Source organism: Alkalimonas cellulosilytica, from assembly GCF_036325985.1.
In the GTDB taxonomy this organism is placed as follows: Bacteria; Pseudomonadota; Gammaproteobacteria; order Enterobacterales; family Alteromonadaceae; genus Alkalimonas; species Alkalimonas cellulosilytica.
Genome location: NZ_JAUHLI010000001.1, coordinates 230,686 through 346,028, shown reverse-complemented (window position 1 = coordinate 346,028; position 115,343 = coordinate 230,686). Strand labels below are relative to the sequence as shown.

The window sequence follows — 115,343 nt, the reverse complement described above, 5'->3', positions numbered from 1 at the left end:
TAGCGCTGTTTTAAGGCTGCAATACGATCAGAAGCAGACAACACCGCAGCAACTGGAACTGTTGGCGGACTATCTGCCGGCACTGATGCCTCCGCAAGATAGCGTGCTAACGCTTGGTACAATAATGCCGGCTCTATGGGTTTGGATAACACCTCGTTGCAGCCAGCTTGCAAAAATGATGCTTGGTCTTCAGCTAACACATCTGCCGTTAATGCCAGAATGGGCAAGCTAAAACCCTCAGCACGCAACTGACGGGTGGCTTCAGCCCCATCCAGCACCGGCATGTTCATATCCATCAGGATCAAGTCAAACGACTGCTGTCTGGCACACTCTATGGCCTCTGCCCCGTTTACCGCAGCGGTCACGGTTAAACCACTTTGTTGCAGTAAGTCCACTACCAGCAAACGGATATCAGCTACGTCATCCACCACCAGTACCTGGCCCTGCAACTGAGGGACATCCACTGCCGCGACCTTAGGCACTGAATAGCTGTGCATCGGAGGCACTTCAGGCTCAATGAGCGGCAGTTCCAGGGTAAACTCACTGCCCTGACCAGGTTCGCTACTCACCGATAACTCACCCTGCATTAATTCAGCCAGCTGATAGCTGATATGCAATCCAAGACCGGTCCCCCCATACTTTCGGCTGGTTCCGCTGTCGGCTTGCTCAAACGCACTGAACACAATCTGCAGTTGATGCATGGTCATGCCTATGCCGGTATCGCTGACGCGAATTTGTAACCGATGTGGAGCGCTTCGACTGGCTTGAACGCGAATAGAACCTTGCTCTGTAAATTTAATCGCATTACTGAGCAGGTTCAGCAAAACTTGCTGCAGTCGCTGTGCGTCCAGCAACAGCCAGGCAGGAATGCTTGCATCAAACACAAAATCCAACTGCAGACCCTTGTTGCTGGCAAGTTTGCTCATATCGTTGCACAGGTCCTGCAACAGCTGCTTAATGGCAACGGGTTGCTGCACAGTGGATAACTTGCCCTCCTCAAGTTTGGCCGCATCCAGGATGTCATTCACGATCCCCAACAGATAGTTGCTATTTCGGGCAATAACATCCAACTGTTGCTGCTGCTTTGCATCGAGCAGTTGGCTTTGTTGCAACTGCTCAGTGTAGCCAATGATAGCGGTTAATGGGGTCCGCAGTTCATGACTCATAGTGGCCAAAAAACGGGATTTCACCTCAGCCAGTTGGGTAGCTCTGTCGCGCTCGTTCGCCAGCTCTTCAGTGCGCTGTTGCACCCGCTGCTCCAGGCTGGAGTTCAGCTCTTCCAGCCGGCTGCCCGCCTGATGCAAACGCAACACCATGGCATTGTACTCATCAAACAGCTGCTGCACTTCCAAACCACTTGCTCTGGCCGACAGATCGCAAAATGGTGCGGTTCCCTGCAACTCCAACTGCTGAATAGACTGAACCAGCTGCTGCAAAGGACGACTGTAAAAGCGTACAAAATAAAACGATGTTCGGTGTAGCAGCCAAAGCGCCAGTGCTACCAGCAAAATCACCATAAGTGTCAAAAGGTTATAGCCGATCAGTACCGCATCGAGTTGATAGCGCATCAACAGCAACCAGCCATCCTCTGTTTGATGGCTACGAATAAAGGCTCGACCATCCTGATTCAGCTGTACCCCACCATCAGGCAGAAACCAGGAGTTGGTAAACACACGCTTTCCCGGTATAAAATCACTACCACGCTGAAATTGCTGACCATAGTCTGCTGAAAGCGGTACCGACCAAATTTGCTTATCCTGATTATCCAACAGCACCGCTTGAACCTGCTCAGGGCTGTCCGCTGGCTGAAGCTGCTGAGCCAATGAAGAAAGCAATACCGAGGCCTGCACAACACCGTTAAATTGCTGTACTGGATTTAACATGGGTGCACTGACGGCAAACAGTAAATCCTCCCCAAGACCTCGTCCTTGATAGGCGTCACTGACATAGGTGCCCGCAGGTTTTAATTGCAGTTGTTTGAAGTAATCCCGATCGGCCACATTGACTGACCCCACCAACTGCTGACCACCGCGAAAACGATAGCTAATAATATCGCCATCCGGATTGGTCACGGCGGCGGAAATAAAGTGCGGCTGCAGCTCCAGCAAATCATCCAGAATGCGCTCATCTTGATGACGGGAGTAATTCAGCGCTGCTTGCTGCAATGCAGTACGGAATTGCCTCAACTGATGGGCACTAAAGGTAATGAACTGCTGCTCTAAACGGAGCAGTTGTTCGTGCCGTTTGTTCAGATCCCAGGCCACAAAAGCATGCAAAGCGGCCAGAATCAATACCAGAGTGGGCACGGCTGAATAGACCGTAATGCGCCCGGCTAACTGCTCAGACAGAGGCTGTTGACGGCTCAGGCGAGCGCTGATAGCAACGTTTAAGATCAGCTTGGCTCCGTGCAAGTTGAGCGCCCCGGCCATCGCCACAATCAGAGTGATCAGTACAGCGAAACCGCCACCGACTCCTTGCCACCAGTATAGATACACAAAAGCAGCCGGTGCTAACACCAGCCAACAATACCAATACAACCGGGCAATACTGTGCTTGCCGCTACGCCAGGCCAAGAACACCAGTATCAACTCAGCCAGGCTCAGCCACCATAACCAGGTGCCAAGCAATGGCAATGTCACCACAGCAAAGGAACCCAGCCCCCAAAAGGGCCCAAGCCGCAGCAAGATAGCTAAAAAGGCTGTGTTGCCTAGCAGTAAGGGCGCCAACAGCGTCAGTTGCAGTACCAGTGAATTGGTGACAAAACCAAGCACACTGATGTAACTGCAGAGCCAGAGCTGACGACGGCTAAAGGTCCAGTATTTATCCAGTGAAGTGTAGGTGCTAAGCAAGCGGCATCCTCAGTGCAGATGGGGAGTTCTACCACTGAGTATAGCCGCTTTCTTGCCAGGAAAAAGGTGCTGAACTGCTTTTAGCTCAATAGTTTATTGAAGCCCTTTCATCTTATTTGTGCATCACGACGTTAAAAGTCATTTTTCAGATTGCGTCAGATCAAATGTGTCGCCATCAGACTGTGCCATACTAAACCATTGCTTTTTCATAAGGAAATGTGGTGTCTGTCGCAACCAAACGCAAAGAGCCCGTTTTTTCTGTCCATCAGCTAACCCGTCATTACCAAATGGGCGATGTGCTGATCCAGGCGCTGCGAGGGGTCGATCTGGAGCTGTACCGTGGTGAGTTTGTAGTACTGTTAGGCGCCTCCGGCTCTGGTAAATCAACCTTACTCAATATTCTGGGTGGGCTGGATACGGCCAGCTCTGGTGAGCTGCGGTATGGCGATACGGTATTAAGCCAGGCCGATGACAAAGCATTAACCCGCTATCGTCGCGAACAGGTCGGCTTTGTGTTTCAGTTTTACAACCTGATCCCCAGTTTGACCGCGCTGGAAAATGTCGCTCTGGTCACCGACATCAGTTCCAGCCCGATGTCGCCACACGAGGCACTGGCGATGGTGGATCTGACTGAGCGCAGCAGTCACTTCCCGTCACAACTCTCCGGCGGTGAGCAGCAGCGGGTGGCGATTGCCCGCGCTATTGCCAAGAAACCCAGGGTACTGCTGTGCGATGAGCCAACCGGAGCGCTGGATTCGAAAACCGGCAGCAAGGTGATGGCAGTGCTGCATCAGATTAATCAGCAACTGGGCACCACCACCCTGGTGATTACCCACAACGAGGTGATTGCCGACATGGCAGATCGGGTCATTCGGTTAAAAGACGGTCAAATCATTGATATTCAGCACAACCCTACTCCCAAATCTGCCTCGGAGCTCAGCTGGTAATGCAGGCCCTGCAACAAAAGCTATGGCGCGACTTACTGGCGATGAAAGGTCAGATCCTGGCCATCGCAGCGGTGATTGGTGCCGGCGTTATGGTGCTGTTCCTGGCGGTCACCACCCTGGATATGCTGGAGCGGGCGCAACAACGCTTTTACCAGCAAGCTCATTTTGGTGATGTCTTTGTCGATCTGACCCGGGCACCGGAACACCTGCTGCCTCAATTGCAGTTGCTCCCCGGAGTGCAACAGGTACAAAGCTCGGTACGGGCCCCGGTGCGGCTGGAGGTGGCCGGTTTTGACGATCCCATCCGGGGTCTGATGCTGTCCCTGCCGGAGCAAGGCCTGCCGCGTTTGAATCAACTGGTGTTGCTGCACGGACACTTCCCGGTCGAAGCCAATGAAGTCGCCATCACCGAGCCCTTTGCCAAAGCGCATCAGTTGCAAGCTGGCGATCAGATCACGGCAGTGATTCAGGGGCGCTTGCAGCGCCTGAAAGTCAGCGCCATCGTGCTGTCGCCAGAATTTATTTACCAGCTTGGCCCGGCCGACTTACTGCCCGACTACCAGCGCTTTGGTGTGCTTTGGATGCCACGACGGGCGCTGGCTCATGCCTTTCAGATGGATGGTGCTTTTAATCACTTAAGTGTCAGCCTGCAGCGTGGGGCCAATCCACTGCCGGTGCTGGATGCACTGGATCTGGTATTGGCACCTTATGGCAGCCGGGGCAGTTACCTAAGAGCCGAGCAAGCCTCGCATCGCTTTTTAACCGAGGAATTGGAACAGCTAAGCGTGATGGCCTGGCTGCTGCCGCTGTTGTTCCTTGGTGTGGCCGCTTTCCTGCTCAATGTGCTGATTGGCCGGCTGGTGCGCAATCAATTGCAGCAAATTGCGGTGCTAAAAGCCTTTGGCTACAGCCACGGTGCTTTGCTACTTCATTACCTGCAGCTGGCCTGTGTGATTGTGGTGATCGGAGTGGTGGCAGGCATCGGCCTGGGGCTTTGGGCAGCCACTGGCCTGGCTGAGCTGTATGCCACTTACTTTCATTTTCCCGAGATGGAGTTGCGGGTACAACTGCGCCATCTGGCTCTGGCTTTATTGGTGGCATTGTTGGCCGCTATTGTTGGCGTCTTTAGTGTGCTGCAACAGGTCGCCAGACTGCAGCCCGCAGCAGCTATGCGCCCAGCTGCCCCCCCGCAGTTTCATCGCGGCTTGGCAGAGCAGCTGTTACTGCGCCCCTGGCTGGGCCAGTTAAACCGCATCATTGTGCGCAACCTGCTGCGCTATCCCGGTCGCAGTTTGCTGTCTGTGCTTGGGATCGCGTTGTCTTCAGCCTTGCTGTTGGTCGGCAGTTTTCAGTTTCATGCCCTTCATGCCTTACTGGATATTCAGTATCGCCACATTCTGCAGATGGATACCCAGTTGATGCTCACTGAAGCCAGCCCGGAGCGGGTACTGGCAGAAATACGGGCAGAACCGGGTGTACTGGCCGCTGAAGCCTTTCGCATGGTGCCGGTGAGGCTGCATCATCAGCGTACCTCCTATCGCACCGTGCTGCAGGGGCTGGAAACCAGGCCGCAACTAAGGCAACTGCTCGACCAAGAACTAACGCCGATAGAGCTACCCGCTGAAGGCCTGGTGTTAACCCGGTATCTGGCCGACTACCTCGGGCTCAAACCTGGTGATATCGTTCAAGCAGAACTGATGGAAGGCGCCAACCGCCTGGTGGAGCTGCCACTGGCGGCTGTGGTGGATGAACCGGTTGGGGTCAGTGGGTACATGGAACGCAGAGCTTTAAACCGCTTGCTACGGGAAGGCCCTGCTATTTCCGGCGTCTGGTTACTGACCGATCCGCTTAAGCGCACTGAATTGCAACAGCGCCTGCAGCAGCGCCCGAGGATTGCCGGTATTAGTCAGATGGCTGATATTGAGCAGCAGCTGAGGAATTACATTGCCGATACGCTGCTCGGGATGATGGCTATCCTGCTGCTGATGGCAGGCTCCATCACCTTTGCGGTGATCTACAACAATGCCCGCATTGCGCTGGCTGAGCGCTCGCGTGAGTTAGCAACGCTGCGGGTCCTGGGCTTTGAGCGCTATCAGGTCGGCTGGGTGCTGGCCGGTGAAGTGCTGCTGCTGACCCTGCTGGCGATCCCTTTGGGTTGGCTGCTGGGTACCGGTTTTGCCTGGTCGTTGCAACAGGCGCTGACCATGGATCTGTTTCGCTTACCCTTTGTGCTGGAACCGGCCAGCTTTGCGCTGGCAGCATTGGGTGTATTGGTAGCAACGGTTTTGTCACTTAGCCTGATGCTCAGGCGTTTTCAGCAACTGGATATGATTTCGGCTTTAAAAACGGAGTAACCTCATGATCATGCGAACCAAACACTGGTTTCTGTGCTTACTAGCCGCCGCGGTGCTGCTGGCGCTGTTGCTGGCCCTTCGGCCTGCTGCGGTGCAAGTGTCGGTCAGCGAGATACAAAGCGGCTACTTTGCCGAAACCCTGGCCGATGAAGGCAGAACCCGGCTGCGCGATACCTACACCATTTCAGCGCCAATAGACGGCTATCTGCACCGGGTCGAACTTGAGCCTGGGGATGCTGTACAGGCTGGTCAGGCGCTACTCACCCTGGAGCCTGCACCAACACCGGCGCTGGATGCGCGCAGTCTGGAGCAGGCCAGAGAGCAGCTTTCTGCCGCCAAAGCCAGGTTGCTGGCTGCTGAAGCCAGTTTTGACAGCAGTGAGCAGGAGCGGCTTTACGCTGAGCAGGAGTACCAACGACATCAAGGCCTGCAGCAACAAGGCGTGATATCTGCCACTCAGTTGGAGCGACTGCGCCACGAATGGCAGCGCGCTCAGGCCGGTGAACGTATGGCGCGGGCAGCCATGGATGTCGCCAGCTACGAAGTGGAAAATGCCCGTGCCCTGCTGGCCATTACCGATGGTAGCCGCAGCGGCGATGAACGTGTGTTGAAGGTGCTGGCTCCTGTTAGCGGCCTGGTACTACAGCGCCACCGCTGCTGCGAAGGTGTGATTATGGCCGGGGTACCGGTGCTGACCCTTGGCGACTTGCATCAGTTGGAAGTTCAGGTCGATTTGTTGTCGGCCGATGCAGTGCGGGTCCGTCCTGGTATGACGGTGCACCTGGATCGCTGGGGGGGTGATAGCACCCTGCAAGGACTGGTCCGACGGGTAGAGCCAGCCGGTTTTACCCGCGTGTCGGCGCTGGGCGTGGACGAGCAGCGTGTGCCGGTGCTGGTAAGCATTGAATCGAACCCTGAACTTTGGCAGCAATTGGGCGAAGGCTACTGGGTAGAAGCCCGTTTTGTCCTCTGGCAAGGCGATGATGTGCTCAGCCTGCCCACCAGTGCTTTATTCCGTGAACAGCGCAAAGATGCCAGACAAACCAATGAACCACCAGGCTGGGCGGTGTTTGTTGCCCAAAACGGCAAAGCAGAGCTTCGCTTTGTCGAGATAGGCCGTCGTAGCGGACTGGTAACACAATTAGAAGCAGGCCTTGTAGCAGGCGATTTGGTGATCACCCATCCGCCCGCCAACCTGCGATCCGGTGATCGCATTCAGTACTCACGCCATCGTTGAGCCAGATCAAGCAGACTGCGCAAAAAGTGCACTACACTGGCTAATGATATCTTAGCCAGTTCAAGGAGCACGCAATGCCATTGCAAAAACTTAAGCAAGAGTTACTGCAACGAAAAATGAAACTCGAGCGCCAAATTGCCGCCATCGAGCATGATTTTCGTCAGGGCCGAAGCTCCGATCTGGCCGAGCAAGCGCAAGAACGGGAGAATGATGATGTTCTCAATGCCCTTGAACTTAAAGCCGAGCAGGAACTGCAACAGATCGATCGTGCCTTAACCCGGATGGAGCAAGGCAGCTACGACCGCTGCTCGGTGTGCCAGGATGTCATCGCCATCGAGCGGCTTAGCGCCATCCCTTACACCACTCTTTGCATCAGCTGTGCAAGTCGTCAAAGCCAGTAGCCCTCGGCTCAGTCAAGCTGAGCCGTGCCTTTCAGTGGGATCTTGATATAAGCCGTGCCATTGCCTTCTTTTGATGGCAACTGCCCCGCACGGATATTCACCTGCACCGAAGGATAAATCAGCCGCGGCACGGCCAGGGTCGCATCGCGCGCCGTGCGCTTTTGCACAAAGTCCAGCTGCTGTGTTTTTGCCGCAACATGGATATTTTGCTGCTTTTGCTCCCCCACCGTGGTTTTGTAACGCAATTCACGGCCATTGGGCTGGTAATCGTGACACATGTACATCGGAGTCTCATCCGGCAATTGATACAGCCGCTGAATGGACTGATAGAGCACAGCTGCATCGCCGCCTGGAAAATCGCAACGTGCCGTGCCTGCATCCGGCATAAACAAGGAGTCACCGACAAAAAGATGACCGGCTATCAGATAGCTGACGCTGTCGTTGGTGTGCCCCGGTGTGTTGATGACCCGTCCGGTCAGAGCGCCAATCTGGAAAGTCTCGTCATCATGGAACAGATGATCAAAACAGTCGCCCTTGGCGGTCAGCTCTTCATCGCCGATATTAAACACCACCTTAAAGGTCTGCTGCACCTTGCGAATGCCTTCACCAATGCCAACCCGGGCGCCGGTTTTTTGTCGCAGGTAATGCGCAGCGGATAAATGATCGGCATGGGCATGGGTTTCTAAAATCCATTGCAGCTTCAGCTCATGCTGATTCAGGTACGCCAATACTTGATCGGCACTTCGGGTATCCACCGTCCCGGCAGCAGCATCGTAATCGAGCACAGGATCAATCAATGCCGCCACTTTACTGCTCTCGTCCACCAGCAAATAGCTGAAAGTACTGCTATCGTTATCAAAAAACATCTCAATGTGCATCGGCTGCTGTTGCGTGGTCATCGGGGCACCTCTTTTAAATTAGATTTCACTAAATAGTGATTGCATCATAGCTGAGCACAGTTTAAAATGCAATTCAGTTATATGCATATTCTTTTTTGGAATATATGAATTATGTTAGCACTCTTAGGCGCACTTATTATAGGTCTTAGTCTTGGTTTATTTGGTTCAGGCGGCTCAATTCTTACCGTCCCGGTGCTATTGTACCTGTTAGGCATGCCGGCAGAGTTAGCCATTGCTTCATCACTGCTTATCGTCGCAGCCATCAGTGCTTTTGGCTCGTTTCACAATGGTTTTAAGCGACTCATCAGCTGGCGTCATGTCTTTTGGTTTGGTATCCCAGGCATGTTTGGAACCTATCTGGGGGCATGGGCCGGGACTCTGGTCGACAGCCGCTGGCAGTTGCTGGTGTTTGCCCTCTTGATGATCGTCGCTGCTTTCTTTATGTGGCGCAGCCAATTGAAAGATACCGCGAACCAACTCGCTTTTAACAAGGCCAAAGTCTTGGCGGATGGCCTGGTGGTAGGTGCAGTGACCGGCTTTGTCGGCGTCGGTGGTGGTTTTCTTATCGTGCCAGCATTGGTGCTGATGGGCGGCTTACCCATTGTCATTGGGGTGGCCACCAGTCTGGTGGTGATCGCCTTAAAATCCTTTGTCGGCTTTGCCAAATACTACGTGGTCTTTACCAATCAGGGGTTAAGTTTCGATTGGACCGTCATTGCGCTGATGATCGTGGCAGGTATTGCCGGCAGTTATTTAGGTGCCTGGATAGGCCGCCGTTTACCTAAAGAAAAACTGCAGAAGGGTTTTGCGGTATTTTTAGCCGTTATGGCAGTGGTTGTCGTAACTCAATCCGTTATCTAACAAGTTGGAGATACAGATGAAAACAGCACAACAATTGGTAGCAGAAGCCAAAGCAGGCATCCAGGAAGTCGACCTTGATCAGCTTTCAGATTACCTGAAAACACATCCTGAACCCAGATTGATTGATGTGCGTGAGCCAGCCGAGTTTGCTCAGGGTCATATTGCCGGTGCGGTCAATTATCCCCGCGGCGTGCTTGAAATGCAGTTGGCCAACCATCCAGCCGTCGCAGCCAGTGGCTGCGCTGCTGATGTTGCACTGGAGCAACTGGCTGCAGAGCCACTGTATTTAATTTGCCGCTCTGGTGCGCGCTCCGCTCTGGCAACAGAGTCATTGCAACGCATGGGCTTTTCAAAGGTGTACTCCGTTGCACCGGGCATGCAGGGCTGGCTGGACGCAAAACTCCCTATCGTGAAATAAGAGGTGATCATGGAAAACTTTACCCCGCTATCCGCTTTGATTGGTGGCACCTTTATTGGCTTGGGAGCTTTATTGCTGATGGCCGCGCTTGGCAGAATAGCTGGGATATCCGGTATTGCCAGCCAGGCCATTTTCCAAAAGCAAGACCGCAGCTGGAAGCTGGCTTTTGTTGCCGGCTTGCTGCTAGGGCCTTTGCTGGTGGCACTGGTTATCAGCGATTTTAGTTTCAGCACCCCTGAGCTTGGCCCACGAACCCTGATTGCCGGCTTGCTGGTTGGCCTTGGCACGGCCTGGGGCAGTGGCTGCACCTCAGGGCACGGCGTTTGCGGCATTGGCCGTTTCTCGCCACGCTCCATCACTGCCACCCTTATATTCATGGCGGCAGGTGTTCTCGTCGCCAGCTTGTTTTAAGGAGTCATCCATGCAAATCATTATTGCTTTTTTTGCCGGTTTGTTGATGTCCATCGGCATCGCCGTTTCCATGATGATCGATCCGGCCAAAGTATTGGGCTTTTTAAACCTGTCAGGCAACTGGGATCCCAGCTTGGCTCTGGTTATGGCCGCTGCTCTTGCCGTGTACAGTGTTGGTTTTCGTTTAGTCCGGGGAAGATCAGCCCCCTTGATGGCAGAAAAGTTTCAGTTGCCAAGCGCCAGCAAGATCGACAAGCCTATCCTGATTGGTGCGGCAGTTTTCGGCTTAGGTTGGGGCCTTGTTGGCTATTGCCCAGGCCCTGCTATCAGTGCTCTGAGCGCTGGTAATACCGGCACTATTGGCTTTGTCATAGCCATGATAGCTGGTTGGTACATAGCCAGAAAACTGCCTTTAGCTAAGGTTGCCCCTAAAAAGTCCACAGGCTGCTATAGTTAGTACAAAAGTTGCGTTAAACATTATGAGTTTACGAGCCAGGGGAAAATATTTTTCCTGGCTCCTCTGCTTCAAGTAGCAAGCGCTTTCAACCAATCAGGAAAACTGCATGAAGGCAACCTCGACTCCATCATCGCAGGGGGTGATTGGCTGGTTTATGTCCAGCTACTTCCCACCGATGCTGATCTTGCTAGCGCTGGTGCTTGGCGCTGTATCACTTTGGCTCACTCCCCGGGAAGAAGATCCGCAAATTGTGGTGCCAATGGCCGATGTACTGATCGAGGCTCCTGGCTTGTCTGCCCGGCAGGTGGCCACTCAGGTCACCGAGCCGCTAGAGCGCTTGTTGTCACAGATCGATGGCGTGGAGTATGTGTACTCCCAATCAATGACCGGCCAGGCCTTGGTGATTGTGCGCTTTTATGTCGGTGAAGATCGTGAAGACTCCCTGGTGAAGTTGTACAACAAGCTCTACTCCAATCAGGATCAAATCCCGGCGGTGGTGCACAACTGGTCGGTCAAACCGGTTGAAATTGACGACGTACCTATTTTGGTGGCTGCTTTGTACAGCACCGACCCGACGATTGATCACTTTCAGCTTCGGCGTCTCGCCGAGCAAGCCACCCAGAAACTGAAAGCCATTCGCCACACCAATCAGGTTAGCGTCAGTGGTGGTTTATCCCGTCTGATCCAGATCGAACTGGATAATGAAGCCCTGGCCGCCCACCACACCAGTGTGCAGGATGTCGAACGGGCCATTCGCGTAAGCAATCAGCGCCAGCAGGCCGGCACATTGCAGCGGGATAATCGCAGCATTGCCTTGCAAAGTGGTGACTTCTTGCGCTCTGCCAGCGAAGTCGGTCAAACCGTGGTCAATGTGCTCAATGGCCAGCCGGTTTATTTGCGTGATATCGCCACCATCACCGATGGTCCCGCCGAGCCCAGCCAGTACAGCTTCTTTTACCCGGGTGCCGCCTTTAGTGAAGCCGTGCTGAGCCAGCATCAGGGCCTGCCTGCCGTATTCCTGGCAGTGGGCAAGCAAAAAGGGGCCAATGCAGTCTGGGTCGCCAACGATGTGCTGCAAGCCTTTACCGAGTTGGAACAACACTGGCTACCTGCCGGTGTAAAACTGGAGGTGATCCGCAACTACGGTGAAACCGCTGATGAGAAGGTGATGGATCTGGTATCCAGCCTGGCCATCGCCATTATTACGGTGGTGATTTTTGTTGGCTTGTTCCTGAACTGGCGCGCAGCACTGGTGGTCGCCATCGCCATCCCTATCAGCTATGGCGCTACCCTGGGCATGGATTTGCTGTTTGGCTACACCATTAACCGGGTGACCTTATTCGCCTTGATCCTGGCACTGGGTTTGATTGTCGACGATCCCATTGCCTCCATTGACAACATCGAGCGTTTTTTGCGGGAAAAAGGCCTGCCGCCCAAGCGTTCCATCGTGCTGGCAATGGCCGAAATTCGCAGCGCCCTGTTGATGTCGACGCTGGCCATTGTCATCGTGTTCACGCCAATGTTTTTTATCACTGGCATGATGGGCCCCTACATGGCGCCGATGGCCTTCAACGTGCCAATCAGTGTGATCTTCTCCACCGCTGTGGCTTTTCTTATCACCCCCTGGCTGGCTCGTCGCATCATGGTGGGCGCACGCCAGCAAGGCCACTATCAGCCACAAAGCACCTTGCTCTATCGGGGCTACAAAACCCTGCTAGGTCCGTTGCTGCAGAGCCCAAAGCGCAGCTCACTATTTTTATGGGCCGTTGCCGGGCTTTTTGTGCTGGCTGCGGCTCTGCCTGCCATGCGCTTAGTGCCGCTCAAGCTGCTGCCCAACGACAACAAGAATGAATTTCAGCTGGTGGTGGATCTGCCTTATGGCAGCAGCGTCGAGCGGACCGCAGCTACCTTAGAGCAACTGGCACGTCATCTGCAGCAAGTTCCCGAAATCAGCTCCATATCAAGCTTTGCCGGTCTGGCTTCACCGATGGACTTCAATGGCATGGTGCGGCACTACTTTTTGCGTCATCAACCACACCAGGGCGAGCTTAGGGTGGTGCTGGTCGATAAGAAACAACGCCGCCTGCAATCGCACGAAATTCTGCTGCGGCTGCGCGATGAGTTGGAAGCCATTGCGCACAGCAATAATGCCAAACTCAAACTGGTGCAGGTGCCACCGGGTCCACCGGTGATCAGTACCCTGGTTGCTGAAATATATGGCAGTGACAGCAGCGACTATGCGGCCCTGGAACAGGCGGCTCTGACGGTTGCCGAGCGACTGCGCCGCGAAGACTTTGTCCGCGAAGTCGATACCTCAGTGCCAGAAGAAGCCATGCTCTGGCGCTTTGTCGTCGATCAGGAAAAAGCCGCTTTATCCGGTGTTTCCGTGCAGCAAATCAATCAGACACTGACCGCTGCCGCCTCCGGCCTGGTGATCGATTACTTGCAACTACCGGACGAAGTGAACCCACTGCCAATCGAAATTCGTCTGCCGCGTGGCCAGCGGGATAATCCGCAGCGCTTGCTATCGCTGTATGTACGTGGGGAAGCCGGTTTAAGCCGCACCCGGAAAGCGCAGGGTGTAGCCGACGCCGCCTTGCCGATGGTGCAACTCAGTGAGCTTGGTCACTTTGAACAATTAGCTGTGGATCGACCTATATTTCATAAAAACCTGCGCCCGGTCAGCTTCGTCTATGGCGAAACCGTCGGCCGGGTACCAGCCGATGCGGTGGTGGATGTGATGGTCGATCGGGGGCGTGAGGGCGACAGTTACCGGCCACTGTGGCGCCGTCACTACTTTGGCAATGGAGCCGGTCTTGGCTGGTCGGTACCGGATGATATTCAGGTGGTCTGGAGCGGTGAAGGCGAGTGGAAGATCACCCTGGATGTGTTTCGCGATCTGGGTATTGCCTATGGCGTTGCCTTGCTCGGTGTTTTTGTGGTGATGGTGCTGCAAACCGGCTTAAAAGCCGTATCCGGCATGATGATGCTGGCTATTCCGCTGACGATTATCGGCATCATGCCAGGCTTTTGGCTGCTGAATCTGTTTAGCTCTGACATCGCCGGCTACCCCAACCCCACGCTTTTTACCGCCACAGCCATGATAGGCATGATAGCGCTGGCGGGCATTGTCGTGCGGAACTCACTGATCCTCATCGAGTTTATTCAACAGCGGTTGCGCGAAGGCTGTGAGCTGAAAGAAGCGTTGTTTGAAGCCGGTGCAGTACGCACCCGCCCTATCCTGCTAACAGCCGGAACCACGATGCTGGCCAATATTGTCATCACACTGGATCCAATCTTTAACGGCCTGGCCTGGGCTATCATCTTTGGTATTGGTGCCTCCACCATTTTTACCCTGCTGGTGATCCCGGTGGTCTATCACCAGGTGTACCGCAATCACCCAAGCCATGGCCTGAAAACTGCTGGAGACGATGAATGAAAACGACTTTTTTAACCCCTGGTCGGCGTTTTGCCCTGGCTATCCTGGCAGCTATCCTGTTTTTATCCCTGATATTTCTCTGGCTGGCTGGCGCCTTTGTTAGCAAAGTAGCAGAAGAGATGCGTCCTTTAGTGCAGCAGGCACCATCAGCAGCGCTTTATACCGTGACGTCACAGCCGCTGGCAGAATACCGCCATTTTAGTGGTAACTTGCAAGCCCGTCAGCAAACCGCCTTGTCAGCCCGGATCACCGCCCGGGTGGCAGAGGTGCTGGTAGAGGCAGGCGACAGGGTGCAAGCTGGCGATGTCTTGTTGCGGTTGGATAACGACGACTTAAGCGCACGGGTGCGACAACAGGAACAAGCGCTGGCCTCGGCGCAGGCCAGAGCCAATGAAGCGCGCAGCCAGTACCAGCGCACCATAGCGCTGGTAGAGCAAGGTTTATTGCCGGCAGCCCAGTTGGACGAAGTGCGCAGCAATCGTGATACCGCTGAAGCAGAACTGCAACGCAGCCGGGCGGCTTTATTTGAAGCACAAACCAGTGAGGGCTTTAGCATGATAGTCGCTCCCTATACTGGTATTGTCAGTCAGCGACTGGCCTATGCCGGTGATACCGCCACGCCGGGGGCTTTACTCCTCACCTTGTATGCACCGGATAGCCTGCGTTTTGAAGCCGCAATCAGTGAATCGGTGCTTGGCTTGCTGCAATTTGGCCAGCAGTTGGAAGTCATGCTGGACGCCAGCAAGCAGCCTCTTTCCGCTGTAGTCAGTGAGATTGAACCTGCTGCCGATACAGGCTCCCGCAGCTTTCGGGTGCGGCTGGATATTGATCGCACTGAAGGACTCTATCCCGGTATGTTTGGCCGGCTGGCCGTTCCTGTTGGAGAACGCGATGCGTTGTTAATTCCAGCCGACTTCATTGAGCAGCGTGGACAATTGTATTATGTGCAGGTGTACACCAGTGCGAGTGAAGAGCGGCGGCTTATCCGGCTTGGCGAGCAACATCGACTGCAAGGGCACGTCATGCAGGAAGTAGTAAGCGGTCTTTCTGCTGGGGAGCAATTGATCCGTCCATGAGCAAACACCAGCACAGTGCCAGAGATGCGCAAGCCAACAAAGTAACCCTGGTAGGTGCCCTGTTTGATACCCTGCTTGGCATACTGAAAATCATCACCGGAGTGCTTGGCCACTCTGCCGCCCTGGTCGCCGATGGCGTGCATTCTTTGTCGGATCTGGCGACCGACGTGGTGGTGCTTATCAGCATCCGGTTAGGTGGCCGGGCGCCTGATCAAAACCACCCTTTTGGCCATCGCCGTATTGAAACCCTGGGTACGGTGATCCTTGGCTTAATGCTGCTGGCCGTTGCCATCGGGTTGGTCTGGCAGAATGCTTTCAGCTTATGGCAAGGCCAGAGCAGCACTGTACCGATCTGGCCGGTATTGCTGGTAGCAGGCCTTTCCTTTGGTATCAAAGAAGGACTGTACTGGTATACCATCAAAGCTGCCCGCTCATTGCACTCAGAGCTGCTGAGCGCCAATGCCTGGCACAGCCGCAGTGATGCGCTCTCTTCCATCGTGGTGCTGATAGGGGCTGGCGGTGCCATGCTGGGTGTCTGGTGGCTGGATGCAGTCGCCGCCATGCTGGTGGCCGTATTGATTGGTTGGATCAGCTTGCAGTTGCTAACGGGCAGTCTGGCTGAGCTGATTGATACTGCCGTCTCCATCGAGCAGCAACAAGCCTATCGGGCTCAGATCCTGCAAACTCAAGGCATCCTTGCTATCAATGCCCTTCGTAGCCGCACCAGTGGCGGTAAGGTGCTACTGGAGCTCAAGCTGGAAGTCGCGCCACGACTCAGTGCCTCCGAAGCCCACTGGCTGGGGCAACAGGTCAAACAACAGCTTAAAAAGCAGTTCACTGAAATCGGCGATATCCTGGTGCACATCAACAGCCCGGCCAGCACCTTGCCTGAACAGCTGACAAGTAGCTCTATTCGCCCAGCTCTGCAGCAAGCACTGGAAACTTTGCTGCAGCGCTATCAACTCGAAGCAGCCGAGGCTGAGGTTTTTCTCTACTACCAGCACCCTATCCGGGCCGATATTTTGCTCAGCTCCAAAGCACAAACGCGATTAGCTGACATCAGCACCAAACAACTGCAGCAGCAACTGCAACAAATCTGGCCGCAGAGCAGGCAACTACACATTTATTTTTACCAGGAAAAGTCAGACTAGCCAGCTGTTTTTCCTTTTATTTTCCGGCTGCGCCTACTACCATTATGACAAAATTATGACGGAAGAAGCGCAATGACAACTAACCGCTTAGCTCAAGCTCTAGCCACAGGCATTATTTTGCTCGCAACAACCACTAGCGCCAGTGAATTTGGCATCTACGGCCGGGCACACCTGTCGGTGGATCAACTGGACAATGGCAACGACAGTGGCCTGAATATTTCCAGCAATGCCAGCCGTTTTGGTATTCGCGGATCGCATCAGGTGCAGGACAACCTAAAAGTACTGCTGCAAATTGAAAGCCTGATCCGCCTCGATGAAGGCAGTGGTGATTGGGCCTCGCGCAATAGCTTTTTAGGATTACAGGGCGATTTCGGCTTGGTACGGGCTGGTTTTTTTGATACCCCGCTGAAAAACGTACGCAGCCGCACCGATTTGTTTGGTGACCAGGTAGGTGATGCCCGCAACATCGTGCGCGGTGGCGGAGTCGATTTAGATCGTCGTTTTCGCAACGGTCTGCATTATCAAACTCCTGCGTTTCAGCATTTGACCTTTGATCTGCACTACTCGACCCATGATCGTACCGGCAGCACCAGTGACAATAAAGATGATGCCATTAGTAGCTCGGTCACCTTTGATAACAAAGAGCTAATGCTAATGCTGGCTTACGAGCGGCGTAACCGGCCAGACAACACCGCACTAAGCGGTTTTCGTGCTGGCGCCAGCTATCGCCTGAATGAACAATGGCGGCTGACAGCCTTTTGGCAAAACAGTGAAAACTTTAATGGTGGCAACAGAGATGCTTATGGCATAGGAGCTGCTTATCGTATCAATGACGCTTACAGCGTGAAAGCCCAGCTGTACCATGCTGGCAACGCCGATGCCGACAACAGCAGTGCCACCATGCTGGCGTTAGGTCTAGACCGGCGCTTTGGCCGCCAGCTCACGCTTTATGCAGCAGCGGCCTTCACCAACAACGCCGACAATGCCAACTTTAATGTATCGGCCGGAGGCGGTCATGGTAAGCAGCTGGCCATTGAGCCTGGCCAGGATCCCTATGCACTGTCACTGGGCGTGATTTACAACTTCTCGGCCAACTTCGGCAGCTAAGGCTTTTTTACTGATGCCCCCAGGGTGCTGGGGGCAATTTATCCAGGGGGTTGCTTAAATCAAAGTCCAACCGCCAGGTCCAATTGTCGCCACTAAAAGTACCGTAGGTATAGCGCACACCAGGGATGATTTCTATCCGCCAACCAAGCTCAGAGCCATCGTCAGCAGTACGCTCAGTAAATAAGAACTGTTGTTGCACGGGTGTGCCTCGCCCTATCGACAAACCACCATACATGGTATTGCTTTCATCAGGCTCGCCACTGCTTAACCGGTGATCATGACGCAGTTCCAACTGACCATCCCGCCAACTGTAACGCCAGGTACGGGAGCGATCCCAACTGCCATCGACAGCGCCGATGTGAAATGGCAGTGCCAGTAACTCACTGGAACACTCACGAAAGTGCACGATCAGACGCTCGTTGCCCTCCAGCAAATCCGGCCGGTCATCCCGGGCTATCACCCGCCGGCCTTCGAATGCCTGGCCACAGTGCTGCGCCATATTCAGCCAAAACTGTGCCGCCGCTTCATTGTCGGTTGCAACCGCCGGACTCAATGCTCCAGCCAACAGTGCCATGATACTAAGCATTGCTATTTCCTTATTATCAAGTTTAATTTGCAATCTAGCATAGCCCTTGCCCGGAGAAAACCAACTCGCACCACCGGCAAAAAGCAACTATGCTCTCACTAAGACCCATTTAAGGAGTAAAAGATGCACGATCCTTTTATGCAAGCAGCCATCGACGAAGCCAAAAAGGGGCTGGCTGAAGGCGGTATTCCGATTGGCTCCGTGCTGGTGATCGATGGCAAAATTGTCGCCAGAGGGCATAATCAGCGGGTGCAGCAAGGCAGCGCCATCTTGCATGCCGAAATGCACTGTCTGGAGCAAGCTGGCCGTTTATCGCCTGCCGATTACAAAAAAGCCACCCTCTATTCCACCTTATCCCCCTGTGATATGTGCAGCGGTACAGCCTTGTTGTATGGCATCCCCACCATTGTGGTAGGTGAAAATAAAACCTTCCAGGGACCGGAAGATTATGTCCGCAGTCGGGGGGTAAAACTGACTATTTTACAGAATGCAGAATGCATCCAGCTGATGGAAGACTTTATTGCCAGCTCACCGGAACTGTGGTACGAAGACATAGGAAAGGAGTGAATTAGCTTCTGCTGTTAAAAGGAATCGATCATGCAGTCCGTTGTGATTTCTGCGTTAGTTATCTGGGTTCTTTTTTTTAATCCATTGTTTGCAAAAACAACGGTTCGTGTTGGCGGTTATCAGTTTCCACCATACATAGAGTTGGAGCATGGCTTGGCCAAAGGCTTTACCGTGGAGCTCATCCGGCAGCTAAATCGCATGCAGCAAGACTACCAGTTTGAACTGGTACTTACCACGCCGATCCGCCGCCATCAGGATTACCAGCAAGGCTTGTTTGATACGATTTTCTTTGAGGATCCTTATTGGGGCTGGGTACAACGAGGCATCGAAATAAACCATTCCCCAGCCTTTGCCAAAGACGATGAAGTATTTATTGCCCTTGCCAGCAACGCCAGCTCACAGCAGTGGTTTGAGGATCTGGACAACAAAACCATCGCGGGTATTCTTGGTTTTCATTATCAGATTGCCAACTACGAGACCGATCCAGAGATACTGGCGCAAAAGTATCGCATGACCCTGGTCAGTGATCATCAGGCCAGCATTGAGCTGGTACTGAAGCAGCGCACAGATACCGCCATTGTGACCCGATCTTTTTTGCATCAGTATCTGCTGTCCAATCCAGAACATGCGGGAAACATCATGATTTCCGAACGGATTGATCAAAGTTACCAACACCAGCTGCTGATCAATCCAGAACATGAGCTTGCGATAGAAACACTGTATCAGTGGGTGCTGCAGCTACTGCAACAGGAGCAGCTAAGCCAGGAGCTGCATCGTCACGGCCTGGAACTGCTCCCCAAAGTAGTTGCGCATTAACATACCAAGTTAAAAATCAACCAAAACCTGCGCTGTAACAATAGTCAGAGATTTTAGGTATGCTATGCTGCTGTTACTACAAACCAAACTGATGCATGGAAAGACTATGGGGAGTTTTGCCAAAGTGTATAACTTTATTGAACAAACCTTTTTTTATACCCTCACCCGCAAAATTATCGGCAACATTGGTTTTCTGGCGTTTTTCTTTGCTGCCGCACTCTACTTGGCTTACCCGGCTGATGGCGCAAACACCGGCTGGTGGCTTTTGCTACTGCTCGGTTTTGCTGCTTTTATTTTTACCATTTTTTATTTGCATCACTTAATTGTTCGCCCGGTGCATGCCCTGGTATCAGCCCTTGAGGAAACCAACAGCAAAGGGACTGATTTACAACATCGACTCCCTGCTTTTACGCACGATGAGTTTCGCAACTTGTCCGAACAATACAATCAATTTGTCAGTCAACTGGACCTATTGCTGGCAGACATTCACCAGGAAGCGAAGCGTACTCATGAAACCAATGAGCAAGTGTCAAAAGCCGTCCGGACTACCCGCAGTCATTTGCAGGACACTGAAAAACGCAGTCATCAGATCCGTGGTGAAAGTGATCAGGTGCTGGAGTATTTATCCGATATTGTGCAGCATGGCGATCAAATGCGAGAGGTGGCCACCGTTACGGTCAGCAGCGCTCAGGGTGCTAGCAGTCAGATGCAACAATTGTCTGGCCAGTTAACCAGTATCGTCAACCTGCTGGATACTTTCGGCCAAACCATTAATGGCCTGCATCAGAATGCGGAGAATGTCCGGCAAATTTTAGTGATGGTAGAAAATTTCTCCGATCAAACCAACTTGCTGGCGCTTAATGCCGCTATTGAAGCTGCCCGGGCAGGTGAAGCTGGTCGGGGGTTTGCAGTGGTAGCCGATGAAGTTCGCACGCTGGCAGCCAAGGTCAACGATGCAACCAGGCAAATCTCCGGTTTCTTAAACGATATGGAGCGACTGGTGCAAGAAACACGCAGCGAGTCGGAAAGCCTGAACCAGCAAGCCAAACAGGCGCAGCAACAGACCGATGTAACCAGCAAAGAGTTTGTCGGTTTACAGCAACAATTGGCAGATGCCAAAAGCCGGGTGCAGAGCATTAATGAAACGGTTGGTGCGCTGGAGAAGCGCTATCAGCAAACACATCAGCATTTGTCCGCCATTGAGCATGTGACCAATGACGCCAATACGCAAATGACCTCCATTGATGATGCCGCCAAAGCTTTACTTGAAGGCACCGCCAGAACCCAGCAGCAGTTGGGGAGGTTTTCCCGCTCAGGCCACTAACGCCTGTCGGCATACCATCTGCGTATGCCGACAGTTATCTTTGTGAAAAATCAGCAAAAATGATAAGTCCGGTTGGCTAAAATTTGCTACAATAGCCGGAATTTAGCACAGCTTTAACGGGGGAGTTATGCCAGTCAGCAGCCAACACAAAGTTTATATTCCGAACAGTTCCAGAGATAATCAGTATTTGCTCGCTGAATTCAGCCTGACAGATGCCATTCTGGCTCGTTTTGGTGCGCCTATGGTAGACAGTGCCGAACCTTTTAAAGAGTTTTACCAGCAACTGGGTAAGATCTTCTTTGAACTGGCCGATCAGGCCGGCCTGCGTAATGTGCATTTGATTGCCAATGGCAAAACGCCCGTGGTGCGCTTTCATACCGAAGCCTATACCCTGCAAACGGCTGAGCAGATTCTGTTTTTCTACAACCCAGCCTATCACGAAGCACAAAACAGCTTTTTTAATCCGGCAGAAAAAGCGCGCAAGGTTTCTTTATTGTTTTTAGCCACCGATGCCAATATCCGGGCCAATGCCGCCGAGTTCCATAACAAAGTACGCGGCTTGTTGCAACGCTTTAGCGATGAAATCAACAGTCCAGAACTAAAAATCAAAGTTCGGGATCACCAGCACCTGACGTACGACTTATTTGCCAAACAAAAAGGCGTTAAGGACAGCTATGGTTACAAACTGCGCTCCCTGGATGCACGCTACAAGGCTCGCAACTGTGAACTGCCAGGTGAACACAGCGCCCTGACTTATGTAATTATCAATTTACCGCTAAGCCGCTACGTGAAAGAACAGGTGACTATTGATGCCAAGTCGGATCGCCCTTACACCGAGTTGTACCAGCTGATTCAGGATCAGTTTGTTGAAGCAACCAGCCTGAATAAACTAACGCACAGAGCTGTACTTGCCAACGGCCTGTTGCCACTGGTGCGTAACAGTAAGTTCGACAAAATGAGTACTGGTAAAGAATTGCAGATGATTGGTTTTGATACCAGTGTCAGCGAAGGCCAACTGATTGCTGACTGGGATGACAGCAACTTAGTCGAGTCCGCACAACTGATTATCTTTGCGACCAAAGACGATTACACCGATATGGGCTATGGCCGCTTTATGAATCAGGTCGAAACCGCCCTGCGTCGTTTCGCCAAAGGGGTCAACCTGAATCCGGAGCGTGACGACTTAGTGGTGCGCTTCCATCAGCACATCAGCTATCACCTGTAAGTAGCTGCAAATAACCATAAAGCCACCGCGAGGTGGCTTTATGGTTTCGCTTACACCACTCTTTGTATTAAACCACTTTGGAGTATCGCTGCTGGCCCTGCTGTAAATACACATCAAAAGCACTGCAAATACTGCGCACCCACAGTCGCCCCGCATCCGTCACCTTAATGCGATCAGGGGTTAATTCGACCAGACCATCCTCCAAAAAAGGGCTTAACTGTTGCAGACTGTCAGCAAAGTATTCGGAGAAATCCAGCTGCCACTTCTGTGAAAAAACCGCTGTATCCAGCTCAAAATGACAGATCAGCTGTGCAATTAACTCCGCACGAATGCAATCGTCTTTGGACAAGACAAAACCTTTGGCCAGCGGCAACTGCCTGGCTTCAATCGCCTGATAGTAATCCGGCAATTCTTTTTCGTGTTGCCACAGCACGCCATCCACCTGACTGATGGAAGAAACACCAAGGCCCAGCAGCGCATTCTGACCATGGGTGGTATAACCCTGAAAGTTACGCTGCAACTGCCCTGCCCGCTGCGCCTTTGCCAGACCATCGTCCGGCTTGGCAAAGTGGTCCATGCCAATAAATTGATAGCCTGCCTGGCTAAAAGTGGCGATGCCTTGCTGCAATAAGGCAAGCTTGGTTTCAGCGGCTGGCAAAGCGGCTTCCGGCAACTTACGCTGGGCAGCAAAGCGTGCCGGCAAGTGGGCATAACTAAACAACGACACCCGATCCGGATCCAGCGCTACCACCTGATCCAGTGTCTGCTGGAAAGATGCTGTCTGCTGGTACGGCAAACCATAGACTAAATCCAGATTAATGGAGCTAAAGCCAAGTGCTTTGGCCCTTTGCACCAGCTGGCGAATCAGGTCGGTATCCTGCACCCGGTTGATGGTGATTTGCACCTGCTGATCAAAATCCTGCACGCCAAAACTGACCCGGTTAAAACCCAGCTGGCGTAGGTGCGCCAATTTTTCCAGGCTGCAACTGCGCGGGTCGATTTCAATACTAAGCTCATCCAGCTTTGCACAATCAAAGTACTGCTGAAATTGCTGCATTAATCGACTGAGTTGCTGCTCGGTTAAAAAAGTCGGGGTACCACCGCCTAAATGAATTTTACCAATCGGCCGGTGCGCTACCAAGGGCTGATACAGCGCCATCTCCTGCTCGAGTGCATCCAGATAACGGTCTGCCTTGTGCTGATGACGGGTAATGACCTTATTGCAGCCGCAGTAGTAACAGAGCTGATGGCAAAATGGCAGATGCAGATAGAGGCTAAGCTCACCCGTCGATGCCAGCAAGGTGTCACGCACAGTTTGGCTCTCAAAGGGTGCCTGTAGCGCCAGCGCCGTCGGGTACGAGGTATAACGTGGGCCATGAATGTTGTACTTGGCAATCAGAGCCGGATCCCAGTGAATGCCTGGCATAGTATTTCTCAAAGCAATGAATACGATGCCCAGTTTAACTGAAGCACAGCAGAAGGCCTTGATCTGACGCAACATCCAGCCGCTTAACCAACCCCAAGTTGCCAGCTTGCCATCAAGGCCGCAAGAGCTTGCGCCTGCGGGGAACTGCTTTGCTGCAATGCCGCAAAAACTCCTTGCTGATCGGCCGCTGAGCGCTGTTGCCCCAGCTTTAACTTGCCAGCCAATTGTTCTATCGGCACCCGGATCCCGACAATAGCCTGGGCCAGTTGCTCGCGGTACTGGGCTGGCATCTTCGCCAATGCCGCCGGCTCAGACTCGTACCAGGCCACCTGCTCCTCAAGCACTGCCAGCGTCTCCTCTGGCTCCAGCAACTGGGCCTTGCCCTGCACATGCGCCACTGCGTAATTCCAGGTCGGCACCGCCAGCTTGCTTTGGTACCAGCCCGGTGAAATGTAGGCATGGGGGCCGGTAAAATTAATCAACACCTGCTGGCCATCAAGAGTTGTGGTATGGGGGTTCTGCCGGGCCAGATGACCATAGAGCACCCCCTGCTCACCTTGCTGCCGCTTCAGTAACCAGGGCAGATGGCTGCAAAAAAACGGCTGGCTCACCAAACAACCAAAAGGATGCTGCTCGATAAAGTCATGCAGAGCGTCCGTGCTGGCAAACGCCATGGCTTTGGGGCAATACAGCATGGACTACTCCTTCCGACCGATGGCAAATGCATTGCTAAGCGGCTGAAAACCCACCTTAGGGTAATAGGCCATGGCCGAAGGAGCGCTAAGCAGCAATTGCTGCACTTCAGGCCCGGTGATGCGCTGCACTTCTGCCAGTAGCTGCTGCCCAACCCCTTGCTGTTGCACTTCTTTGGCGACCAACAAATCAGCAATATAAACCACCCAGCTGTAATCGGTTAAACAACGGGCCAGCCCAATCAATTGACCATCTTGCCTGGCAGTAACAATGAGATTGGCATGCTGCAGCATCCGCTGCATTCGCTTTGGTTGTTCAACCGGCCGGGCAATGCCGGAGCTTTGATACAAGGCAATCACTTCGTTAAGACCCTTCTCGCTAACAGCAAGCTGGGTATCGATGGTTAAAGTTAAATTCATGCAGTGTCTCCTCTGTTGGAGACCCCATTTCACTGCTAAACTGGATTGATTGAAATAACCAGTTTTAACAAAAGGAGCAATCCAGTTGACCGGTTCCCGCTTGTGCAGCGATGCCCTCTGTTTATCCGGAGAAGGAGAGCTGCAGCAGCAACTCTATCTGTGCTTACGTCAGCAACTGCTGAGCGGCCGCTGGCCGGCTGGTGCCTTGCTGCCCTCAGAGCGGCAACTTGCCAGCGACCTCGCGCTTAGCCGCACTACAGTGCAGCAAGCGCTGCAGCAACTGGTGGCTGAAGGCTATGTTGAGGCGCAGCATGGTCGGGGTTATCAAATTGTCGATGCCCTGCCGGATCGGTATTTTACCCCGGAACCGGTCCATGCGTTAACCGGCACAGCCCTGCCGGTGCAGCCGTACGGCCTGAAGCCTAAAGGGCTGGATTTTAGCGGCCGCTTGCAACCTGGCCAGGCGGATGTACACCAGTTTCCTTTTCGGGTTTGGCAACAACTGCTGCAACGCCATGGCAACAGGCCAGCGCTGTGTGGCATGGCCGATCCGCTGGGTGATCAGCCGCTGCGACAGGCACTGGCGCAGTATTTACGTCAGTCGCGTCAGCTGGTATGCGATGAAGACACTATCCTGATCACCGCAGGTGCCCAGCAGGCGCTTTTTATAGCAGCCAAGCTGGCAGCTCGCAGCAATGAACAAGTACTGATGGAATCCCCCGGTTACCCCAGATTAAAACAGGCTTTGCAACTGGCAGAACTCAAGATCCATCCTATTCCCGCCAACACAGCCACCGGCCTGGATCCCGCTGGCTTACCGACAGCCGGTACAGCGAGAGCCTTGTTTCTGACACCCTCACACCAATACCCCTGCGGTGGCATCATGCCGCTGGCCAAACGGCTGGAGCTGCTTTCCTGGGCCAAACACCAGCAGTGCTGGTTGGTAGAAGACGATTACGACAGCGAATTTCAGTACCGCCACCGTCCCATCGCCAGTTTGCAAGGGTTGGCTCAGGGTGAAGGCGTACTCTTTGTTGGCTCCTTTAGCAAAACCCTGTTTCCGGCATTACGGCTGGGATATCTGGTGGCTCCCAAGGCTCATATCCGCACCGCCAGTACGCTGCTGCAGGCTCTGCAGGGCGATGTGGCTTTATTACCCCAGGCGGTACTGGCCGATTTTATCAATGAAGGCCATTTTCAGCGCCACTTACGGAAAATGCGCCGCCATTACCACCAGCAAAAACAGCTGGCCAGTACTCTGCTAGCAGCACATTTCCCGGATGCCCGTTTGCTGGCGCAAGATGCCGGCCTGCACCTGACCCTGCTGCTGCCAACCCTTCGCGACGATATCGCCCTGTGCAGCCAGCTGAGCCAGCATGGTTTTAAAGTGCAGCCTTTTAGTCGCTACTGCTTTTTGAACGAAGCCGAACGCGGCCTGGTGATTGGCATTGCCGATGCAGATGAAGCGCAGCTACTTCACCTGTCCCGCTTGCTAAAGAACTACCTAGATCCCTAAAGCGCAGAAAAGCCAGCAACCATTGCTCTGTTTGCCGGTCTGATACGTATACTTTTGATGAAATCCACAACGGATGCGATACAGTATGCGAACTCTGCATTGGCTTTTTATCAGCATAATCCTGCTAACAGGCTTTTTTGTCCATCCGGCCCGAGCTGACGTTGCCACCAGCAGCCAGCTTGATAGCATTGTGCTGGGTGCTGGTTGCTTTTGGGGTGTGGAAAAGCGCTTTGAGGCCATGGACGGAGTAGTCGATGTCGTGTCTGGTTATGCCGGAGGCAAAGATGTTGCCCCCACCTACCGGGCCATTACGCACCCGCGCAACCGACATAACCCAAACAACCATGCCGAGGTGATACAGATTCAGTTTCAACCAAGCCTTATCAGTCTGCAAACACTGCTGGAACGTTTTTTTGAAATGCACGATCCAACCCAGCAGAACCGGCAAGGCAATGATGTTGGCACCCAGTACCGCTCCATTATTCTGACCAACAGTGCGCAGCAAGCGCAGCTGGCGCAGGCCGTGAAAGCACGCTATCAGCCCTTGCTCACAGCAGCAGGTTATGGCGCTATTCAAACGCACATTCAGCCACTGCAGCAGTTTTTCCAAGCCGAGGAGTACCACCAGGATTATCTGGCGAAAAACCCCAACGGCTATTGCCCGGACCATGCCACAGGAGTGCTCTTTGACAGCTCTGAGCCCAAACAAGTAACGCAAGTTGATAACAGCCTGCTGCTTCAAGGCAAACATATCGTGATGATTGATGCTGCCAGCTATTGCCCGTATTGCGAGAAATTTAAAGCCGATGTGGTCGCTCATTATCAAGGCAAAACTCCATTGCACCTGTGATACGCCGATCAGTTGCACCAATTGACCATCGACTCCCCCACCTGGGCCACCCCTACCCTGTTATTCCTTAATAACGGTCAGGAAGTCTTTGGCGTGCAAGGCTCTATGAGCCCGAAGGATTTTTATCTGGCGCTGGGCTATTTTAGCTTAGGTCAGGACAGCGAGGCTTTTAAAACTGCCTTTCAAAGTGGCACCGACCGCCCCTTTTGCCAGCAGTACGAGCTGTTTCGCGATACACCGGATGGCCAGTTTATTGATGCCTTAAGCGGTGCAGCATTGTTTGATACCCGCGATCGCTTTGACTCAGGCACCGGCTGGTTGTCATTTACCAAAGCCATCGACGGTGCAGTGATTACCCGGCCCGATCACAGTCATGGCATGGTTCGCACCGAAGTGCTGGCCGCCGTATCCGGCATTCATCTGGGCCACGTCTTTAACGACGGCCCCAGGGGCCAGCCCCGCTATTGCATCAATGCCACCGTGCTGGACTTTGTAGCCCGTTAATGAGCCCTACACACCAACTGCAGACTGGCTATACTCAGACAACATTAACAATACAGAGGCAGTTCGTAGCTGGCTGTTACAGCAACTGCGCACTGAATAGCGAGGCATTTCTCAAGGATATAGCTCATGAAACAAAGTGGAAAAATCAATTACATTGAACTGCCCTGCCGGGATATGGCGGCAACCAAGGCATTCTTTAGCCAGGTGTTTGGCTGGGGATTTGTCGATTACGGCCCGGAGTATATGGCCATTACCGATGCCGGCATCGATGGTGGTTACTACCAAAGTGAACAAGTAGCGCTAACTCAGCATGGCAGCGCCCTGGTGGTGCTGTATAGTTCTGAGCTGGAGCAAACCTTAGCGGATGTGAAAGCGGCAGGTGGCCAGATCCTGCAAGCTATTTTCAGCTTTCCGGGCGGGCGACGTTTTCACTTTACCGATCCAAGTGGCAATGAGTATGCGGTTTGGTCGGAGCAATAGACAGCAGAGAAATAAAAAACATTATTTTTATAACTTACAGAAATAAAGTTTGACAGTACCGAGAAAACCTATACACTGGTGGTGCTTGATTAGTTTGTTCGTTATTTATGCAAAACCTCGAATGTTATTGCCGTTTTAGTAACTCTTCCTGTATTCATAAGTTAAAACATCTCTCACAGCACAATCGCCTGACATCAGGCATCTTATTTATTAATTAATACAGGTACATACCATGTCAAATACAACTACCGGCACCGTCAAATGGTTTAACGAAGCGAAAGGCTTCGGTTTCATCGAACAAGCTTCTGGCCCAGACGTTTTCGCTCATTTCAGCGAAATCCAAAGCTCAGGTTTTAAAACCCTGGCTGAAGGCCAACAAGTTCAGTTCAGTGTCACTGCTGGCCAGAAAGGTCCACAGGCTTCCAACATCACTGTGATCTAATCGTTAAGACAGAGCCGTAGATTTCAGAACTACTCTGAGACCACGGACCGCTTAACCAAAAAGGCAACTGCATCGCAGCTGCCTTTTTTATTGGCTGTGACAAAGTTTTTACTTGCTCAGCTACAGGGACTCAGCCAAGAGGAGCACAGCTAGAGAGCTTAGCTGGATTGAGCCAGCCGCCGCTCCTCGACCATCGCATACAGCACCGGTACCATAAAGACACTTAGCAGCACAAAGAACATGCCTCCCAGTGTCGGGATCGCCATCGGGATCATCAGATCGGCGCCACGACCTGTAGCGGTGAGGACCGGCAACAGGGCTAACATCGTGGTAGCCGAAGTCATCAGGCAGGGACGGATCCGCTTTAAGGCAGCCTGCATCACCAGAGCCCGCACCTCATTGCGACTTTGCGGTTTAGCCGCACTAAACTGCTGCTTCAGGTAAGTGGCCATCACCACCCCATCGTCGACCGCGATACCAAACAGCGCCAGGAAGCCAACCCAGACTGCAATACTCAGATGATAGCTTTGCAGCTGAAACAAAGACCGCAGATTGGTATCGAACCATTCGATGTTTAAGAACCAGGGCTGGGCAAACAAATCCAGCATGATAAAACCGCCCGACCAGGCCACGGCAATGCTGCTGAAAATCATCAGCGCGGTGCTGACCCGCTTAAACTGCAAATACAGCAGCATAAAAATCAACACCAGCGATAAGGGTACCACCCATTGCAAAGTTTGGCTGGCTCGCTGCTGATGCTCGAAGCTGCCGGCAAAGCTGTAACTGGCACCGGCCGGTAGCTGCCAGTCGCCGCTTTCAATAGCCGCATCCAGATAGGCAGCCACTTCATCCACCACATCGACTTCAGCCCAGCCGCTTAAGCTGCCAAAGGTGACATAAGCGGTTAAAAAGGTATTTTCCGAACGGATCATCTGCGGGCCGCGCTGGTAGCGAATCTCCGCCAGCTGGGTTAAAGGCACCGGATAGCCGGATGCGGTATCAATCAGCACCTCAGCCAGATGCTCCAGACTGTCGCGACGCTCTCGCTGGTAGCGCACCGTGATGCCATAGCGTTCACGCCCTTCCACAGTACGGCCAACCTCCATGCCGCCTATTGCCGTCGCAATGGCCTGCTGCACCTGCTGCATGCTGACACCATAGCGGGCTATGGCAGCGCGATCTGGGTGGATCTCCAGATAAGGCTGACCCACAATGCGCTCGGCACTGACCGAGGCGGCCTGCACCCCGGGAGCCTTGCGCAGCAATTGTTCCAGCTCAAGGGCCAATTGATCCAGTGTTGCCAGATCCGGCGCCGATAATTTCACTCCCATCGCCGCCCGCATGCCGGTTTGCAGCATCAGCAAGCGGGTTTCAATCGGCTGCAACTTAGGTGCTGAGGTCACGCCCGGCAGCTGGGCAGCCCGCACGATCTCTTGCCAGATATCATCCGGCGACTTTATATGCTCCCGCCATTGCCGGTAGGGCCGGCCACGCGGATCTTCAATCAGCTCGCCTTGCTTATCACGCACGAAGTCGCCTACCCGGTTGTCGTAACGAAACGCCAGCCGCCTACCCGCAGCATCGGTTTTAAACTCGCTGTGGTATTGGATCACCGTTTCAATCATGCCAAGGGGGGCCGGATCCAGGGCGGTTTCGGCCCGGCCAATTTTGCCGACCACCGAGCGCACTTCCGGGATGGCTGCAATGGCCGCATCTTGCTGCTGCAACACCGCCAGCGCTTCGCCAATGGAGGCATGCGGCATTAAGCTTGGCATCAGCAAAAAAGCCCCTTCATCCAGCGCTGGCATAAACTCGCGGCCAAGACCGGGGTATCGATGCGTCAGCTCTACCCAACGCTCGCTGTGCTGCCAATGCCCTGGCAACCAGCCCAGCGTCTGCTGCGCGCCCAGCCAGACCGTCAGGCCAAAGCCTACCACCAGCACAGGCAAGACTAAGAACAGCCATTTCAGCCGCAAAAAGGTGGCCAAAAGCCAGGGGTAGCCCCACAAAAACAGCATAAAAAAGCCCAGCACCCCTGCCAGCAACAGGGTGACAAAGCCCCAGTTGGCCAGGCTACCGGCCAATGGCCCGAGTGGCAGCCAGACCTGACTGAGCAAAGTGACCGCCGCCAGCAGCACCAGGATCACCAGCAGGCCATGACCAAGGCGCCATATCAGAGCTGCTGGTAGTGAAAAGCGCTGGCCAAAAGCGCGCAGCCTTCGCTCGATGAGTTGACAAAGCGGGAACGGCTGCAACTTTTTCCAGATACTTGCCCGATAACCGGACCAGAGCAACACCGCAGCATAAAACAGACTGGCCAACCAAAGCAGCCCCGAGCCAAACCAGATGGCCAGCAACACAAAAGCCGCCAGCAGCCACCAGCGCGCACTGCTGAGCAGATGCTGCTGCCAGGCTTGCCAAGCATCGGCTTTGCGCCAACGAAACAACAAAGCCAGCATGACCGGCAGTACCGTTAATGCAAGCAACGCCGCCGATAACAGCACAAAGGTTTTGGTGTAAGCCAAAGGCCCGAACAACTTGCCCTCGGCACCTGTCATGGTAAAGACCGGTAAAAAGCTAATCACCGTGGTGCTGATGGCCGTTAAAATGGACGGACCGACTTCGTGCCCAGCCCGCCTGACCGCAGCGATGGCGGTTAAATCCGGTTGCTGCTGCCGCTGCCTGAGCAGGTTTTCACTGACAATAATGCCCATATCGACAATGGTACCAATGGCAATGGCAATGCCCGCCAGCGCGACAATGTTGGCATCGACCGCCAGCCACTTCATGGCAATAAAGCTCAGCAGCACCGCCATCGGCAACATCAGGCTCACCGCCAACGCCGCCCGAAAGTGCAGCAGCAAGGCCAGCACCACCACCACCGTCACCAGCAATTGCTGGCTGAGCGCATCCTGCAAGGTGCCCAAGGTTTCATCAATCAGTTCACTGCGATCGTAAAAAGGCACCACCGTCAGTTGACTTAAGGTCAACCAGCTGGGCCAGCTATCGGCTGGCTGAGCCCTTAAAAAGCCCAGCCAGTCGGCTTGCACGGCCGGATCCCGCCCCTGCCAGGCAGGCAACTGCCAGTCGCGGGCAAAGGCATCGACTTCAGCTGCAGTCACCTGCTGCCAGTCAACCACCGCCTTGGCCGGTAAGCCGCGCTGTACCTCGTCAAGACGACGCTTGACATTGGTTATCGCCTGACGCGGGTTGTAGCCCTCGCGTACCGTGACCACACCCCCGACGGCCTCGGCGCCATTGACATCCAGCGCCCCGCGCCGCTCAGCCGGGCCAAATTGCACCCGGGCCACATCGGCAACCCGGATCGGGGTGTTGTCCGGTGCCAACCGCACCACGGCCTGCTCGATATCGCTTAGCTGTTTGACAAAACCGACGCCCCGGATCAGGTACTCGACCCCATTCAGCTCCCGGCTGCCGGCACTGACATCCAGATTGGCTGCCATCACCGCCGAAGTCACTTGCGACAGCGTTACCCGATGCATGCGCAGTAGATCGGGGTCCATCTCCACCTGATATTCCCGTTGATAGCCGCCGATCGAAGCCACTTCGCTGATGCCTTCGGCAGCCAGCAGGCCGGTTCTGAGGTACCAATCCTGCACGCTGCGCAGTTCATCCAGATCCCAGCCAGAGGTGGTGTTGCCCGCCGGATCCCGCCCTTCTAAGGTGTAGAGAAACACCTGCCCCAGTGCGGTTGCATCCGGCCCCAACGTGGGCTGCACCCCATCCGGCAAGGCATCGGGTGGCAGACTGGCCAGCTTTTCCAGCAAGCGGGTGCGCGACCAGTAAAACTCCACGCTGTCGTCAAAAATCACTGCGATGCTGGAAAAACCAAACATCGACAAGGAGCGCACATCCTTCACGCCGGGAACACCCATCAGTGCCACACTCAATGGGTAACTGATTTGATCTTCCACATCCTGCGGCGAGCGGCCTGGCCAATCGGTAAAGACGATTTGTTGGTTCTCGCCGAGGTTCGGGATGGCATCTACCGCAACCGGCTCCAGGGGCATGCCGGTTTTCCAGCCAAACGGCGCGAAAGCCACACCAGCCACCAGCAAGAGACCAGCCATCAGCAGCACCAGCAACTTTTGCTGCAGGCAGCTTTGCATCAGGCGATCAAACCAAGGGGAGCGGCCAACTGAGCCCGTATCAGTGTGCATGCTGTCCCTCCCCGGCAAACTGCTGCTGGATATCGCCACAACGCAGCATCATGGCGCCGTAGTAAGGGTTTAGCACTCTGTCTTGAGGCTGCAACCAGGCTGCGCCCCGGCCGCCTCGCGCCATCGGGCAATAGGCCCGGTACCAGCCGCCGGCCAGCACCCCCTGCTCGGCCAGAGTCAACAGCGCCTGTACCTGGGGGTAGTACAGCTCGCGCGCCCGCTCCAAGGAGCCAACATGATGGCTATGGCCTTTGCCCTGCTGCATTGCCTGCACCTCAGCCTCCATTTGATCTGGCCAATCAATGGCAGCGACAGCCCGGTGAAAATCAGCAGTGCCTTGCTGCCAGCCGGCTAAATCATCGTCAGTGAGTGCCTGATACAGCTGGCGGTAACTCTGCAGCAGCGCCTGTTCATCGTCAGGTTTTAGCTGAAAATCAGTGACCAGCTGGCGGCTACGGGCGCTGGCGGTTGAATCTTCGGTGCGCGGCTCGCCGGCCTGAGTGCCATGGTGATGAGCATGGGGATCGCCACCTTCACCCACTGCCGCCATCATGCTGGACAGGCCTCGGATTTGCAGCTCGCTATCAAGCCGCATCGCGCCTTTGCTGACCACCAGCGCCTGCTCATCCAAACCGGACAGCACTTCGTAATAGTTGCCAAAGCGCCGGCCTAAACGGACCTCACGACCGGCGTAAGTCGGGCGTTCATCGTCCAGCTTTACATAGACCAGGGCTCGCTCGCCGGTCAATAAAGCGGCCGACACTGGGATTAACAGAACATCATCCTGCGTGCTTTTTAGCTGGGCCCGGGCCAGCATGCCCGGTTTTAAGCGACCATCGGGATTCTGCAGCAAGGCCCGCACCCGAACCGTACGGCGGCTGGCGTCCACCACCGGCTCCAACAGCAGCACTTCTGTTTCGAGCGTCTCACCTGGCAGGGCCAGCAGTTCGACCTCAATGCGCTGGCCAGGCTGTATCAACGGCAATTGATGTTCAAAAGCTTCCAGTTCCAGCCAGAGCGTATCCAGGTTAAGGACGGTAAACAGCGGCTGGCCGGTGCTGACATAGGCCCCGGCATTGACCATTTTTTCCATCACCCGACCTGAAACCGGCGCACTAATAGTTACCGTATCCTGCAGGGTTTCACTTTGCAGAATGGCTTCAATTTGCTCACCAGGCACGCCCAGTAAGCGCAAGCGCCGGCGGGCGGCGTCCAGTGTGGAACTGGCCGGCAGACTACCCGCACGAGCACTGCCCTGAGCCGCCGCAAGCTGCTTAGCCTGCACCAGCTCTTGCTGGATCACGATCAAATCCGGGTTAAAAATCTCCACCATCGGCTGGCCAGCCTTGACATCCACCGCTGTGGTGTCCAGGTACAGCTGCTCAATCCGGCCCGAAGCCCAGGCGCTGATGGTTTTTAGCTGGCTCTGATCGGCTGCCAGCTGCCCCACCAGCGACAGGCTGGCGGTGGCCTGCTGCCGCCGAACCGGGGTTAGCTCCGGTTGCAGCAACGCATTGGCTCTGGGGCTTAACCGGATCACGGCGTCATCCCCTTCTGGCAGGGGATCATCGTCCTGCTCGACCGGGATCAGTGCCATGCCACAAATCGGGCAGCGATCATTCGGATTTTCCGAGCGAACATGCGGATGCATGGAGCAGGTGTAAATAGTGGTTGCCTGGTTACGCATCGATGAAAGTACATCATCCTGCTTGGCCGCCGATTGCGCCAGGGCATGATCAGCGTGGCTGCCATGCTGATGCGGTGTTGCAAAAACACCATAAGAAACAATCAACAACCAGATAAAAAACGCAGAGCGCTGCTTTGTGAAAGTGAACATAGAAAAAGTCCTGCCAGATTAAACGCCAGAGCAACCACATGCCACAGCATGCAGCCAAGGTTCAGATAATCAGCAGCACTCAGATCAACAGTAAGGATTTTTCCAGATAAAGCGGGGTCGCTCGGGGGTAAGGCGGGCCTTGCGCCAGATACAGGCTGTGTTGCTCAGCAGGCAGTTCAGCCAGCACCGGCTCAACCACAGCCTGCAACCACAGCACCACTGCAGGCAGCTCAGGTGTTGCCGTTTGCACTGCATCGAGCGCACAGCCAGAGCAGAGATCATGCTCTGGCAAGAGTTCATGCACCTGGGCTTCAATCACAACCCCATGGCAAGAAGGCACTTCCGCTTGCAACTCTGCGCCATGGCTGGCTGCAAACAACTGGCCACAAAACAGCAAACACCAGGACAAAGCAAGGCTGACCATCATCGGGATGGCCCAGATTTTTTGCCGTTGTACTAGTGTGCTAAGCATATGCAGTCACCAGAGTGAAGATGCGCTTAATGTACGCTGCCTGGGCGAAATTGTCAAAAATTGCAACAGCACAGTCGCTTTGAATAGCTGCCCCTGGAATGTTTGTCAGCCTTTAAAAAGTGCGCTAGAGTAAAAAAGTGTTGAATCTGTGGGTACCACCATGCACTGTACTGCCCTGCTGCTGATTGCTGCCTTGCTGCTGAAAAGTGTGGCCGGCTTTGCTATGGCAGGCTGTCATATCGGGCACCACCCGGCAGAATCTGCCAGCGAGCAGGTTGTTAGCCATGCCCCGCTCAGTGATAACGACTCTGCTCAGTTAGCCAATGCTGAACCTTTAGACAGCACAGCGGCATTGCCCCACCAGGCGGATGCACCTCAGCCAGAAACTACCACCAAGGGTCTGACCTCCATCTGCAGCCTGTGCGCCAGTTGTTGTGTCACCGCCACGCCCGCAGTTGATCAGAGCTCCTCTCAACCTGGCCCGGTAACGGATCCCATCCCTAGCCCGGACTTTATTGACTTAAGCGTTTTGCTAAGCCGCGCCACCCAACCTCCCAAAGCCTCCTAATACATTCGGCTTTAAACCCATTTTAGCTAAGCGGTCCTGGTGAAAACCAAGATCTGCTGCTGTACCCCATGCAAAACCAACTAAATTTTTGAAGGAAATGATGATGAAAACTTTAACCAGCTTGATGGCGGCCCTGTTCTTCTTTGCCCTGCAAAGCACTGCAGCTTTGGCCCATACCCCACTGATGTTCTCCATTCCGGCAAAGGACGCTGTGCTCACAGAATCCCCTAAAGTGGTGATGCTGCACTTTGGTGATCCGGTGCGGATGTTATCGCTGGAGCTGACCCTGGATGAAGAGGCCATTGAATTTGGCTTTCGCCGCAACACCGAAGCCACCGATCACATTGAGTTTGAGTTGCCGGCCCTGAAAGCTGGCAGCTACCAGTTTGCCTGGGCTGCCATCGGTGCGGATGGGCATCGGGTCAGTGGCGAGATTGCTTTTACCCTGGATCCGGATGCAACCGAAGCATCCCCTGGCAAGCAACCTGAAGCGGATGAGCACCAGCACCACCATCACCACCATGCCAGCTTGCTGCCATTGCAGTTACAGGGCAGCTAAGCATGACCTGGGAGGAATTGGCTGCCGCCAGCCGGTTTCTGCTCTATCTGTGCACGGCCATCACGCTGGGACTGTTGTTCTGCAACTGGCTGGCACAGCAGCACCGGCTTAACGCACCGCTAAGCCGGCCTGGCCAGGCACTGCTGTTTGGCCTGGGTGCTTTTAGCGTGCTAAGCGGCTTTCTGCTGCAGGTAGGAACGATGGCGATGGCAGGCTTTGGAGGCATGTTTGACTGGGAGCTGATGCAATTTCTGTGGCCGGATGCTGCAGGAAAAGCGCTGCGCTTTCAACTGCCAGCCTTTGGCTTGCTTTTGCTTAGCCTGTTGTTTGGCAAAGTAAAGTACTTGCCAGCTCTGCTGCAGGGCCTGGCCCTGCTGTTGCTGCTGCTCGGTTTCTTGCAAGGCGGCCATCTGCTGCGCTTTGGCTTGCTTGGGCAGTTGCTGCTGCTAGCACACCTGTTGGCTGTTGGCCTTTGGGTAGGCTCCCTGCCACTGCTGTGGCTACTGTGCCGCCACAGTCCAACCATGCAGCTGCATGCGCTGCTGCATCAGTTTGGTCAGATCATGATTGGGATCTTGCTGCTATTGCTGCTGAGCGGCGCCAGCATGCTGTGGTTGCTGCTGTCCGAACCAGGACAACTGTGGACCACCAGCTATGGCCGGCTGCTGCTGGTAAAGATGCTGCTGGTGGCGGCCTTGATGAGTTTAGGCGCACTGAATAAACTCAAGCTGGTACCAGCGTTACAGCAAACACCCAATCCTAAAAAGCTGCAAACGGCCATTGCCGCAGAAATGCTGCTGGCAGCTGTTATTCTTGCCATCACCGCTGTGGTGACCGTAGTGATTGGCTGGTCTTTTTAACACCCCTCTTGACCCTGGAGCTAGCTCTAGGGTTTATACTGTGTTGAGTGCTCATTCAGAAGTGCCCCTTGCTGGCATTTCTGGCCGTCGCAACGCAGGAGAACACCCGATGAAAATTGGTGAGCTGGTCAAGCAATACGGTGTCAGTGTCGATACCATCCGCTTTTACGAAAAACAGCAATTACTAAGCCCTAGCGCGCGCTCGGATGCCGGTTATCGTTTGTACAGTAACGCCGATAGCCAGCGGCTGGGCTTTATTTTGCGCGCCAAAAGTGTTGGCTTTAGTTTGCAACAAATCCGCGAGTTGCTGCTGATTGAAGACAACAAAGCCGCCTGGCAGTGCGCCGATGTCAAAGACAAGGTGCAGTTAAAAATGCAGGACATTCGCCAGCAAATCGCTGAGCTGGAACAATTTTATCAGGCATTGGCGAAGCTGGATCAGGCCTGTTGCGGCGGAGCTTTAAGTGCCACCGAGTGCTCCATTTTAACCGCGCTGGAGCAAGGCAAACCGGCGCAGCCTGAAACACATCAGGAGGAAGCGTCATGCTAAGTTTTATCGACAACTTCTGGCAGCTATTTGTACTGTCCGCGCCCTGGCTGCTGGTGGGCTTGCTGGTCGCCGCTATTATGAAAGCCTGGATCCCAATGGACTGGCTGCAACGCCAGCTCGGGGGCGATGGCGTCAAACCTGTAGTAAAAGGCGCTTTGCTGGGCGCCCCACTGCCCCTGTGCAGCTGTGGTGTGATCCCGGCAGCGATGCAACTACGTCGTGGCGGTGCCGGCAAAGGAGCTACCGTGGCGTTTTTAAGTGCCACCCCGGAAACCGGCGTCGACTCGATTTCAGTCTCTTATGTATTGCTGGGCCCGCTGATGGCCATAGTGCGGCCTGTTGCTGCTATTTTGAGTGCCATTACCTCAGGGCTCTTAGTAGGGAAAGCCACCGAGCACGATCAACAAGCTGCCAAGCCTGCTGCAGTAAAAAGCTGCTGCGCCAGCAAAACCCCAGCCACTCCAGAGCCAGAGCCAGTCAAACCAGCTTGCTGCGCTTCTAAAAAAGCACCAGCAGCCCAGCTGACCCGGCGACAAAAACTTTGGCAACAAGCCAAAGAGGGGTTGCAGTACAGTACCGGCAAGCTGCTGAGCGATTTTTATTTGTGGCTGATGATTGGTTTATTCTTCGCCGCTTTGGTGCAAACCCTGGTGCCGATGGATGCGCTGGCCAAATACGGCAGCAGCATCTGGACCATGCTGTTGATGGTGCTGATTTCAGTGCCGATGTATGTCTGCGCTACAGCTTCCACCCCCATAGCCGCTGCATTGATGATGATGGGCATCTCCCCCGGCGCCGCTCTGGTCTTTATGCAGGCTGGTCCTGCCACCAACATTGCCACCATCAGTGTGGTGCTTAAAGAACTGGGCAAGCGCGCGCTGGCAGCTTACTTATTTGGCGTTATTGTCATGTCAGTATTTTTCGGCTGGTTACTCGATACCGCACTGGATTATTTTGATATCTCGGTGCAAGGCGCCATGCAGCATCAGCATTCGGTATTGCCTGACTGGCTGGAGCTGGCTGCGGCTGGATTGCTGGTGATTTTGATCCTACGGATCATCTGGCAGCAATGGCAACAAAAACGTTCACTAGCCTCAGCCAGCCACTAAGTTACGCGCAATACTGGAAGCGCTTGCATTGCAAATGTTAACGGGCGTATGATAGGACGGACCGAAATCACCAACAGGATGCTGGAGAACGGATGCGACGATTCGGCTGGATACTGTGTTTACTCAGCTTGGTACCTTGGATCAGTGCCGCAGAGCCACCCGAGCTGGAGTGGTGTCTGGACGATCATCCTTACTGGCATTTTTATCCGGACGACGGCGACCCTTATGGGCCAACCGTCGACTTGATGCGAACCATCGCCAAGCGCGCCGGCATTCGACTTCGCTTTAGCCCCAACACCCCTTTCTCCCGTTGCCTGCGTCAGATGGAGCTGGGTCAGACCGATTTAATGACCAGCCTCAATTACAGCGATGAGCGCGCCCGCTTTATGCACTTTATTCCCTATGATGAAGCCAAGCCCGAAGTCATTTATCTGTTGCAGGAGTCTGCAGATATCCCAAGCCGTGACGTGCTCAACCAAAAGCGTATCGCTGTGGTACAAGATTATGTCTATACCCAGGAATTAGAAACTTTGCTGGCGGACCATGCCTTAACCCTGATAAAAGCAGCCACCCTGGATGACGCTTTTGCCATGGTATTGCTTGGCAAAGCAGATGCCATGATAGGGCCAGCACAAAGCTCCATCAATGTGATTCAACACAATCCCCGTTTTCACCAGCGCTTTAAACGCGCCAGCTATCAGTTTCAATTCAGGCACAATCGAACGGTCAATCTGACATTGTCCAAAAAAAGCCCGCATCAACATCTGCTGCCCGAACTGCAACAAGCGGTACAGCAGCTGGTAGAAAGCGGCGAGGTCGAACGATTCCGGGTCGACCTGGATGCGGTAGAATAAGCCTGCTACCAGCGTTTCCCCTGACAGCAAGCGACTTGCTTTTTGCCAACACGAGCACTAAGCTGCGCTTTTTCATGCCCCCGGAGCCTGCATGACCGGAGAAATTGCTGCCCTGCTGACCGCCTGCTGCTGGGCACTGGCCGCCCGGCTCTATCGCCATCTTGGCGCCAGCTTCAATGCCATCAGTCTGAACTTTTGGAAAGGCCTGATTAGCTTGCTGGTATTGCTGCCACTGGGGTTCTTGCTGCCTGCAACGGAGCTCACCACCTATCAACAAGCCTTGCTGCTACTAAGCGGCGCTATTGGCATAGGCCTTGGCGATACCTTTTTCTTTTTAGCGCTGCGCCGTTTGGGTGATCGCCAGTGCCTGCTGGTAGCTGAAACCCTGGCGCCCTTAATCACCGCCCTGCTGGCAATGCTGTGGCTGAGCGAATGGCTGCTATGGCAACACTGGCTCGGTATGGCGCTGATTTTTCTGGCGGTAGAGCGGGTGCTGCGGGCCGGCAGCAAAAGCAGCGACAGCCCGCTGAACTGGTCAGGGCTTCAGTTTGCCGCCCTGGCCGCCCTCTGTCAGGCCATTGGCGCTGTGATTAGCCGGGATATTTTTCTGCACACTGAGATCTCTGTACTGCAAGCCAGCAATTGGCGCTTTCTCGGTGGCATGGCCATTATCCTGGTACTGATGCTGTTGTGGCGGCAACGCCCTCTGCCACGCCCAGCGTTTTGCTGGCGCCCCTGGCTGGTATTGCTGGCTGCCGCCCTGGTCGGTACCACCGCAGCAATGTTGCTGCAAATGCTGGCATTTAGCCACACCAAAGCCGCCATCGCCCAAACCTTACTGGCAACCAGCATCGTGTTATCATTGCTGCTGACCAAACTGCTGGGCGATGCTATCCCAACAGGCAGTATCCGCTGGACCTTAGCCGCCCTTTTGGGGGTCGGCCTGTTGCTGGCATAATGCTATGCTTAGCACTCAGTATAAAAGCACCTGCCAAAGCAGTTACGAATAATTTATTTTGCTCACTCATTATTGAGTAAATAGATTATTCATAATAAAGTAGCGCTATCGGTTGTAGCCATCCGGAATGCCTGAGAGGACGTTGATGTTAAGCAAAAGCAGTCACCCCAAAGATGTGCGCCTGGCCTGCCGGCGGCAACAGCACAGCGGCAATACCTCGGGCCTGGCCGCTGGTTTTGTGCAGGCCAATATGGTGATCTTGCCAAAAGCCGATGCCAGTGATTTTCTGCAGTTTTGTCAGCTCAACCCCAAGCCCTGCCCCATCGTTGCGCTTTCCGCCCAACCCGGTGATACCGGCATTGCGGCCATTGCTGCCGATTTGGATATTCGCAGCGACTTACCAAGCTACCGGTTGTTTCGCCACGGCGAGCTGGTGCACGAGCTGCCAGATATTAGCGAGCTCTGGCGCGATGATTTGGTCACGTTTTTCCTGGGCTGCTCCTTCTCCTTTGAAGAAGCCCTGCTGGCCGATGGGCTGGAAATTCGGAATATTACCGAAGGCGTCAATGTGCCGATGTACCGCACCAGCATCCGCTGCCAAAGCGCCGGTAAATTCAGTGGCCCCATGGTGGTGAGTATGCGGCCGATGAAACCAGCCGATGCCATTCGCGCCATTCAGATTTGCAGCCGCTTTCCGCAGGTGCATGGTGCACCGGTGCATTTTGGCGATCCGGCCGCCATTGGCATTGCCGATTTAACTCAGCCGGATTTTGGCGATGCGGTCAGCATCAAGCCTGGCGAAGTGCCGGTGTTCTGGGCCTGTGGCGTCACACCGCAACTGGCCATTGCCGAAGCTAAACCAGAATTTTGTATTACCCACAGCCCGGGCTGCATGCTGGTGACCGATATTCCAAATTCAAAATTGGCGTTGTTTTAGCCGGAGGAAGCATGAAATTAAACTGCGATCTGGGCGAAAGTTACGGCAGCTGGACCATGGGCATGGACAGCAGCGTGATGCCTTACATCGATATGGCCAACATTGCCTGTGGTTTTCATGCCGGTGATGCCGACGTGATGCAGCGCACTTTAGCACTGGCCAAACACTACCGGGTTGAAGTCGGCGCTCATCCCAGTTACCCGGATCGACAAGGCTTTGGTCGCCGCTCAATGAACTGCTCAGCCGAAGAGCTGGTGAATCTGCTGCATTATCAAATCGCGGCGCTGGATGGCATGGCGCAAATTCATGGGCTTGAGCTGAGCTACGTCAAACCGCATGGTGCCCTCTACAACGATATGATGCGCCACCCTGCCATTCTGCAAACGGTGTATAAAGCCATTAAGAGCTACCACAAACCGCTGGCATTGATGCTGCTGGCCACAGCCGAACAGGCAAAGCATCAGGCCGATGCCAAGGCGCTGGGTATTTCGCTGCTGTTTGAAGCCTTTGCCGACCGGCGTTATACCGATGATGGCTTGCTGATGCCGCGCAGCAAGCCAGGTGCCGTGCTGGATAAAACCGAAGTGATGGCGCAGGTACTATTGCTGGTGAATGAAGGCGTGGTGATCACGGAAAGTGGCAAGCGCCTCGCGCTTCAAGCCGATACACTCTGTGTGCATGGTGATAACGAAGCCGCCATTGCCGAAGTGCAACATATTCGTCAGTTGTTGCAAGGCTAGTCGTTATGCTTGATTACAGCATTCAGATTGCCGGTGAAAGCAGCCTGATCCTCTACCCGCCGCAGCAGATGTCGGCCGAGGTCAATCAGTGGGTGCTTGCTGCCTGCCAGCAAATAGAACAGGCATTAGCCGATGTGTTGCTGGATGTCACGCCATCCTATGCCTCTATCCTGGTCAGCTACAACCCGCTGCAGACGGATCATTTTTTGGTCAAAGCTCGGATCCGACAGGCCTTGGCGGCGCAAAGCGGTGAAAGCCAGCAGGCTGGCAAACTGGTCGAGTTGCCGGTGTATTACAGTGAAGAAAGCGGGCCGGATCTCACCCGGCTGGCAAAGCTGCATCAACTGAGCATCGAGCAAGTCATTGAGCTGCATCAGGCGCCGTTGTACCAGGTGTATGCGATAGGTTTTGCGCCTGGTTTTGCTTACATGGGCGAAGTGGATGAACGCCTGGCCACCCCACGACTGGACAGTCCCCGCGCCAAAGTGCCCAAAGGTGCCGTAGCGATTGCCGATCGCCAGACGGCGGTCTATCCGGCCGAGTCCCCTGGTGGCTGGAATCTGCTGGGCCTGTGCCCGCTGCAGCTGTTTGATCCAAGCAAAACGCCCAGCATGCCGGTGGCAGTGGGCGATCAGGTACGCTTTACCGCCATCGACAAAGTCGAGTTTCTGCGCCTTGGAGGCGTATTATGAGCGGTTTTCGTATTGAGCAACCCGGCCTGCTTTGCACCTTGCAGGATCAAGGGCGTTTTGGTCAAAGCCGGCTCGGCCTGACCACGGCAGGCCCGGCCGATGGCCATGCTTTTCGCTGGGCCAATGCTTTGCTTGGCAATACGCCTGGCAGCTGCGCGCTGGAAATCACACTCGGCGGCCTGCAACTGAGCGCCGAACAAGATACTGCAATTGCCGTCTGCGGTGCGGCTGTGCCGCTTAGCATCAACGGCAAGCCAAAAGCTTTATGGCAAGGCCATACCATCAAAGCAGGCGATCGCATTGAGCTGGGTATGGCCACTGCTGGCGTACGAGCTTACCTGGCAGTAGCCGGTGGCTTTAGGGTGGCTGAGCAGTTTGGCAGCTGCGCTACGGTGCTGCGCGAAGGCATTGGTGGCCTGGATGGCGGCAAGCTACAAGCCGGGCAATTACTGCCGCTGACAAAACCAGCTGCGGCCATGGCTTCGCAGCAGCTGTTTGCCTTGCCCGAGCGTTTCTGGCCGGATTATCAGAGCCCGCTGACATTGCGCCTGATTGAAGGCTATCAGTGCGAGGATTTTTCAGTCGCAGAGCGGCAACGCTTTTATCTGCACCCCTACCAGATATCACCAAAATCCGATCGGATGGGCTGCCGGCTGCAGGGCCCGCCACTGCACTGCCAGCGCAGCAAGATGTTGTCAGAAGGCATCTGTTATGGCGCTGTACAGGTACCACCGGATGGTCAGCCCATTGTACTGCTGAGCGATCGGCAAACGCTTGGTGGCTACCCCAAGCTTGGCTCGGTGTTGTCGCTCGATTGCTGGCAACTGGCACAACGTTCGGCTGGCTTTGAGCTGCAATTTGCTGCCATTAGCATCGAGCAGGCACACAACCTGCTGCATTTGCAGGAACAACGCTTTTGGCAACAACACAGCCAACTGGAGGTGCTTTGATGAAGTCATTGCTGTCACTCAGTCGTCAGATTGAAGACTTGCTGGTCGGGCGTAATTTACGCGGCATGCAGCAGCTGCAACAGGCGCTGCGCCCCGGCTATTACCTACGCGCGGCTCGTATCCTGAACCAGTGCCAGGGGGTGATTTTTATCGGCACCGGCTTCCCGGTCGCAGATACCTTTGAAACCGATGGCCCGGTTGGTGCCATTGCCTTGTACGATTGCTTGCAGCAACTAGGCGCCCGACCTGTGCTGGTGTGTGGCGATCCGCTCTACTCGGTGCTAAAAACCGATTACCATTGCCATCCACTGCCCATCAACAGTCAGCAAGATCTGGCGGCACTGGCGGCCGAAGCCCTGCTGCATTATCAGCCACAAGCCGTGATCTCCATTGAGCGCCCCGGCCGGGCCCGGGACGGCAAGTATTACAATATGCGGGGCGAAGACATCAGTGCCCGCTGCGCCAGCTTCGATGATTTTTTACATCTGGCTGCCTGCCCCACCCTGGCCATCGGCGATGGCGGCAATGAGATTGGCATGGGCAATATCAACACCGCCGTCAGCAAGCTCAACATTATTCCGGCGGCGACCGAGTGCGATGAACTCTTGCTGGCCGATGTGTCCAACTGGGGCGCTTATGGCCTGATTGCGCTGCTCAGCGTCTGGCGCGAGCAGGATTTGCTGGCGCAAGTACAGCCGCTGCGTATTTTGCAGTATTTATCCGACCGCGGCAGTGTCGATGGTGTCAGCCGCCTGAATACCTTAACCGAAGACAGCTTGGATGCCAGTGAAGGCATTGCTGTTATTGCCTCTTTACGCGCCCTCTGTGGCTTTAGCTGAGTATGACTATGAGTATTGTGTATTTAAATGGGGACTTTCTGCCGGCTGCTGAGGCCCGCATCTCGCCAATGGATCGTGGCTTTTTATTTGGCGATGGTATCTACGAAGTGGTGCCGTCCTACCAGGGCCGTTTTGTCGGCCTGGCGCCTCATATGGAGCGGATGTTAAGCGGTCTGCAGCAACTGAGCATTGAGGCTGGCCTTAGCCTGGCCGACTGGCAGCAGCTGCTGACGGATTTGCTGGCGAAAAACCAGAGCATGGGTGAGAACCTGGGGGTTTATCTGCAGGTGAGCCGCGGCGCTGACAGTAAGCGCAATCACGCCTTTCCGGCCAATATCCGGCCGACGGTATTTGCTTTTGTGTTTGAAATACCACCGGCTCCCATAGCCGATAAAGACAAAGCGCCGCGCTACCGGGTGGTCACCGCCGACGACTTGCGCTGGCAGCGCTGCCACATCAAATCGACCTCTTTGCTTGGCAATGTGCTGCACTACCAGCAAGGCTACGCTCAGGGCGCGCAGGAGACCATTTTATTTAACCGCGAAGGCTTTTTGACCGAAGCAGCTGCCTGCAATGTGTTTGTGGTCAAAGACGGCGTGATTGCTACCCCCCCACTGAGCACCGAGCTGCTGCCTGGCATTACCCGACTGATTTTGCTGGCGATTTTGCGCAAATACAGCAATTACCCGATGGAAGAGCGCGCAATCAGCCGGGCTGAGGTGCTGGCCGCCGATGAAGTCTGGTTAACCAGTTCCAGCAAAGAAGTCGCACCCGTGGTGCAAATCAACGATCAATGGGTTGGTGATGGCGAGCCCGGCGATATCTGGCTGGATGTGCAGACGCTGTTTAGCGCCCATAAATACGAGTATTAAGCGTTAGCAAACCGCGTGAACGAAAGGGCCCGCTGCTGCGGGCTCTCTTGCAAAACGCTTAATCGCCCTTACGGCTTAATGCCCAGCGCATGATGTCGCCCCAGCTTGGCTCTTTGCCGTACATTTGCATACCACGCAGGAAAATCCGCCCACCGAGCCGGCGCATGTAGTACACCGCAGCCAGTAGCAGTGCCAGCGACAAGCTTAGTTGCCACCAGGGCACCTCCACCATCGACATCCGCACCGGCATGGCGGCAAAGGAGGTAAGCGGCAGCCAGCTCAGCAGCGTCATGGCCCAGCCAGACGGGCTATCAATCACCAGATAGGTAAAGAGCAGCGGCAGCCAGGTTACCATCATCACCACGCCTTTACCGCTGGTATTGGGATCATCAATAGAGGCGGCAATAGCCCCCATAAAGCAGGCACACAGCAAAACGCCGGCCAACGCAAATGGGATCAGCCAGAGAATAACCCACCAGTTCAACCAGCTTAAGTCCATGGCTTCACCCGCCACCAGCACGGAGACCACCAGGAAAAACACCAGCATTACCAGTGTAGTGGTGAGCATGGCTTTCAGGGCACTGAAACTATGCCCCAGCACCTTGCCATCCATCCATTGCTGCGGGGTCAGGATGGCATACAGCTGCTCGGTCACCCGCTGCTGCTTTTCGCCGGTAATGCTCATCAGAATTTGACCAAAGGCAGTGCTTAAGCCTATTAGCAATAAAATCAACACGGCAAAGGCAATCATTTTTTCCGGCGTGTCTTCACCTTTAAAGTCATCATCCAAAAAATTGCGCACTATTGGCTCTGGCTGCTGCAGCGCGGTTAGCTGCGCATCGGTTAAACCAAAATCACCGGCCCGCTGCAATTGAAAATGGTTTTGCAGTACCTGCTCCAGTTGCGGCAGCCATTTGCTGCTGGCTCCGGTGTACAGCACCCAGCTGTCGTCCTGATAAGTTACAACAGCATGCCAGGTTTGGTGATCGTGCAGTTGCTGCAATTGCTGCGACAGCTCAATGCTGGGGCGCTGAAACTCAAACTGCTCGGTACTTTGCACAGCAAAGCTGACAGGCACTGCAATACGGTATTGCTGCCGGCTCTCATCAGTCAGATAGACCCAGGCAAAAACGCCCCCCATCACGGCCAGCATCAACAGATAGGAAATCAGCTGTTGCTTCCATTTAAAAAAGCGCAGAAACTCCCAGCGGGCAACGATCAGACTTTGACGGGATATCATGCCGCGACCTCCTGTGGCGTTTGTCGCTGATGCCTGGACATAGCATTCAGGTACAGCTGATGCAAATCCGGTTTCTGCATGGCAATTTGCTCCGGCTCAATCCGGCCAAGCAGTTGCTGCAGCACAGGTCCCACTTCAGCATCCCGCTGCAAGGTCAATAGCGCCTGCTCCGGTTGGGGCAGCTCCACCGTGGTCACCGCCTCTAAGCTGCGCAACCAATCAGCCGGCAAAGGTTCTTTGCTGCTTAGCTGGATTTGCACCTCCGGCTGCGCCTGCTGACGGATTTCGGCCAGGGTACCGGCCAGCACCACCTCGCCTTTGGCCATTAGCACCATGCGATCGGCCAGTTTTTCTACCATCGCCATCTGATGCGCACTTAATATCACTGTCATGCCGTTTTGTTTCAGTTGCTTGAGGAAATCGACCACTTTTTCCTGATTGATGGGGTCCAGTCCGGAGAAAGGCTCATCCAGAATGACCAAAGCTGGTTGATGCAGTACCGCGGCAATCAGCTGTACTTTTTGCTGATTGCCTTTGGACAACTGCTTTAAATCGTCGTGCCGACGCTCGGTTAGCTCGAATACCTCCAGCCAGTGATCCATCCGGCTCAGCGCTTCTGTTTTGCCAAGTCCATGCAATTGCGCCAAAAACAGCAGATTTTTTTCCACACTCTTATCACCATAAAGGCCACGGTCTTCCGGCAAATAGCCCAGCAAGCGCCGTGGTACATGATGAAAGGTTTGGTCCTGATAACACACTGAAATACTGCCGGTATCAGGCTTGGTCATTCCTACCAACATACGGATAATGGAGGATTTACCGGCTCCGTTCGGGCCGAGCAACGCGAAAATTTCGCCGCTTTGAATTTGGAAACTGACCTGATTGACCGCGGTCACCGTGGCGTACTGCTTGGTTACTGTCTCAACGTGAAGTTGCACTGTAAAGCTCCTTGCCTGACTACAAAACAGCACCAAGGCTAGCATTGCATCAGGCTAGAGCCCATCAAAAAAATGTTAGCAAATATAAAGGCCGGAAAAGATCAAAACTTGAAACATGTCTTAAAGATTTAATCCCGAAGCACCAGCTCAACACGGCGATTTTGCGCCCTGCCTGCTTCGTTCAGATTACTGGTTACAGGGCTAACCGGCCCTGCGCCAAATGGCAATAGCCTTGATGCTTGAATACCATGTTGCTGTATCAATGCTGACACCACGGTTTGAGCTCTTTGCTTACTCAGTTGCAGGTTGTAATCGAATGCGCCCTGATTATCGGTATGGCCAACCACATAGAAATTGGCATCAGGATGTTGCTTCAGGTAATCGCCTATCACTGCGACCACATCAGCTGAACTGGCTTGCAGCGTAGCTTTGTTGGTTTCGAATAAGATCCCCTCCAGTTCAACTTTTCCTTGTTGAGCAATGGCACGATGCATGCCCTCTGGATTGATCTGTATTTTATCGGTTACCAGCTCAGCCGCTTCGGCGATTTGTAGAATCACCAACACAGGCTCTGTTGCTGCTCGTTGAAACACAGTCAAACCAACATGGACTGCTTGTTGGTCAATCAACGCTTGCCCAGACCAATAACGGACGTCCTGTCGATGTTCATACACATTAAAAGTGCGAAAACGATTACGGTTGGCATGACTGATGGCAGCTCGTTCATGAATTCCGCCGGTAAATTGGCGGCCACATTGCATCGATTGACACTCAAACAAAGCGTTAAAACCTAACCGCTGCAAAGCTACCATGTAGTTTTGATAAACCTGAAGCACCGATACCGCCGGATCAGCTACCCGATAGTTGATAACAGTAGCTCGGCCAAAGACCTCTTTCACTTCAGGAATCCGATCAGCAGAGCTTTGTACTGGCATAGGCCCGATTGCCAGAAAAATAGAATCAAAGTCCCGCTGAAAATAAGAACGGATTTCAGAACCAGGATAACGGGATAATAGCGGGTGATCCTCCGCCCCTTCAATGTCCGCTATAGCTGGAATAGCAAGCAACATCGATCCTGCAACAAGCCATCGAAAACAACTAATCATGAATACATCCCTGTAAATATAAAAAATTAATGATAATAAATAGTAATTTATAAATCAACGGCTAAAGATTAAATGCAGCTGATTACTGTGCTCTTGTTTATCCTGCGCATCAAACGGCAGCACCAGATCGTCTTTGCCATTGCCGGTAAGATCCGTGATCAGAACCCGGCTGCTGTCACGCGGTACATCCAGCTCCAGCCGTTCACTGCGCCGGCTGAATAAACGGCCACTATCCGGGCTGTATAAACGCAAACGGCCACTTTCACCAACCAACAGATGTTTCTGACCACTGCCGGTTAAATCGGCCAGTTGAAACAACGGCAAATCAAAGCGTACATTGCTGATGCTCACATCCACCCGCGCCTGCTGGCGCAAATCAGCCCGGCTGCCATAACGCCCCTGCTCATTCATCAGAAAGAAATCCACATCCAGGTTGGCATTGCCGCGTAATAACACCCGTACTATGGTGCCCACCCCGATGTTGGTGTTGGGGATGTAAAAATCCTGCCGGCCATTGCCATTAAAATCACCAATCACCACATCAATCGGCACATTGTCGGTTTTTACCCGGGTATCCGGCTCGGCAGCAAAGGTCAGCCCCTGCTCACTCAGACGCCCAAAATGAATACGGTATTCAGTACTGCGATCCAGCGCATCGGCCAGTTGTTCCCGCTCCATCACCAGATCAGCAATGCCATCGCCGTTCATATCGCGCACATCAAACAACCGATCCAGTTGCTGTCCCTGATAGCTGCGGCCCGCATCGTTGCGCTGATCCAGGGTACGCTCTGTCGATAACGGCACCGGCCAGTCCAAGACTTTTGGCTCTGTGGCAAAGCTTCCATCTTCGGCCTGTTCAAACACCCAGAAACGCCCTTGCTCCACCACCAGCAAGTCTTTGCGGCCATTGCCATTGCTATCCACCACAAAAGGGCGCCGGGGCTGGTAATCCAACCGGTTACTTTGCCAGCTTTGGATGCGGCTTGGCAGCTGCAATTCATAGTGCCGGAAGCTGCCATCCGCGTTTTGGCGTAACAAATGCGAACTGGTAAAGTCCGGAATAAAAAAATCAGCCAGCTCGCTCCCCAAATCCAGCGTAAAAGTGCGCTGGCGCAACCGCACCGGGTCCAGCACCCGATGCACGGAAGATACCGTCAGCAGTGGCTGATACTCCCCATCGGGCAGGCTCATACGGTACAAACCATCGGTGCCCCAAAACACCAGCTGCGGCAGCTCGAAGCCCGCCAGTTGAGCTTTGCTGAAAAACTGGGCCGTTTCTGGGATGGGTAAGGTACTGACGCTGTAGTTCTCGGTATCGACCAGACTCAGCCAGCGCTGATACTGATTAAACCCCGATACCAGCAAATAAGGCTGCTCTGGCATTTTAAGCAAACTGCCATTAGCCGGGTGCTCCAGTTGCAGCTGCACCCGCTCCAGCGTCAGCTCATCTGCCTGAAGCACACCAACACTCAGCATGCCGGTCAGCAGTAAGGCGCTTATTTTTTGTTTGATCATGAAGTTAGCATCCAGCCGTTCAGGGATTCAGCATCAAAGGTAGCATGCAGCCTAAAAAGAGCACAATGAATTACAACTGAACAACAGAACGAAAAACGCCGGGTGATGGATCACCCGGCGTGGCAGGATAGCTTGTACGCCTGAGGTTTAACGGGCGTTGGTGCTCTCAAAGATTTTATCGGCAGAAGCCGCAACAAAGCCGGTATACAACATGCCTGGCGCCACTTCGTAGCGACAGGCAAATTCGTAGAAACAGCTTGGAATGGTGGCCGGGCCATCGCTGAACTGCAGGGTAATCAGATCAGCCAGGGTGGAGGATTGCTCCAGCAACACTTCTTTGCTGCCTTTGATTTCGCCGCCAGAAGTATTCAGCAGGAAGCCACCGTCTTTCAGTGCCTGATTGACCTGCTCCAGCGTCTCAAAATTTTCCAGCGCATTAACACTGACGGTAAAGTGGTTGGCACGGAAGCCCCAGGCAGCCATCCAGGCCGCGTACTCGCTTTCTGCCAGCAGTGCTTCGTAGGTGGCATGATCCATTGACCAATGGGTACCGGAGTACAGGAAGTTATCGGCAGTCACCGCATCGTCCGGGATCTGGGCAACCAGCTCACCGACTATCTGCTGCAACTGCTCAGAGCACTGCTCCAGCAACAACTCAGAGATAAAGACCTTTGGCTGATTGCGATCCGGATGCTCAAAATGCTTGGCATACAGCTTTTTCGCTGCAAAATGGTACTCACCACACTCTTCGTAGCCCACCGCTTTGAAATGCGCGGCCAGCTTTTCCAACCCGATTTTTTCCAGGTTGAAAGTACGTAAGGCGATGTGGTCATTGATGATGTCCGCTTGCTGAGAGCTTCCCAGCAACTGGTGGACACGCTTGGCAGAAGGCGTTACTTCCAGGTAGTTCTGCCACAGATTTTCAAACAGCTCATTGACGTTGCTATGCATGACGCTCACCTTACTTCTTAACTTCCAGGATGCCCCAGCGGGGCAGCTAGTATAACAAATTTGATTTCAATCAATACCGGCTTAACGACGGCCTTTTTCCAGCACAATAAAGCGGGCCAGCTCGCCATCGCACAGTTGCAGTGCATCGGCCAGTTCCGGCTGGATCAACAACAGGCCCTGATGCTCATCAAAACGGGCCTGGTCGCTGAAGCTGGCACGAAAGCCCTGGGTCTCCGTGTTGCTGACTGCCAACATCTGGCCAGGCTCAACTTTGGGGACCACCCGTACCGGCACCTTCAGGCTGCTGGCTACGGAGTGGATCTGACCAAGACGGGCTTCGATGGTGGGGCCGGCATCGAATAAATCGACATAGCCACGATGGATAAAGCCTTCTTGCTGCAACATTTTCAGTGCCGGCCTGGTGTGCTCATGTACCTGGCCTATCACTTGCTGTGCTTCTTCCGGTAACAAGCCCACATAAATCGGATGACGCGGCATCAGCTCAGCAATAAACGCCTTTTTACCGATCCCAATCAGATGATCAGCGGCCGGAAAATCGATGGTTAAAAACAGCTTTTGCAACCAGCCCCAAAATGGCGGCTGACCATTGCCGTTCGAAACACCACGCATTTCGGCAATCACTGTCTCGGCAAAGCGCTGCGGATGCTCGGCCATAAACAAAAAGCGTACCTTGGATAAAAAGCGCCCGGTATAGCCGGTGCGGTAGCTCTGGCGCAAAAACAGCGTGCAGATCTCCGAGGCACCGGTGTAGTCGTTGCAAAGCGTCAGCGTTTTCAGCTGATTTAACACATTCAGCTCGGCCGAGTGGTGCATCACCCTATTCTGCTGAAAGTGATACAGTGGCGTCTCCAGCCCCACCGCCGCTTCAATACCGGTGGTACCGACAATATCGCCCGATGCAGTATCTTCCAGTACAAACAAATAGCCCTGCTGGCCTGGTTGCTCGACACTCTGCGCAAAACTGCTTTCAGAGTGGGCAATTTTTTGCTGCAGTCGACCATCGTTGACCGGCAAGGAAGTAAAACCCGGGCCGGACTCTTCTGCGATCTGACGCAGCGCAGCAAAGTCACTGCTTTGAATAGGGCGAATAACCAGCATCCGTTGTTAACCCTGTACGATTTTGGCAACCGCACGCTCAAAGCGGGCCAGGCCTTCGCGGATATCCGCATCCGGGATCACCAGCGATGGCGTAAAGCGCACCACATTGGCTCCGGCCACCAGCGCCATCAGGCCTTCTTCGGCAGCCGCGACCATAAAATCACGCGCTTTGCCGGCATAATCGGCGTTCAGCACTGCGCCCAGCAGCAAGCCCTGGCCGCGAATGGTAGCGAACACCTGGTATTTTTCATTGATCTGAGACAAACCATCACGAAACAGCTGCTCTTTGGCTTTTACGCCAGCCAACACTTCCGGCTGATTGACGGTGTTCAGTGCCGCCAGCGCCACAGCGCAAGCCAAAGGGTTGCCGCCATAAGTAGAGCCGTGAGTACCGACCACCAGATGCTTGGCGATGGCGGTGGTGGTGAGCATAGCGCCAACCGGGAAGCCGCCCCCCAGGGCCTTGGCTGTGGTTAGAATATCCGGCGTCACACCTAAACCCATATAGGCATAGAGCTCACCGGTACGGCCGACACCAGTTTGCACTTCATCAAAAATCAGCAAGGCCTTGTGCTGATCGCACAGCGCCCGTACCTGCTGCATAAATTCAACATCAGCTGGCACTACGCCTCCCTCGCCTTGCAGTGGCTCAACCATCACGGCACAGGTGCGATCAGAAATCAGCGCTTTTAAGCTGTCGATGTTGTTGAATTCCGCATGCTCGATGGCTTCCGGTTTCGGGCCAAAGCCATCGGAATAGGCTGGCTGCCCGCCCACAGTCACCGTAAAGAACGTACGGCCATGGAAACCTTGTTTAAAGGCGATAATTTGGTTCTTCTCGTCACCATGGTTGTCTTTGGCAACACGGCGCGCCAGTTTCAGTGCCGCCTCATTGGCTTCAGCACCCGAATTGGCAAAGTAGACTTTCTCCGCAAAAGTCGCATCGACCAGGGCTTTGGCCAGCAACAAGGCTGGCTCGTTGGTCAGCACATTGGATAAATGCCACAGCTTTTCACCCTGTTCTTTTAGCGCTGATACCAGGGCCGGATGGCAGTGGCCCAGACAGTTCACCGCGATGCCGCCGGCAAAGTCGATGTATTCCTTGCCTTGCTGATCCCAAACGCGCGAGCCGGCACCTTTGACCGGGATCATCTGAGCCGGCGCATAGTTGGGTACCATCACCTCATCGAAAAGAGCTCTGTTTACTTGCTGCATGGGAAACCTCATGTCGTTATTCGTCCGGTTAAGAACCGGATTGGCAGAGAGCCGGAAAATGTAGTCACAGTCTAATCGCCATAGCTGCCATTTTGCAGTATCATTCTGTACAAAATCACCGATTATTCGGACAATTTGATTGATTAAGGTGTCAAAATGATAAGCCCTGAAGATGAACAACTGCTGGCAATTCTGCGCACCAATGGCCGGGCCAGCGTGTCGGATCTGGCGCGGGCCCTTAGTGTATCGCGCACCACCATCCAGAACCGGCTGCAACGCCTGGAGCAGCAAGGCGTGATCCAGGGCTATACGGTGGAGCTGGGTAGTCGCTTTCTCAGTGAACAGGTATCTGCCCATGTGTCGATTAAGGTGCGGCAAAAGCTGACTGCCCGCACCAATCTGGAATTAAAACACATGCCACAGGTATCGGCGCTGTATGCTATCAGCGGTGAGTACGATTTGATTGCCATCGTGCAGGCGCAAAATACCGAGCAGCTGAGCCATATTCTGGACGATATCGGCAATCTGGAAGGGGTGGAAAGGACCAACTCCTCGGTGATCCTGGAAACCAAATTTAAGCGCTAGGGCTCGCCCTAGAGCTTTTTCTGCCAGAACACCGCCTGCCCCATGGCAGGATCGAGTTCGTAGCCGGCAAAACCGAATTTCTGGTAGCTGGCTTTGGCGATGGTATTGCCTTCCAGCACTTCCAGCGTCAGTTTGCAGCAGTGGCGGGCGCGGGCCAGTTGCTCCACTGCCTGCAATAATGCGGTACTCAGCCCCTGCCCCCGATAGGCAGGCAGCACAGCAATGTCGTGAATATTCATAATGGGCCTTGCTGCAAAGGTGGAAAAGTTTTCCACGCAATTCACCAGGCCGGCAGGGACACCATCGACATAGGCAATAAAACTAAAGGTATCGCTGCGCTCTGCCAACCGCTTGGCAAGATGGGCCTGAACTTCCTCCGACAGAGGCTCACCGCCCCCCATCGGGTCCAGCGCATACTGGTTCAGCAAATACACCAGTTGCTGCGCCTGGTCTGGATCCCGGTAGTTGACTGCTTTTACATCGATCATAGCTTTCCTAGTAATTGATAATCGTCAGAATGCCCAACAGCATAAAAATGGCGCAGGCGGCACGACGGGCCCAATCCAGCGAGATTTTTTCCATCAGCCAGCTACCGGCATACACCACAGGCACATTGGCAGCCAGCATACCAAAGGTGGTGCCCCAGATCACCATCCAGATAGCATCCTCAAAAGTCGCGGCCAGGATCACGGTGGCAATTTGGGTTTTATCACCAATTTCCGCTAAAAAGAACAAAATGCAGCTGGCCATAAAGGCACCGAATTTCAGCACACCGGTATCCTCGCTGTCGTCTTTATCCGGGATCAGCAGCCAGAGTGCGACCAGAATAAAGGAGCCACCCAGCAACCAGCCCTGCCAGCCTGCCGGAATAAACTGCGCCACCCAGACACCCAGCCAGGCCGAAGCCGCGTGATTTAATAAGGTAGCCACCAGAATACCGGCGATAATGGCTAATTTGGAGCGAAAACGAGCTGCCAGGAACAAGGAAAGAAGCTGGGTTTTATCGCCAATTTCGGCAATAGCCACTGCAGTGAACGAAGCAAGAAAAGCATCCATCAAAACTACTCAGCGGGAACATCAACCAAAGACATACGACAGACTCCCGCTATGGGTCTGTGGCATGTCTCAGGTCTCATCAGTCTGCAGCAAAGCTGCAAATGTTGTTGCCATATGCAATGAGGCACAAGGATGTTGACAACAACGCCAGTCTGGCCGATTACTCCCCCAAGCGCGGCGGCATTTTAGCCCGTTGAAAAGACAGATGCAAGCCTCGCTTTTACTGGATTAAGCACAGGTTCAGTTGTAGTCTGTTAGCATAAATTGTGGGCGAGAACTAAACCATTCTTGCTTGTGTCTCATAAAGTAAGCTAATGAATGCGTTGCAGGAGTTGATTATGTCCAATTATGTAAAAGCTACTCAGGCAGTCTCTGAGCAAAAATCACAGCTTCGTCTGCTTGTTTCGACTTTTTGTCTATTGCTGGCTGTTGTGGTCTTGGCTGGTTGTGCCAGCAAGCCTGAGCCACGCATAGACTATGCCCGTGACGTAAACTTTAGTCAGTATCAGACGTTTGGTTTTTTCACCAATCCGGACACCAATACCGAAGAGTACCAGAGCCTGCTGACCGATCACTTCAAATCAGCACTGCGCCGTGAAATGGAAGCGTTGGGCTACCGTTATCAGCCGGACAACGCTCAGTTACTGCTGAACTTTGCGTCGATGACTGAAGATAAAACCGATATCCGCACCAGCCCGTTCCGCGCCAACGTCGGCTTTGGTCGCTTTGGTCATCGCTCAGCCTGGCATTTAGGCTTCCCAATTTATCAGTCCGATATTGAAACCGTGCACTACAAGCAAGGCACCGTGCGGGTCGATTTAGTGGATGCGGCGCAGAATCGTTTGATTTGGCAAGGCGTACAGGAAGGCCGCTTAACCCGTGAAGCACTGAGAAATCCAAAGCAAGCAGTCGATGAGACAGTCGCACTGATTTTTCAACGTTTCCCTACCCGGCAATAATCGTATTGCCCCATGCATAAGCAGCCTGCGGGCTGCTTTTTTGTGGCATAAAAAAACCGGCCCTTAGAGGGGCCGGAAAGGTTAGCACTAGGAGGAACAAACACCCCTCTTTCGACAGGCTGTGTTAGTATGCGTGACCTAAATGACAACTTAATGACGATGCCAGTCCTTTGCTGAACTTTCGCCACCCTAAACAAAAACAGGTGCTGCTGATCGCCTTGCCAATGATCGCATCCAACCTCACCATTCCCTTGCTCTCTTTGGTAGATACAGCCGTGGTCGGCCACCTGGAGCATGCCTGGTATTTAGGGGGCGTGGCGCTTGGCAGTAGCCTGATTAGCTTACTGTTTTTACTGCTGGGCTTTTTACGCATGAGCACCACTGGGCTGACCGCCCAGGCGTTTGGTGCCAGGGACAACCATGCACTGCGCGGCACTTTACTGCAAGCCGGGTTAATCGCTCTTGGGCTGGCTTTTTTGCTGTTGCTATTGCACCCGTTGGTGATGCCTTTGGTACAGCTGTTCAGCCAGGCCAGTAGCGAGGTCCTGCAGCAAGCTGGTATTTATTTTCAGGTCCGTATCTGGAGCGCACCGGCTGCCCTGTTGAATATGGTGCTGCTTGGCTGGTTTCTTGGCCTGCACAATGCCCGTTACCCCATGTGGTTGCTGCTGCTCAATCAAAGCCTGAACATAGTGCTGGATTTGCTGTTTGTGCTGGGTTTTGGCTGGAAGGTCGCAGGGGTTGCCGCCGCTTCGGTGATGGCTGATTACACTACCTTGCTGGTGGGACTGCTGCTGGTACGGCGGCTTTGGCAGCAGCGTCAACTTGCCCCTTTAACGCTCGGCCAACTTGGCCGGTTAACCGGTTATGGCCGCTTGTTTGCGCTTAACCGCGATATCTTTATTCGCAGCCTTTGCCTGCAAGGGGTGTTTGTTTTTATCGCTTTTCGTGGTGCAAGTTATGGCGATGCTATTGTGGCCGCCAATGCTGTTCTGATTACTTTTCTGATGCTGGTCTCCTATGCACTGGATGGTTTTGCTTATGCCGCAGAAGCTTGTACCGGCAAAGCCGTGGGCGCCAAAGACAGCAGTGAGTTGCAGCAGTTGTTCATCATTATGGCTGGTTGGGGCCTGGTGCTAGGCATAGTTTTCAGCCTGCTGTTTTGGTTGGGCGGCACAACGATGATTGGCCTACTGACCTCCATTACTGAAGTACAAAAAAACGCGGCGCACTTTCTGCCCTGGTTAACCGCCCTGCCCCTGATTGCGGTCTGGAGCTATTTACTGGATGGTATCTACATTGGTGCCACTAAGGCCAAAGCCATGCGCAACAGCATGTTACTGTCCTTCGCTGGATTTGTGCTGTGTTATGCATTGCTGCAAAGGCTGGATAACCATGCACTCTGGTTGGCCCTGTCCGTCTTTATGCTGCTGCGCGGTTTAACCCTGGGTTGGCCTTTGTACCGCCGGGGCGGCGATTATTTACTGAAAAACTAAAAAAGATAAAAAACCACTCAAGTTGTGCAATTTTCAGCCGACAACCTGGATAGGCTATACTTCGTCCAGAACCAACTGAGGTACTTACTTATGGCGATTGCACCTATTCCCCCGAAGGCTGCCGAGGCAAGCAGTAAGCAGGAGACTGCTCCCAAATCCGAGCTGGATAAAGCGACTGCCGATCGTGCTGCCAAAGAAACTGCCAAAAATGCCCAGAATGCGGCCATTTTGGCAGCCAATGAGCAGGTAAGCTTAAAAGCCAACAGTGAAAGCCTGCGCTTGTTGTACAAAACCGCGCTGGAGGCCATCAACAAAGAGCTGGAGCCGGTGCTGGGTGAAAACGCAGCGCAAAAAACCTACGACTCCGGCATTGATGTCTCCCCCGAGGCAACCGCTGAACGGATTGTCAGTTTTGCCACCAAATTCTTTGGTCGATACGAAAAAATGACACCGGATATGGATGAGCAAGAGCGGCTGGATAGTTTTCTGAACATTATTGGCGGTGCCATTGATCAGGGTTTTAGCGAAGCCAAAGACATTCTGAAAGGTCTGAATGTGTATGAAGGTGAGGTTGAGCGCAACGTCGATGCTACCTACGATTATGTGCTAAAGGGCCTGGCGCAATTCCGGGAGCGGATGGAAGAGCTGATGCAGAAAAAACCAACTGAACAATAAGCTGGCACCCAGCAATAAAAAAACCGGGCATGCAATAGCCCGGTTTTTTTTTTGGATTAAGCGAACTGATTACAAATTGTCTTCAAACAACTTAAAGATACGACGGTATTGATCCAACCAGCTGCTGGGCTGCACATAACCGTGATCCTCGACCGGATAAATCGCCGTTTCAAAATGCGGGATTTCCAGCTCGATAAAGCGCTGCACCAACCGCACCACATCCTGGAAAAACACATTGCGATCCACCATAGGAGCGCTGATCAAAAGCGGGTAGCGTAAACCTTCGGCAAAATAGATCGGCGAGCTGCGCTCGTAGGCAATAGGGTCAATATCCGGCGTATTGAGGATATTGCTGGTATAGGGGTGATTGTAATAGGCCCAGTCACTAACTGGCCGCAGGGCGGCGCCGGCTTTAAACAGCTCTGGTTCATTAAACATGGCCATAAAGGTCATGAAACCACCGTAGGAGCCTCCGTAGGTACCAACCCGGTTGCGATCGACATGGACGTTTTCTACCATCCAGTTCACACCATCAACCAGATCTTCTACTTCCGGCGTGCCCATCCGACGGTAAATGGCAGTACGCCAGTCACGGCCATAGCCTTTCGATGCCCGGTAATCCATATCCAGTACCACATAACCATGTTGCACCAACAAGTTGTGGAACAGGAACTCACGGAAATACACCGACCAGCCCAGATCGCTGTTTTGCAGATAACCGGCGCCATGATTGAAGATTACCGCACGACGAGGCTCCCCTTCCAGATGATTCTCCGGTAAATACAGCTTGGAGTAGATAGGTGCTGCCTGATGGCTGGATGGCACCGGCACAATTTTTGGAGCCTGTAATGGCAGGGCTTTAAAGGCATCGGAAATGGTATAGGTTAAGCGCTGCACTTCGGTAGCTGGCTCTGCGCTGGTCACATACAGCTCGTGTGGCTGCAGGTTATTGGAATAGCGCAGCAATAAGCGGCTTTGATCCGGTGAGAGCTGGAAATCAACCGCCCCCGGCAAATTGGTGACTTGCTGCAGTTGATTATTGCTCAGCTGAACTCGAAACACATCGTACTGACCCGGATGGTTGCGGTTGCCTTTGAAATAGATAAAACGGCCATCACGGGTTAATAACGGATTGGCGACTTCAAAGCTGCCTTCGGTGAGCTTTTGTGCCCGACGCTGATTCAGTGCCTTGGTATACAGATGCGAGTAACCACTCTCTTCCGACAAATAATACAAGGTATCGCCAGCCGGTAACCAGCCAAAATCATTAAAGGCGTAATTGACCCAGGCACTGTCGTGCAGCCGGTGCTGTGGCACCAGCCGCTTATTGGCAAAGTCCACCGTAGCCAGCCAGCGATCTTTGTTATCGAAGGCTTTTAGCATCACGGCCACCTGAGTACCTTGCTCATTCCAGCGCATGGCACTTTGTGTCCAGTACCAGTCGGTCATCAGGCCAATATCGCGGATTACTTTTTCACTGCGATAGCGCTCGCCACGAGCACGGGCATTTTCTGTTTTCACCTCTTTGAGCACATCTTCATTGTAGCCAGGCAGGCTGGTGTAACTTAGAGTGTGCTGACTGCCATCACTCAGATCGACCAGTATCAACTGTTGCGGCAAAGGTTTGAAGTCATGCACCCGGCGCCGCACCGACTCGGCAATGATGTCACCGCTTGGTGTAATGTAGTTCGGCATAATGTCACGGTCACTGCTGCTTTGTTGATCGCGAATTGCAACTAGCAGAAAATTCCCCTGTGGCGACAGACTGGCATCGACAATATGCTTATCTTTCCCGACATAGATACTCTGTGGCGGCATCGCAGGGTTGTGCTGCTTTAACTCCTGCTCCTGTTGATGACGCTCGGAACGATTGCGCTGCTGCAAAGCAACGAACTCCAGCAGTTTGTGCTGCTCCTGGGCCAAATAACTCTGTGGTACGCTGGGAGCTTTGGGCGCATCTTCAGTACGGATACTGAACAATTGCTCAGTCAGACCTGTGGTGGTATCCACCGCAAAGTACTGCCAGCCACTGCGATAAGCCAGCCGGCCATCAGTCAGAAACTGCAGATGGCTTTGCCGCTCCTGATTACGGGTCAGCTGACGAACAGTGTCGCTTTGGCTGTCTCTGACAAAGATATTGCCTTGAAAGGTATAGGCCTGCAGCTGACCATCACTGGAAAAAACCGCATCCGCAGCGCCCATTTGATGCAACTCAGCCACAGACACCAGGCTACCATTATCCCGATTGCTTTCGGTCACTGGCCGCTTGTACCAATCACGGATCTCACTACCCTCGCGCTTGCGTTGGTAGTAAATGAATTGGCTGTCAGCGGACCAAAACTCATTTTCCGGTTGGCGCCCCAGCCAATCGGGATCTGCCATGATTTGCTCCATGGTCAGCCGGATGCTGGGATCTGTTGCATAGACCTGCTCCAACTGAATGGTGTCAATTTGATGGGTCAGGGGTTCGCTTTTAGCCTGCACATACAAGGGAGCCATACAGGCACCTGTCAGTGCAACCGCTAATACAGAGGTTGTCAGAAGTTTCATAGAGGCACTTTTATGATGATGGTTATGGTTGTTGGAATATCTCCATTTATACAAAGGCTAAGCTAAGGATGCAAGTAAAGCGGGTTCAAGCGGGGCAGAAACAAGATTAATGCCCATCCAGCCCTGTGTTAGCCAGGTGGGCATTTGTAACAGAATTATAGCTATCAGGCAGCCAGCTGTTGGCTTAGCTCGGAAATACGCTGCTCGGCTTTTTGCAGTGCGGCTTTCGCGGCTTCCTCACCCATATTCAGACCTTCAGCATAAATGAAGTGCTGCTCAGTCAAGCCAATAAAGTTGAAGAACTGCTGCAAAAACGGTGTCTGGCTGTCGGCACCAGTGCCTTGATAGATACCGCCACGGGTTGCAAATACCACCACAGGTTTATCGACCAGCAAGCCAACCGGACCTTGCTCGGTGTACTTAAAGGTAACACCAGCACGAGCTACCCGGTCGAACAAGGCTTTTAACTGACTTGGTACCCCGAAATTGTACATCGGCACACCCAACACGATGGCATCAGCTTGTTGAATGCGGGCAATCAAGTCATCCGAGTGACGGGCCAGCGCGGCCTGCTCAAACGAACGTTCCGCTTCTGGTGTCATCCAGGCTGCAATTTCGTTCATTTCTAAATGTGGTAGCGGCTGATTGGCCAGATCAATACGATCCAGCTGGACATCGGTCGGCAACTTAGCCAGAAACTGGTCAATAAGCTGGCTCGACTTGCCGGCTTTGCCGCTGATGGAACTTTCAATGACTAATACTGTTTTCATAATGATGTCTCCTGCTGGTTAATGTCGCCATAATACGCCAATAAAACAGAATAAAAATCAGAAAATATCGCAGTCATCTTTCGATAAAATAAATTGAATCCAGTTGGAAGTTGTCGACGTATAAGGTGGTGTTCTGTCCACTGGCAACTTTTGCACAATTAGGAAAGACGAATGATGTTGAATTTAGCATCCACTCAGAGGCATGATGGCAGCAGATTTTCACAACGTGAGCCCGGAATGTCGACGAATGATGAAAACAACCCAGAGATCCGCACCGGTCAATGGGAGGATGCACTGAGTTTTGTCGCAGTTCATCAGGATAAAGCAGCTTATTCAGAGTTGTTCAGCTACTTTGCCCCACGGCTGAAAGCTTTTGGCATGAAGATGTTTGGCAATGAGCAACAAGCACTGGAAATGGTGCAAGATACCATGCTGAATGTATGGCGTAAGGCTCGATTGTTTGATCCAAGCCGGGGCTGTGCATCCACCTGGATTTTTACCATTGCCCGTAATGTTCGCTTTGATATGCTTCGCAAAAAACAAAGCCGAAAAGACGACATCAGTGCCGACGACTTGTGGTACGACGGTAATTATCCTGAGCAGGAAGACTCAGGCAGTCATCAATGGGATACCGTTTTGATGACAGAAAAATTGGCACCACACTTTGAACGCTTGCCTGAAGCTCAGCGTTTAGTGATGGTAAAAGTGTATTTAGAAGAAAAGTCGCATCAGGAAGTTTCGGATGAACTGGCCATCCCGCTTGGAACAGTAAAATCGCGAATTCGGCTGGCACTTGATCGTTTGAGAGAGGCACTCGATGACACACGCAGTTAAATATCATCCGGGCATTCCGCTTCTGGAACAATATGTGGAAGGCACCCTGGAAGCCGATGTCGCTTTAGCAGTATCCGCCCACATAGATTTATGCCCGCATTGCCAGCAACTATGCATGGATTTGTCGGCCGAACAAGGTCTGATGTTGGAAAAAACAGTTCCTGTTGCCGAAACAGTGATCAGCGATATGGATCGCATGCTGGCAGAGATTATGGCGCAGCCTCAGTTGGATGGGTGCAGTAAAAACATGCCGGCGCAAGGACCTGTTCAGGTGCAATTGAAAGAGAAAACCTTTACGGTTCCGCGTGCTTTGGCCCGGCTGGTAGAGCAGCAAACCAAATGGACCCAGCTAGGCAGCATTGCAACCACCAAACTACCAGCTGGTGATAAACGCCATGTATCTTTATTGTATATCGACAAAGATACTGCCATACCGCAGCATACCCACAAAGGGTTGGAGATTACGCTGGTGTTAAGTGGCCGTATTGTGGATGAACAGGGCAGTTATGGTGTGGGCGACATTTTGATCAATACGCCTGACGACACTCATACACCGCGCACGTTGCCGGATGAAGATTGCTTGTGTTTATCGGTGTTAAGCGCACCACTGCAATTTAATAAAGGCATTACCCGGTTACTGAACCCGTTGCAGCACTTGTTTTACTAATCAACACCCAACCTTATGGGCCAGCAATAGCTGGCCTTTTTTTCAACTGATAAGCGCCATGCCCCCTTTTAAATTGTACAGCTGCCGAAAACCTAATCGGGCCAGTACCTGACATGCCACCAGACTACGGTTACCGGTGCGACAGACCATCAGCAAGGGCGTATCCAGCTGCCAATCCGCATGGCTTAACAAATGACATAACTTGGACAAGGGCACTTCCCTGACAGTACAGTCAGCCGGCAAGTATGGCGCTAAAGCACCTGCGCTTTGCTCATGCGGCTCGCGCACATCGATCACCTGCAGCTGGGGCTGTAAACACATGAACCGTTCCAACTGCTCTGGGGCTATGGTTGCTTTGGCATCGGTTGGCATCACCTCGACCAAACCGCAATAATACTGCTCCAACGCTTGCAATTGACAGGCTTGCGCATTGGCAGCTTGTTGCCAGTCATCGCTCACTAGCTCACCCTGCAACAAAGATCGTAGCAATGGTTGTTCATCACAGGCGATAGCCAGGGTCGTAAAAAAGCGTTGGGCGTAATCATGACTGGACAGCAATAACGTATCTGGCTGAATATGCTGTTGCAAACGCTGTAGACTAAGTTGCAACGCTTTCGCATCGCCACCAGCCAAATCCGTTCTCCCTATCCCGCCTGGCAGCAACAAGTCACCGACAAACGCAGCCCTGAGCGCACTCTGCTGATACAGCAGGTAGCTGCTGGCACCGGGGCAGTGTCCAGGCGTGTCCAGACGTCTTAGCTGGTACTGGCCACAGTTGAGCGTATCGGTATCTGTTGGCCAGCCAAGCGCATCTGTAGACTGGCGGCAGTTCAGCTGCAATAAGGTGCAAAGCTCCGTGCGGGCTGAAGCATGGTCCGGATGCTGATGGGTATCCAGCACCGCTTTCAGCTGCAATTGCTGGCCCTGTATCATCGCATGCAAACGTCCTAGCAGTGGCAGTGCAGCATCAATGACGACGGCAGCCCTGGTCTCAGGGCAGACCAGCAGGTAGCTGCACAAGCCTTCATGCTTTAGTTGCGTTAAGCCCTTGGTATGCCACTCCAACGTAGGAGTAGCGTCCGTCAGCACCAAGCAATGTTTTTGCACTACTGCAGCCAGTTCCTCAATGCGCTGACAGGCTTGCTGACACTCGGCCGGTGTCATGGCCGGGCCAAAAGATAACCGGATGGAGCCTTGCGAGCGCCAGGCTTCCAATCCCATCGCATCCAGCACAAAGCTGCTGGGGACTTTTGAGCTGCAGGCAGAGCCCGAACTAACCCGAATGCCGGCGGCATCAAACAGGTCCATAATGTCTTTGCTGTAAAATCCCGGTACCGAAAAGTTCAGGGTGGTTGGCACGCAATAAGGTGCATCGCTGTTGAGCACCAGCTCGGGAAATACCCTTCGCAACGCCGCCAGTAAATCTGCCCGAAAGTGCCAAAGCTGCTCCACAGGCTGAAATACCGAACCTTCAGTTTTTAGCAGCTCACTAAAAATGGCATGCAAAGCGGCAACACCGGGCAGGTTTTCGGTGCCGGAGCGTAAACCGCTTTCCTGACCACCGCCAACCACCAGCGGTTGAAAACTGGTGCCCGGACGAACATACATAAAACCAATCCCTTTGGGGGCATAGAGTTTGTGGCCACTAAAGGGGGCATAGTCAATGCTGGTCTCTTGTAAACTCAGCTGCATTTTCCCAAGCGCCTGCACACAATCGACCAACCAGGGAATATCGGCCCGCACAGCACGTATGCATTGCTCCAACGCCGTTAAATCCTGCTGCACACCGGTTTCATTATTGGCTGCCATGGTACAGATCACTGCAGCTTTGGGCAGATGGCGGCGAATAAAATCCAGATCCAGCAGGCCATGCTGATCAACTGGTATAGCGCACAAGGTCGCATTCAGCCCAAGCAGTTGATTCCAGTGCTGCAAACTTTGAGGAATCGCTTTGTGCTCAGTGGCGCCATACAGCAAGAGCGTATCTGGCCCGGTATGGCCCTCAGTTTTAGCCTTGCTTAGTGCTGACAACACGGCCGCCTGAATACCTTCGGTAGCACCTGAGGTGAAAATGATATCGCCAGCACCGGCTCCAACCAGGGTACGCGCCAGCTGACGGGTGGCTTCGAGCTCCACCTTGGCTTTAATGCCGGTAGCATGGGTGCTGCTCGGGTTACCAAAGCATTGCATCATATGATGCTGCACCGCCGCGGCTGCGCAAGGCAGCACCGGCGTGGTGGCATTGTTGTCGAGGTAAATTTCAGCACGGTGTGCAGCTAAAAGTGGTTTCATAACGGCTCAGCATATAACAAAAAAGAATATGATATTCCTTTTCATAATACGTGGCTTTTATTCAATCGACAAGGCTTGCGGGGGTGAGACAGCTAATAAAAAAGCGAGCTTTTCGGCTCGCTTTGATATCAGAAAAACTCATCGAGATAAGAGTCGTCGTATTCTTCTTGCTCAGGAGGATTGCCGTCGTGAATTTCGAACAACCGGTTTTGCAAATAGGCTTCGCGCACAAAGGCATAAGGATCGAACGAGTCTTCCAGCAAGTGCTCCATCGACATGGCTTTTTCGCGTTGTGTCAGGCCTGTCAGTACATAGCGGGTAATCGTCAGTGGGGTATTAAACAAACCAAGGGGAGAGTAGAAGGCATCCACCAAATCACCACCGGTATCCCGGATGGTTGAAGGACCGCGCGCTGGTATCATCAAAAAAGAGCCCTCACCTACCCCCCAGACAGCCAGGGTTTGACCAAAGTCTTCCCGCCGCTCGTTCAAGCCAATTTTGGTGGCAACATCAAACAGGCCAAACACGCCTATGGTGCTATTGACCAAAAAGCGACCGGCGCTCACTGCCATGCTGGCAGGCTTGGCCTGCAGGGCAGCATTGACGAAACTATCGGGCTCGCGCAAATTGCTCAAAAAGTTATCCACACCACGCCGGGCCGGTGTCGGAACCACAGCCATGTAACCAACGGTAGCCGGTCGTAGCAAATTTGGATCGAGAATCTCATAGTTCAGCTCCCACATGGCACGGTTAAAACCTTCCAGTGAGTCGCGTGGATCCTTCTCAACCACTTGCTCATTCGGCGCACTGGCGCAAGCAAGTAAGCCAAAAGCCAAACAACACACGGTAGCCAGCTTAAAAAAATGCTTTGTGTTCAAGATCCTTCCTCTTTGCTTCATCTGATGAACCATTAGTCGGCTTTCAACCGCAGCGATACCTGAACTTTGCCATCACTGAATAATTGCGGTGCCGACACCACTTCAAAACTGCCTTGCCGGTCGTCTACTGAACCACTGGGTGAAAAACGGGCCACCACTTCCACATCCTCGATACTGGCTAATGTCCAGCCTGGCTGCATGGCCATGTCTTCGGTCAGCATCAGCTGCAGCTCACCGGCAGGAACCGGAATCCGCTGGGCTGCAACCGGTAGGGCCGGACCATCAGGTTGGCGAACAAACACAAACACACTGGCATCCGGATGCTGTTGGCGTAGAGCCGGATCGACCTCCAGCGTTAACAACACCAGACGCTCTTGCCGTGCACTCACTTCATGTCCTAGTTCTTGCAGCTTTTGTAGCACCACAGCATAACGCGGGTCACTCGTTGGCAGCCGGTCAAGCAAAATGCTCCAGGCGGCGGCAGCTTCCGTCATATCGCCTTTTTCGTAAGCGACATAGGCCAATAACGATAAGGCATCCAGATTATCCGGCTCAGCGGTTAATGCTCTTGCCAGAGCACGACCTGCTTTGGCCAGCTTGTCGTCACCACCGACTACTAACAGTGCCTGGCTGTAGCTGATAAGCAGTGCCGGTCGGTTGGGCGTCATCTGCAAAGCTTTTTCAAACGCATCGATGGCATCCATCATAAAACCTTGCGACAACCAGATCCGCCCTAACAAGAACCAGGCTGCAGCATCATCACCATCGCGTGCTAATTTGGTACGCAGTGCCAAACCAAAACGCGCCAGCTCCTGCTCACTCAGGGGTTCGCCACGATCCAGCAAAGCCCGCTCACCGTACTCGGGTAACTTTTGCTGCGCCAATTGCCAGTCAGCAAGCTCACGGTAATGGCCATTCCAGCTGTAAATGCCACCTACCAGCAACAGTACAGCTACGGTCAGCCCCCCGTACCAGCGCCAGCTGCTTTGGGATGCTTTTAACTGCACTGCTTTGGCTTCCTGCTCCAAAAACTGCTGTTTCAGTTCATTGGCAGCACTGTCAAAGTCCTGCTCAGCCAGCTCACCGGCATCGCGTGCAGCAGCCAGTAAATCCATGCGCTCGGCAAACAACTGCGCCGGGGTTTGCTGCTCTCCAGCTCTGGCACTTCGCGGCCAGGCCATAAATACCACACTCAGGGCCAGCATCAACAGGGCCCCCAGTAGCAACTGCCACATCATTATTTTTTACTCCGATAAGCGTCGATTATTGCGTCGAGCTCTTGCTCCAGCGCGGGGTTGGTTGCAGGTGCAGTCTGGGCAATCTGGCGACGGCGCAGCATGTACCACAGCATCAACACCAGCATCAAAACCGGCAACACCCACAACAACAAGGTAAGTGGGTTTAACGGCGGGCTGTAATGCACAAAGTTGCCATAGCGATCGACCATAAAGTCGATGACTTCCTGCTTGCTGTGCCCTTGTTGCACCAGCTCATAGGTTTTGTTGCGCATATCGATGGATACGACCGCATTGGAGTCCGCAATGTTCTGATTTTGACACTGCGGACAGCGAAGCTGCTGCACCAGCTCCTGATACAGCTGGCGCTTAGCGTCATCTTCAAAGGGCAAAATTTCCTGGCCGGCTAATAGCGCAAAGCTGCTCAACAGCAAGCAAAGTGCAAGCAAACGGCTCATGGTTGAGTTCCCTGATATGCTAAGCCAGCCTGCTGCAGCTGTTCCAAGGCAGGCTCAAATTTTTGCCGCCATACCCGTGGGTTGATATCACCGACATGATGCATCCGAATTTTACCGCTGGCATCCACCAGAAAGGTTTCTGGTGAGCCCGATACACCTAAATCCAGCGACAAGCGGCGGTTTTCATCCAGAATATTGAACTGGTAGGGATTGCCAAAATAAGCCAGCTCGCGCTGCACATCGCGCTGCAACTGTCCCAGGCTGAAATGATCGCCAAAAGCTGGATCAACCGGCAAAGGATAGTAGAGCCCAACCACTTTAACACCCTGCTCCTTCAGCTCAGTCATAAAACCAAGTTGCGCTTTACAGGTCGGGCACCAGACGCCCCACACGCTAAGCAAAAAGGGCTCGCCGGTCAGTAATTCACGATTCCAGCGCTGCTCCGGCTGCATCAAATCCGGCAAATCAAACTCCGGTAAAGGCCGGTTCAGCAAGGCTGAGTCTCTGGTCCAAGGATCGGAAAATAAACCGGTAAATAAAAATACCGATACCCCCAAAAAAATAGCCAGCGGAGTAAAAAACAACCATTTACGCATGAGCCAGCTCCTTGTTCGCATCGGCTGACTCATCGCTTGCAGGTGCAGCACGACGCAGTACTTTGCGGCGATAGCGCACATCCAGCAACGACCAGGTCGCCCCTATCGCCATCAGTAATCCACCCAGCCAGATCCAGCGAACAAAGGGTTTAACCTGCACCTTAAACGACCAGGCATCCCCCGGTAAGGCCTCACCCAGTGAGACATAGAGATCCCGGCTTAAGCGGGCATGAATCGCCGCCTCGGTCATCACCGTACGCTGAATGGTGTAAAAACGCTTTTCCGCATGCAGATTGGTAATAAAACGACCATCGCGCTCTACTTTCAGATCAGCAGCTTCGCCACCAAAATTCGGACCATCCAGCTTGTACAAATCGAGTAAAGTAAACTCATAGCCGGATAAGGTGACCGTATCTCCGACCTGCATCCGCACATCGCGCTCTACGCTGTAGGTGGTGGTCATGGCGATGCCAATCACCATCACCGCGAAACCGATATGCGCTGTGGTCATGCCATAATGACTGGCACTGAGTTTACGGATCCCGGCCAACCCCTGACCAAACTGGCGAATACGCTGGCCCACTTCACCCAAGGCCGACATCCCAACCCAGGCGCCGAGCAATAAGCCAATCAGAGCCACATTGGCCTGCACCGATTGCGTTGCCGCCATCAGCCCTATGGCCACTATTAAGGAAGCAATAGCAATCATCGCCAGCGGGGGGATCAGTGGTTGCCACTTTTGTTGCTTCCAGCGCACCCAGGGGCCAAGCCCCAGCAGTAAGCTAAATGGAATGGTCAGATAAAAGAACATCGCATTAAAGAACGGTTCCCCGATGGAAATGGTACCAAGGCCCAGCTCCTGGTGGAATAACGGCAGTAAAGTGCCGAGAAACACCACCAAGGTAGCCGTCAGCATAAAGACATTGTTGCCCCAGAGCATGACCTCACGCGAAAAAAGTTGATAACGGGCCTGGCTGCGTACCGAGCGCATACGAAGCCCATACAGCAGTAAAGAGCCGCCGATAACAATCAGTAAAAACACCAGCAGGAACATGCCGCGGCTGGGATCCGTAGCAAAGGAATGCACCGATACCAGCACGCCTGAGCGCACCAAAAAGGCACCCATTAAGCTCAGTGAAAAGGTGGCCAGTGCCAGCAGCACCGTCCAGGATTTAAAAGTACCGCGCTTTTCCGTCACCGCCAGGGTATGGATCAAGGCCGTCCCGACCAGCCAGGGCATAAAGGAAGCGTTTTCTACCGGATCCCAGAACCACCAACCACCCCAGCCCAGCTCTTTGTAAGCCCACCAGCTACCAAGCATGATACCAAGTGTTAAAAACATCCAGGCCGCCAAGGTCCATGGTCGTGCCCACCGCGCCCAGGTGCTGTCAAACTTGCCACTGAGCAGGGCCGCAATAGCAAAGGCAAAAGACACAGCAAAACCTACATAACCCATGTACAGCAAAGGCGGGTGAATGATCATGCCAAAATCCTGCAGCAGTGGATTCAGATCATTGCCCTCGACCGGGAAGTACGGCAAGCTGCGCTCAAAGGCATTGGACATAAACAGCGAAAAGGCAATAAAGCCAACACCAATCCAGCCCATAATACCGAGAATACGGCCCTGCATTAACAGGGGTAGTTGCCTGGAAAATAGAGCAACCGCCGCCGTCCACAGCGTCAGGATCCACACCCAAAGCACCATCGAGCCTTCATGCGAGCCCCAGGTGGCTGTTAGCTTGTAGTACCAGGGCAAAACAGAACTGGAGTTGGAAGCTACATTGATCACAGTAAAATCATCGGTGTAAAACGCATAGGCTAAAGCGATAAAAGCCAAGCCAGCAAATAAAGCAGCCGCCAACGCCAGTGGCTTGCCCAGCATCAATGCCCGTTCATTGCCGGTGTAACTACCATACAAAGGGACAATGCCAAGCAGCAGTGACAACGCAAAGGAGAAGGTTAACGCCAGTTGACCAAGTTCAGGGATCATCAATAGCCCCCTGCCGAATCAGTCGTGGTTTGTTGTGATGGCGGTACGTGCTGGATGCCTTTCAATGCCTTGGCTACTTCAGGTGGCATGTATTCTTCATCATGCTTGGCCAGTACTTCGGTAGCACGAATTAACCGCTCTTCAACCAAATGACCTTGCGCTACAATACCTTGTCCTTCACGAAATAAATCCGGCAAAATGCCATTGTATTCCACCGTCACCGTGGGGCCGGTATCGACCAGATCGAAACGCACCAGCAAGGACTCAGGATCACGCACCACGGAGCCCTCAACCACCACGCCGCCAATGCGCAAGCGCTGACCGATTTCAGGCCGGATTTTATCTGCTCCTATCCCTTCCACCAACTGGGTGGGTGTATAGAACAAGTTGATGTTCTGCTGCAGTGCATACAGCATGGCGGCAATTGAGCCGGCTACCAAAGCCAGAATCGCTAAAATAGACCATAACCGCTTCTGTCGTCGTGCATTCATCAATGCTCTGCCTCCTGATACTGCTTAATGCGTTGGGCTCGCGCCAACTTCTGCCGAAAATTCTGGTGAAAGGCTTTTATTTCCCAAAAGCAGTACCCCACCAGGCCAATCAGCAGACCATAGGTCAGACCATAAGCCAACCAAATGTAAAAACCATAACCACCCATGGCCAGAAAATCACTGAAGCTATCAAACTGCATTAGTGTCCTCCCAGTGTGACCCGAACCCAGGGCCTGTGCTGTTCATTTTCTAAAATAGCGGTGCGTAAACGCAGGCAAACCAAGGCCAGCATTAACAGATAGAAACCCAATAAACTAATCAGCAAAGGCCACAACATACTGGGATGCACCGAGGGAGTATCGAACTTGGTAATGCTGGCCCCCTGATGCAGGGTATTCCACCACTCGACCGAAAAGTGGATGATTGGGATATTGACAATGCCAATGACTGCCAACAAAGACGCCACCTTGCCGCCGGTCTGGCGATCCGAGAAGGCGCCATACAGCGCAATCACCCCCAAATACAAAAACAACAAAATTAACTGCGACGTTAACCGGGCGTCCCACTCCCACCAGGTACCCCACATCGGTTTACCCCAGGCCATGCCAGTGAGCAGTGAAATGGCTGTAAAGACTGCCCCTATCGGCGCAATCGCCAGTACCGACCACTGCGCAACCTTGACCTGCCATACCAGGGCAATAAAGGCCGCAATCGCCATCATGGTGTAGGTACTCATCGACAACAGTGCTGAGGGTACATGAATATAGATAATACGCACGGTATCAAATTGCTGGTAATCCTGTGGCGCAAACAGCAAACCCCAGAGGTTGCCAAATAACAGAATACCAATGGCTGACAGCATCAACCAGGGGAACAAGCGCCCACAAAAGTGATAAAGGGTTTCAGGTTTTGCAAGTGGATGCAGCCATTTAAACATACTAACTCACATTAATCCGTAACGCACTGGCCACAGCCAGAGGTACCAAAGCCAACGCCAATAACAACATGGCGACCAGAATAGCAAGTTGTCCACTGTAAGGGAGCCCCATGCTGGCAGCCTCGATCGCCGCACTGGCGAAAATTAACAGCGGAATGTATAGCGGTAATATCAACAGCGCCAGCAAAATACCGCCTTTATCGGCAGACATCGTTAAGGCTGCGCCCAGCACACTGAGAATACTCAACAAAGGTGTTCCCAACAGCAAGGTCAGCATCATCGCCACAAAAGCAGCGCTTTCCACGCCCAGCAGCATGGCGACCACCGGCGATATCACGACCAGTGGTAAGCCGGTACTTAACCAGTTCGCAGCCACCTTAGCCAGCACAAAAGCCATCAGGCCCTGTCTGGACGCGACCAGTTGCTCAATCACGCCATTGCGGTAGTCATCCCGGAACAAACGCTCGGCTGCCAGTAAGACACTAAGCAGTGCAGCAATCCAGACAATGCCAGGTGCCATTATACGTAATTGATTTGGCTCTGGTCCAACCCCTAATGGGAACAAGGTGAGCACAATCAGAAAAAACAGTAAAGGATTCAACCAATCTGCTTTTTGGCGAGCCAACAACACCAGTTCCCGACGCAAGAAAGTCATTACCATCGGTACGCCAGCTCCAAAGTTTTCAGGGTCGGGAAATCCTGGCTCAGGGCCTGGTGAGTGGTGACTATAATAGCGCCCCCGGTAGCCAGATGTTGGTGGAAGCGCTGCTGCAAACGCTGGATGGCATGTTGATCCAGCGCTGTAAAGGGTTCATCCAAAATCCACAGTGGGGCCTGAGTGAGCCAGAGCCTGGCCAGCGAGACCCTGCGCTGCTGACCGGCCGACAACATGCGGCATGGAATGTCCTCCAAACCGGCCAGACCCAACTGACCTAACAAATCCATGTTATCGGTGAAAGGCAATTGATAAGCCGCACGCCAGAAAGCCAGGTTTTCCATCGCGGTCAGATGCTCATGAATACCACTCTGATGGCCGATATAACATAAAGAGGCGGCATACTGTTCAGCTTGCAAAGCAAGAGGCTGGCCGCAAAACAACACATCACCGTCATCCGGAGTGGACAAACCGGCTAACAGGCGCAACAATGAGCTTTTACCAGCGCCGTTTTTACCCTGAATTTGCAACAGTTGGCCGGGTGACAACTCAAGATCCAGCGCTTGGAACAGTACTCTGTCCTGGCGGATACAACTTAAGCCGCGGGCGCGTAAGAAGTCGGTCACTGAATGGCCTCCTGGTAAAATTGCGCGGATCTTACCATATTCCGGCTGGAATACGAACGCATCAAGCCAGTACAAGCATGGTAAAAATGACAAAAACATGAACCCGATCAAACTTGAGCAATTGCTGCAGCTGACAGCTACAGGCCGCACCACCAATGCGACGGTTCCCCTGCAAGCAGACAAGAGCTACCAAGGTCTCATCTTAACCGATCCGGTGCAAGGTGCCCGCCTGCTCCAGCTAACAACCAGCCAGGGCATCTTGCAACTGCGTTTACCCAAAAGCATTCAAACCGCTAATGGCACGCCCATGCAAGCCAGTTTTCAACAACTCCCAGATGGCCGGGTTCAGGTGCAGTTGCAGGCGAAAGGTGACGTCATGCAAAGCTTTCCGCTCAATCAGCAGCAAGCACTTACGCTTGCGCTAAACTGGGGCGCTAATAGCAAAGCGGCTGCGCTTGGAGCCAGCACCAGCACCGCCACTCAACTACCGGTGGAATTAGAAACAACGCCGCAGCAAAGCCAGCTCCGCTTACCGCAAGGCCCTGTACTCAAACTACCGGATGCCTTGCATCGCACCATACAATCCTTGATGGCACAGTTTCCCCAAGCCCGGCTGCAAGCCAGCATCAGTCTTGGCACAGGCCAGGAACCAAGTTTATTTATCGAAATCAAACCAGGGGTTGCGAACAAATCCACGGTGATCGCCACAGCACCACAGCCCAGCCAATCCGCCAGCAACTCGGCGAAAGACCATACAAATCAGGCGACGGGCACACCACGCCCTCATTACCAACAATTAACGTTACCAACACAGTTGCAGCAAGAGCTATTGCTTCGACTTGCAGACAGGGTACAAGGCCAGGCGGTACCTGCCCGTCTGCAACAGCAATACCTGCAAATGGGCCCACTGATGTTACCTTTGCCTCAGGTGCGACTGCCCTCAGGCAGCTACCAGATCAGCTTGCAGCAGGACATGCAGCACTGGCAAGTGCATTTTCAAAACAAGCAACAAGCCAGTCATAAAGTTACGGTATCTGCAGAAGCCTTTAATCGTCCAATTCAGTGGAATGCGCCAAGCGGGGTTGTCGTTACACAGTCATCAAAGGCTGAGGCTCTTACTGGACTTGAACCAAAAACACTCTTGGCTCAAGGCTGGCGTGCATTACTGCCCTTGTTGCCGGATAGCCCTGCCCGCCTGGCCAGTCTGCCTGAGCTACCTCAACCCCTGCAGCAGGTGTTACAACAATTGCGACAGCAACTGCCTGGCGGCCAACAGGTTCTGCAAACAGCGCAAGTACAGCAGCAACTGCAAGCTGTGCTGCAATTTAATCCGCTGCAGATGCCAAGCCAGCTAAGCGGTAGTGCTGCCGGTACTCTGGCCATCGCCATTCAGCTATTGCTGGGGCGGCTCAGTCAGCGTCAGCCTGGCGCAAGCCAGAGCCCACTAGCACAGCGACTGACGCCATTGCTGCAGCAACTGGATGCCCAAAGCGCCAGCCAGTTGCTGCGTCAACTGGCTGGTCATAGCAGCGCTATGCAGCAAAGTCAGCTGGCCAGTGCCGAGCTCCAGCAGCAACAACCGGGTCAGTTTCTGCTGCAATTGCCAATCCAGCTGGAGCAGCAAAGCAGCCAACTTCAGCTCAAAATTGAGCAACGAGAAGAGTCTGCGGAGCATACCAGTGACAACAAGACAAAAGTCTGGCAACTGACCATGCATTTTGATTTGCTGGATCTTGGCAAGTTAATGGCAACAGCACGACTGCAGGACAACCGGCTAAATCTGCAGATTTATAGCGAGCAAACTCAGGCGCAAGCGCTGGCAGAGCAATATTTACCCCTGTTAACCGAGCGCTTGACCGCTCAGGGCATTGAGGTTGAACAGGCACAGTGTCAGCTCGGGGCAGTTCCCGGCACTTTGTTTAGCAGACAAAGCAGTTTAATTCAGGTTCAGGCTTAAGGACTTCGTATGAAGAAACCAAAATCTGCTACCGCACTGAAATACGACGGCAAAGCTGCCCCAAAAGTGGTGGCGAAAGGTCATGGTGAGTTGGCGGATGATATCCTGGCCATTGCGAAAGAACACGGTATTCTGGTGCATGAAGATGAAGAGCTCAGCAAACTGCTAAGCAGTCTGGAGCTTGGTGATAGCATTCCAACCGAGCTGTATGTGATTATTGCTGAATTGATTGCTTTTTCGTACGTGTTGCAGGGCAAGTTTCCGGATGAGTGGCACAACATCCATCAACGCATCGATTTAAAAACTTAAGACTTTTGCTGGTGTAAATTAAATAACAGCTCTGCTTCTGCTCTTGGCAGTTCGCACTCGCGCATGATCTCTTCCAGATCTGCTCCTAGCTGCACCATTTTCATCGCCCGACTGTAAATTTTGGACTCTGGCTCAATCAACTGCACGGCCTGCAATTGGTCCGCTTGTTCAGCAAGCTGCTGCTGTTGATGTTGTAATTGGGCTTCAAGCTCCAGTACCCGCTGCCCCACACCAATCACACCAGAGCGTAATTCCGCCAGCTCCGCCCTGAGCAGACGAAGCTCTTGCTGATGCTCATCCGCAGTGTCTTGCTGCAACAAACGGGAATCGTCCTCTGACTGCTGTCCTCCCCCCTGTTGGATACTTCGCCACAGCAACCAGCCAACCAACACACTTAGTGCAAGCAACCACCAGAGCATCATCATAGGATCCTATTACAACGCGCTGATTTCATCCCACTCTTCATCCGTCAGCAGTTTGTTTAAATCGACCAGGATCAGCAATTCACCATCCCGATTGGTTACGCCCTGAATAAACTTAGCACTTTCATCATTGCCAACATTAGGGGCGGTATCAATTTCAGAAGCTTTTAAGTAAACCACTTCAGCCACACTATCCACCAGGATACCGATGACCTGCTTATCCGCTTCTATAATCACAATACGGCTGTTATCAGTCACTTCCGCGCCATCCAAACCAAAACGAGTCCGGGTATCAATCACGGTCACAACATTGCCACGCAGATTAATAATGCCCATCACATAATCAGGAGAGCCTGGCACAGGTGCAATTTCGGTATAGCGCAACACCTCTTGTACCTGCATTACATTGATGCCATAGGTCTCATCTTGCAACTTAAAAGTGACCCATTGCAGGACTTCATCACCACTGTCGCTGCTTTTTGCGCTCTGATTCGCTACATTGCTCATTCCAGCTCCTCATCAGCGGCTAGCTGCCGCTTATTTAGCTTAGTGCTTAGTGCTCGTTGCTGCTCTGGCCTTGCTTTAGCAGGTTAATCAAAGCATCCACATCCAGTAAAGCACACATATGTTGTTTTATCAGCCCGGCAAGCCAGGGCCTTTTACCTGAATTCTCACGCCACTTTACCTCATCCTGCGATAAAGTCACGGTGTTGATTAACTTATCACAAGCCAGGCCCCAAGCGGTGTTACTTAACATTATAACATACTGATACTGATGTGATTCGGCTTGATGCCGATCAAATTTTTCTGGCATCACCCAAAGACCGGTATCCACCACATTAATTTTCTGTTCCCGCTGTAGCATCACTCCCTTGAACCAGGCGGGCTTGCCGGGCATGGTGTTGACGGCGGTCAATTTATGGATCCCACCCAACTCCTTTAATGGCAAGGCGACAGTAAGGCCTGCTACACTAAAAAATAACGCCTGAAAATTCCCCTTACGATAGGCTTTTTCCGGGCTGACATTGTCTGCCGTAAAGCCTGGTTGTGATTTCCGGCTGACAACGCTTTGTTGTAATTCAGCACTATCCAGCTTTGGCGGCACATGTAGCTTCGGCTCCTTTGCCACCACAGGTACAGGCTCTGCAGCAACTTTGGTGGTAGTGACCCTGGCCAGCAGCGACTCGAGCTTTTGCTTCACCTCAGGTTCCTGCCGCACAATCGTCGGTTGAACCTCGTCATCGGTCAATAAAGCACTCAGATAATGCTGCATGACCTTCTGACTGTTGTACCGATCAGACATGGCTGTTCTCCGCAGGTAACTGCAGCAGATAGCTTAGTAAGGTGTTGTAAGCAAAGACACCACGTGAGCGCGGTGCAAACACAGGTGGTGGAGTTTGCGCCAGACTGGCATCACGAAACTTGGTGTCCACCGGTACCACAGCCGACCAAACTTTGTCCTGGTACTTGGCTTTAAGCTCTTTGTAGGCTTCCAGTGATGCTCTGGTACGTTTATCGTACATAGTAGGAATGATGGTAAAGCTGTAGTCTTTTTGCTGCGATTGGCGCATCAACCCCATGGTCGCAATCATCCGCTCCAGCCCCTTAATGGCCAGAAACTCCGTCTGGACCGGAATGAGCACCCGATCACTGGCAGCCAATGCATTGACCATCAACACCCCCATTACAGGCGGACAGTCAAGCAAAATATAATCGTAATCTTTACTGAGCTTGCTAAGCCCTTTTTTTAGAATCAAGCCCATGCCATTTTTATTGCCCAGCGAGCGATCGAGCGTTGCTAAAGCCATTGAAGAAGGCAGAATATCCAGATTGTCGACGCCGCTCGGACAAAGCGATTGTAAAATCTCCTCCCGGCTGATGTCTTTTCCGCGCATAAAAATATCGTAGACACTGACCTCAAGCTCTTCTGCATCAATGCCAAAATAATAGGTCATGGATGCATGAGGATCGATATCGACCAACAACACCCGCTGGCCACGCTCAGCCAACAAGGCCCCTAAGGTTACTGTCGTGGTGGTTTTGCCAACACCACCTTTCTGATTTGCTATTGTCCAAACAACCACGTTACGATTCCTACTGTTGCGGCGAAGGCGGAGGTGGTTCTTCGTCGCGAGTGGTAATACGAATGCCACCGCCGGGTAAACGAATCACCCGAATACTGCCATCTTCCTGCGTGATATTTTCCAGCTGCTGAATCACCTCTGGCGGTATTTCAGCTGGTGCTTCGGGTATATCTATGGCCGCTTCTTCCGCGCGATAACCGTATTTGGAAATGGCGATCACCACACGACGATTTTCTGCCCGCCCTTCTGCGGTGGTGTTATCTGCTGTCGGATAAAACTCACCATAGCCTTCAATCGCCATGCGCTGTGGTGCAACAGCCAAGGTCTCCAACAGCCGTAATACGGACGTTGCCCGAGCAACCGATAACTCCCAGTTGGAAGCAAACAGTTCATTGTTGATGGGAATATTATCAGTATAGCCACGAACCCGGATAAAGTTGTTGATGGGGACAATAATACCGGCGATTTCATCCAGCACCGCTTGTGCCGATAACGTTGCAGTAGCACTGCCACTTGGAAACAATAAGCCACTGTTCAGTTCAATGGTCAGCCAGTTCTCATCCTGTTGTACCTTGGCCAGCCCCTGCTCCATCAGATGAGCCAGTGCTTCGTTTAACTCTGCTTCTAGAGAGCTCAGAGGTGATCCCAGTAAGCGTTCAGTGATGTCAGATAATTCTGTTGCATCCGCTACCAGCTCCGGCCCTTTTGCAGGCTCTAGCGAAGCGCCGTACAAGTCAAAGTCGCTTTGCGGGCCAGGCTCCAGCAATACCGATGTCCCTTCGACGCCAGAGCCAGTGCGATCGGGTCGCTCAAAAATTTTAGTGAGGGTATCCGATAAAGCCCGATACTCTTCGTCTTTGACGATGGACATGGCATACAGCACTACGAACAACGCAAACATCAAGGTCATGTAATCGGCATAAGACACCAGCCAGCGATCCAGCTCTTCACCTTCTACCTTTTGATGTTTATTCTTATGCCGGTACATGGTGCTGATTACCCTGCGCGATAAGCATTGAGTTTGCGTTCGATGGTGCGAGGGTTCTCACCATGAGCAATAGAAATCAATCCTTCAATGATCATTTCGTGATGCAAGGTGTGTGAATGCACCAGATTTTTTAGTTTATTGCCCACCGGAATGAAAATCAGATTGGCAAAACCAACGCCGTAAATGGTAGCGACAAAGGCAGTGGCAATACCAAGGCCGAGCATTTCAGGGTCAGTAATATTTGCCATCGCCTGAATCAAACCAAGCACTGCACCAACAATACCAATGGTAGGGCTGTAGCCCCCCATGGCTTCAAAAATCTTAGCGCCACGCAGCAGCCGTTCACGCTCCAGGGTCAGCTCTGCATCCAGCGTATCCTGTAACACCTTCGGATCCACGCCATCGACCAGCAAGTTTAAACCACGATGCACGAAAGGATCTTCCTCTTCCAGTGCAGTATTCTCCAATGCCAGAAAGCCACTGGCACGGGCGGCATTGCTCCATTCAATCATCCGATCAACCATGCTGTTGGTCGGCAAGCTATGTCCCCGAATCACCCAGGGCAGGATCTGAAAACCTAATTTAAACTGTGAGAAGGGGGTTTGCACCATCACTGCACCAAGTGTGCCGCCAACCACAATAATAAAGGCCGGTAAATGCAATAAGGTCAGTACAGAACCACCTTCCAGGGCAAAACCACCAACCACCCCAACGATGGCAATAAAAAATCCGATCAGCGCAAGTTTATCCATGCATCACTTCAGTTATCAGTTTGCTGGCGGTATCTGCCAAGCTGACTTCGACATCCATTAACCCAGCTGCCGCAACAGCCTGCGGCATGCCATAGACGACACAGCTGGCCTCATCCTGAGCCCAAATACGTGAACCATATTGTTTTAATAGACGGGCTCCTTCGCGTCCATCTGAGCCCATACCGGTTAATATGACAGCCAACACCTGCTCCCTGAACACGCGGGCGGCACTGCCAAAGGTGATATCTACACTGGGTTTAAAGGTGATCCGTGGCGAGTCATCCTCCATAATCCGCAGGCGAGCTTGATCTGCCTTACCTTCAACCAGCATTTGTTTGCCACCAGGTGCCAGATAAGCCACACCAGGCTTTAGCACATCATTGTCTTCGGCTTCTTTCACGGAAATTTTAGCCAAACCATTTAAACGGGTGGCAAAAGCGCCAGTAAAGGCAGCTGGCATATGCTGAATTAACACAATCGGCAGCGGAAAATTGGCAGGTAATGCGGTAATTATTTTTTGCAGAGCAACCGGGCCACCGGTCGAGGTGCCTATGGCCAACAATTTATAGGTCTTGCCACTGGCTTTGAATGCGCCTGAGGTTGTCGGCCGGCTCACAGCTGGAGTTTCTTTTAACCGCTCAGCCAATTTTGGCCGTTCAAAACCACTGCGGGTCAGTGCCGGACGGGTTGAAGCTAAAGAGCGGCCCGGCAATCGCCTGGCCACGGCTTTTACCCGTTGACGCAACAGCGATATCGCTTCGTCTTTGTCTCTGGCAATGTCTTCAAACTTTTTCGGTAAAAAATCTACCGCACCGGCATCCAGTGCATCCAGGGTCGCTTTGGCACCTTCGTGCGTTAGTGAAGAGAACATCAGAATAGGCGTACGCTGCTGCTGCATAATTTCACGCACAGCAGTAATACCATCCATCACCGGCATTTCGATGTCCATGGTGATCACATCGGGTTTTAAAGCGATCGCTTTTTCAACCGCTTGCTGGCCATTGTTTGCGGTATCAATCACTTCCAACTCAGCATCGCCGCTCAGAATCTCGGTTAAGCGGCGACGAAAAAAGCTGGAATCATCTACCACCAGAACTTTTATGGCCATTCAGTACTCGCTTAGCTAGCAGTTTTAGCAAATCGCTCAAGTTTAATTTTCGACTTACGGGCGTAGTGTTTCAGTAAGCTCGGCACATCCAGAATCAATGCAATACCACCATCCGACGTGATGGTTGCACCTGCCATACCAGGCGTACCTTGCAACAGGTTGTCCAGTGGCTTGATCACCACCTCTTCCTGACCAATCAGCGAGTCGACAACAAAACCAATTTTCTGGGTACCTAGTTGCAAAATGACCACATGCCCCTGCTCACGCCGCACGGCTTTGCTGGAGCCTTTGACCAACCAGTGTTCCAGATAAAACAAAGGGATGGCTTTATCGCGTACGATGATCGTCAATTGACCATCGACATTGTTGGTTTTTGCCAAATCCAGCTGCACAATTTCATCAATGGTACCAAGGGGTAAGGCAAATGTTTGCTTGCCAACAACCACCATCAGCGTAGGCAGAATCGCCAGCGTGAGTGGGACCTTAATTTCCAGCAAGGTGCCTTTGCCAAGCTGGGAGTTGATATGCACACTACCATTGAGCTGGGTGATTTTGGTTTTGACCACATCCATACCGACACCGCGGCCGGAAATATCCGAGATCTGCTCTTTGGTTGAGAAACCTGGTGCAAAAATAAGATTGAATGCTTCGGTATCCGACATGCGGGCAGCCGCGTCGACATCCAAAATGCCACGTTTGATGGCAATGCCTTTTAATTTTTCTGGATCCATCCCTGCCCCATCATCTTCGATGGTCAGCAAAATATGATCGCCTGCCTGCTCAGCGGCCAGTTTAACCCGGCCGGTACGGTCTTTGCCTGCAGCCTGACGCACATCGGGCATCTCAATACCATGGTCAACCGAGTTGCGCACCAAGTGCACCAGGGGATCTGCCAGAGCCTCTACCAGGTTTTTGTCCAAATCGGTTTCTTCGCCTTCGAGTTCCAGCGTAATATCTTTTTTCAGTGAACGTGCCAGATCGCGAACCACCCGTGGAAAACGACCAAACACCTTTTTGATCGGCTGCATTCGGGTTTTCATCACTGCGCCCTGGATATCGGCCGTGACCACATCCAGGTTGGCAATGGCTTTGCCCATTTCTTCATCTTTGGTGCTGGTGGCCAAACTTACCAGGCGGTTACGAACCAGTACCAGCTCGCCCACCATGTTCATAATTTCATCAAGACGCTTAGTATCGACCCGCACTGTGGTCTCAGGCTGTGCTGCTGGGGGGGCTGCAGGAGCCGCTGGTGCCGGTTTTGCTACAGCAGCAGAGGCTGGAGCTGCAGCCTCTTGCGCAGGCACCTTAGGTGCTGGTTTACGTTCAGCCGCGGCACTGGCTGGTGCTGGCTGAGGCGATTTGCCTTTGCCATGCAACTCATCCAGCAATGACTCAAACTCATCGTCAGTGATTTCATCATCTTTGGCCGGAGAAGAAGCCACTGCAGACTTCGTTGCTGCAGCCGGCGTGGCAGCAGGTTTGGGGGGTTCAGCCTCGGCTTTAAAACTGCCTTTGCCATGCAGCTGGTCTAAAATAGCCTCAAACTCCTCGTCGGTCATATCGCCTTGCATGTCCGGGTCAAGCAGCGGCTGGCTTGGTTCACTGCTTTGGCCCGGTGATTTACCGCCATGCAATTCATCCAGCAGGCGCTCAAACTCATCTTCATCCATTTCATCGATGCTGTCAGATGAGTCAGCCGCCGGTGCTGCAGGTGCTGGAGCAGAGGGCGGTGGCGTAACAGCCGCAGGAGCTACCACTGGTGCACTGCTGCCATCGTCAGGCTCACTGAGGCGATGCAAGGCATCCAGCAGTGCCGGATCGGCCGGGGTCAGCGGTTGACGGTTTTGCACCTCTACAAACATGGCATTCACCGTATCCAACGCTTGCAGGATGACATCCATCAACTCAGGGGTAACCTGGCGTTTGCCAGTGCGCAAAATGTCGAATACGTTTTCTGCACCATGGCAGGCATCGACCAGTTCAGTGAGTGACAGAAAACCAGCACCACCTTTGACCGTATGAAAACCTCTGAAAATTGCATTGAGCAAGTTAGAGTCTTCAGGGTTGTTTTCCAACTCTACCAGTTGCTCTTGCAACAGCTCCAGAATCTCTCCGGCTTCCACCAGAAAATCCTGTAGAATGTCTTCATCCATATCAAAGCTCATGCTTAGCCACCTCTTAAAACCCTAAACTCGACAAAAGATCATCCACGTCATCCTGGCCCGTGACCACATCATCACGCCCTGCGGCATCAATGATGGGCCCTTCGGCCTCGGCAGCTGCTTTCGGCTTCTTCACTTTTGCTGGTTTGGATGTATCTGGCAGTAGATCCGGGTTGCTTTCACCAAAGGCTGTCAGCAAGCCAATCAGGCTGTCTTCGACTTCCCGGACCAGCTCAATCACCCGACGCAGAATTTGCCCGGTCAGATCCTGATAGTCCTGCGCCATCAGTACTTCAGTCAATAAGCTATTTAATGTGCCAGCATCCGCATTGGCCTGGTCGAGAAAACCATTCAAACTGTGGCACAGGGATTTAAACTCACCAACTTTCAAATCCCGGCTCATCAGACGTTGCCAATCCGGCAAAATATTCTGCAGGTTTTGACCTAACTGGTCCGCAATCGGCAAGCAAGACTCGACGGCATCCATGGTCTTATTGGCTGCCTGCTCGGTCATATCGATGACGTGATTCAGTCGTTTTTTGGCATCTGGAATATCTTCTTCCAGCAAGTTATTCAGCGATGGATCCAGTTGGAAGTTTTTCAGCGAATCGTGCAGTTGACGGGTCAGTTTCCCGACCTCAGAAAAAAGCTCTGCAGACCCTGGTACGGCAATCTGCTGTACCAGTTGATTAGCCGCTTCATTTTCACCCATCTCAAGCAGCTGGACCAATTCTTTGGCCTGCTCCAGTGAAATGGATGGTGCTGTGAGTGCGGACATTGCATTACTCCCTTGTCTGCGTCAGCTTATCCAATCCTTTCAAACACTTTGGATAGTTTCTCTTGCAAGGTAGCTGCAGTAAATGGCTTGACAATATAGCCATTCACCCCAGCCTGAGCCGCAGCAATGATTTGTTCTTTCTTCGCTTCTGCGGTCACCATCAATACAGGGATGTGTTTCAATTTAGCATCGGCACGTATCGCCCGAAGTAAATCAATGCCCTGCATGCCTGGCATATTCCAGTCGGTCACCACAAAGTCAAAATCACCACCTTGCAGCATGGGTAATGCTGTGCTGCCATCGTCTGCTTCAGATACATTGGTAAACCCAAGATCTCTCAGCAAGTTTTTAATAATTCGACGCATGGTGGAGAAATCATCAACCACCAGAATTTTCATGTTCTTATCCAAAATCCCCTCCGCTGAGAAAATCGTTATCGGACATGTTCAATAACTATTAATTACAACCAATCCTGCATTCTGGACTTTAAACGAACCAGCGCCTGACTATGGATTTGACTGACCCGGGACTCACTGACATTCAGTACGGCTCCGATCTCTTTCAAGTTTAGCTCATCATTGTAATACAGTGATAGCACTAATGCTTCCCGCTCGGGCAAATTGCTGATGGTCTGCATCAGACTGTGCTGAAACGCTTCGTTTGCCTGCGCTTCGTACAGCTGATCAGTTGCTCGCTCATCAGCAGATACCAGGACATCTTCAGAAACGCCCAAATCCTCAATTCCCAGGATCCGGCCACTACTGACATCACTTAGCATATGATGGTACTCATCTAAAGATATATCAAGTTTTTCAGCAACTTCTATATCTTTAACATCTCGGCCAAGCTCTGCTTCCAATTCCGCAATGGTCTCGGCGATTAATCGCGCATTGCGGTGGACAGAACGCGGTGTCCAGTCCCCGCGGCGCATCTCATCGAGCATGGCGCCACGGATTCGGATCCCCGCAAAGGTTTCAAAACTGGCCCCTTTACTACCATCAAAGTTCTTGGCAGCTTCCATCAAGCCAATCATGCCAGATTGAATCAGATCATCCACCTGGACACTGGCAGGCAAACGCGCCAACAGATGATAAGCGATGCGTTTCACCAGTGGCGCATGGCGTTCAATCAGTTGGTTTAATTGATCCGCCGCACCATAAGCAGACAATTTTGCATTCACGCCAAACCTCGCTGGGTTTTATCCGGTTGCTGCACCAATTGCTCCAAAAAGAATTCGAGGTGGCCGGAGGCACCTGCCGGAGTTGGCCACTTCACGACTTTCATGGCCAGCGACTTCACTGCCAGACTGGCGCCGGTTTTTGGGAACGCTTCGACAAAGGCACGCTGTTTACGAGCAGCTTTGCGCACATTTTCATCGTAGGGAATGGTGGCCACCAGCTCCAGATTGACGTCCAGAAAGCGATCGGTCACCCGGGTCAGTTTGGCAAAAAGCTCCTGGCCTTCGCGCAAGCTACGCACCATATTGGCAATGATTTTAAAACGCTGTACCTCATGGTCGCGACTGAGTATTTTCATCAGGGCATACGCATCGGTGATGGATGAAGGCTCGTCGCATACCACCACCAGTACATCTTGTGACGCCCTGGAAAAGCTCATCACCATATCGGAAATTCCGGCTGCGGTATCTATCAGCAAGATATCGACCCGGGTTTTCATTTCACTGAATGCGCGAATCAAACCGGCGTGCTCTGCCGGGCTTAATTCGGTCATATTTTGCGATCCAGAGGTGGCTGGAATGATTTTGATGCCAGCAGGTCCCTCAATCAGAATATCGTCCAGTTCGGCTTCACCAGACAACACATGAGACAAGTTTTTGTGCACCCGAAGTCCAAGCATGACATCACAATTGGCCAAGCCTAAATCAGCATCCAACACCATGACGCGTTTACCAAGCTGCGCCATGGCAATAGCCAGATTAAGCGAGACATTCGTTTTGCCAACGCCGCCTTTACCACCGGTAACTGCGATAACTTTGACCATGTTCGTTTTCATTGTCCTCAGACCTGCGGCCTGATCGTCGATGTGCTCATGACTATGCATAGGCCCCTTCCGCTCGGCTGCCAATGGAGGCCTCCCATTGATAAGCCGTACTACTGTATGCGATGCGTAGCTTTTCAGCTTGCGCTACGATGTCATCGGCCCGGGCGATGCGTATATCCTCAGGTACACGTTGACCATTGGTCAGGTAGCATACCGGTAAGGCATTTTGGAGCGCAGCATTGATGATTTCACCTAAGCTTAAGCATTCATCAAGTTTGGTAAAAATACAACCTGATAATGGAATCCGTTTGAAGTGATCGACGCTCTCTTGCATCACACGAGCCTGTGCTGTAGCAGACAATACCAAATAGCTCTTTATTTTTACAAGAGAATCCTGCACCAGAGCGGCAAGTTTTTCTGCCAGACGAAGATCACGTTGGCTCATCCCTGCGGTATCGATCAGCACCAGGCTACGGTTGGCAAATTGCTTTAACAGCAAAGCCAGCTCTTCACTGTCGTTGGCCTGACGCACCGGACAGCCAATAATACGACCAAAAGTCGACAATTGGTCCAAAGCACCAATGCGAAACGTATCGGTGGTAATCAAGGCCACCTGATCAGCGCCATGTTTGCGGGCATACTGTGCCGCCAGCTTAGCTACTGTGGTGGTTTTACCAACGCCGGTCGGACCAACCAGAGCCACCACGCCACCTTTACGCATAATATCGTTATTTCCGGTGTTCAGCTGACCGGCCAGCAGTTCCAAAGCCGTATCCCAGGCTTCGCTCTCGGAAATATCTTCCGGCATAAAGCACGCCAGTTGATCGGCCATGGCCGATGATAAGCCCATTTGCTTCATTTGCTCAATCACCAGAGCCCGAACCGGCTCGGTACGAGCCAACTCTTGCCACATCAAACCGGATACCTGGTGCTGCAATAACTGCCGCATCGACAACATTTCATTGCGCATGGCGGCAAACTCAGACTGCAGCTGTTGCTGCTGCTTTTCCTGCCACTGGCTTAACTCCTGCACACTGACGGAGGGGTGAGCGCCATTGTTTTGACGTTCGGTCCGACTTTCTTGCCGTGCAGGTTTAGGGGCTGGTGCAGCTGTTACCGCCTCCACCTGACCGCCTTGCTTACTCATCTGCCGGGCCAGTAAGGCTCGCAGTGAGTCAGCTTCATCATCAATGGCTGGCTCAACACGCATTTTTTGCTGCAAGGCACTTTGACGGGCCGCCAGCGCTGACACGGTGGCACTGCCAGTATCTATCGCTTTCTTTGGCTCTGCTACCACAGCCGGCTGGGCATCCGGGTCGATAGCCGCGACAATTTCAACTCCTCCGGCCACTTTCTTATTCGACATAATAATGGCGTCTGGCCCCAGGAACTCTTTGACCTCATCCAGCGCAGAGCGCATATCTTTGGCAACAAAGCGTTTAATTTTCATCGGCTATCTCCTAATTGGCCTGGCCTACCACGCTGACAATACGAATTTGTTTGTCATCCGGAATTTCCTGATAGGACAGAACTCGCAACCCTGGAATGGTGTACTTCACAAATCGTGCCATCACAGAGCGTAAAATACTTGACGTTAGTAAAATGGCAGACTCGCCACTCAGTTCCTGATTTTGACTGGCATCCTGCAGGGATTGCTGGATACGTTCAGCTAGCCCTGGTTCGATACCACCGCCATCATTGCCGGCAGCCTGCATTGACTGATGCAGCATTTGCTCCAGCTCCGGGGCAAAGGTAATAACCGGTAACTCTTGCTGACTGCCCGCAATCTCTTGCACAATCAAGCGACGCAAGGCAATGCGACAGGCTGCCGTCAACACATCAACATCCTGACTCTTGGCACCGTACTCCACCAATGTTTGTACCAGGGTTTTCATGTCGCGGATCGGCACCCCTTCATTCAGCAGGTTTTGCAGTACTTTCACCACAGTGGTCAATGGCAGAGTTTCCGGTACCAGGCCTTCCACCAGTTTGGGGGAGGTTCGTGCCAGCATATCCAGCAAGTTCTGCACTTCCTCATGTCCGAGCAAACTAGCGGCATTGTTGGTGAGAACCTGGCTTAAATGCGTAGCGACTACGGTCGCAGCATCTACCACGGTATACCCCAACGTTTGCGCGTGTTCACGTTGCGATTTGGCAATCCATACCGCTTCCAGGCCAAAGGCTGGATCCCGGGTGGCAATGCCCTTAACCGTGCCAAACACCTGGCCTGGATTGATTGCCAGCTCATGGTCATGCCGCAGCTCAGCCTCACCAGTGGTCACCCCCATCAAAGACACCCGGTAGCTGTTTGGCTCTAAGTCCAGGTTGTCACGGATATGCACTGCAGGGATCAGAAAGCCCAGCTCTTGCGATAGCTTTTTCCGAACACCTTTGATGCGGGTCAGTAGCTCTCCGCCCTGCGATTTATCCACCAAAGGTATTAAGCGATAACCCACCTCCAGGCCAATGGTATCGACCGGTTGCACATCATCCCAGCCGATCTCTTTCATGGGTTGAGCTTCCTGACGACTATCCGGCTCAGGCCCACGGGTCACCAGTTCTGCCACTTGTTGCTGCTCTTTGCGCTGCAGGAAATAGGCAACACCACCTATCAGCAGCGCCAGCGAGATAAATGAGAAATGAGGCATACCTGGCACAATGCCCATCAACAACAGCACGCCAGCCGCAATAAACAACACCCGGATATTGGCCAACTGACCGGTAAACTGTTTGCCCATATCCTCGGAGCGATTCTGACGGGTAATGATGATGGCGGTACCGATGGATAACAACAGTGCTGGGATTTGCGCGACCAGACCATCACCAATGGTGAGCAGGGTGTAGACTTCCACCGCCTGGCCAAAGCTCAGACCATGCTGAATCATGCCGATAAAAAGCCCACCAATCAGGTTAATGGCCAGGATCACAATGCCGGCGATAGCATCGCCTTTGACAAACTTACTGGCACCATCCATCGAACCATAAAAATCCGCTTCTTGCGTCACTTCATCCCGACGTGCACTGGCCTCTTCCTGGGTAAGCAGACCCGCATTCAAATCCGCATCAATCGCCATTTGCTTGCCTGGCATCGCATCCAGGGTAAAGCGGGCGGTAACTTCAGCAATCCGGCCAGCACCCTTGGTAATCACCACAAAGTTGATAATGATCAGAATAAAAAATACGACCAAACCAACCGCATAGTTGCCACCGATGACCACAGAGCCAAAGGCTTCAATCACTTTACCAGCCGCATCACCGCCTTCATGTCCTTCCAGCAACACCACCCGGGTACTGGCGACGTTCAGAGCCAGGCGCATAATAGTTGCCACCAGCAATACCGTTGGGAAAATACCAAAATCAAGCGGCCTTAGGGTATAAATGGTGACTAAAAGCACCACCAATGCGAGCGCAATATTGAATGAAAACAATACATCCAGCAGAAAAGGAGGTAACGGCAACACCACCATCGACAAAGCCGCCATAATCAAAAATGGCGTGCCCACTCCTTTCAGGTGGTTCAACTTGGTGCGATCGAATCGATTGAAATAACTGGCTAACTGCATGCTCGTCCCAACAAAATTTTGGCGCTATCAGGACAAAAGCAAAAAATGCTCCAACTTGTCGGAAGCTCACAAATCCTTTGGAAAATGGCAGTAAAAACAGTTATTCGTAGAAGTAATCGCTTGGTATTGGCAGCTCTTTGCTTAGCTTTTGAGGCCGCTTACCACGTCCTTTAACAAAGAGGTTCAGTTGATACACATAAGCCAGCACCTGAGCCACGGCTGAAAAGAGTGCATCCGGGATCGGGCGATCTAACTCTGTGGTGTAGTAAATCGCCCGAGCCAGAGCGGGAGACTCTACCAAGGGCACTTTATGCTCTTTGGCAACTTTACGAATTTGCATGGCAATCATATCAATGCCTTTGGCCACCACTACGGGGGCTCGATCACGGCCTTGCTTGTAACGAAGCGCAACCGAGTAATGGGTCGGGTTGGTCACAATGACATCGGCCGAAGGAATTTCCTGCATCATCCGTTTCATTGACATCTGCATCTGAGTGCGGCGGATACGGGCTTTCACTTTCGGATCCCCTTCCATGTTTTTATGCTCGTCTTTCACTTCCTGCAGCGTCATCATCAGCTCTTTGTTGTGCTTCCAGGCCTGATAAGGCGCATCCACCAGGGCGATAATAATCACACTGCAGCACAAGCCAAAGAACATCCAGCCGAGGATCCATAGCGCATCTTCAATATTGTTCGGTGCACTCATCACAGAGAGCGTCATAATGTCGCGGAAAAATAAACTGAGCAGGCCAAGTGCCATGCCGATTACCACCAGCACCTTTAAAATACTTTTGCCAAGCTCGACCAGTGCTTGCATGCCAAACATCCGCTGAAACCCTTTGATTGGGCTCATTTTGCTGGCTTTGGGGCCAGCCGCCTCCCAGCTGAAATTAAAACCACCCAGCAAACAATTGCCCACAAAAGCAGCGACTAAGACAAAGGAAAAAATAATCAACATGGGTGGCAGCAATAACTGCATAATCTCGCCCCAGGCGGAAAACATCGACTGGCTATCAAAGATATCTTTGGGCTGTAAGGTAAACATACGCTTGCCAATCGTCAGCATCCTGCCTGCCAGCATGGGGCCAAATAAGAGCAAAGCCACTGCACTGCTGATCAATACAAAGGCTGTTCCCAAATCTTTAGAGCGGGCAATTTGGCCTTTTTTGCGGGCATCCTGAATCTTTTTGGGGGTGGGCTGTTCGGTCTTTTCACCACCACTGGAACTTTCGGCCATAGCTGCTCCTTAACAACCAATAACTCGGCAGGTGTAATCCAGCGTCAACTGCCACTGAATGCCGTAATGAATAAGGAAGGTATCCAGCGTTAACCACAGGATCAACAGACCCGATAACATGGTAATGGGGAAACCAATGGCAAAGATATTCAGCTGTGGTGCCGCCCGGGTCATGATACCAAACGACAGATTGACCACCAGCATGGCGATAATAGGTGCCAGCGTAATCGACAACGCCGTGGCAAACATCCAGCCGGCAAATTCCATAATTTGCCAAATCTGCAAGGCTGACCACCAGGCATCCACAATCGGCAGCGTATCAAAACTCATCACCAGCATCTGAATGGTGATCAGGTGGCCATCAAAAATAAAAAACAACAGGGTTGCCAGGATCAGGTAAAACTGACCAATAGCAGGGACACTGACACCGCTGGCCGGGTCCACCATAGACGCAAACGCCAGACCACTTTGGGTCGCCAGTACCTGACCGGCAATGATAAAGGTATTGATAAAAATCAATGTCATAAAGCCAATGGCAAAGCCAATGGTCACCTGCTGCATCACTTGCAGCACCATCTGAAATGACATCAGCTCAGGATTCGCCACCGGTGGGATCACCGGCATAATCATCACGGTTAAAGCGACCGTCAATAACACGCGGATCCGCATCGGCACATTGCGGGTACCCAAGCCTGCCATAATCATAAAGACACCGCTCACCCTGGCCATCGGCAGTAAGAAATCGGCCAGGGTTTGCATAATCAGGCTCAGGTGAAATTCCATAACCGGCCCTGCTCAGCCAACCACAGAGGGAATGCTAAGAATTAACCCTTCGGTGAAATCCATAATCACCCGGGTTAGCCAGTGGCCACCAAAAATCAGCGCCAGGATGGTTACAATCAAGCGGGGTAAAAAGCTCAGGGTTTGTTCGTTGATGGAGGTGGCCGCCTGAAATACAGCCACGATCAGGCCAACAAACAGCGATGGCAGAATAATGGCACTGACCAGTAAAATCACAATATAGAGCGCATCGCGCAGCACATCGACAAAGACCTCAGGGCTCATGTTAAGTCCCCAATCCAAAACTGGTGGCCATGGTCCCCATCACCAGGATCCAGCCGTCTACCAGTACAAACATCATTAATTTGAACGGCAACGAGATAATCATCGGCGATAACATCATCATACCCATCGCCATCAGCACACTGGCCACCACCAAATCAATGATCAAAAAGGGAATAAACAACATAAAACCAATCTGAAAAGCCGTTTTTAGCTCGCTGGTGATAAAAGCCGGAATAATCACCGTGATTGGCAGATCCATCAAGTTATCGACTTCCTCTACCCCGGCAATACTGGCAAAGGTATCCAAATCACGCAGACGGGTCTGGTGCAGCATAAACTCTTTGAGCGGGATCATGGCCTGCTGCACGGCTTCGAGCGAGGTTTTTTCTTCAGCTAAATAAGGTTGCAGCGCCTGATGATTGATTTCATTTAATACCGGCGACATGATAAAAAAGGTAAGAAAAAGGGCGATACCAATCAGCAGTTGATTCGAGGGGGACTGCTGCAAACCGATAGCCTGGCGTAAAATGGCCAACACCACAATAATGCGGGTAAAGCTGGTCATCATAATCACCATCGCCGGGATAAAGCTCAGCGCGGTCATGATGGCGAGCACTTGCAGCGTTACGCTGTACTCTTGGGAACCATCCGGGTTGGTGGTAACACTGATGGCCTGCAGGGTGCCGACATCAGCAAAAACAGCAGGGCTAAGGCCAAGCGCCAGCAACACCAGAATAAGTCGCAACATAGAGCATTTTTACTTTTTCATCCACGATTGCAACTGACTATGAAATTCTGATGCCAACTTTTCTTCCGGTAAGGGTTCATTGAGCTCAAACAGGAAATTTATTTGCTGGGACGTCACCCCTAAAACCCGCTGTTTTCCTTGTATTTCAATAACTAACAACCTCTCTTTTGGCCCAAGCGGAATGGTAGTAATTACTTTCATATGCTGGCTGCCAGGAATGCGCAGTGTCAATTTTTTGAAGGCCCAGCCCAGCATCAACACCATCAAGATCACAAATGCCAGAGAAATGACGATTTTACCCAGGGAAAGACCTGAGCTCGAACCAGCCCGGCTTAAGGTCTGATCGCCACCGGCTCTGTCCTGGCCAAAGCGGTAAGGCGAACTGCCTGACTCTTGTGCTGCTGACGGTTCAGAGGCCTCAAGCAAAGGTTCTGCAACCAGCTCTGCAGTGCTCTGAGTTTCGAGTTGCGTAGCAGCCTCAACTTCCGGCTGTGGCTCCGGTTCACTGGCCAACAAGCTACTGCTAAGCAGCAAGGCAACCCAAAGCGGATAGACGAGAACCCGACGCATTAACGCAGCTTCTTGATGCGTTCTATCTGGCTAATCACGTCGGTCAAACGGATGCCAAATTTATCATTCACTACCACCACTTCACCATGAGCGATTAAGGTGCCATTCACCAGCACATCGAGTGGCTCACCCGCCACCCGCTCCAGCTCCACCACGGATCCCTGGTTCAATTGCAGCAGGTTACGGATGCTGATTTTGGAGCGCCCTACCTCCATCGAAATGGTAACAGGAATATCCAAAATGGTATCAAGCTTCAGTTTGTCCTCACCTGAGGGCGGGGCGTCTTCTTTTAACTCATCCAGCTCCACCGCGGTAGCCCCGTCGGTGCCTTCAGCTTCTGCCATGGCAGCAGCCCAATCGTCCATGGTTTCTTTATCATCAGCCATTGTTTAATCCTCTTTGCGCGCCGCCAAATTCAGATCGGCTTCCAGTTCGGAGATATCGGCGTCACTATCCAGCCTGCGGCCGCCTTTGGTAAAGACATGCAATTCAGACTTGACCGACTCCGGTCGTTTAATTTTCTCAATGATTTTGAGCGCCACATTGTCACGTGAACGGCCCATCTTCGCGCGGTAGGTTGGCAAATCTTCAATCAACACGGTAATATGCTCTGGCAACTCCACCGGAATAATATCACCCGCTTTGAGCTCCATCACTTCTTTTAGCGTTAAGTCGACATCCAGCATCTTGGTGGTTAAATCCACTTCAACATCCATGATCTCATCGCGCATTGCCTTACTCCAGCGCAGATCGGTGTCTTCCTTATCACTTTGCACCCCGGCATCCAGCAGCTCCCGGATCGGCTCCAGCATCGAATAGGGCAAAGCCACATGAAAATCACCGCCGCCGCCATCCAGCTCGATGTGAAACGAACTGATCACCACCACTTCGGTCGGGCTGACAATATTGGCCATGGCCGGGTTAACTTCTGAGTCCAGATATTCGAATGACACATCCATCACCGGTGCCCAGGCTTCTTTGTAATCCTCAAAAATCAACTTCAACAGCATCTGGATTATACGGCGTTCAGTAGGAGTAAACTCCCGACCTTCGATTTTGGCATGGTAACGACCATCGCCACCGAAGAAGTTATCGACCAAAATAAACACCAAACGGGCTTCCATGGTAATCAGGCCGGTGCCTTTCAGCGGACGAAAACGCACCATATTCAGGCTGGTTGGGACAAAGAGCGTGTGAACGTACTCGCCAAACTTGATCATCTGCACACCGTTGATCGACACTTCAGCCGAACGGCGCATCATGTTAAACAAACTAATACGCATATGACGGGCAAAACGCTCGTTCACCAACTCCAGGGTTGGCATACGACCACGAACGATCCTGTCCTGTGAGGAAAAGTCGTACTCGGTTGCAGACCGACCGGAGCCTTCCCCCCCTTCGTCGATTTCTTCTTCTTCAATGTCATCGACACCATGTAATAAGGCATCGATTTCATCTTGTGACAATAAGTCCGTCACGGCGCTACCCTTTTATTGCATCACAAAACCGGTGAAAAGGACTTCTTCCACCACCACTGTCCCGGTGACTTTCAACAGCTCTTGCTGTAAATCGCTCAAAGCTTTATTGCGTAAACTCTCTTTGCCTGCTGCTGTGACCAGATCATCGGCATTGGCGCTGCTAAAAGATTGCAGCAAAGTCCCTTCAATAAGCGGTATGTGCCGCTTCGCCAAGGTATCGTTGTTGCTACCACGCACCAACAGTTGCACGCGGATTTGCACCAAACGATCCCGAGAGCTGCCTGGTACATTAAAAATAAATGGCCTGGGCAAAGGCACGTAATAAGCAGTACCTGTTGGCGCTGCCGGCGTACCATCTGCGCTGACTGCGGCACCCGGACCAGTTGCAGTAGATCCGCTATCATCCGATGAAAACAGCAGCAGTACAGCAACCACGGCAATTAGCAAAATAACAACCGAAGCCCCAATCATAATCAACAGCTTTTTCTTGCCGCTGCCTTCCGCTATTTTCAGCTCACTCTCATTCGCCATGCCAGACCTCATTCCTGCTCATTTGTTTGCTATTGTGAACGCAGACTGGCCGAATCGCAATTCGAGGCCATGCAAAAAACCCGTTCAGGCATAATAATCCACCAGCCGGTTGCTGGGTTTTGCCACCGGTAAACGCTGCTCTTGCATCGCACTAGTATCATCTTCGTTCATGCCATTGCCCCCTGCAGTTTGCTGCTGTTGCTGCTGGCCCGGTTGCTGCTGGGATACCTGCCCATCTGCCAGCTCAATGCCTTGCTCACCCAGCATGTCACGAAGCTTCGGTAATTGCTCTTCCAGAATCTCTTTGGCATGGGCTTGTTGCACAAAAAACTGCACGCTGGCCTGATCCTGCTGCATGCTAACCCGAATGTGCATGCTGCCAAGCTCCGCCGGATCAAGCTTGATCTCAGCACTGTGCACCGAATTTCGCACCATCATCACCAACCGCTCGCGCAACTGACCCGATGCATCCGCTGCCAGTAAATTCAGTGGCTGCCTCAATAGCTCACTTACCGTTGGCGATGGGCTGGCAGGCTGAACAGCCGCGCTGCCCTGGCTTTGAATCACTTGTGCGGTACTGGCTGCGGTTGCCAACGCCGAAGAGGCGCTACTTTGCCCTGCGCCCACCAAACTGCTGACAGACTGGCTGTTTAATGCTCGTTGCTGGAATTCTTCACTCAGCACATGCTCAGGCTCCGGAGTAGCATCAAAACGCTCAGCGGCCGCTTTGCTTTGCTCCGACTGAGCTTGCTGCATGGCACTGAGCATCGTATTCGCCATGCTTTGCTCTTTTTGTTCACCTGATTTTTGCTCCCCTGATGGGGTTGCCGCCTGAGCCACCTTGATCTGGGCATCGGCTCGGGCTTGCACAGCCGCAGCCAACGTTTGCATCGGACTAATGTTATCAGAGAATACCCCGCTGGGTTGCAATGGCGTAGCAGTGCCTTTATCGCCCTCTTGCTGCAGTAACTGCAAGATGCTATCCGTCTCTAGGCTATTTGGCTCAGGCTTGCTTTCACCACTGCTATCGTTTGTGGGCGCTTTTCGCTGAGTGGATACTAACAGCTCGCCACTCGTCAATGATTTGGCCATACCTTCAGCGATCGCCTGTTCAGCCACTGATGCAGCTTTACCTGTCAAAGTGGTCTTTGCATCCGGCAAACTGTCAGTGGCGTCTGATTTTGTCAGTTCGTCAGCAGTGGCATCAATCTTATTACTGATGGTATTGACGAGCAGACTGTCGGCACTGCTTGTCTTAGCATCGGCTTTCATCGCAGGCGCTGCTGTCTCGGCGGTTAGCTTTGAGGCTTCAGCTGTTTTTACAGCTTTCTCCGTGACTAAGATATCGGCAGCAGCATCCGCTTCCCTCTCATTGCTTGCATTCTCTGAGGTGATGAGGCTCTCAGGGCTTGATTTAGCATCTGCTGCTGCAACGCCTCCAGTTTCACTAATCAGCCCAGAGCGCACCTTTGGCGCTGCGCTAGCCGCTCCGGGCTCACCAAGCTGAGACCCAGCCTTCTTTAGTACAGCCTCCTGAGCATCCTCCTCCTGAGTATTCTGCTGCTCTGATGCAGCCTGCTCTAGAGTGGCACGAAGCTGTTGGAGTAGCTCTGACTTTGCATCCAGACTTTCTTTGCCAGCCAAGCCATCAGGTTTCGAAGATACAGCTACCAAGGTAATACCAGCTTTTTCCTGCTGCCCGGCACGAATAATAGCCAGCCAGGCTCTGGCTGCATCTTTTTCATCCGCGGTGCTTTGCTCATCCGTTAGAATGGCTTGCAATGCCTCAGAGTTCACCGCTTCAGCTGGCACAGTGTCTGTTAGCGAAGTCCCTGCGGCAGCTTTTTGCCGTTCTGTCAGTATCAATGGCTGCTCACCGGCTTCAGCCAACTGCATTGCAAATGGCTGAGCTTCGGTGGGGGAAGATGTCTCTAAGTCAGAAGCTTTCGCTGCTAAGCTGCCACCAAGCTGCAAGGGACTAGCCGCCATCAAGAACATGTGTAATGCATCTGCCATGCATCGTCTCCTTACAACTTCGGTTAATTGGGGTGGTAAACGTAGGAACCTATTGTCTGGTTATTCAAAATCCGGGCCAAAATGATAAGAAAATGGTGATTTAGTGTGGCGACTGTCGACGAACGAACTGCTGCATTGCCACTTCATCCTGCAGCAGCTGCTCAGTGCGAGCGGCCTTTTTCATGGCGTGCTGCTTTTGCTGCTCCAGCAAGTACTCCAGCGCTTTGCGCTTTTTTTGCATCGCCAACCATTGCTGACGTCGCTGCTCCAGCACCGCCTTAGCTTGCTGAATTTGTTGGGCCTGTTGCTGCAAAGCTAAATCCAGCTTAGCGATAAAGCTGACAAACTGATTGTACTGCCGGCTTTGTAACCCCATGCTGCCTTGCTGCTGGCTCTGTTGAATGTAATCGGTGCGATAATCGGCCAACCCCTGATACTTCTGCTCTGCTTGCCGGGTAAATTGCAGGGCCTGCACAAAGTTAGCCTGCAACTTTTCTTCGCGCTCCAACTGCACTTTAACCAGCAGTTCCAATTGTTTATTGGCCATACCCAATTACCCTGTTGCTTTGGCTTGCGCCGGTAATGGCAGGATACTGGTCAGTGCCTGCAAGCTTTCATCATAAGGCACCACCTCTTTCATCCCCTGCTGCAAAAAGCGGTTAATGGCAGGCATCAACGCCACGGCTTTGTCCAGTAAGGGATCACTGCCTTTGACATAAGCGCCAATGGCGATTAGATCCTTACTCTGGCGGTAACTGGCGTACAGTTGTTTTAATTGCCGGGCCATCAGTTGGTGTTCCATGCTGGTCACTGCCGGCATCACCCGGCTGATCGACTGCTCAATATCAATGGCCGGGAAATGACCGCTATCGGCCAGTTGCCGTGACAGGACAATATGGCCATCCAAAATAGCGCGGGACGCATCCGCAATCGGATCCTGTAAATCATCGCCCTCAGACAGTACGGTGTAAAAACCGGTAATGGAGCCTTTACCAACAGCACCATTGCCAGCTCGCTCAACCAGAGCGGGTAATTTGGCAAAGACAGAGGGTGGATAGCCTTTGGTTGCCGGAGGCTCGCCAACAGCCAGTGCGATTTCACGCTGAGCCTGGGCATAGCGGGTAATGGAGTCGATCAACAGCAATACATCCAGCCCCTGATCGCGAAAATACTCGGCAATCTGCACGGCAGTTTCACAACCTTTTAAGCGCATGACCGGGGATACATCCGCTGGTGAAGCTACCACCACAGCCCGTTCACGGCCTTCTTCACCTAAAATATCATCGATGAACTCTTTGACCTCACGGCCCCGCTCACCCACCAGCCCAACCACGATGACGTCAGCGCTGGTGCCACGTGTCATCATGCCAAGCAACACACTTTTGCCGACACCACTACCTGCAAATAACCCCATCCGCTGGCCTTTGCCCACGGTAAGGGCGCTATTAATGGCTCGCACCCCAACATCCAGCGGAGTTCTGATTGGTTGGCGCTGTAAGGGGTTAATCGGTGTTTTGCGCTGACGGGCAAACTCAGTCGCGACAATAGGCCCTTTGCCATCCAGCGGCTTACCAGCACCATCCACCACCCGGCCAAGCAACCCCATGCAAAGTGGCACCCCTTGCTCATGCAAGACCGGTGTCACTTTGGCTCCAGGTACCACCCCAGAGATATCATCTTTTGGCATCAGAAAAATACGGTCGCCCGCAAAGCCCACCACTTCGGCCAGCAGGACCCCTTGCGCCGTTTCCACTTCGCAGCTTTGACCAATGCCAGCACTGCATCCAGTGGCTTCCAGTGTGAGGCCAACCACCCGCACCAATTGCCCCGACACCGATGGTCGGCTGTGGCGAATATACTGCTGCTGACGACGGAGCCGCTCGGCCAATGATAAGGTCATGCTGGAGGATCCTCTGTACTATCATCTTTAGCGGTATCGTCTTTGGTTGTATCGTCTTTGGTTGTATCGTCCTGACTGATATCGTCTTGGGACGGCTCCTGGTGTATAAAGTGGGCTAAAGCCGTTGCTAAGCGTTGCTCTACCGTGCGATCGACACTGGATTGTTCGGTATCAAGCCGACAACCACCGCGGCTTAATGTCGGCTCTGCCAGCAACTGCCAACCTCGCTCACTGAGCGCTTCGGCACTGTAGTGCTGGTGCACAATGGCCAAATCATCCGGGTGCAGCTTGATCTGTACCTTGCCATGGCGAAGCGGCAAAGCATCCATCGCCTGTTGCAAGGCACTGAGAATCACCTGCTGGTTGGTCTGGACTTCGGTTTGCAGCACGGCTTTGGCCATTGCCAATGCCAATGCCAGCAGCTCCTGCTCCACTTGCTTATCAAGCTGTTTCAATGGCTGCTGCATTTGGTCCAGTAGCTGCTCCAGCGCCTGAAATTGCTGTTCGCTTTGCTGCTGCCCCTCGGCAAAGCCAAGTTTTTTCCCCTCGGCCAGCCCTTGCTTCACGCCATCTTCCTGACCTTGCTGGCGCCCTTCTTCGTAGCCTTTGGCGAACCCATCTTCTTTACCTTCCGAGAAGCCCGCTTCATAGGCCTGCTGACGCAGCTCTTCCATCTGCTCAGCAGTCAGTGGCTTGATGCTCACATCTTCTTCATGAGCCGGCTCAGCTGCATCGGACGCTTTAGGTTCAGGCCTTACTTTATTCAGCGCATTGGTTTTTTCATACTTACGCATGTCGCTTGAAAGATCAGGGCTTGGCCACTCTTTCAACTGCTCCAGGGTACTGGCATCCGGTGAGAATGGCCGCTTATAACGGAACTGATCTGAGCTCATAGCCAGTGCCGCTGTGCAGAATTACAGGAAGTCATCGCCACCACCACCACCAAGCATGATCTCGCCCGCATCCGCCAGTCGCCGTGCCGTCGCCAGAATTTCTTTTTGCGCGGCTTCCACATCACTGACACGAACCGGCCCCATCGCCTCCAAATCATCGCGCAGCAATTCGGCTGCACGCTTCGACATATTGCTGAAGATTTTTTCTTTCAGGGCATCATCCGCACCTTTTAACGCCTTCATCAGGATGTCTTGTTCCACTTCACGCAGCAGTGTCTGAATGCCCCGGTCTTCAACATCAATCAGGTTTTCAAACACAAACATCAGATCCTGGATTTGCTGCGCCATTTCTTCGTCATTTTCCCGGATAGAATCCAGCAACTGCCCTTCAATATTGGTATCCAGGTAGTTCAGAATGTCGGCAGCCGCTTTCAGGCCGCCCATCTTGGCGGTTTGCGCACCAGCCTGGCCAGCGAACTGTTTCTCCATGATTTCATTCAACTCTTGCAAGGCTGCAGGCTGCACTTCTTCCAGGTTGGCAATACGCATGGTGAGATCCAGCCGTACTTTCTCTGAGAACTGCGATAAAATCTCAGCCGACTGCTCCGGGGCCAGATACGACAAGACGATGGTCTGGATCTGCGGGTGCTCATTACGAATGATATTCGCCACCTGCTTGGAGTCCATCCACTTTAACGAGTCCAGACCCTTAGCACTGCCGCCCAGTACAATCTGATCAATCAGGTTGGCTGCTTTTTCTTCACCCAGCGCCGCGGTCAAGGCGCGCTTAATAAACTCTTCGCTCTGGAAGCCTATGGTGCTGAAGTTCTGGATCTGCTCGATAAACAGCCGATGCACCGCAGAGATTTTTGCCTGATTCAGATCGGTCATCTGCGCCATCGCAGTACCCACTTTTTGCACCTGTTTTGGTTCCAGGTGTTTTAGGATCTGGGCAGCATCTTCTTCCGATAAACTCAGCAGCAAAATCGCAGCTTTTTCGACGCCATCGAGCTTACCAACATCAAAGCTTGGCTTGTCATTATTCTCAGTCATCTTCTTCCAGCCAGTTTCTGACCACCAGGGCCGATAATTCCGGTTCATTCGCGACTAGAGCGCGCACTGCTTTCAGTAAATCTTCATCACCATGCAAGTCTGGCAACATCAGGGTGCCATCCTCAGCAAAGCCAACGGCTGTTTCATCAAAGCTGGATTTCAGCATATCAATGGTGTCATCACCTAAATCCAGACCTGAACCCAAGGCATCTTCATCATACGCATCCTTGGTATCTTCAGGATAGATCAGTTTACGCAGCATCGGCCGCACCACCGACAAAATCAGCACGATGATAACCAGGCCCGCAATCAACAAACGGGTCAAGCGCAAAAACCACTCTTCCTGGTAGAAATAAATGATTGGTTCAGCTTCCAGCTCCGTCCTCATAAAGGGTACTGATACCACTTCAATGCTATCACCGCGCTGGACGTCGTAGCCGATGCTGCCTTGCAATAAACGACGAATATTGCTCAACTCAGCCTGGGTTCTGGGTTGCGGAACCATCTCGCCTTGCTCATTCGGAGCAAGTTTATAGTCCACAGCCACAGACACGCTGACCCGACGGATCACACCCGATTGCTGCGAGCTGTGGCTGATGGTGGTATCCAGTTCAAAGTTGCGCGTGGTTTCACGGTGATTACGGCCAGGCACTATGGGAGTGGCTCCACCACCGGTTGCTTCCTCCGGAATAGCCGAAGGCATCGGCGGCTGATTGGATAATGCCCCAGGAATACCGCCACTTAAACCACCTACACTGCTTTCTTCAATGCTCATTTCACTGCGAATGGCCGGTAAGTCCGGATTAAAACGTTGCTGAGTTTGCTCTAGTGTGGTGAAGTCCATCACTACATCAACCTGGGCCGTGTAATTGCCAATCCCCAGCACCGGCATCAGGATGCTGTCAATACGTTGACGGTACTCATCTTCCCGTGCCCGCTCCAGCTCGTATTCCCGCCGCTTTCTGGCAGAAGCCATGTCCTGTGAGCCGCTGTTAAGCAGGCGGCCATTCTGATCGGTGACCGTGACTCTGGAAGGATCCAAGTTCTGGACGGCTGAAGCAACAATATCGACAATCGCGTCTACTTCGCTGTCACGAATTACCCGACCACCACGGGCCGTAATCAATACCGTAGCCGAAGGCAAACGTTCACGGCGGGCAAAAACATTCTCCGGCGGGATGGCCAGCAACACTCTGGCTCTGGATACACTTTGCAGCTCTTCAATGGTGCGTGCCAGCTGCTGTTCACGGCTATGCTTTAAGCGCTCAGACTCAAGTCGCTGACTGACGCCAAAACCACTGTCCTGCATCAGAATATCGGTACCGGATGAGGGTTCCTGCGCTAAACCCGCCCGAGACATGCCAAGGCGTATGCTTTGGAACTGATCCTCAGGCACAAAAATCACATTGCCATCCAGCCGGTATTTCACCCGCTGACTGTCAAGATGGTCCAGGGTTTGAATAAGCTCTTCGGTGGCAAAGGTACCGAGCGGTCGCATTTCCGGCTGGCGGGCCCATAAAATGATCAACAGCGCAATCGCCAGACAAATGGTCAATGCAATAATCATGGTAACCTGACGCAATAAGTCGGTACCACCCAGATTGCTTAGAAAGCCTGACTTTTGTTCTTGTTGATCACCGGAGTTAAAATCGTCGCCGCTTAACGCCAGTTCGGTGGATTGATTCTCTGCCACAGCTTACCCCTTAGCTCTTACACCGGCATCGTCATAATTTCTTTGTAGGCTTCCACCACTTTGTTGCGCACCTGCACGGTGGCTTCAAAAGCAATGGAGGATTTGGAGGCAGCGATCATGGCTTCCGCGATGGTGACATTGCCAGTTCCCAGTTCAACATGGTCACGCAACACTCCCGCCTCTGTCTGCAATGAATTGACCTGGTTAATCGCTCCCTTGAGCATGGCGCCAAAGTCACTCTGGCTGGAGCTGACACCTGAGACAGCATGGGGCTCAAGTCGTTGCACTGTCAGAGCCTGCTGCGGGCCACGTGCCTGCTGTGCCATGGCTTGCATCTGACTGTACAGCGACACTCCCGGACCTTTGATTTGCATGACGATACCCTCTGTCAAAAAAATGTTCTTCACAGAGGTAAAGCATAGAGCGTGCCATATTTAAATTGATGGGAATCAACAGACTACGGCGTTACATCGGTCAAATTCGAAACCACTGGCGCTTACCATAGGTCAATGAGCGCCAGAGCCACTCCATTGGCCCAAAGCGGTAGCGTTGCAGCCACCAGCCACTCAACCAAAGTTGAAAGCCATAAAGCAACAAGGCCAACAAGGTTGCCGCAGCACGGCCCAGCTCACCATAAAACCCAAAGCCATAGCCGTAAAACAGCAGGGTAAATACTAAGGAGTGCAGTAAATAATTAGACAGCGCCATGCGGCCAGCTGGCGCCAGCCAGCCAATCACGCGGCTTTTATGCAGGGACAGATTCACCAATGTCGCCAGGTAAGCCAGGCACAGCGCCAGATTCGACAGGTTTTGGCAGGTCATCAGCACCGCATTACGGATACTCGGGGCCACCATCTCCACCTCAGTGCCATAGAACCCCCACACCAGCGCTAATGGCAGCCCAATGCCATACCCCAGCCACATCAGCCGCCAGAAAAACTGCTTGTGCTGCGCCGGATCCGACAAAACGCCAGTGCGCGCAAGCCCAGCACCCAGCAAAAAAATCCCCAGGATCATTGGCACAAAAATCATCAACGCAGGGCTGATGTACATGGCCTGAAACTCATAGAGCCGCCACTGCACCAGTTGCCAATACCCACCGGTTGCGTAAAGCAAATCTCCCCGGGCGATATCTGCCAGCAACTTTTCTTTATCGGCGGCAAAACCAGCTTCGAGTTTTGCAGCTTCCTCTGGCACCTGCATCGCCATTTCAAGGGCCAAAGTCCCAAGCCAAATCAGCAGAATAGGCATCAGCAATAGCACCGCAGCCCAAGTACACAATCGCTTTACTGAGGTATTCACAAAGAACAACAGCAAAAACCCGACCAGGGCATACAAGTGCAGTATATCGCCGCTCCAGATCAACAGCAGGTGCACCACACCAATGGCCAGCAGCCCCCACAAACGGCGACGAAATAAGGCAGTGGCCGCCGCCCCTTTTTGCCTGGCCCGGTCAATAAACACAATAAAACCAAGGCCAAACAGCAAGGAAAACAGCGTATAAAACTTGCCCTGAACAAAGGTAAAAGACAACCAGGCCACCGCATAATCCAGCCCGCTTTGCTCGGAGTTAAACCCCAGCATCAGTGCCTGAATAGGCCGCTGAAAAAACTCGATGTTCATCATTAAAATGCCAAAGAGCGCAAAACCACGGATTGCATCCAGGACCAGCATGCGCTCAGCCAGTGCTACTGGGCTGGGGAAGTCTGTTGTCGGGGTTGTCATGATAGTAGCCAATCCATGCAGGGCTGCCGGCCAAAGGGTTCGGTGTATTGAAGATAGCTTAGATTTGTTGGAAGTAAATAGGGTAAAGGTTCGAACCGGGACCGCCCTACTCGGCAATCAGAGGAGATGTCTTTGAGTAAAATGCAGCTAGGTTGAGCTGCTATTTCTTCGTACTAGGTGCAGATCTGAAGGTGGTCGTATTGCGTGAAAAATTGCAGCTCACTGTGTGCCAGTGACGGCACTGTTTTAGCCAATAATGCGTTCGGGTTGAACCACAGACACGTGCAATCATCAATGGGGTGTTGGGATGGCTCACTTACCAGGCTTTGCGTATTGCCCCACTGTGGATCGCACCAAAACCCATCCGTCGCACACACAATCTGGCTATCGTCACGTAGATCGAATTGAAAGTACTCAGGCTCAAAAGTACGATGAAGCTTTAAACACCGCGTCAAGATATGCCGGCCCGCTGAAAACTTGAGCTCGTCTGTAAAGGGTGCAAAAACATTCGCCGCGGTATGAACGGGCGAATGCCAATTCAGAGCCCCTCCTAGCACATAGCCCATTCTCACATCACCGGCACAATACCCCCACACTCGCTGCGTATTGATAAACGCCACCGTGATACTGACACATCCCCCGTGGGGCTGCTCATTAAGCTTTCCAGCAAAGCATTGCAACGTGTTTAATAACGAGACTGGTGTTGTAGTCAGTTCAGAGCGGGCTATCGCATCATCGACAGAGGCTTTAAAGGTCGTTAATAACATTTCTTTTGGTAAGGGGCGTAATGTTGAGATATCAAACATTGCGAGCAACAAGAGATCTTTAAAGCGAAACATCACCGTCGCATCGTCATAATGCGGTTGAGCAGATCCCGGCAACGCGATAAAACCTTCAGGCTGAGCGATATTTGCTGCGCTCATAAACAGGCCTCAATGCGCTCAAAAATTAGCGATTCCCGCGCCCTATTGTTCCCTGTCGCACTTTGCACGGCATACTCAAAGTTTGCATCTTCAAGCAGCGCTTGAAGCTGAACTCGAATAAAGTCTCTAAGCTCCCCGTCAACCGCGTTGATCTCAGCAACAATTTCTTCGCGTCCATCAAAGATATTAATCAAATCCTCAATATCGTGACTGGATAACGCATCACCGCTCCCTCGCCCTAAATACGCCTCAAGCTTGGTGGCCACAAAATAAACTGGATCCACAAGCTTAATAGTAAGCGCCTCGGTCAGCGTAAAATCCCGGGCCGTTGCCATCGCATCACGATACCAACGGTTGCTGAACCCAAGAATGCTGGCATCATCCGGCATAAAGTCGACTTTAAGCTGCCCGAGCATCATTGTGCAAATAACATCCTGCTCCATTGACTCACGAAAGCCTAATTGCCGCAAGCGATCAGCGAGTTGAGCCCAGGCACCAAAACTTCCAGCATGCACAATTAAGTCAACATCATCGGTATACCTAACCTGCTCTTTGGTGAAGTCGTCGGTTAGAAATAGCCCGGTGGTACACCCGCCGATAAACACGACCTGGGGTAGCAATTCATTCAGAGCAGTGGCCACCTGGACTAACATCTCTCTTTGGAAATTGATCTTATTCATGAGCTTACCCGCAACAGTTTACGCATCATATCGATAGCAATACTGCGCTCCCTTGAATGGCCTATCCGAACAGCATCTGTCAGCGCCAATAGCGCGTATGTTAAATCATCTGTTCGAATGGCGGCGAAGATGTTTTCGTGCAAAGGCTGAACGGCCACACCTTTAGTCTGCCCTTTGTAATAAGGCCAGATGGGTGCAAGCTCGCCAGATGTCATTAACTTACCTTGCAGAACCGGCGCAGCAATGGATGTGGCAATCCCACGTGTAACTTCGCCTTCTTTTGCTGGAAAAACGTATTGGATACCGTATGCGATAAATTCAAGCAGTGCCCGAGTGTTGGCTTTGGGTAAGCCTGTTTTACGATCAGCTTTTGCCAAGCCGACGTCAAACATCCGTTTCAGACTTAAGCTAACTTGAGATTTGCTGATCCCCGAGTCCTGCTCTAAGGCTCTTACGGAAAAAAGACTTTCAGTGAAGGCTGCAGGTGGAGCATCGTTATGCAGAAGTTCATCGCCCAGCCAATCGATAGACGAAGCATGTGGTACAAGCAAGTCTACATTATACCGATTGGGATTGATCCAGCGCTGTGTGAGCGACTCTATTTTGAAGAGCACGACAATATCTTGACTTTTCATTTTCACCACCAACTGGAAGTCCTACGTCCTAGGACGCGGGACAACTTTGAATTATGTACAGTAAAAAGTCAAGACTTAATTCTTTGTACTAAGTCATAGCGTCGGAACGACTGCCAACTTAACAGAAAATTTTTTCCAGAACTTCCGGTGTGATTCAGTGCCGGTGGTCATGGAAAGTCAATTAATGAGTCAATCAAAGAATATCAGAAAGCTGTTTAAGAGCCTGATTCAGGGGTTTAATATTCTGAGCTTTTTAAACAGTAAGCAATCGGTTATGAACCGCATGGATGTGATTCAGGACATGATCGATGCCCTGCCACCAGCAGAGCGTAGAGAAGCCCAGTCACTGCTATTCAGTGCCAAAGAACTGGCCTACAGGATGGATGAAACCGGTCAGGAGCATTATGAAGCCATCACCCTGCTACTCGATGCAGCTGCACACTGCGCATCCCACATCAGCGCCCACGATGCAAACACAGCACTAATCATCACAAAAGCAAAGAGCAGGTAACTCCTGCTCTTTTCTCAAACTACCCTGCGATCTGGATACCTGGCATTTCTCAAACTACCCTGCGCAATTTCTCAAACTAATCGCGCGGCACAGCCCTGCTCCGCAGTCAAACAAAAACCCCCTAGCTCGCGCTAGGGGGTTTTTGTTTGAATATGGCGAGGGAGCCTCTCGAAGAAAGGCCTTAACAATCTAACTTTAAAGGCATTTTAAATCTCATTAGTTGCAGGAACCCCCAAAAAGACCCCTTAAACTAGCGCTTTTGTCTGCTTTGTGCAGACTGCTCCATCACTTTACGCTGGGCATTGTTGGCTTGCTGCAGCACGGATAAAAATACCTTACGCTTTTGCTCTTCAGTTGCATTTAGAAAAAAGTCAGAGATAGATTCGAATTTCCGTTCTGTTGTTACTGTGTTTTCTTCACCTGTATTGTTCATAATCAACCCAGCTATGCTGATTTCGATTCAATCAACTAATTATTGACTTCGCACCGTTGTACAACTAAAGTAGTTACTAACACGACCCCGGCCTCTTGGTTGCTTGCAACTTACGCTGGGGTTCTTATTTTGAATCCCACCAATCCAACCAGTTCGCAGCAACACCAACACTATTCAAAGATAGCTTTTTATCAGAGTATTGCTCTGGAAAGGTCAATAAATGTCGCTGTAATCTCGCGTTCCACTCCGTATTCGGGCAAATGCACTGCATAAACTGGCGTGTTATAGCTAACAACAGAAAAGGCTTACTCAATAAGTCTTCGTTTCTTCGAAATGACGCGTACCACGGTGCGTCATCAGCTGCAGGTATGCTTGGTTTTGTTGTGATATTACGATTCCACAACCGGCTATGATGCGCTACTAAGTTCCTTAAATAACTCAGAGCGAAAATCCAACTTTTAAACACCTGCCAATCTGCCACACAATATTTTTCTGCGATGGTTTGCTGATCTTTCATCTTCATCATGCTGATTAACTGCGATAAAGCACCAAAATCGAATACCTCCACCGCAACCCAAATTGGCAATTCAGGACCGTGCTTAACCAAGTAATGGCGCACAAAATCTTCTTTAGACCGGCTTACTAACCCTTGATATTTATCCAGCCAAAACTCCCAAGCTGTTTTGTTGCTGCCTCTCATCGGTTTGCGCACAAAGCTTGGGTGAAATTGCTTAACATCAACATGCGCAAAGGTTCCACGTTTTCCAAGCAAGTAAGCAATATCAACACGAAGTGACACCTCAATTCGCTCTAGCGCATCAGTAAGCAACAAGCGTAACTTTTTATCAAACAAATACAGATTAACCGCATCAATAAACTGGGTGTTATCGACAAAATCGTTCTGCGCTTTAACCTCAGTCAAACCTGTTGCAGGGCATTGCTCTGGCCTAAAATGACGAAACGGATACCAATAGGCACTTAAACGGTAGTAGCCTATCCGCTGCAAATAATCTAAGGCTGCAGCATCGTCAGTAACTACCATACCTCGCTGTTTGAGTTGTTCAAGTTGTTGCTGAAAACTGAGCCATGGACGGTTATAAGCCATATATGGTCGCCCTTATTATGCAATCTGGTAATACAGTCATCAAACCCACTCTTCCCCAAGCGCCTCTGCTTGCTGCAATACCAACTGCACTGCATCATCTGCCATATCCGGCGGATACTTGTACTTACGCAGGATGCGCTTCACCATTAAGCGCAGGCTGGCGCGGACGCTTTCGCGTTTGCTCCAGTCGATACTGATGTTCTTGCGCAGGTTGTCGGTGAGCTCGTGGGCGATTTTCTTCAGTGTTTCATCGCCAAGCTCCAATACGGCAGCCTGGTTGTTGACCAGGGCATCGTAGAACTTCACTTCATCGTCGCTCAGGCCCAGGTCGTCGCCTCGCTTGGCGGCTTCGCGGAATTTCTTCGCCATTTCGACCAGCTCTTCCATCACCTGCGCGGTTTCAATGCTGCGGTTTTGGTAGCGGGACACCACGTTGCTTAATAGCTCAGAGAATTTCTTTTGCTGGATCACATTGCTGGCAAAGCGGGTTTTAATTTCGCCTTCCAATAACCGCTCCAACAGCTCCACCGCCAGGTTGCGCTCGGGCAGGTTGCGCACTTCGTTTAAGAAGTCATCATCCAGCAGGCCGATGTTGGGCTTTTCCAATCCGACGGCATCAAAAATATCCACCACTTCATCGGATACCACCGCCTGGCTGATGATCTGGCGTATGGCATGTTCTTTTTCTTCGTCACTGCGTTTTTTCGCGCTGATGTCGCGCTTGGTCAGCATCACTTTGATGGCTTGCAAGAACGCAACTTCTTCACGCACGGCTTTGGCTTCATCCAGGGTGCAGCACAGGCTAAAGGCTTTGCTCATAGCAAGGGCGGTATCGGCAAAGCGCTTTTTGCCGTCTTTGATCCCCAGCACATGGTTGGCAGCACCGGCAATCAGTTTGTGGCTGCTGGTGGCAAAGTCGCTGTAGTCAAAGCCATGCAGCATGCCGCGCAGCACATCGAGCTTTTCTTCCAGTACCGACCAGGCTTCGGCTGCATCCACCGTCGGCTTACCACGGCCATTGCTGGCGGTGTATTCTTTCAGGGCCGCTTTAAGCTCGTTGGCAATGCCAATGTAATCCACCACCAGGCCGCCTTGCTTGTCTTTAAACACCCGGTTGACCCAGGCAATGGCCTGCATCAGGTTGTGGCCTTTCATCGGTTTATCGACATAGAGGGTGTGCACGCAGGGAGCATCGAAGCCGGTAAGCCACATATCGCGCACTATCACCAGCTGCAGCGGATCTGCCGGATCTTTAAAGCGTTTTTCCAGCCGTTTTTTCACCTGCTTGGGGTGGATGTGTGGCCGCAGCAACGCTTTGTCACTGGCTGAGCCGGTCATGATCACTTTGACCCCTCCCTTTTCCGGGTCATCATCATGCCATTCGGGCCGTAGTGCCACAATTTCGTTGTACAGGTGCACACAGATCTCACGGCTCATCGCCACCACCATGGCTTTGCCCTGCTGTGCCGTATTTCGCTCTTCGAAGTGTGCTACTAAATCCTGTGCCACCTGCCGAATACGCGGCTCGGCCCCTACAATGCGCTCCAGCGCTGCCCACTTGCTTTTCAGCTTGCTCTGCTGTGCTTCTTCTTCGTCCTCGGCCAGCTCATCGACATCATCGTCAACTTGCGGCAGCTCGTCTTGTTTCAAGCTGAGTTTCGCCAGGCGCGATTCGTAGTAAATGGCCACGGTAGCGCCATCTTCTTTCGCCTGCTGCATGTCGTAAATGTGGATGTAGTCGCCAAAGACAGCGCGGGTATCCCGATCCTCGCTGGATACCGGCGTGCCGGTAAAGGCAACAAAGGTGGCATTGGGCAAGGCATCACGCAAATGCTGGGCATAGCCAACCTGAAACACGTTGTATTTGCCGGCCGTTTCAGCCGCTTCGTTCAACCGCTCTTTTACTTTGATTTTGGCGTCAAAGCCATACTGGGTGCGATGCGCTTCATCGGCGATCACCACGATGTTGTGCCGGGTCGACAGCACCGGGAATTTGTCTTCATCCGCACCCGGGGCAAACTTTTGGATGGTGGCAAACACAATACCGCCCGAAGGACGGTTGCTCAGTTTTTCGCGCAAGTCTTGGCGGGTATCCACCTGCACCGGTTGCTCGCGCAGTAAATCCTGCGCCAGCGAAAACACACCAAACAACTGGCCGTCTAAATCGTTGCGGTCGGTGATCACCACAATGGTTGGGTTTTCCATCGCCGCTTCTCGCATCACCCGCGCAGCAAAGCAAGTCATGGTGATGCTTTTACCACTGCCTTGGGTATGCCATACCACCCCGCCTTTGCCTTTTTGCTGGGCCTGCACATCGCTACGCGAAGCGGCAACCACTTGCTGAATGGCCGAACGCACGGCATGAAACTGATGGTAACCGGCTATCTTTTTCACCAGCGTGCCGTCGTCTTCAAACAGCACAAAGAAGCGCAGGTAATCCAGCAGGTACTCGGGGGCAAAAACACCATGCACCATGGTTTCCAGTTCATTGAACTGCCCCAGCGGATCCAGGTTTACACCATCAATGGTGCGCCACTGCATAAAGCGTTCAGCATTGGCCGAGAGCGAACCCATACGCGCTTCCGAGCCGTCGCTGATTACCAGGATTTCGTTGTACTGAAACACATCGGGGATTTGTTCTTTGTAGGTTTGGATTTGATCAAAGGCTTTCCAGATGTCGGCATGCACATCGGCCGGGTTTTTCAGCTCAATCAGTACCAGTGGCAAGCCGTTGATAAACAGAATGATGTCTGGCCGGCGCGAGTGCTTCGGGCCTTTAAGGCTGTATTGGTTGACCGCTAAAAACTCATTGCTGCCGGGGCTGTTTTCCCAGTCAATCAGCCGGACAAAATCGCCCCGGGTTTCACCGTCTTTTTGGTACTGCACCGGCACACCGCCAAGCAGTAGGTTATGAAAGCGGCGGTTGGCGGATAACAGCGCCGGTATGCCCAGCTCTTTTAACTGGGCGATGGCGTCATCACGGGCAACCAGAGGGATATGGGGGTTAAGTCGGGTAATGGCCGCGCTCAGGCGATCCAGCAGCAACGGCTGCACATAGTCGGTACGCTCGGCGGTCGGGCCATCAGGGGCGATGTCGTAGCCATTTACCGGCGTGTAGCCAACCTCGCTTAACCACCCCAGTACTTCCTGTTCTAACTGGTCTTCTGTCATGCATCGTCCCTAAATCAACCGTGCAGTTGCAACTTATGTTTGATACCTTGTTGTAGCTTTAAAATCAAGTTTTTAGCCGATTCCTCTGCTTCCAAATCAAACGGAAGCACCAGCAATCGAAGCTGATCGTTAAAGTAAAACTCACCGAGCTCACTGCTTGCGGTAAATCGTTGCCAAGCCGGATAAATCAGCACCAAGGTGCCTGCACCGCCCAGGTAATACTGGCCATAGGCAAACAGCTGGTAAAAGTCTTGCTGGCTTAGGCCATACTTGTTTTCGCGGTCGGATGCATCCAACAACTTCCACTTGGTATCCAGGATCCAGCGCTCATCGCCCAGTTTAAGTTGCAAGTCAGGCTTTAGCTGGAAGAAGCTTTTACCTTGGTGGGTGCACAGAAACTTGCTGGACAGCTGGGTGTTTACTTGGCCTTGCATCCCCGGCATGCGCTGTGCGGCCACATCAAGCTTAGCGGCCACGTAGCTTTCGAATAAGCGCTCCATCGGGAACAGCATGCTTATGCCCTGCCACTGCCCCTGCACGGCAAGAGGCACATGCTGGCTTAGCACAAACTCGCACCAAGGCTTTATGCCCTGGTAATGCGCCATTAAGCGATCCGTTTGCCAGGCTTTAAAATCGCTTTGCACATCGTTTGATGCCGGCAACTCATGCAACAGGCTTTGCAGTTCATGCGCCAAGCGCCAGTTGTCGTTGTCTTGGGTGGTTTTGCACACTTTAACCAAAGCGGCTTTAAGCAAGCGGTTTTCTGGCCGGTTGGCGGTAAAAATGTCGTGGCGGATATGAAAGATATGCGCGCGCCCGGCTGGCTGGCGCAGTTGTTTCACCACATCCAATTGGCCACGCAAAAAGCGTTGCGGCTCTTCTACCCGTTGGTAGTCAAAGCGCATGCCGCGTTTTACCAGCGCATCCAGCTCGGTTAAAAACTGCGCCATTAACCATTCCGGCAAAGGCGCATCAAAACGCTCGATGTCGGTCTGCTCGGTTTCGCGCTGCTTCAGTTGCATGGCGTTTAAAATCAGCTTACGCAGCAGCTTGCGGGCACTTTGTTTGCACTCGCTCTCAACCCGGTGCTTGGGCAATATTTCAATCACCTGGCCACAAGGCGATTCCAACACACCGACGTAATTGTCCAGTCGCAGCCACTGTTGATCATCGAGCTGCAGCAACTGCAAACCGTTGGCTTTAAATTGCTGGCCCAGCTTCACCAGCCAGTTAAAAGCCGATGGCGCAATATGCGCCGCATCCAGCGTGTTTTGCGCCAATGGTGCTGTGGTTAAGCGTGCATATTCACGCACCACGACCGGTTGCATTAGGCCTCTTGCTCCGTTACGGGCCCGGCCGTTTGGTATATGCGGCGATAGGCTTCAGCCTGCTGCAATGCAGCGGTATTTAAGCGCCAGCATTCACGCGATTTAAACTGCGGTACATTAGGGAACAGTTGCTGCGCATCCATCTGTTCATCACTGACAATAAACGCGAAGTCCGCTGGTTTTGATTGATCCGCCAAGACCCAACGAATGCGTTGCCAGTCTTCAAAGAAGTACTCTTGCAGCAGTGGCAGGATGTTTTGGGCAAATATATCCGTCAGCAATGGCAGGCTTGGGTTATCACACAACGGCATAAAATAGGCATGCCCAATACAGTGATCACGATCCAGCAAGGCAGTGATGCGCTGATTCATTACCCGAAGCATCGCACCGATATTCACACCCTCCACATCCACATCGTCTAACAGCTCTGGCTGGGGCGGCATTTCCACAAAGGTAAAGCGGCGGCGCAGGGCTAAATCCAGCCCGGCCAGCGACCGATCCGCCGTATTCATGGTGCCGATGATGTAGAGGTTGTCCGGTACGCCAAACTTATCGCCGGTCAATGGCAAGGTTACTTCTAAGGCTTCTGGCGCACCAATGCGCTTGGATGGCTCAATTAAGGTAATCAGCTCACCAAAGATGCGGGAGATATTGCCGCGATTGATCTCATCAATCACCAGCACGTAGTTCTGCCGAACCACCTCGGTGGCACTTAACTGTTGGCCCAGCTCACGAATATGCGCAATTAAAGCATCGTAGTAAGGCTGCAAGCCGCCATGCACCATGCGCTGGCCTTCAAACACAGCCTGCACGGTGGAAAGCGCCAGCGTATGTACTGAGTTCCCCTGGTTCTTATCAAACCGAATGGTGTTGTCTTCTACCTCGGTAATCACAAACTGCGAGCGCTTGGTTTTAATCGAAACCCCTGCTGGTGATTCATCCAGTTGCTGAATAAATGCCTGCCAACAGTCGCTAAAAGAATCGCTGGCTTTACGCACTTCGGTTGTGCGGTACTCTCGGGCAGCATTGACTAACTTGCGAAACACGCCCAGTTTTTTTTCGTAGCTGATCTTGCCGTCGGTGGATGTGGCGGCCAACCCTTCCACAAAGTCTTCATAACTGTAGCTTTGATGAAAGGTAACAAAGCGAATGCGGCCTGCATGAACCAATTCGTCGTAGCGTGCCTTTAGCTGCTCCCGGCTTTTCCAAACAAAACCGGGCTCAGCGGCCGTTACTGCGGCTTCAATGGTGACGAAGGTTTTGCCGGTACCCGGTGGACCAAAGAATATTTGGTTCAGTGGTGTTGTCATCAATTGACTTGGTGCAGGCATATTCGGCATCTCCTGGCTGCGCCACACAGCGTCCAGCAAAGTAGCTACAGCGGATGGAATTTCAACACCAGAACTTTGTGGGCTCCAATTGAATTGAATCGCAAGCTTAGCATTAAGCTGCTTTAGTGCAGCAATTGGTAGCATACCTTGCTCAGGGTTGGACCGGGTTTCATCGGGTAGGATTTCAATATAGCGCTTGGTTTTGCTTGGATCCCGCCAATCGGTATCAGCAAAGGATTCTCGCACCACAGTGCCTGATGCAACAATTCCTCTTGGCTCTACACCCAGCCGAATTAAATAGATACGATCGTCTATTTTTGGCTGTTGGCTATGACAGCTCCAACGGGTGGGAATACCCGCTTTAACTCCGGCATCCCCACCTTCTTTAAAGTTTTCAGGGTTCCAGGTAAGCAAGTAGCACTTCGTCATATTTGAGCCTTCCTCTTTCTCAACATACTGTATCCATTGCTTCAGGGCATTAAAGGCGGTGCCATTACCGTAGTTACCAATCATCGCGAACTGACCTGCAGGGCTGCAGTCAGTAACAAGATTTTGCAACTTTTCAGCATCTGTAAGCTGCCAAATATCAACTTTCAGGTTATGCGCAAGATGATTAAGCCCTGAGTAATAGCTGTTTACAGTGTTAGACGTATACCGTGCTTCGCCATGCTCATTTTTTAGTTCTCTTAAAAACCTTTTAAACCCCTTCTTACTGACTGGCATCACACCATCTCCGCGACGGCAGCTTCAGCATCTGGCAAACGCAATTGGCCGGAGATTAGGCGAGGAAGTATGGTGTCGCGAAGGTTAGCTAGCGTCACTGCTTGTTCAGAATTAGCACGGATCTTTATAAATAGCGGCTCAATAAGCTTTGCGAAAGATTCAGCAACGGGCTTAGTTGGCATTAAAAATTGAATTCGCCACAT

111 protein-coding genes and 1 pseudogene (2 of these 112 only partly in view) are annotated in these 115,343 nt (G+C 52.6%); 42 read left to right on the top strand and 70 right to left on the bottom strand.

From position 1 onward, the window contains the following. A protein-coding gene (locus QWY20_RS01625; protein WP_330127288.1) for an ATP-binding protein crosses the window boundary here: on the bottom strand, nt 1-2,849 show its 5' portion. The gene continues 241 nt to the left of window position 1, outside the view; the window shows 2,849 of its 3,090 coding nt (coding positions 1-2,849); the start codon lies at nt 2,847-2,849; the stop codon falls past the left edge of the window. 287 nt (nt 2,850-3,136) lie between these two features. On the opposite strand from QWY20_RS01625, the gene QWY20_RS01620 reads away from it, so the two are divergent. From QWY20_RS01620 to QWY20_RS01605, 4 genes are all read left to right on the top strand, one after another. Beyond that, a complete protein-coding gene (locus QWY20_RS01620; RefSeq protein ID WP_330127331.1) occupies nt 3,137-3,796 on the top strand; it encodes an ABC transporter ATP-binding protein in 660 nt (219 codons plus the stop codon). After that, nucleotides 3,796-6,150 (top strand): ABC transporter permease, encoded by a 2,355-nt coding sequence (locus tag QWY20_RS01615; protein ID WP_330127287.1) that lies wholly within the window; start codon nt 3,796-3,798, stop codon nt 6,148-6,150. The genes QWY20_RS01620 and QWY20_RS01615 overlap by 1 nt, the downstream gene beginning before the upstream one ends. 10 nt (nt 6,151-6,160) lie before the next feature. Then, nucleotides 6,161-7,387: an efflux RND transporter periplasmic adaptor subunit gene (locus QWY20_RS01610; RefSeq protein ID WP_407935387.1), complete on the top strand. Its 1,227-nt coding sequence runs from the start codon at nt 6,161-6,163 to the stop codon at nt 7,385-7,387. 74 nt (nt 7,388-7,461) lie between these two features. Continuing rightward, nucleotides 7,462-7,788 (top strand): TraR/DksA family transcriptional regulator, encoded by a 327-nt coding sequence (locus QWY20_RS01605; protein WP_330127285.1) that lies wholly within the window; start codon nt 7,462-7,464, stop codon nt 7,786-7,788. 8 nt (nt 7,789-7,796) lie between these two features. Here the strand turns inward: QWY20_RS01605 and QWY20_RS01600 are convergent, their stop codons facing one another. Next, entirely contained in the window at nt 7,797-8,687 is an 891-nt protein-coding gene (locus QWY20_RS01600; RefSeq protein ID WP_330127284.1) for an MBL fold metallo-hydrolase, read from the bottom strand. Nucleotides 8,688-8,798: 111 nt separating this feature from the next. Here QWY20_RS01600 and QWY20_RS01595 point away from each other — a divergent pair, with 111 nt between their 5' ends. The 8 genes from QWY20_RS01595 to QWY20_RS01560 all read left to right on the top strand — a co-directional run bounded on the left by QWY20_RS01595 (nt 8,799) and on the right by QWY20_RS01560 (nt 17,607). Continuing rightward, nucleotides 8,799-9,548 (top strand): sulfite exporter TauE/SafE family protein, encoded by a 750-nt coding sequence (locus tag QWY20_RS01595; RefSeq protein WP_305945597.1) that lies wholly within the window; start codon nt 8,799-8,801, stop codon nt 9,546-9,548. 16 nt (nt 9,549-9,564) lie between these two features. After that, nucleotides 9,565-9,966 (top strand): rhodanese-like domain-containing protein, encoded by a 402-nt coding sequence (locus tag QWY20_RS01590; RefSeq protein WP_330127283.1) that lies wholly within the window; start codon nt 9,565-9,567, stop codon nt 9,964-9,966. Nucleotides 9,967-9,975: 9 nt separating this feature from the next. Further along, the gene (locus QWY20_RS01585) at nt 9,976-10,377 is read left to right on the top strand and encodes a YeeE/YedE family protein (protein ID WP_228591976.1); all 402 of its coding nucleotides are present in this window, start codon (nt 9,976-9,978) and stop codon (nt 10,375-10,377) included. A gap of 10 nt (nt 10,378-10,387) precedes the next feature. Beyond that, nucleotides 10,388-10,834: a DUF6691 family protein gene (locus QWY20_RS01580; RefSeq protein WP_330127282.1), complete on the top strand. Its 447-nt coding sequence runs from the start codon at nt 10,388-10,390 to the stop codon at nt 10,832-10,834. 106 nt (nt 10,835-10,940) lie between these two features. Beyond that, nucleotides 10,941-14,273 carry an efflux RND transporter permease subunit gene (locus QWY20_RS01575; RefSeq protein WP_330127281.1) on the top strand — a complete coding sequence of 1,111 codons (3,333 nt, stop codon included), beginning with the start codon at nt 10,941-10,943 and terminating at the stop codon, nt 14,271-14,273. Beyond that, a complete protein-coding gene (locus tag QWY20_RS01570; protein ID WP_330127280.1) occupies nt 14,270-15,349 on the top strand; it encodes an efflux RND transporter periplasmic adaptor subunit in 1,080 nt (359 codons plus the stop codon). Before QWY20_RS01575 ends, QWY20_RS01570 begins: the two co-directional genes overlap by 4 nt. Next, the gene (locus QWY20_RS01565) at nt 15,346-16,500 is read left to right on the top strand and encodes a cation diffusion facilitator family transporter (protein WP_330127279.1); all 1,155 of its coding nucleotides are present in this window, start codon (nt 15,346-15,348) and stop codon (nt 16,498-16,500) included. The genes QWY20_RS01570 and QWY20_RS01565 overlap by 4 nt, the downstream gene beginning before the upstream one ends. A gap of 72 nt (nt 16,501-16,572) precedes the next feature. Continuing rightward, complete coding sequence (locus QWY20_RS01560; RefSeq protein WP_330127278.1) at nt 16,573-17,607, top strand: porin; 1,035 nt, start codon at nt 16,573-16,575, stop codon at nt 17,605-17,607. A gap of 7 nt (nt 17,608-17,614) precedes the next feature. Here QWY20_RS01560 and QWY20_RS01555 read toward each other — a convergent pair whose 3' ends face one another. Continuing rightward, the gene (locus tag QWY20_RS01555) at nt 17,615-18,193 is read right to left on the bottom strand and encodes a hypothetical protein (RefSeq protein WP_330127277.1); all 579 of its coding nucleotides are present in this window, start codon (nt 18,191-18,193) and stop codon (nt 17,615-17,617) included. A gap of 123 nt (nt 18,194-18,316) precedes the next feature. On the opposite strand from QWY20_RS01555, the gene QWY20_RS01550 reads away from it, so the two are divergent. The 4 genes from QWY20_RS01550 (at nt 18,317) to QWY20_RS01535 (ending at nt 22,125) form a co-directional block, all read left to right on the top strand. Beyond that, nucleotides 18,317-18,760: a nucleoside deaminase gene (locus QWY20_RS01550; protein ID WP_330127276.1), complete on the top strand. Its 444-nt coding sequence runs from the start codon at nt 18,317-18,319 to the stop codon at nt 18,758-18,760. Between the two features lie 30 nt (nt 18,761-18,790). Next, nucleotides 18,791-19,576 carry a transporter substrate-binding domain-containing protein gene (locus QWY20_RS01545; RefSeq protein WP_330127275.1) on the top strand — a complete coding sequence of 262 codons (786 nt, stop codon included), beginning with the start codon at nt 18,791-18,793 and terminating at the stop codon, nt 19,574-19,576. A 64-nt stretch (nt 19,577-19,640) separates the two neighbouring features. Beyond that, nucleotides 19,641-20,900 (top strand): methyl-accepting chemotaxis protein, encoded by a 1,260-nt coding sequence (locus QWY20_RS01540; protein ID WP_330127274.1) that lies wholly within the window; start codon nt 19,641-19,643, stop codon nt 20,898-20,900. Nucleotides 20,901-21,027: 127 nt separating this feature from the next. Beyond that, nucleotides 21,028-22,125 carry a DUF3083 family protein gene (locus QWY20_RS01535; RefSeq protein ID WP_330127273.1) on the top strand — a complete coding sequence of 366 codons (1,098 nt, stop codon included), beginning with the start codon at nt 21,028-21,030 and terminating at the stop codon, nt 22,123-22,125. Nucleotides 22,126-22,192: 67 nt separating this feature from the next. Here QWY20_RS01535 and hemN read toward each other — a convergent pair whose 3' ends face one another. From hemN to QWY20_RS01520, 3 genes are all read right to left on the bottom strand, one after another. After that, nucleotides 22,193-23,551, bottom strand: coding sequence for an oxygen-independent coproporphyrinogen III oxidase (gene hemN / locus QWY20_RS01530; protein ID WP_330127272.1), 1,359 nt, complete (start codon nt 23,549-23,551; stop codon nt 22,193-22,195). An 83-nt stretch (nt 23,552-23,634) separates the two neighbouring features. Further along, the gene (locus tag QWY20_RS01525) at nt 23,635-24,246 is read right to left on the bottom strand and encodes an FMN-binding negative transcriptional regulator (RefSeq protein WP_330127271.1); all 612 of its coding nucleotides are present in this window, start codon (nt 24,244-24,246) and stop codon (nt 23,635-23,637) included. Nucleotides 24,247-24,249: 3 nt separating this feature from the next. Continuing rightward, the gene (locus QWY20_RS01520; RefSeq protein WP_330127270.1) at nt 24,250-24,663 is read right to left on the bottom strand and encodes a GNAT family N-acetyltransferase; all 414 of its coding nucleotides are present in this window, start codon (nt 24,661-24,663) and stop codon (nt 24,250-24,252) included. An 85-nt stretch (nt 24,664-24,748) separates the two neighbouring features. On the opposite strand from QWY20_RS01520, the gene pdxR reads away from it, so the two are divergent. The 4 genes and pseudogenes from pdxR to QWY20_RS01500 all read left to right on the top strand — a co-directional run bounded on the left by pdxR (nt 24,749) and on the right by QWY20_RS01500 (nt 28,455). Next, nucleotides 24,749-26,179 (top strand): MocR-like pyridoxine biosynthesis transcription factor PdxR, encoded by a 1,431-nt coding sequence (pdxR, locus tag QWY20_RS01515; RefSeq protein ID WP_330127269.1) that lies wholly within the window; start codon nt 24,749-24,751, stop codon nt 26,177-26,179. A gap of 85 nt (nt 26,180-26,264) precedes the next feature. Next, nucleotides 26,265-27,533, top strand: a pseudogene (msrA, locus tag QWY20_RS01510) (peptide-methionine (S)-S-oxide reductase MsrA). Nucleotides 27,534-27,659: 126 nt separating this feature from the next. Further along, entirely contained in the window at nt 27,660-28,013 is a 354-nt protein-coding gene (locus tag QWY20_RS01505) for a VOC family protein (RefSeq protein WP_330127268.1), read from the top strand. Between the two features lie 232 nt (nt 28,014-28,245). Further along, entirely contained in the window at nt 28,246-28,455 is a 210-nt protein-coding gene (locus QWY20_RS01500) for a cold-shock protein (RefSeq protein WP_305944368.1), read from the top strand. A gap of 158 nt (nt 28,456-28,613) precedes the next feature. Here QWY20_RS01500 and QWY20_RS01495 read toward each other — a convergent pair whose 3' ends face one another. From QWY20_RS01495 to QWY20_RS01485, 3 genes are all read right to left on the bottom strand, one after another. Beyond that, entirely contained in the window at nt 28,614-32,636 is a 4,023-nt protein-coding gene (locus QWY20_RS01495) for an efflux RND transporter permease subunit (protein WP_330127267.1), read from the bottom strand. Beyond that, nucleotides 32,626-34,473 carry an efflux RND transporter periplasmic adaptor subunit gene (locus QWY20_RS01490; protein ID WP_330127266.1) on the bottom strand — a complete coding sequence of 616 codons (1,848 nt, stop codon included), beginning with the start codon at nt 34,471-34,473 and terminating at the stop codon, nt 32,626-32,628. Before QWY20_RS01490 ends, QWY20_RS01495 begins: the two co-directional genes overlap by 11 nt. A 79-nt stretch (nt 34,474-34,552) precedes the next feature. Beyond that, nucleotides 34,553-34,945 carry a hypothetical protein gene (locus QWY20_RS01485; protein WP_330127265.1) on the bottom strand — a complete coding sequence of 131 codons (393 nt, stop codon included), beginning with the start codon at nt 34,943-34,945 and terminating at the stop codon, nt 34,553-34,555. 160 nt (nt 34,946-35,105) lie between these two features. Between QWY20_RS01485 and QWY20_RS01480 the strand changes: the two genes are divergently transcribed. The 13 genes from QWY20_RS01480 (at nt 35,106) to QWY20_RS01420 (ending at nt 45,433) form a co-directional block, all read left to right on the top strand. Continuing rightward, nucleotides 35,106-35,513 (top strand): hypothetical protein, encoded by a 408-nt coding sequence (locus QWY20_RS01480; protein ID WP_330127264.1) that lies wholly within the window; start codon nt 35,106-35,108, stop codon nt 35,511-35,513. 103 nt (nt 35,514-35,616) lie between these two features. Continuing rightward, entirely contained in the window at nt 35,617-36,072 is a 456-nt protein-coding gene (locus QWY20_RS01475; RefSeq protein WP_330127263.1) for a copper resistance CopC family protein, read from the top strand. Nucleotides 36,073-36,074: 2 nt separating this feature from the next. Further along, nucleotides 36,075-36,932: a CopD family protein gene (locus tag QWY20_RS01470; protein WP_330127262.1), complete on the top strand. Its 858-nt coding sequence runs from the start codon at nt 36,075-36,077 to the stop codon at nt 36,930-36,932. A gap of 109 nt (nt 36,933-37,041) precedes the next feature. Next, nucleotides 37,042-37,482: a Zn(2+)-responsive transcriptional regulator gene (zntR, locus tag QWY20_RS01465; protein WP_330127261.1), complete on the top strand. Its 441-nt coding sequence runs from the start codon at nt 37,042-37,044 to the stop codon at nt 37,480-37,482. Then, the gene (locus QWY20_RS01460) at nt 37,476-38,591 is read left to right on the top strand and encodes an SO_0444 family Cu/Zn efflux transporter (protein WP_330127260.1); all 1,116 of its coding nucleotides are present in this window, start codon (nt 37,476-37,478) and stop codon (nt 38,589-38,591) included. The genes zntR and QWY20_RS01460 overlap by 7 nt, the downstream gene beginning before the upstream one ends. A 92-nt stretch (nt 38,592-38,683) precedes the next feature. Then, nucleotides 38,684-39,445: a substrate-binding periplasmic protein gene (locus QWY20_RS01455; protein WP_330127259.1), complete on the top strand. Its 762-nt coding sequence runs from the start codon at nt 38,684-38,686 to the stop codon at nt 39,443-39,445. Between the two features lie 91 nt (nt 39,446-39,536). Then, nucleotides 39,537-40,403: a DMT family transporter gene (locus QWY20_RS01450; RefSeq protein ID WP_330127258.1), complete on the top strand. Its 867-nt coding sequence runs from the start codon at nt 39,537-39,539 to the stop codon at nt 40,401-40,403. Between the two features lie 145 nt (nt 40,404-40,548). Beyond that, nucleotides 40,549-41,340 (top strand): putative hydro-lyase, encoded by a 792-nt coding sequence (locus QWY20_RS01445; RefSeq protein ID WP_330127257.1) that lies wholly within the window; start codon nt 40,549-40,551, stop codon nt 41,338-41,340. Nucleotides 41,341-41,351: 11 nt separating this feature from the next. Continuing rightward, nucleotides 41,352-42,080 (top strand): 5-oxoprolinase subunit PxpA, encoded by a 729-nt coding sequence (locus tag QWY20_RS01440; protein WP_330127256.1) that lies wholly within the window; start codon nt 41,352-41,354, stop codon nt 42,078-42,080. 5 nt (nt 42,081-42,085) lie between these two features. Then, a complete protein-coding gene (gene pxpB / locus QWY20_RS01435) occupies nt 42,086-42,772 on the top strand; it encodes a 5-oxoprolinase subunit PxpB (RefSeq protein WP_330127255.1) in 687 nt (228 codons plus the stop codon). After that, on the top strand, nt 42,769-43,722 hold the full coding sequence (locus tag QWY20_RS01430; RefSeq protein WP_330127254.1) for a 5-oxoprolinase subunit C family protein: 954 nt from the start codon (nt 42,769-42,771) through the stop codon (nt 43,720-43,722). The genes pxpB and QWY20_RS01430 overlap by 4 nt, the downstream gene beginning before the upstream one ends. After that, nucleotides 43,722-44,561 (top strand): DUF4392 domain-containing protein, encoded by an 840-nt coding sequence (locus tag QWY20_RS01425; protein ID WP_330127253.1) that lies wholly within the window; start codon nt 43,722-43,724, stop codon nt 44,559-44,561. Before QWY20_RS01430 ends, QWY20_RS01425 begins: the two co-directional genes overlap by 1 nt. Before the next feature lie 8 nt (nt 44,562-44,569). Continuing rightward, nucleotides 44,570-45,433 (top strand): D-amino acid aminotransferase, encoded by an 864-nt coding sequence (locus QWY20_RS01420; protein ID WP_330127252.1) that lies wholly within the window; start codon nt 44,570-44,572, stop codon nt 45,431-45,433. A 58-nt stretch (nt 45,434-45,491) separates the two neighbouring features. On the opposite strand, the gene QWY20_RS01415 is transcribed toward QWY20_RS01420, so the two are convergent. The 7 genes from QWY20_RS01415 to QWY20_RS01385 form a co-directional block, all read right to left on the bottom strand. Next, entirely contained in the window at nt 45,492-46,673 is a 1,182-nt protein-coding gene (locus QWY20_RS01415; RefSeq protein WP_330127251.1) for an ABC transporter permease, read from the bottom strand. Then, a complete protein-coding gene (locus QWY20_RS01410; RefSeq protein WP_330127250.1) occupies nt 46,670-47,611 on the bottom strand; it encodes an ABC transporter ATP-binding protein in 942 nt (313 codons plus the stop codon). Before QWY20_RS01410 ends, QWY20_RS01415 begins: the two co-directional genes overlap by 4 nt. A gap of 128 nt (nt 47,612-47,739) precedes the next feature. Next, nucleotides 47,740-48,681, bottom strand: a complete 942-nt coding sequence (locus QWY20_RS01405; RefSeq protein ID WP_330127249.1) for an OmpA family protein — start codon at nt 48,679-48,681, stop codon at nt 47,740-47,742. 90 nt (nt 48,682-48,771) lie between these two features. Further along, nucleotides 48,772-50,232 (bottom strand): FG-GAP repeat domain-containing protein, encoded by a 1,461-nt coding sequence (locus QWY20_RS01400; protein ID WP_330127248.1) that lies wholly within the window; start codon nt 50,230-50,232, stop codon nt 48,772-48,774. A gap of 147 nt (nt 50,233-50,379) precedes the next feature. Further along, entirely contained in the window at nt 50,380-51,183 is an 804-nt protein-coding gene (locus QWY20_RS01395; protein WP_330127247.1) for a DUF1338 domain-containing protein, read from the bottom strand. Nucleotides 51,184-51,264: 81 nt separating this feature from the next. Then, entirely contained in the window at nt 51,265-52,302 is a 1,038-nt protein-coding gene (gene astA, locus QWY20_RS01390; protein WP_330127246.1) for an arginine N-succinyltransferase, read from the bottom strand. Between the two features lie 6 nt (nt 52,303-52,308). After that, nucleotides 52,309-53,517 carry an aspartate aminotransferase family protein gene (locus QWY20_RS01385; protein WP_330127245.1) on the bottom strand — a complete coding sequence of 403 codons (1,209 nt, stop codon included), beginning with the start codon at nt 53,515-53,517 and terminating at the stop codon, nt 52,309-52,311. A 156-nt stretch (nt 53,518-53,673) separates the two neighbouring features. Here QWY20_RS01385 and QWY20_RS01380 point away from each other — a divergent pair, with 156 nt between their 5' ends. Further along, nucleotides 53,674-54,102, top strand: coding sequence for an Lrp/AsnC family transcriptional regulator (locus QWY20_RS01380; protein ID WP_330127244.1), 429 nt, complete (start codon nt 53,674-53,676; stop codon nt 54,100-54,102). Nucleotides 54,103-54,110: 8 nt separating this feature from the next. Here the strand turns inward: QWY20_RS01380 and QWY20_RS01375 are convergent, their stop codons facing one another. Beyond that, entirely contained in the window at nt 54,111-54,590 is a 480-nt protein-coding gene (locus QWY20_RS01375; protein WP_330127243.1) for a GNAT family N-acetyltransferase, read from the bottom strand. Between the two features lie 7 nt (nt 54,591-54,597). Beyond that, nucleotides 54,598-55,158 carry a TMEM165/GDT1 family protein gene (locus tag QWY20_RS01370; RefSeq protein WP_330127242.1) on the bottom strand — a complete coding sequence of 187 codons (561 nt, stop codon included), beginning with the start codon at nt 55,156-55,158 and terminating at the stop codon, nt 54,598-54,600. A 338-nt stretch (nt 55,159-55,496) separates the two neighbouring features. Here QWY20_RS01370 and QWY20_RS01365 point away from each other — a divergent pair, with 338 nt between their 5' ends. The 3 genes from QWY20_RS01365 (at nt 55,497) to QWY20_RS01355 (ending at nt 58,288) form a co-directional block, all read left to right on the top strand. Continuing rightward, nucleotides 55,497-56,117, top strand: a complete 621-nt coding sequence (locus QWY20_RS01365) for a DUF4136 domain-containing protein (RefSeq protein ID WP_330127241.1) — start codon at nt 55,497-55,499, stop codon at nt 56,115-56,117. Between the two features lie 170 nt (nt 56,118-56,287). Continuing rightward, nucleotides 56,288-57,613, top strand: coding sequence for an MATE family efflux transporter DinF (gene dinF, locus QWY20_RS01360; RefSeq protein ID WP_330127240.1), 1,326 nt, complete (start codon nt 56,288-56,290; stop codon nt 57,611-57,613). Between the two features lie 90 nt (nt 57,614-57,703). Beyond that, on the top strand, nt 57,704-58,288 hold the full coding sequence (locus QWY20_RS01355) for a DUF5610 domain-containing protein (RefSeq protein ID WP_330127239.1): 585 nt from the start codon (nt 57,704-57,706) through the stop codon (nt 58,286-58,288). 69 nt (nt 58,289-58,357) lie between these two features. Here QWY20_RS01355 and QWY20_RS01350 read toward each other — a convergent pair whose 3' ends face one another. Both QWY20_RS01350 and QWY20_RS01345 read right to left on the bottom strand, forming a co-directional pair. After that, nucleotides 58,358-60,838 (bottom strand): S9 family peptidase, encoded by a 2,481-nt coding sequence (locus tag QWY20_RS01350; protein WP_330127238.1) that lies wholly within the window; start codon nt 60,836-60,838, stop codon nt 58,358-58,360. 164 nt (nt 60,839-61,002) lie between these two features. Beyond that, entirely contained in the window at nt 61,003-61,608 is a 606-nt protein-coding gene (locus tag QWY20_RS01345; RefSeq protein WP_330127237.1) for an FMN-dependent NADH-azoreductase, read from the bottom strand. Between the two features lie 237 nt (nt 61,609-61,845). Here QWY20_RS01345 and QWY20_RS01340 point away from each other — a divergent pair, with 237 nt between their 5' ends. Together QWY20_RS01340 and QWY20_RS01335 are read left to right on the top strand one after the other, a co-directional pair. Further along, nucleotides 61,846-62,442 (top strand): sigma-70 family RNA polymerase sigma factor, encoded by a 597-nt coding sequence (locus QWY20_RS01340; protein ID WP_330127236.1) that lies wholly within the window; start codon nt 61,846-61,848, stop codon nt 62,440-62,442. After that, nucleotides 62,426-63,109, top strand: a complete 684-nt coding sequence (locus QWY20_RS01335; protein ID WP_330127235.1) for a ChrR family anti-sigma-E factor — start codon at nt 62,426-62,428, stop codon at nt 63,107-63,109. The genes QWY20_RS01340 and QWY20_RS01335 overlap by 17 nt, the downstream gene beginning before the upstream one ends. Nucleotides 63,110-63,151: 42 nt before the next feature. Here the strand turns inward: QWY20_RS01335 and QWY20_RS01330 are convergent, their stop codons facing one another. From QWY20_RS01330 to ccmA, 11 genes are all read right to left on the bottom strand, one after another. Beyond that, nucleotides 63,152-65,401: an aminotransferase class V-fold PLP-dependent enzyme gene (locus QWY20_RS01330; protein WP_330127234.1), complete on the bottom strand. Its 2,250-nt coding sequence runs from the start codon at nt 65,399-65,401 to the stop codon at nt 63,152-63,154. A 128-nt stretch (nt 65,402-65,529) separates the two neighbouring features. Further along, on the bottom strand, nt 65,530-66,279 hold the full coding sequence (locus QWY20_RS01325) for an MlaA family lipoprotein (RefSeq protein WP_330127233.1): 750 nt from the start codon (nt 66,277-66,279) through the stop codon (nt 65,530-65,532). Nucleotides 66,280-66,311: 32 nt separating this feature from the next. Beyond that, entirely contained in the window at nt 66,312-67,517 is a 1,206-nt protein-coding gene (gene ccmI, locus QWY20_RS01320) for a c-type cytochrome biogenesis protein CcmI (protein ID WP_330127232.1), read from the bottom strand. Continuing rightward, a complete protein-coding gene (locus QWY20_RS01315) occupies nt 67,517-67,972 on the bottom strand; it encodes a cytochrome c-type biogenesis protein (protein ID WP_330127231.1) in 456 nt (151 codons plus the stop codon). The genes ccmI and QWY20_RS01315 overlap by 1 nt, the downstream gene beginning before the upstream one ends. Beyond that, nucleotides 67,969-68,568 carry a redoxin family protein gene (locus QWY20_RS01310; RefSeq protein ID WP_330127230.1) on the bottom strand — a complete coding sequence of 200 codons (600 nt, stop codon included), beginning with the start codon at nt 68,566-68,568 and terminating at the stop codon, nt 67,969-67,971. The genes QWY20_RS01315 and QWY20_RS01310 overlap by 4 nt, the downstream gene beginning before the upstream one ends. Next, nucleotides 68,561-70,558: a heme lyase CcmF/NrfE family subunit gene (locus tag QWY20_RS01305; RefSeq protein WP_330127229.1), complete on the bottom strand. Its 1,998-nt coding sequence runs from the start codon at nt 70,556-70,558 to the stop codon at nt 68,561-68,563. Before QWY20_RS01305 ends, QWY20_RS01310 begins: the two co-directional genes overlap by 8 nt. After that, nucleotides 70,558-71,049, bottom strand: a complete 492-nt coding sequence (ccmE, locus tag QWY20_RS01300) for a cytochrome c maturation protein CcmE (protein WP_330127228.1) — start codon at nt 71,047-71,049, stop codon at nt 70,558-70,560. Before ccmE ends, QWY20_RS01305 begins: the two co-directional genes overlap by 1 nt. Next, nucleotides 71,049-71,249: a heme exporter protein CcmD gene (gene ccmD, locus QWY20_RS01295; RefSeq protein ID WP_330127227.1), complete on the bottom strand. Its 201-nt coding sequence runs from the start codon at nt 71,247-71,249 to the stop codon at nt 71,049-71,051. Before ccmD ends, ccmE begins: the two co-directional genes overlap by 1 nt. Beyond that, nucleotides 71,249-71,986, bottom strand: coding sequence for a heme ABC transporter permease (locus QWY20_RS01290; RefSeq protein WP_330127226.1), 738 nt, complete (start codon nt 71,984-71,986; stop codon nt 71,249-71,251). The genes ccmD and QWY20_RS01290 overlap by 1 nt, the downstream gene beginning before the upstream one ends. Nucleotide 71,987: 1 nt before the next feature. After that, a complete protein-coding gene (gene ccmB, locus QWY20_RS01285) occupies nt 71,988-72,647 on the bottom strand; it encodes a heme exporter protein CcmB (protein WP_330127225.1) in 660 nt (219 codons plus the stop codon). Continuing rightward, nucleotides 72,641-73,267: a cytochrome c biogenesis heme-transporting ATPase CcmA gene (gene ccmA, locus QWY20_RS01280; protein WP_330127224.1), complete on the bottom strand. Its 627-nt coding sequence runs from the start codon at nt 73,265-73,267 to the stop codon at nt 72,641-72,643. Before ccmA ends, ccmB begins: the two co-directional genes overlap by 7 nt. A gap of 97 nt (nt 73,268-73,364) precedes the next feature. On the opposite strand from ccmA, the gene fliK reads away from it, so the two are divergent. Beyond that, nucleotides 73,365-75,224, top strand: coding sequence for a flagellar hook-length control protein FliK (fliK, locus tag QWY20_RS01275; protein ID WP_330127223.1), 1,860 nt, complete (start codon nt 73,365-73,367; stop codon nt 75,222-75,224). A gap of 9 nt (nt 75,225-75,233) precedes the next feature. Further along, nucleotides 75,234-75,533: an EscU/YscU/HrcU family type III secretion system export apparatus switch protein gene (locus tag QWY20_RS01270; RefSeq protein WP_330127222.1), complete on the top strand. Its 300-nt coding sequence runs from the start codon at nt 75,234-75,236 to the stop codon at nt 75,531-75,533. On the opposite strand, the gene QWY20_RS01265 is transcribed toward QWY20_RS01270, so the two are convergent. The 33 genes from QWY20_RS01265 to QWY20_RS01105 all read right to left on the bottom strand — a co-directional run bounded on the left by QWY20_RS01265 (nt 75,530) and on the right by QWY20_RS01105 (nt 106,538). Then, the gene (locus QWY20_RS01265) at nt 75,530-75,952 is read right to left on the bottom strand and encodes a DUF2802 domain-containing protein (protein ID WP_407935386.1); all 423 of its coding nucleotides are present in this window, start codon (nt 75,950-75,952) and stop codon (nt 75,530-75,532) included. The genes QWY20_RS01270 and QWY20_RS01265 overlap by 4 nt on opposite strands. A 15-nt stretch (nt 75,953-75,967) precedes the next feature. Next, nucleotides 75,968-76,462, bottom strand: a complete 495-nt coding sequence (locus QWY20_RS01260) for a chemotaxis protein CheW (protein WP_330127220.1) — start codon at nt 76,460-76,462, stop codon at nt 75,968-75,970. A gap of 46 nt (nt 76,463-76,508) precedes the next feature. Further along, the gene (locus QWY20_RS01255) at nt 76,509-77,258 is read right to left on the bottom strand and encodes a chemotaxis protein CheW (protein ID WP_330127219.1); all 750 of its coding nucleotides are present in this window, start codon (nt 77,256-77,258) and stop codon (nt 76,509-76,511) included. Next, complete coding sequence (locus tag QWY20_RS01250) at nt 77,251-78,039, bottom strand: ParA family protein (RefSeq protein ID WP_330127218.1); 789 nt, start codon at nt 78,037-78,039, stop codon at nt 77,251-77,253. Before QWY20_RS01250 ends, QWY20_RS01255 begins: the two co-directional genes overlap by 8 nt. A gap of 10 nt (nt 78,040-78,049) precedes the next feature. Further along, nucleotides 78,050-79,027 carry a flagellar motor protein MotB gene (locus tag QWY20_RS01245; protein WP_330127217.1) on the bottom strand — a complete coding sequence of 326 codons (978 nt, stop codon included), beginning with the start codon at nt 79,025-79,027 and terminating at the stop codon, nt 78,050-78,052. 8 nt (nt 79,028-79,035) lie between these two features. Further along, nucleotides 79,036-79,779 (bottom strand): flagellar motor protein, encoded by a 744-nt coding sequence (locus QWY20_RS01240; protein WP_330127216.1) that lies wholly within the window; start codon nt 79,777-79,779, stop codon nt 79,036-79,038. After that, nucleotides 79,772-80,887, bottom strand: coding sequence for a protein-glutamate methylesterase/protein-glutamine glutaminase (locus tag QWY20_RS01235; protein WP_330127215.1), 1,116 nt, complete (start codon nt 80,885-80,887; stop codon nt 79,772-79,774). The genes QWY20_RS01240 and QWY20_RS01235 overlap by 8 nt, the downstream gene beginning before the upstream one ends. 11 nt (nt 80,888-80,898) lie before the next feature. Further along, a complete protein-coding gene (locus QWY20_RS01230) occupies nt 80,899-83,052 on the bottom strand; it encodes a chemotaxis protein CheA (protein WP_330127214.1) in 2,154 nt (717 codons plus the stop codon). 13 nt (nt 83,053-83,065) lie between these two features. Next, nucleotides 83,066-83,827, bottom strand: a complete 762-nt coding sequence (locus QWY20_RS01225; RefSeq protein ID WP_330127213.1) for a protein phosphatase CheZ — start codon at nt 83,825-83,827, stop codon at nt 83,066-83,068. A 26-nt stretch (nt 83,828-83,853) separates the two neighbouring features. After that, complete coding sequence (cheY, locus tag QWY20_RS01220; RefSeq protein ID WP_330127212.1) at nt 83,854-84,237, bottom strand: chemotaxis response regulator CheY; 384 nt, start codon at nt 84,235-84,237, stop codon at nt 83,854-83,856. 50 nt (nt 84,238-84,287) lie between these two features. Further along, complete coding sequence (locus QWY20_RS01215; protein ID WP_330127211.1) at nt 84,288-85,007, bottom strand: RNA polymerase sigma factor FliA; 720 nt, start codon at nt 85,005-85,007, stop codon at nt 84,288-84,290. Then, nucleotides 85,004-85,888 (bottom strand): MinD/ParA family protein, encoded by an 885-nt coding sequence (locus QWY20_RS01210; protein WP_330127210.1) that lies wholly within the window; start codon nt 85,886-85,888, stop codon nt 85,004-85,006. Before QWY20_RS01210 ends, QWY20_RS01215 begins: the two co-directional genes overlap by 4 nt. Next, nucleotides 85,881-87,278: a flagellar biosynthesis protein FlhF gene (gene flhF / locus QWY20_RS01205; RefSeq protein WP_330127209.1), complete on the bottom strand. Its 1,398-nt coding sequence runs from the start codon at nt 87,276-87,278 to the stop codon at nt 85,881-85,883. The genes QWY20_RS01210 and flhF overlap by 8 nt, the downstream gene beginning before the upstream one ends. A 10-nt stretch (nt 87,279-87,288) precedes the next feature. Continuing rightward, nucleotides 87,289-89,391: a flagellar biosynthesis protein FlhA gene (flhA, locus tag QWY20_RS01200; RefSeq protein WP_330127208.1), complete on the bottom strand. Its 2,103-nt coding sequence runs from the start codon at nt 89,389-89,391 to the stop codon at nt 87,289-87,291. A gap of 100 nt (nt 89,392-89,491) precedes the next feature. Beyond that, nucleotides 89,492-90,628, bottom strand: coding sequence for a flagellar biosynthesis protein FlhB (gene flhB / locus QWY20_RS01195; protein WP_330127207.1), 1,137 nt, complete (start codon nt 90,626-90,628; stop codon nt 89,492-89,494). Nucleotides 90,629-90,637: 9 nt separating this feature from the next. Further along, nucleotides 90,638-91,411: a flagellar biosynthetic protein FliR gene (fliR, locus tag QWY20_RS01190; RefSeq protein WP_330127206.1), complete on the bottom strand. Its 774-nt coding sequence runs from the start codon at nt 91,409-91,411 to the stop codon at nt 90,638-90,640. 12 nt (nt 91,412-91,423) lie between these two features. Further along, complete coding sequence (gene fliQ, locus QWY20_RS01185) at nt 91,424-91,693, bottom strand: flagellar biosynthesis protein FliQ (RefSeq protein WP_091341823.1); 270 nt, start codon at nt 91,691-91,693, stop codon at nt 91,424-91,426. Between the two features lies 1 nt (nt 91,694). After that, entirely contained in the window at nt 91,695-92,441 is a 747-nt protein-coding gene (gene fliP / locus QWY20_RS01180) for a flagellar type III secretion system pore protein FliP (RefSeq protein ID WP_330127205.1), read from the bottom strand. Between the two features lie 9 nt (nt 92,442-92,450). Beyond that, the gene (gene fliO, locus QWY20_RS01175; protein ID WP_330127204.1) at nt 92,451-93,011 is read right to left on the bottom strand and encodes a flagellar biosynthetic protein FliO; all 561 of its coding nucleotides are present in this window, start codon (nt 93,009-93,011) and stop codon (nt 92,451-92,453) included. Next, on the bottom strand, nt 93,011-93,397 hold the full coding sequence (gene fliN, locus QWY20_RS01170; protein ID WP_330127203.1) for a flagellar motor switch protein FliN: 387 nt from the start codon (nt 93,395-93,397) through the stop codon (nt 93,011-93,013). Before fliN ends, fliO begins: the two co-directional genes overlap by 1 nt. Before the next feature lie 3 nt (nt 93,398-93,400). Continuing rightward, complete coding sequence (fliM, locus tag QWY20_RS01165) at nt 93,401-94,489, bottom strand: flagellar motor switch protein FliM (RefSeq protein ID WP_330127202.1); 1,089 nt, start codon at nt 94,487-94,489, stop codon at nt 93,401-93,403. A 12-nt stretch (nt 94,490-94,501) separates the two neighbouring features. Continuing rightward, nucleotides 94,502-95,020: a flagellar basal body-associated protein FliL gene (gene fliL / locus QWY20_RS01160; RefSeq protein ID WP_330127201.1), complete on the bottom strand. Its 519-nt coding sequence runs from the start codon at nt 95,018-95,020 to the stop codon at nt 94,502-94,504. Nucleotides 95,021-95,104: 84 nt separating this feature from the next. Further along, complete coding sequence (locus QWY20_RS01155) at nt 95,105-97,036, bottom strand: flagellar hook-length control protein FliK (RefSeq protein WP_330127200.1); 1,932 nt, start codon at nt 97,034-97,036, stop codon at nt 95,105-95,107. A gap of 100 nt (nt 97,037-97,136) precedes the next feature. Further along, the gene (fliJ, locus tag QWY20_RS01150) at nt 97,137-97,583 is read right to left on the bottom strand and encodes a flagellar export protein FliJ (protein WP_330127199.1); all 447 of its coding nucleotides are present in this window, start codon (nt 97,581-97,583) and stop codon (nt 97,137-97,139) included. Nucleotides 97,584-97,589: 6 nt separating this feature from the next. Continuing rightward, on the bottom strand, nt 97,590-98,936 hold the full coding sequence (fliI, locus tag QWY20_RS01145; protein ID WP_330127198.1) for a flagellar protein export ATPase FliI: 1,347 nt from the start codon (nt 98,934-98,936) through the stop codon (nt 97,590-97,592). Beyond that, entirely contained in the window at nt 98,933-99,829 is an 897-nt protein-coding gene (fliH, locus tag QWY20_RS01140) for a flagellar assembly protein FliH (protein ID WP_330127197.1), read from the bottom strand. The genes fliI and fliH overlap by 4 nt, the downstream gene beginning before the upstream one ends. Before the next feature lie 21 nt (nt 99,830-99,850). Beyond that, complete coding sequence (gene fliG, locus QWY20_RS01135) at nt 99,851-100,882, bottom strand: flagellar motor switch protein FliG (RefSeq protein WP_330127196.1); 1,032 nt, start codon at nt 100,880-100,882, stop codon at nt 99,851-99,853. Continuing rightward, nucleotides 100,875-102,575: a flagellar basal-body MS-ring/collar protein FliF gene (gene fliF, locus QWY20_RS01130; protein ID WP_330127195.1), complete on the bottom strand. Its 1,701-nt coding sequence runs from the start codon at nt 102,573-102,575 to the stop codon at nt 100,875-100,877. Before fliF ends, fliG begins: the two co-directional genes overlap by 8 nt. Nucleotides 102,576-102,592: 17 nt before the next feature. After that, nucleotides 102,593-102,949: a flagellar hook-basal body complex protein FliE gene (gene fliE, locus QWY20_RS01125; protein ID WP_330127194.1), complete on the bottom strand. Its 357-nt coding sequence runs from the start codon at nt 102,947-102,949 to the stop codon at nt 102,593-102,595. Nucleotides 102,950-103,049: 100 nt separating this feature from the next. After that, nucleotides 103,050-104,300: a DUF418 domain-containing protein gene (locus tag QWY20_RS01120; protein ID WP_330127193.1), complete on the bottom strand. Its 1,251-nt coding sequence runs from the start codon at nt 104,298-104,300 to the stop codon at nt 103,050-103,052. 173 nt (nt 104,301-104,473) lie between these two features. Beyond that, the gene (locus tag QWY20_RS01115; RefSeq protein ID WP_330127192.1) at nt 104,474-105,223 is read right to left on the bottom strand and encodes a hypothetical protein; all 750 of its coding nucleotides are present in this window, start codon (nt 105,221-105,223) and stop codon (nt 104,474-104,476) included. Then, complete coding sequence (locus QWY20_RS01110) at nt 105,220-105,903, bottom strand: hypothetical protein (RefSeq protein ID WP_330127191.1); 684 nt, start codon at nt 105,901-105,903, stop codon at nt 105,220-105,222. Before QWY20_RS01110 ends, QWY20_RS01115 begins: the two co-directional genes overlap by 4 nt. After that, entirely contained in the window at nt 105,900-106,538 is a 639-nt protein-coding gene (locus tag QWY20_RS01105; protein WP_330127190.1) for a hypothetical protein, read from the bottom strand. Before QWY20_RS01105 ends, QWY20_RS01110 begins: the two co-directional genes overlap by 4 nt. Nucleotides 106,539-106,695: 157 nt before the next feature. On the opposite strand from QWY20_RS01105, the gene QWY20_RS01100 reads away from it, so the two are divergent. Beyond that, nucleotides 106,696-107,049, top strand: coding sequence for a hypothetical protein (locus tag QWY20_RS01100; RefSeq protein WP_330127189.1), 354 nt, complete (start codon nt 106,696-106,698; stop codon nt 107,047-107,049). A gap of 250 nt (nt 107,050-107,299) precedes the next feature. Here QWY20_RS01100 and QWY20_RS01095 read toward each other — a convergent pair whose 3' ends face one another. The 6 genes from QWY20_RS01095 to QWY20_RS01070 all read right to left on the bottom strand — a co-directional run. Then, nucleotides 107,300-107,482, bottom strand: coding sequence for a hypothetical protein (locus QWY20_RS01095; protein WP_330127188.1), 183 nt, complete (start codon nt 107,480-107,482; stop codon nt 107,300-107,302). Between the two features lie 124 nt (nt 107,483-107,606). Next, nucleotides 107,607-108,587 (bottom strand): Abi family protein, encoded by a 981-nt coding sequence (locus tag QWY20_RS01090; RefSeq protein ID WP_330127187.1) that lies wholly within the window; start codon nt 108,585-108,587, stop codon nt 107,607-107,609. Between the two features lie 39 nt (nt 108,588-108,626). Then, entirely contained in the window at nt 108,627-111,758 is a 3,132-nt protein-coding gene (locus tag QWY20_RS01085) for a type I restriction endonuclease subunit R (RefSeq protein WP_330127186.1), read from the bottom strand. 14 nt (nt 111,759-111,772) lie between these two features. Continuing rightward, the gene (locus QWY20_RS01080; protein ID WP_330127185.1) at nt 111,773-113,086 is read right to left on the bottom strand and encodes an McrC family protein; all 1,314 of its coding nucleotides are present in this window, start codon (nt 113,084-113,086) and stop codon (nt 111,773-111,775) included. Then, the gene (locus tag QWY20_RS01075; protein ID WP_330127184.1) at nt 113,086-114,846 is read right to left on the bottom strand and encodes an McrB family protein; all 1,761 of its coding nucleotides are present in this window, start codon (nt 114,844-114,846) and stop codon (nt 113,086-113,088) included. The genes QWY20_RS01080 and QWY20_RS01075 overlap by 1 nt, the downstream gene beginning before the upstream one ends. A 293-nt stretch (nt 114,847-115,139) precedes the next feature. Further along, nucleotides 115,140-115,343: the final stretch of a restriction endonuclease subunit S gene (locus tag QWY20_RS01070; protein ID WP_330127183.1), read on the bottom strand. Its footprint extends 1,098 nt past the window's final position; 204 of the gene's 1,302 nt are visible here — the last part of the coding sequence; its start codon lies off the right edge, out of view; the stop codon is at nt 115,140-115,142.

Bases quoted from the DNA above. Each gene is read 5' to 3' on its own strand.
- QWY20_RS01595 (WP_305945597.1), top strand. From the start codon at position 8,799: ATGTTAGCACTCTTAGGCGCACTTATTATAGGTCTTAGTCTTGGTTTA.
- QWY20_RS01610 (WP_407935387.1), top strand. From the start codon at position 6,161: ATGCGAACCAAACACTGGTTTCTGTGCTTACTAGCCGCCGCGGTGCTG.
- QWY20_RS01315 (WP_330127231.1), bottom strand. From the start codon at position 67,972: ATGAGCCGTTTGCTTGCACTTTGCTTGCTGTTGAGCAGCTTTGCGCTA.
- QWY20_RS01540 (WP_330127274.1), top strand. From the start codon at position 19,641: ATGCTGCTGTTACTACAAACCAAACTGATGCATGGAAAGACTATGGGG.
- flhA (WP_330127208.1), bottom strand. From the start codon at position 89,391: ATGCAGTTAGCCAGTTATTTCAATCGATTCGATCGCACCAAGTTGAAC.
- QWY20_RS01105 (WP_330127190.1), bottom strand. From the start codon at position 106,538: ATGAAAAGTCAAGATATTGTCGTGCTCTTCAAAATAGAGTCGCTCACA.
- QWY20_RS01485 (WP_330127265.1), bottom strand. From the start codon at position 34,945: ATGCTTAGCACACTAGTACAACGGCAAAAAATCTGGGCCATCCCGATG.
- hemN (WP_330127272.1), bottom strand. From the start codon at position 23,551: ATGCCAGGCATTCACTGGGATCCGGCTCTGATTGCCAAGTACAACATT.
- QWY20_RS01290 (WP_330127226.1), bottom strand. From the start codon at position 71,986: ATGTTTAAATGGCTGCATCCACTTGCAAAACCTGAAACCCTTTATCAC.
- QWY20_RS01415 (WP_330127251.1), bottom strand. From the start codon at position 46,673: ATGATATCCCGTCAAAGTCTGATCGTTGCCCGCTGGGAGTTTCTGCGC.
- fliK (WP_330127223.1), top strand. From the start codon at position 73,365: ATGAACCCGATCAAACTTGAGCAATTGCTGCAGCTGACAGCTACAGGC.
- QWY20_RS01545 (WP_330127275.1), top strand. From the start codon at position 18,791: ATGCAGTCCGTTGTGATTTCTGCGTTAGTTATCTGGGTTCTTTTTTTT.
- QWY20_RS01585 (WP_228591976.1), top strand. From the start codon at position 9,976: ATGGAAAACTTTACCCCGCTATCCGCTTTGATTGGTGGCACCTTTATT.
- QWY20_RS01505 (WP_330127268.1), top strand. From the start codon at position 27,660: ATGAAACAAAGTGGAAAAATCAATTACATTGAACTGCCCTGCCGGGAT.
- zntR (WP_330127261.1), top strand. From the start codon at position 37,042: ATGAAAATTGGTGAGCTGGTCAAGCAATACGGTGTCAGTGTCGATACC.
- QWY20_RS01120 (WP_330127193.1), bottom strand. From the start codon at position 104,300: ATGACAACCCCGACAACAGACTTCCCCAGCCCAGTAGCACTGGCTGAG.
- QWY20_RS01075 (WP_330127184.1), bottom strand. From the start codon at position 114,846: ATGACGAAGTGCTACTTGCTTACCTGGAACCCTGAAAACTTTAAAGAA.
- QWY20_RS01420 (WP_330127252.1), top strand. From the start codon at position 44,570: ATGAGTATTGTGTATTTAAATGGGGACTTTCTGCCGGCTGCTGAGGCC.
- QWY20_RS01430 (WP_330127254.1), top strand. From the start codon at position 42,769: ATGAGCGGTTTTCGTATTGAGCAACCCGGCCTGCTTTGCACCTTGCAG.
- QWY20_RS01245 (WP_330127217.1), bottom strand. From the start codon at position 79,027: ATGTACCGGCATAAGAATAAACATCAAAAGGTAGAAGGTGAAGAGCTG.
- QWY20_RS01480 (WP_330127264.1), top strand. From the start codon at position 35,106: ATGCACTGTACTGCCCTGCTGCTGATTGCTGCCTTGCTGCTGAAAAGT.
- QWY20_RS01375 (WP_330127243.1), bottom strand. From the start codon at position 54,590: ATGATCGATGTAAAAGCAGTCAACTACCGGGATCCAGACCAGGCGCAG.
- QWY20_RS01260 (WP_330127220.1), bottom strand. From the start codon at position 76,462: ATGAGCAATGTAGCGAATCAGAGCGCAAAAAGCAGCGACAGTGGTGAT.
- QWY20_RS01225 (WP_330127213.1), bottom strand. From the start codon at position 83,827: ATGTCCGCACTCACAGCACCATCCATTTCACTGGAGCAGGCCAAAGAA.
- QWY20_RS01240 (WP_330127216.1), bottom strand. From the start codon at position 79,779: ATGGATAAACTTGCGCTGATCGGATTTTTTATTGCCATCGTTGGGGTG.
- QWY20_RS01550 (WP_330127276.1), top strand. From the start codon at position 18,317: ATGCACGATCCTTTTATGCAAGCAGCCATCGACGAAGCCAAAAAGGGG.
- QWY20_RS01520 (WP_330127270.1), bottom strand. From the start codon at position 24,663: ATGAATTTAACTTTAACCATCGATACCCAGCTTGCTGTTAGCGAGAAG.
- QWY20_RS01395 (WP_330127247.1), bottom strand. From the start codon at position 51,183: ATGCATAGCAACGTCAATGAGCTGTTTGAAAATCTGTGGCAGAACTAC.
- QWY20_RS01350 (WP_330127238.1), bottom strand. From the start codon at position 60,838: ATGAAACTTCTGACAACCTCTGTATTAGCGGTTGCACTGACAGGTGCC.
- QWY20_RS01475 (WP_330127263.1), top strand. From the start codon at position 35,617: ATGAAAACTTTAACCAGCTTGATGGCGGCCCTGTTCTTCTTTGCCCTG.
- flhB (WP_330127207.1), bottom strand. From the start codon at position 90,628: ATGGCCGAAAGTTCCAGTGGTGGTGAAAAGACCGAACAGCCCACCCCC.
- QWY20_RS01365 (WP_330127241.1), top strand. From the start codon at position 55,497: ATGTCCAATTATGTAAAAGCTACTCAGGCAGTCTCTGAGCAAAAATCA.
- QWY20_RS01565 (WP_330127279.1), top strand. From the start codon at position 15,346: ATGAGCAAACACCAGCACAGTGCCAGAGATGCGCAAGCCAACAAAGTA.
- astA (WP_330127246.1), bottom strand. From the start codon at position 52,302: ATGCTGGTTATTCGCCCTATTCAAAGCAGTGACTTTGCTGCGCTGCGT.
- QWY20_RS01155 (WP_330127200.1), bottom strand. From the start codon at position 97,036: ATGGCAGATGCATTACACATGTTCTTGATGGCGGCTAGTCCCTTGCAG.
- QWY20_RS01330 (WP_330127234.1), bottom strand. From the start codon at position 65,401: ATGAAACCACTTTTAGCTGCACACCGTGCTGAAATTTACCTCGACAAC.
- ccmB (WP_330127225.1), bottom strand. From the start codon at position 72,647: ATGGTAATGACTTTCTTGCGTCGGGAACTGGTGTTGTTGGCTCGCCAA.
- QWY20_RS01470 (WP_330127262.1), top strand. From the start codon at position 36,075: ATGACCTGGGAGGAATTGGCTGCCGCCAGCCGGTTTCTGCTCTATCTG.
- QWY20_RS01500 (WP_305944368.1), top strand. From the start codon at position 28,246: ATGTCAAATACAACTACCGGCACCGTCAAATGGTTTAACGAAGCGAAA.
- QWY20_RS01450 (WP_330127258.1), top strand. From the start codon at position 39,537: ATGACCGGAGAAATTGCTGCCCTGCTGACCGCCTGCTGCTGGGCACTG.
- QWY20_RS01265 (WP_407935386.1), bottom strand. From the start codon at position 75,952: ATGCTCTGGTGGTTGCTTGCACTAAGTGTGTTGGTTGGCTGGTTGCTG.
- QWY20_RS01230 (WP_330127214.1), bottom strand. From the start codon at position 83,052: ATGAGCTTTGATATGGATGAAGACATTCTACAGGATTTTCTGGTGGAA.
- QWY20_RS01555 (WP_330127277.1), bottom strand. From the start codon at position 18,193: ATGCTTAGTATCATGGCACTGTTGGCTGGAGCATTGAGTCCGGCGGTT.
- flhF (WP_330127209.1), bottom strand. From the start codon at position 87,278: ATGAAAATTAAACGCTTTGTTGCCAAAGATATGCGCTCTGCGCTGGAT.
- QWY20_RS01405 (WP_330127249.1), bottom strand. From the start codon at position 48,681: ATGTTGCTTGCTATTCCAGCTATAGCGGACATTGAAGGGGCGGAGGAT.
- QWY20_RS01355 (WP_330127239.1), top strand. From the start codon at position 57,704: ATGGCGATTGCACCTATTCCCCCGAAGGCTGCCGAGGCAAGCAGTAAG.
- QWY20_RS01525 (WP_330127271.1), bottom strand. From the start codon at position 24,246: ATGCTGTATTGCCCCAAAGCCATGGCGTTTGCCAGCACGGACGCTCTG.
- QWY20_RS01575 (WP_330127281.1), top strand. From the start codon at position 10,941: ATGAAGGCAACCTCGACTCCATCATCGCAGGGGGTGATTGGCTGGTTT.
- QWY20_RS01095 (WP_330127188.1), bottom strand. From the start codon at position 107,482: ATGAACAATACAGGTGAAGAAAACACAGTAACAACAGAACGGAAATTC.
- QWY20_RS01490 (WP_330127266.1), bottom strand. From the start codon at position 34,473: ATGTTCACTTTCACAAAGCAGCGCTCTGCGTTTTTTATCTGGTTGTTG.
- fliH (WP_330127197.1), bottom strand. From the start codon at position 99,829: ATGAGCTCAGATCAGTTCCGTTATAAGCGGCCATTCTCACCGGATGCC.
- QWY20_RS01115 (WP_330127192.1), bottom strand. From the start codon at position 105,223: ATGAGCGCAGCAAATATCGCTCAGCCTGAAGGTTTTATCGCGTTGCCG.
- fliG (WP_330127196.1), bottom strand. From the start codon at position 100,882: ATGACTGAGAATAATGACAAGCCAAGCTTTGATGTTGGTAAGCTCGAT.
- ccmE (WP_330127228.1), bottom strand. From the start codon at position 71,049: ATGAATGCACGACGACAGAAGCGGTTATGGTCTATTTTAGCGATTCTG.
- fliL (WP_330127201.1), bottom strand. From the start codon at position 95,020: ATGGCGAATGAGAGTGAGCTGAAAATAGCGGAAGGCAGCGGCAAGAAA.
- QWY20_RS01580 (WP_330127282.1), top strand. From the start codon at position 10,388: ATGCAAATCATTATTGCTTTTTTTGCCGGTTTGTTGATGTCCATCGGC.
- QWY20_RS01310 (WP_330127230.1), bottom strand. From the start codon at position 68,568: ATGCGTAAATGGTTGTTTTTTACTCCGCTGGCTATTTTTTTGGGGGTA.
- QWY20_RS01495 (WP_330127267.1), bottom strand. From the start codon at position 32,636: ATGCACACTGATACGGGCTCAGTTGGCCGCTCCCCTTGGTTTGATCGC.
- QWY20_RS01235 (WP_330127215.1), bottom strand. From the start codon at position 80,887: ATGGCCATAAAAGTTCTGGTGGTAGATGATTCCAGCTTTTTTCGTCGC.
- QWY20_RS01335 (WP_330127235.1), top strand. From the start codon at position 62,426: ATGACACACGCAGTTAAATATCATCCGGGCATTCCGCTTCTGGAACAA.
- QWY20_RS01080 (WP_330127185.1), bottom strand. From the start codon at position 113,086: ATGCAACCGGTCGTGGTGCGTGAATATGCACGCTTAACCACAGCACCA.
- QWY20_RS01445 (WP_330127257.1), top strand. From the start codon at position 40,549: ATGTTAAGCAAAAGCAGTCACCCCAAAGATGTGCGCCTGGCCTGCCGG.
- QWY20_RS01085 (WP_330127186.1), bottom strand. From the start codon at position 111,758: ATGACAGAAGACCAGTTAGAACAGGAAGTACTGGGGTGGTTAAGCGAG.
- QWY20_RS01460 (WP_330127260.1), top strand. From the start codon at position 37,476: ATGCTAAGTTTTATCGACAACTTCTGGCAGCTATTTGTACTGTCCGCG.
- QWY20_RS01620 (WP_330127331.1), top strand. From the start codon at position 3,137: ATGGGCGATGTGCTGATCCAGGCGCTGCGAGGGGTCGATCTGGAGCTG.
- QWY20_RS01425 (WP_330127253.1), top strand. From the start codon at position 43,722: ATGAAGTCATTGCTGTCACTCAGTCGTCAGATTGAAGACTTGCTGGTC.
- QWY20_RS01590 (WP_330127283.1), top strand. From the start codon at position 9,565: ATGAAAACAGCACAACAATTGGTAGCAGAAGCCAAAGCAGGCATCCAG.
- QWY20_RS01615 (WP_330127287.1), top strand. From the start codon at position 3,796: ATGCAGGCCCTGCAACAAAAGCTATGGCGCGACTTACTGGCGATGAAA.
- QWY20_RS01400 (WP_330127248.1), bottom strand. From the start codon at position 50,232: ATGATCAAACAAAAAATAAGCGCCTTACTGCTGACCGGCATGCTGAGT.
- QWY20_RS01440 (WP_330127256.1), top strand. From the start codon at position 41,352: ATGAAATTAAACTGCGATCTGGGCGAAAGTTACGGCAGCTGGACCATG.
- fliP (WP_330127205.1), bottom strand. From the start codon at position 92,441: ATGTTGCGACTTATTCTGGTGTTGCTGGCGCTTGGCCTTAGCCCTGCT.
- fliE (WP_330127194.1), bottom strand. From the start codon at position 102,949: ATGCAAATCAAAGGTCCGGGAGTGTCGCTGTACAGTCAGATGCAAGCC.
- QWY20_RS01455 (WP_330127259.1), top strand. From the start codon at position 38,684: ATGCGACGATTCGGCTGGATACTGTGTTTACTCAGCTTGGTACCTTGG.
- QWY20_RS01560 (WP_330127278.1), top strand. From the start codon at position 16,573: ATGACAACTAACCGCTTAGCTCAAGCTCTAGCCACAGGCATTATTTTG.
- QWY20_RS01370 (WP_330127242.1), bottom strand. From the start codon at position 55,158: ATGGATGCTTTTCTTGCTTCGTTCACTGCAGTGGCTATTGCCGAAATT.
- QWY20_RS01340 (WP_330127236.1), top strand. From the start codon at position 61,846: ATGTCGACGAATGATGAAAACAACCCAGAGATCCGCACCGGTCAATGG.
- QWY20_RS01110 (WP_330127191.1), bottom strand. From the start codon at position 105,903: ATGAATAAGATCAATTTCCAAAGAGAGATGTTAGTCCAGGTGGCCACT.
- fliO (WP_330127204.1), bottom strand. From the start codon at position 93,011: ATGCGTCGGGTTCTCGTCTATCCGCTTTGGGTTGCCTTGCTGCTTAGC.
- fliR (WP_330127206.1), bottom strand. From the start codon at position 91,411: ATGGAATTTCACCTGAGCCTGATTATGCAAACCCTGGCCGATTTCTTA.
- QWY20_RS01090 (WP_330127187.1), bottom strand. From the start codon at position 108,587: ATGGCTTATAACCGTCCATGGCTCAGTTTTCAGCAACAACTTGAACAA.
- QWY20_RS01210 (WP_330127210.1), bottom strand. From the start codon at position 85,888: ATGCATAGTCATGAGCACATCGACGATCAGGCCGCAGGTCTGAGGACA.
- ccmI (WP_330127232.1), bottom strand. From the start codon at position 67,517: ATGATGTGGCAGTTGCTACTGGGGGCCCTGTTGATGCTGGCCCTGAGT.
- ccmD (WP_330127227.1), bottom strand. From the start codon at position 71,249: ATGCAGTTTGATAGCTTCAGTGATTTTCTGGCCATGGGTGGTTATGGT.
- QWY20_RS01380 (WP_330127244.1), top strand. From the start codon at position 53,674: ATGATAAGCCCTGAAGATGAACAACTGCTGGCAATTCTGCGCACCAAT.
- QWY20_RS01385 (WP_330127245.1), bottom strand. From the start codon at position 53,517: ATGCAGCAAGTAAACAGAGCTCTTTTCGATGAGGTGATGGTACCCAAC.
- pxpB (WP_330127255.1), top strand. From the start codon at position 42,086: ATGCTTGATTACAGCATTCAGATTGCCGGTGAAAGCAGCCTGATCCTC.
- QWY20_RS01270 (WP_330127222.1), top strand. From the start codon at position 75,234: ATGAAGAAACCAAAATCTGCTACCGCACTGAAATACGACGGCAAAGCT.
- QWY20_RS01345 (WP_330127237.1), bottom strand. From the start codon at position 61,608: ATGAAAACAGTATTAGTCATTGAAAGTTCCATCAGCGGCAAAGCCGGC.
- fliN (WP_330127203.1), bottom strand. From the start codon at position 93,397: ATGGCTGATGATAAAGAAACCATGGACGATTGGGCTGCTGCCATGGCA.
- fliI (WP_330127198.1), bottom strand. From the start codon at position 98,936: ATGACCTTATCATTGGCCGAGCGGCTCCGTCGTCAGCAGCAGTATATT.
- QWY20_RS01605 (WP_330127285.1), top strand. From the start codon at position 7,462: ATGCCATTGCAAAAACTTAAGCAAGAGTTACTGCAACGAAAAATGAAA.
- fliJ (WP_330127199.1), bottom strand. From the start codon at position 97,583: ATGGCCAATAAACAATTGGAACTGCTGGTTAAAGTGCAGTTGGAGCGC.
- QWY20_RS01600 (WP_330127284.1), bottom strand. From the start codon at position 8,687: ATGACCACGCAACAGCAGCCGATGCACATTGAGATGTTTTTTGATAAC.
- QWY20_RS01535 (WP_330127273.1), top strand. From the start codon at position 21,028: ATGCCAGTCAGCAGCCAACACAAAGTTTATATTCCGAACAGTTCCAGA.
- QWY20_RS01305 (WP_330127229.1), bottom strand. From the start codon at position 70,558: ATGATCCCTGAACTTGGTCAACTGGCGTTAACCTTCTCCTTTGCGTTG.
- fliQ (WP_091341823.1), bottom strand. From the start codon at position 91,693: ATGAGCCCTGAGGTCTTTGTCGATGTGCTGCGCGATGCGCTCTATATT.
- QWY20_RS01255 (WP_330127219.1), bottom strand. From the start codon at position 77,258: ATGTCTGATCGGTACAACAGTCAGAAGGTCATGCAGCATTATCTGAGT.
- QWY20_RS01570 (WP_330127280.1), top strand. From the start codon at position 14,270: ATGAAAACGACTTTTTTAACCCCTGGTCGGCGTTTTGCCCTGGCTATC.